The 112,695-nt window shown below is 69.8% G+C and carries 106 protein-coding genes, 2 tRNA genes and 2 pseudogenes (2 of these 110 running past the window's edge); 64 read left to right on the plus strand and 46 right to left on the minus strand.

Going from position 1 to position 112,695, the window contains the following annotated elements:
- The 5 genes from ACFYZQ_RS29620 to ACFYZQ_RS29640 all read left to right on the plus strand — a co-directional run.
- A protein-coding gene (locus tag ACFYZQ_RS29620; protein ID WP_389154103.1) for a ribbon-helix-helix protein, CopG family crosses the window boundary here: on the plus strand, positions 1-197 show its 3' portion. The gene continues 4 nt to the left of window position 1, outside the view; the window shows 197 of its 201 coding nt (coding positions 5-201); the start codon falls outside the window, past its left edge; it ends in the stop codon at positions 195-197.
- The gene (locus tag ACFYZQ_RS29625) at positions 194-574 is read left to right on the plus strand and encodes a type II toxin-antitoxin system death-on-curing family toxin (RefSeq protein WP_389154106.1); all 381 of its coding nucleotides are present in this window, start codon (positions 194-196) and stop codon (positions 572-574) included. The genes ACFYZQ_RS29620 and ACFYZQ_RS29625 overlap by 4 nt, the downstream gene beginning before the upstream one ends.
- A 129-nt stretch (positions 575-703) precedes the next feature.
- Positions 704-2,503 carry a DEAD/DEAH box helicase gene (locus ACFYZQ_RS29630; protein WP_389154109.1) on the plus strand — a complete coding sequence of 600 codons (1,800 nt, stop codon included), beginning with the start codon at positions 704-706 and terminating at the stop codon, positions 2,501-2,503.
- Between the two features lie 311 nt (positions 2,504-2,814).
- On the plus strand, positions 2,815-3,456 hold the full coding sequence (locus ACFYZQ_RS29635; RefSeq protein WP_389154112.1) for an IclR family transcriptional regulator: 642 nt from the start codon (positions 2,815-2,817) through the stop codon (positions 3,454-3,456).
- Positions 3,457-3,687: 231 nt separating this feature from the next.
- Positions 3,688-4,476 carry a S16 family serine protease gene (locus ACFYZQ_RS29640; protein WP_389154114.1) on the plus strand — a complete coding sequence of 263 codons (789 nt, stop codon included), beginning with the start codon at positions 3,688-3,690 and terminating at the stop codon, positions 4,474-4,476.
- Here the strand turns inward: ACFYZQ_RS29640 and ACFYZQ_RS29645 are convergent.
- From ACFYZQ_RS29645 to ACFYZQ_RS29655, 3 genes are all read right to left on the minus strand, one after another.
- Positions 4,473-4,649 (minus strand): hypothetical protein, encoded by a 177-nt coding sequence (locus ACFYZQ_RS29645; protein ID WP_389154117.1) that lies wholly within the window; start codon positions 4,647-4,649, stop codon positions 4,473-4,475. The genes ACFYZQ_RS29640 and ACFYZQ_RS29645 overlap by 4 nt on opposite strands.
- Before the next feature lie 19 nt (positions 4,650-4,668).
- A complete protein-coding gene (locus ACFYZQ_RS29650) occupies positions 4,669-5,250 on the minus strand; it encodes an ArsR/SmtB family transcription factor (RefSeq protein WP_389154120.1) in 582 nt (193 codons plus the stop codon).
- Between the two features lie 81 nt (positions 5,251-5,331).
- The gene (locus ACFYZQ_RS29655) at positions 5,332-5,814 is read right to left on the minus strand and encodes an Lrp/AsnC family transcriptional regulator (RefSeq protein ID WP_389154123.1); all 483 of its coding nucleotides are present in this window, start codon (positions 5,812-5,814) and stop codon (positions 5,332-5,334) included.
- Between the two features lie 123 nt (positions 5,815-5,937).
- On the opposite strand from ACFYZQ_RS29655, the gene hppD reads away from it, so the two are divergent.
- Positions 5,938-7,086, plus strand: coding sequence for a 4-hydroxyphenylpyruvate dioxygenase (gene hppD, locus ACFYZQ_RS29660; protein ID WP_389154125.1), 1,149 nt, complete (start codon positions 5,938-5,940; stop codon positions 7,084-7,086).
- A 16-nt stretch (positions 7,087-7,102) separates the two neighbouring features.
- Here hppD and ACFYZQ_RS29665 read toward each other — a convergent pair whose 3' ends face one another.
- Positions 7,103-8,551 carry a tetratricopeptide repeat protein gene (locus ACFYZQ_RS29665; protein ID WP_389154128.1) on the minus strand — a complete coding sequence of 483 codons (1,449 nt, stop codon included), beginning with the start codon at positions 8,549-8,551 and terminating at the stop codon, positions 7,103-7,105.
- Between the two features lie 92 nt (positions 8,552-8,643).
- Here ACFYZQ_RS29665 and ACFYZQ_RS29670 point away from each other — a divergent pair, with 92 nt between their 5' ends.
- Positions 8,644-10,050, plus strand: coding sequence for an FAD-binding oxidoreductase (locus tag ACFYZQ_RS29670; protein WP_389154604.1), 1,407 nt, complete (start codon positions 8,644-8,646; stop codon positions 10,048-10,050).
- An 18-nt stretch (positions 10,051-10,068) separates the two neighbouring features.
- Here ACFYZQ_RS29670 and ACFYZQ_RS29675 read toward each other — a convergent pair whose 3' ends face one another.
- Positions 10,069-10,482: an SsgA family sporulation/cell division regulator gene (locus tag ACFYZQ_RS29675; protein ID WP_389154131.1), complete on the minus strand. Its 414-nt coding sequence runs from the start codon at positions 10,480-10,482 to the stop codon at positions 10,069-10,071.
- 257 nt (positions 10,483-10,739) lie between these two features.
- Between ACFYZQ_RS29675 and ACFYZQ_RS29680 the strand changes: the two genes are divergently transcribed.
- Together ACFYZQ_RS29680 and ACFYZQ_RS29685 are read left to right on the plus strand one after the other, a co-directional pair.
- On the plus strand, positions 10,740-12,320 hold the full coding sequence (locus tag ACFYZQ_RS29680) for an RDD family protein (RefSeq protein WP_389154607.1): 1,581 nt from the start codon (positions 10,740-10,742) through the stop codon (positions 12,318-12,320).
- Between the two features lie 99 nt (positions 12,321-12,419).
- Positions 12,420-13,103: an RDD family protein gene (locus tag ACFYZQ_RS29685; protein WP_389154134.1), complete on the plus strand. Its 684-nt coding sequence runs from the start codon at positions 12,420-12,422 to the stop codon at positions 13,101-13,103.
- A gap of 31 nt (positions 13,104-13,134) precedes the next feature.
- On the opposite strand, the gene ACFYZQ_RS29690 is transcribed toward ACFYZQ_RS29685, so the two are convergent.
- Positions 13,135-13,431, minus strand: a complete 297-nt coding sequence (locus ACFYZQ_RS29690) for a hypothetical protein (RefSeq protein WP_389154137.1) — start codon at positions 13,429-13,431, stop codon at positions 13,135-13,137.
- Positions 13,432-13,834: 403 nt separating this feature from the next.
- Between ACFYZQ_RS29690 and ACFYZQ_RS29695 the strand changes: the two genes are divergently transcribed.
- Complete coding sequence (locus ACFYZQ_RS29695) at positions 13,835-16,186, plus strand: immune inhibitor A domain-containing protein (protein WP_389154140.1); 2,352 nt, start codon at positions 13,835-13,837, stop codon at positions 16,184-16,186.
- A gap of 121 nt (positions 16,187-16,307) precedes the next feature.
- Positions 16,308-16,661, plus strand: a complete 354-nt coding sequence (locus tag ACFYZQ_RS29700; RefSeq protein WP_389154143.1) for a hypothetical protein — start codon at positions 16,308-16,310, stop codon at positions 16,659-16,661.
- A gap of 74 nt (positions 16,662-16,735) precedes the next feature.
- Here the strand turns inward: ACFYZQ_RS29700 and ACFYZQ_RS29705 are convergent, their stop codons facing one another.
- Positions 16,736-17,326, minus strand: coding sequence for a nicotinamidase (locus tag ACFYZQ_RS29705; protein WP_389154145.1), 591 nt, complete (start codon positions 17,324-17,326; stop codon positions 16,736-16,738).
- Positions 17,327-17,513: 187 nt separating this feature from the next.
- On the minus strand, positions 17,514-18,860 hold the full coding sequence (locus ACFYZQ_RS29710; RefSeq protein WP_389154148.1) for a nicotinate phosphoribosyltransferase: 1,347 nt from the start codon (positions 18,858-18,860) through the stop codon (positions 17,514-17,516).
- Positions 18,861-19,000: 140 nt separating this feature from the next.
- On the opposite strand from ACFYZQ_RS29710, the gene clpS reads away from it, so the two are divergent.
- The 10 genes and pseudogenes from clpS to ACFYZQ_RS29760 all read left to right on the plus strand — a co-directional run bounded on the left by clpS (position 19,001) and on the right by ACFYZQ_RS29760 (position 27,845).
- Positions 19,001-19,318, plus strand: a complete 318-nt coding sequence (gene clpS, locus ACFYZQ_RS29715) for an ATP-dependent Clp protease adapter ClpS (RefSeq protein WP_142152253.1) — start codon at positions 19,001-19,003, stop codon at positions 19,316-19,318.
- Positions 19,319-19,350: 32 nt separating this feature from the next.
- Positions 19,351-19,956 carry a DUF2017 domain-containing protein gene (locus ACFYZQ_RS29720; RefSeq protein WP_389154151.1) on the plus strand — a complete coding sequence of 202 codons (606 nt, stop codon included), beginning with the start codon at positions 19,351-19,353 and terminating at the stop codon, positions 19,954-19,956.
- Between the two features lie 352 nt (positions 19,957-20,308).
- On the plus strand, positions 20,309-21,727 hold the full coding sequence (locus tag ACFYZQ_RS29725; RefSeq protein WP_389154154.1) for an amino acid permease: 1,419 nt from the start codon (positions 20,309-20,311) through the stop codon (positions 21,725-21,727).
- 158 nt (positions 21,728-21,885) lie between these two features.
- Positions 21,886-22,308, plus strand: a complete 423-nt coding sequence (locus ACFYZQ_RS29730) for a Mov34/MPN/PAD-1 family protein (RefSeq protein ID WP_389154157.1) — start codon at positions 21,886-21,888, stop codon at positions 22,306-22,308.
- 34 nt (positions 22,309-22,342) lie between these two features.
- On the plus strand, positions 22,343-23,377 hold the full coding sequence (locus ACFYZQ_RS29735) for a LacI family DNA-binding transcriptional regulator (protein ID WP_389154160.1): 1,035 nt from the start codon (positions 22,343-22,345) through the stop codon (positions 23,375-23,377).
- Positions 23,378-23,464: 87 nt separating this feature from the next.
- On the plus strand, positions 23,465-23,560 hold the full coding sequence (locus ACFYZQ_RS29740) for a putative leader peptide (protein ID WP_020132206.1): 96 nt from the start codon (positions 23,465-23,467) through the stop codon (positions 23,558-23,560).
- 112 nt (positions 23,561-23,672) lie between these two features.
- The gene (locus tag ACFYZQ_RS29745; protein ID WP_389154163.1) at positions 23,673-23,951 is read left to right on the plus strand and encodes a MoaD/ThiS family protein; all 279 of its coding nucleotides are present in this window, start codon (positions 23,673-23,675) and stop codon (positions 23,949-23,951) included.
- A gap of 5 nt (positions 23,952-23,956) precedes the next feature.
- Positions 23,957-24,907: a PLP-dependent cysteine synthase family protein gene (locus ACFYZQ_RS29750; protein WP_389154166.1), complete on the plus strand. Its 951-nt coding sequence runs from the start codon at positions 23,957-23,959 to the stop codon at positions 24,905-24,907.
- A 389-nt stretch (positions 24,908-25,296) separates the two neighbouring features.
- Positions 25,297-27,180, plus strand: a pseudogene (locus ACFYZQ_RS29755) (putative Ig domain-containing protein); the annotation flags it as partial.
- Positions 27,181-27,311: 131 nt separating this feature from the next.
- Positions 27,312-27,845, plus strand: a complete 534-nt coding sequence (locus ACFYZQ_RS29760) for a hypothetical protein (RefSeq protein WP_389154169.1) — start codon at positions 27,312-27,314, stop codon at positions 27,843-27,845.
- Between the two features lie 24 nt (positions 27,846-27,869).
- On the opposite strand, the gene ACFYZQ_RS29765 is transcribed toward ACFYZQ_RS29760, so the two are convergent.
- Positions 27,870-28,328, minus strand: coding sequence for a type II toxin-antitoxin system PemK/MazF family toxin (locus ACFYZQ_RS29765; protein WP_389154172.1), 459 nt, complete (start codon positions 28,326-28,328; stop codon positions 27,870-27,872).
- A gap of 230 nt (positions 28,329-28,558) precedes the next feature.
- Here ACFYZQ_RS29765 and ACFYZQ_RS29770 point away from each other — a divergent pair, with 230 nt between their 5' ends.
- Positions 28,559-29,311: an MBL fold metallo-hydrolase gene (locus ACFYZQ_RS29770; protein ID WP_389154175.1), complete on the plus strand. Its 753-nt coding sequence runs from the start codon at positions 28,559-28,561 to the stop codon at positions 29,309-29,311.
- Positions 29,312-29,379: 68 nt separating this feature from the next.
- Here ACFYZQ_RS29770 and ACFYZQ_RS29775 read toward each other — a convergent pair whose 3' ends face one another.
- Complete coding sequence (locus ACFYZQ_RS29775) at positions 29,380-30,633, minus strand: PTS transporter subunit EIIC (protein WP_389154178.1); 1,254 nt, start codon at positions 30,631-30,633, stop codon at positions 29,380-29,382.
- A 263-nt stretch (positions 30,634-30,896) separates the two neighbouring features.
- Between ACFYZQ_RS29775 and ACFYZQ_RS29780 the strand changes: the two genes are divergently transcribed.
- The 4 genes from ACFYZQ_RS29780 to rdgB all read left to right on the plus strand — a co-directional run bounded on the left by ACFYZQ_RS29780 (position 30,897) and on the right by rdgB (position 33,140).
- Entirely contained in the window at positions 30,897-31,130 is a 234-nt protein-coding gene (locus tag ACFYZQ_RS29780) for a glucose PTS transporter subunit EIIB (protein WP_388801757.1), read from the plus strand.
- 95 nt (positions 31,131-31,225) lie between these two features.
- Positions 31,226-31,963 carry a ribonuclease PH gene (gene rph / locus ACFYZQ_RS29785; RefSeq protein ID WP_389154181.1) on the plus strand — a complete coding sequence of 246 codons (738 nt, stop codon included), beginning with the start codon at positions 31,226-31,228 and terminating at the stop codon, positions 31,961-31,963.
- Between the two features lie 152 nt (positions 31,964-32,115).
- Positions 32,116-32,517, plus strand: a complete 402-nt coding sequence (locus ACFYZQ_RS29790) for a hypothetical protein (RefSeq protein ID WP_389154184.1) — start codon at positions 32,116-32,118, stop codon at positions 32,515-32,517.
- 20 nt (positions 32,518-32,537) lie between these two features.
- Positions 32,538-33,140 carry an RdgB/HAM1 family non-canonical purine NTP pyrophosphatase gene (rdgB, locus tag ACFYZQ_RS29795; protein ID WP_389154187.1) on the plus strand — a complete coding sequence of 201 codons (603 nt, stop codon included), beginning with the start codon at positions 32,538-32,540 and terminating at the stop codon, positions 33,138-33,140.
- A gap of 45 nt (positions 33,141-33,185) precedes the next feature.
- On the opposite strand, the gene ACFYZQ_RS29800 is transcribed toward rdgB, so the two are convergent.
- Positions 33,186-33,270 (minus strand) — tRNA-Leu (locus ACFYZQ_RS29800).
- A 69-nt stretch (positions 33,271-33,339) separates the two neighbouring features.
- Positions 33,340-33,807, minus strand: coding sequence for a thioredoxin-dependent thiol peroxidase (bcp, locus tag ACFYZQ_RS29805; RefSeq protein WP_389154190.1), 468 nt, complete (start codon positions 33,805-33,807; stop codon positions 33,340-33,342).
- A 96-nt stretch (positions 33,808-33,903) separates the two neighbouring features.
- On the opposite strand from bcp, the gene ACFYZQ_RS29810 reads away from it, so the two are divergent.
- Positions 33,904-34,233 carry a DUF3618 domain-containing protein gene (locus ACFYZQ_RS29810; RefSeq protein ID WP_389154193.1) on the plus strand — a complete coding sequence of 110 codons (330 nt, stop codon included), beginning with the start codon at positions 33,904-33,906 and terminating at the stop codon, positions 34,231-34,233.
- A 98-nt stretch (positions 34,234-34,331) separates the two neighbouring features.
- Positions 34,332-34,634 (plus strand): co-chaperone GroES, encoded by a 303-nt coding sequence (locus tag ACFYZQ_RS29815; protein ID WP_236052880.1) that lies wholly within the window; start codon positions 34,332-34,334, stop codon positions 34,632-34,634.
- 71 nt (positions 34,635-34,705) lie between these two features.
- Here the strand turns inward: ACFYZQ_RS29815 and ACFYZQ_RS29820 are convergent, their stop codons facing one another.
- A complete protein-coding gene (locus ACFYZQ_RS29820; protein ID WP_389154609.1) occupies positions 34,706-37,114 on the minus strand; it encodes a transglycosylase domain-containing protein in 2,409 nt (802 codons plus the stop codon).
- Positions 37,115-38,121: 1,007 nt separating this feature from the next.
- Here ACFYZQ_RS29820 and ACFYZQ_RS29825 point away from each other — a divergent pair.
- Genes ACFYZQ_RS29825 through ACFYZQ_RS29840 form a run of 4 tightly spaced genes read left to right on the plus strand, consistent with a single transcriptional unit; the run spans position 38,122 to position 41,561 of the window.
- Positions 38,122-38,922, plus strand: a complete 801-nt coding sequence (locus tag ACFYZQ_RS29825) for an ABC transporter permease (RefSeq protein WP_389154195.1) — start codon at positions 38,122-38,124, stop codon at positions 38,920-38,922.
- 49 nt (positions 38,923-38,971) lie between these two features.
- Positions 38,972-39,736 (plus strand): ABC transporter permease, encoded by a 765-nt coding sequence (locus tag ACFYZQ_RS29830; protein ID WP_389154612.1) that lies wholly within the window; start codon positions 38,972-38,974, stop codon positions 39,734-39,736.
- A 14-nt stretch (positions 39,737-39,750) separates the two neighbouring features.
- The gene (locus ACFYZQ_RS29835) at positions 39,751-40,764 is read left to right on the plus strand and encodes an ATP-binding cassette domain-containing protein (protein ID WP_389154198.1); all 1,014 of its coding nucleotides are present in this window, start codon (positions 39,751-39,753) and stop codon (positions 40,762-40,764) included.
- 32 nt (positions 40,765-40,796) lie between these two features.
- Entirely contained in the window at positions 40,797-41,561 is a 765-nt protein-coding gene (locus ACFYZQ_RS29840; protein WP_389154201.1) for a DUF1707 domain-containing protein, read from the plus strand.
- Between the two features lie 300 nt (positions 41,562-41,861).
- On the opposite strand, the gene ACFYZQ_RS29845 is transcribed toward ACFYZQ_RS29840, so the two are convergent.
- Positions 41,862-43,196 (minus strand): SGNH/GDSL hydrolase family protein, encoded by a 1,335-nt coding sequence (locus ACFYZQ_RS29845; protein WP_389154204.1) that lies wholly within the window; start codon positions 43,194-43,196, stop codon positions 41,862-41,864.
- Positions 43,197-43,329: 133 nt separating this feature from the next.
- On the opposite strand from ACFYZQ_RS29845, the gene ACFYZQ_RS29850 reads away from it, so the two are divergent.
- Positions 43,330-44,754, plus strand: a complete 1,425-nt coding sequence (locus ACFYZQ_RS29850; protein ID WP_389154207.1) for a DUF445 domain-containing protein — start codon at positions 43,330-43,332, stop codon at positions 44,752-44,754.
- A gap of 63 nt (positions 44,755-44,817) precedes the next feature.
- Positions 44,818-46,341 carry an MFS transporter gene (locus ACFYZQ_RS29855; RefSeq protein WP_389154210.1) on the plus strand — a complete coding sequence of 508 codons (1,524 nt, stop codon included), beginning with the start codon at positions 44,818-44,820 and terminating at the stop codon, positions 46,339-46,341.
- A 274-nt stretch (positions 46,342-46,615) separates the two neighbouring features.
- Here ACFYZQ_RS29855 and ACFYZQ_RS29860 read toward each other — a convergent pair whose 3' ends face one another.
- Entirely contained in the window at positions 46,616-47,065 is a 450-nt protein-coding gene (locus ACFYZQ_RS29860) for a hypothetical protein (protein ID WP_389154213.1), read from the minus strand.
- 88 nt (positions 47,066-47,153) lie between these two features.
- Positions 47,154-47,456, minus strand: coding sequence for a hypothetical protein (locus ACFYZQ_RS29865; RefSeq protein ID WP_389154215.1), 303 nt, complete (start codon positions 47,454-47,456; stop codon positions 47,154-47,156).
- A 148-nt stretch (positions 47,457-47,604) separates the two neighbouring features.
- Between ACFYZQ_RS29865 and ACFYZQ_RS29870 the strand changes: the two genes are divergently transcribed.
- On the plus strand, positions 47,605-48,030 hold the full coding sequence (locus ACFYZQ_RS29870; protein ID WP_389154615.1) for an Hsp20/alpha crystallin family protein: 426 nt from the start codon (positions 47,605-47,607) through the stop codon (positions 48,028-48,030).
- Between the two features lie 157 nt (positions 48,031-48,187).
- Positions 48,188-48,703, plus strand: a complete 516-nt coding sequence (locus ACFYZQ_RS29875) for a DUF2267 domain-containing protein (RefSeq protein ID WP_389154218.1) — start codon at positions 48,188-48,190, stop codon at positions 48,701-48,703.
- 21 nt (positions 48,704-48,724) lie between these two features.
- On the opposite strand, the gene ACFYZQ_RS29880 is transcribed toward ACFYZQ_RS29875, so the two are convergent.
- Together ACFYZQ_RS29880 and ACFYZQ_RS29885 are read right to left on the minus strand one after the other, a co-directional pair.
- Positions 48,725-48,967, minus strand: a complete 243-nt coding sequence (locus tag ACFYZQ_RS29880; protein WP_389154221.1) for a hypothetical protein — start codon at positions 48,965-48,967, stop codon at positions 48,725-48,727.
- Between the two features lie 3 nt (positions 48,968-48,970).
- The gene (locus tag ACFYZQ_RS29885) at positions 48,971-50,302 is read right to left on the minus strand and encodes a S8 family serine peptidase (RefSeq protein ID WP_389154224.1); all 1,332 of its coding nucleotides are present in this window, start codon (positions 50,300-50,302) and stop codon (positions 48,971-48,973) included.
- A 320-nt stretch (positions 50,303-50,622) separates the two neighbouring features.
- On the opposite strand from ACFYZQ_RS29885, the gene ACFYZQ_RS29890 reads away from it, so the two are divergent.
- From ACFYZQ_RS29890 to ACFYZQ_RS29905, 4 genes are all read left to right on the plus strand, one after another.
- Complete coding sequence (locus ACFYZQ_RS29890; protein ID WP_389154227.1) at positions 50,623-51,444, plus strand: alpha/beta fold hydrolase; 822 nt, start codon at positions 50,623-50,625, stop codon at positions 51,442-51,444.
- 247 nt (positions 51,445-51,691) lie between these two features.
- Entirely contained in the window at positions 51,692-52,822 is a 1,131-nt protein-coding gene (locus ACFYZQ_RS29895; protein ID WP_389154230.1) for a methyltransferase, read from the plus strand.
- 325 nt (positions 52,823-53,147) lie between these two features.
- Complete coding sequence (locus ACFYZQ_RS29900; RefSeq protein WP_389154234.1) at positions 53,148-53,543, plus strand: MerR family transcriptional regulator; 396 nt, start codon at positions 53,148-53,150, stop codon at positions 53,541-53,543.
- A gap of 107 nt (positions 53,544-53,650) precedes the next feature.
- Complete coding sequence (locus ACFYZQ_RS29905) at positions 53,651-54,574, plus strand: NADP-dependent oxidoreductase (RefSeq protein ID WP_389154237.1); 924 nt, start codon at positions 53,651-53,653, stop codon at positions 54,572-54,574.
- A 177-nt stretch (positions 54,575-54,751) separates the two neighbouring features.
- Here the strand turns inward: ACFYZQ_RS29905 and ACFYZQ_RS29910 are convergent, their stop codons facing one another.
- The 5 genes from ACFYZQ_RS29910 to ACFYZQ_RS29930 all read right to left on the minus strand — a co-directional run bounded on the left by ACFYZQ_RS29910 (position 54,752) and on the right by ACFYZQ_RS29930 (position 57,714).
- Complete coding sequence (locus ACFYZQ_RS29910) at positions 54,752-55,294, minus strand: MOSC domain-containing protein (protein WP_389154240.1); 543 nt, start codon at positions 55,292-55,294, stop codon at positions 54,752-54,754.
- Between the two features lie 31 nt (positions 55,295-55,325).
- Entirely contained in the window at positions 55,326-56,069 is a 744-nt protein-coding gene (locus ACFYZQ_RS29915; protein ID WP_389154243.1) for a methyltransferase domain-containing protein, read from the minus strand.
- A 101-nt stretch (positions 56,070-56,170) separates the two neighbouring features.
- Positions 56,171-56,833: a hypothetical protein gene (locus tag ACFYZQ_RS29920; protein WP_389154246.1), complete on the minus strand. Its 663-nt coding sequence runs from the start codon at positions 56,831-56,833 to the stop codon at positions 56,171-56,173.
- Positions 56,823-57,032 (minus strand): hypothetical protein, encoded by a 210-nt coding sequence (locus ACFYZQ_RS29925; protein WP_389154249.1) that lies wholly within the window; start codon positions 57,030-57,032, stop codon positions 56,823-56,825. The genes ACFYZQ_RS29920 and ACFYZQ_RS29925 overlap by 11 nt, the downstream gene beginning before the upstream one ends.
- Positions 57,033-57,201: 169 nt before the next feature.
- Positions 57,202-57,714 carry a GNAT family N-acetyltransferase gene (locus ACFYZQ_RS29930; RefSeq protein ID WP_389154251.1) on the minus strand — a complete coding sequence of 171 codons (513 nt, stop codon included), beginning with the start codon at positions 57,712-57,714 and terminating at the stop codon, positions 57,202-57,204.
- 65 nt (positions 57,715-57,779) lie between these two features.
- Here ACFYZQ_RS29930 and ACFYZQ_RS29935 point away from each other — a divergent pair, with 65 nt between their 5' ends.
- Complete coding sequence (locus ACFYZQ_RS29935; protein ID WP_389154254.1) at positions 57,780-58,076, plus strand: hypothetical protein; 297 nt, start codon at positions 57,780-57,782, stop codon at positions 58,074-58,076.
- Between the two features lie 19 nt (positions 58,077-58,095).
- Here ACFYZQ_RS29935 and ACFYZQ_RS29940 read toward each other — a convergent pair whose 3' ends face one another.
- Positions 58,096-58,887, minus strand: coding sequence for a maleylpyruvate isomerase family mycothiol-dependent enzyme (locus ACFYZQ_RS29940; protein WP_389154257.1), 792 nt, complete (start codon positions 58,885-58,887; stop codon positions 58,096-58,098).
- A 383-nt stretch (positions 58,888-59,270) separates the two neighbouring features.
- Here ACFYZQ_RS29940 and ACFYZQ_RS29945 point away from each other — a divergent pair, with 383 nt between their 5' ends.
- Positions 59,271-59,747 carry a hypothetical protein gene (locus ACFYZQ_RS29945; RefSeq protein ID WP_389154260.1) on the plus strand — a complete coding sequence of 159 codons (477 nt, stop codon included), beginning with the start codon at positions 59,271-59,273 and terminating at the stop codon, positions 59,745-59,747.
- Between the two features lie 261 nt (positions 59,748-60,008).
- On the opposite strand, the gene ACFYZQ_RS29950 is transcribed toward ACFYZQ_RS29945, so the two are convergent.
- Positions 60,009-60,611, minus strand: a complete 603-nt coding sequence (locus tag ACFYZQ_RS29950) for a TetR/AcrR family transcriptional regulator (RefSeq protein WP_389154263.1) — start codon at positions 60,609-60,611, stop codon at positions 60,009-60,011.
- 86 nt (positions 60,612-60,697) lie between these two features.
- On the opposite strand from ACFYZQ_RS29950, the gene ACFYZQ_RS29955 reads away from it, so the two are divergent.
- Both ACFYZQ_RS29955 and ACFYZQ_RS29960 read left to right on the plus strand, forming a co-directional pair.
- Entirely contained in the window at positions 60,698-61,123 is a 426-nt protein-coding gene (locus tag ACFYZQ_RS29955) for a nuclear transport factor 2 family protein (protein WP_389154266.1), read from the plus strand.
- Positions 61,120-61,968, plus strand: a complete 849-nt coding sequence (locus ACFYZQ_RS29960; protein ID WP_389154269.1) for an NAD(P)H-binding protein — start codon at positions 61,120-61,122, stop codon at positions 61,966-61,968. The genes ACFYZQ_RS29955 and ACFYZQ_RS29960 overlap by 4 nt, the downstream gene beginning before the upstream one ends.
- A 337-nt stretch (positions 61,969-62,305) precedes the next feature.
- Here ACFYZQ_RS29960 and ACFYZQ_RS29965 read toward each other — a convergent pair whose 3' ends face one another.
- The 3 genes from ACFYZQ_RS29965 to ACFYZQ_RS29975 form a co-directional block, all read right to left on the minus strand.
- Complete coding sequence (locus ACFYZQ_RS29965; RefSeq protein ID WP_389154272.1) at positions 62,306-62,533, minus strand: hypothetical protein; 228 nt, start codon at positions 62,531-62,533, stop codon at positions 62,306-62,308.
- The gene (locus ACFYZQ_RS29970) at positions 62,533-62,928 is read right to left on the minus strand and encodes a hypothetical protein (protein ID WP_389154275.1); all 396 of its coding nucleotides are present in this window, start codon (positions 62,926-62,928) and stop codon (positions 62,533-62,535) included. The genes ACFYZQ_RS29965 and ACFYZQ_RS29970 overlap by 1 nt, the downstream gene beginning before the upstream one ends.
- Positions 62,929-63,007: 79 nt before the next feature.
- Positions 63,008-63,220 carry a hypothetical protein gene (locus ACFYZQ_RS29975; protein WP_389154278.1) on the minus strand — a complete coding sequence of 71 codons (213 nt, stop codon included), beginning with the start codon at positions 63,218-63,220 and terminating at the stop codon, positions 63,008-63,010.
- Positions 63,221-64,352: 1,132 nt separating this feature from the next.
- Here ACFYZQ_RS29975 and ACFYZQ_RS29980 point away from each other — a divergent pair.
- Positions 64,353-64,868 (plus strand): annotated as a pseudogene (locus ACFYZQ_RS29980) (major capsid protein); the annotation flags it as partial.
- A 308-nt stretch (positions 64,869-65,176) separates the two neighbouring features.
- Here ACFYZQ_RS29980 and ACFYZQ_RS29985 read toward each other — a convergent pair.
- The 3 genes from ACFYZQ_RS29985 to ACFYZQ_RS29995 form a co-directional block, all read right to left on the minus strand.
- Entirely contained in the window at positions 65,177-65,923 is a 747-nt protein-coding gene (locus tag ACFYZQ_RS29985; RefSeq protein WP_389154280.1) for an alpha/beta hydrolase, read from the minus strand.
- A gap of 502 nt (positions 65,924-66,425) precedes the next feature.
- Complete coding sequence (locus ACFYZQ_RS29990) at positions 66,426-66,620, minus strand: hypothetical protein (protein WP_389154283.1); 195 nt, start codon at positions 66,618-66,620, stop codon at positions 66,426-66,428.
- 11 nt (positions 66,621-66,631) lie between these two features.
- Positions 66,632-67,483, minus strand: a complete 852-nt coding sequence (locus ACFYZQ_RS29995) for a helix-turn-helix domain-containing protein (protein ID WP_389154286.1) — start codon at positions 67,481-67,483, stop codon at positions 66,632-66,634.
- Positions 67,484-67,751: 268 nt separating this feature from the next.
- On the opposite strand from ACFYZQ_RS29995, the gene ACFYZQ_RS30000 reads away from it, so the two are divergent.
- A complete protein-coding gene (locus ACFYZQ_RS30000) occupies positions 67,752-68,417 on the plus strand; it encodes an ATP-binding protein (RefSeq protein WP_389154289.1) in 666 nt (221 codons plus the stop codon).
- Positions 68,418-68,542: 125 nt separating this feature from the next.
- Here the strand turns inward: ACFYZQ_RS30000 and drmB are convergent, their stop codons facing one another.
- From drmB to ACFYZQ_RS30020, 4 genes are read right to left on the minus strand one after another with little or no spacing between them, the layout of a single operon-like run.
- Entirely contained in the window at positions 68,543-70,411 is a 1,869-nt protein-coding gene (gene drmB / locus ACFYZQ_RS30005) for a DrmB family protein (protein ID WP_389154292.1), read from the minus strand.
- The gene (locus ACFYZQ_RS30010; protein WP_389154295.1) at positions 70,408-73,653 is read right to left on the minus strand and encodes a helicase-related protein; all 3,246 of its coding nucleotides are present in this window, start codon (positions 73,651-73,653) and stop codon (positions 70,408-70,410) included. Before ACFYZQ_RS30010 ends, drmB begins: the two co-directional genes overlap by 4 nt.
- The gene (locus ACFYZQ_RS30015; RefSeq protein ID WP_389154298.1) at positions 73,650-75,563 is read right to left on the minus strand and encodes a UvrD-helicase domain-containing protein; all 1,914 of its coding nucleotides are present in this window, start codon (positions 75,561-75,563) and stop codon (positions 73,650-73,652) included. Before ACFYZQ_RS30015 ends, ACFYZQ_RS30010 begins: the two co-directional genes overlap by 4 nt.
- Positions 75,560-80,323, minus strand: a complete 4,764-nt coding sequence (locus ACFYZQ_RS30020; protein WP_389154301.1) for a DEAD/DEAH box helicase — start codon at positions 80,321-80,323, stop codon at positions 75,560-75,562. Before ACFYZQ_RS30020 ends, ACFYZQ_RS30015 begins: the two co-directional genes overlap by 4 nt.
- Before the next feature lie 605 nt (positions 80,324-80,928).
- Between ACFYZQ_RS30020 and ACFYZQ_RS30025 the strand changes: the two genes are divergently transcribed.
- The 3 genes from ACFYZQ_RS30025 to ACFYZQ_RS30035 are packed head-to-tail and all read left to right on the plus strand — an operon-like array spanning position 80,929 to position 84,916.
- Positions 80,929-83,055 (plus strand): helix-turn-helix transcriptional regulator, encoded by a 2,127-nt coding sequence (locus tag ACFYZQ_RS30025; RefSeq protein WP_389154304.1) that lies wholly within the window; start codon positions 80,929-80,931, stop codon positions 83,053-83,055.
- Positions 83,052-84,044, plus strand: a complete 993-nt coding sequence (locus tag ACFYZQ_RS30030; RefSeq protein ID WP_389154306.1) for a hypothetical protein — start codon at positions 83,052-83,054, stop codon at positions 84,042-84,044. The genes ACFYZQ_RS30025 and ACFYZQ_RS30030 overlap by 4 nt, the downstream gene beginning before the upstream one ends.
- Positions 84,041-84,916 (plus strand): DUF6339 family protein, encoded by an 876-nt coding sequence (locus tag ACFYZQ_RS30035; RefSeq protein ID WP_389154309.1) that lies wholly within the window; start codon positions 84,041-84,043, stop codon positions 84,914-84,916. The genes ACFYZQ_RS30030 and ACFYZQ_RS30035 overlap by 4 nt, the downstream gene beginning before the upstream one ends.
- Before the next feature lie 761 nt (positions 84,917-85,677).
- On the opposite strand, the gene ACFYZQ_RS30040 is transcribed toward ACFYZQ_RS30035, so the two are convergent.
- The 5 genes from ACFYZQ_RS30040 to ACFYZQ_RS30060 form a co-directional block, all read right to left on the minus strand.
- The gene (locus tag ACFYZQ_RS30040) at positions 85,678-86,880 is read right to left on the minus strand and encodes a DNA cytosine methyltransferase (protein WP_389154312.1); all 1,203 of its coding nucleotides are present in this window, start codon (positions 86,878-86,880) and stop codon (positions 85,678-85,680) included.
- A gap of 95 nt (positions 86,881-86,975) precedes the next feature.
- Positions 86,976-87,947, minus strand: coding sequence for a DNA cytosine methyltransferase (locus ACFYZQ_RS30045; protein WP_389154315.1), 972 nt, complete (start codon positions 87,945-87,947; stop codon positions 86,976-86,978).
- Positions 87,944-88,345 carry a very short patch repair endonuclease gene (locus ACFYZQ_RS30050; RefSeq protein WP_389154618.1) on the minus strand — a complete coding sequence of 134 codons (402 nt, stop codon included), beginning with the start codon at positions 88,343-88,345 and terminating at the stop codon, positions 87,944-87,946. The genes ACFYZQ_RS30045 and ACFYZQ_RS30050 overlap by 4 nt, the downstream gene beginning before the upstream one ends.
- 227 nt (positions 88,346-88,572) lie before the next feature.
- Entirely contained in the window at positions 88,573-89,592 is a 1,020-nt protein-coding gene (locus tag ACFYZQ_RS30055) for a hypothetical protein (protein ID WP_389154318.1), read from the minus strand.
- 130 nt (positions 89,593-89,722) lie between these two features.
- On the minus strand, positions 89,723-91,198 hold the full coding sequence (locus ACFYZQ_RS30060; RefSeq protein WP_389154320.1) for a beta-1,6-galactanase: 1,476 nt from the start codon (positions 91,196-91,198) through the stop codon (positions 89,723-89,725).
- Positions 91,199-91,481: 283 nt separating this feature from the next.
- Here ACFYZQ_RS30060 and ACFYZQ_RS30065 point away from each other — a divergent pair, with 283 nt between their 5' ends.
- From ACFYZQ_RS30065 to ACFYZQ_RS30085, 5 genes are all read left to right on the plus strand, one after another.
- Positions 91,482-92,318: a class E sortase gene (locus ACFYZQ_RS30065; RefSeq protein ID WP_389154323.1), complete on the plus strand. Its 837-nt coding sequence runs from the start codon at positions 91,482-91,484 to the stop codon at positions 92,316-92,318.
- Positions 92,319-92,651: 333 nt separating this feature from the next.
- On the plus strand, positions 92,652-93,866 hold the full coding sequence (locus ACFYZQ_RS30070; protein WP_389154326.1) for a DUF6531 domain-containing protein: 1,215 nt from the start codon (positions 92,652-92,654) through the stop codon (positions 93,864-93,866).
- Between the two features lie 99 nt (positions 93,867-93,965).
- The gene (locus ACFYZQ_RS30075) at positions 93,966-94,277 is read left to right on the plus strand and encodes a DUF6412 domain-containing protein (RefSeq protein WP_389154328.1); all 312 of its coding nucleotides are present in this window, start codon (positions 93,966-93,968) and stop codon (positions 94,275-94,277) included.
- Between the two features lie 94 nt (positions 94,278-94,371).
- Positions 94,372-95,088 (plus strand): YidC/Oxa1 family membrane protein insertase, encoded by a 717-nt coding sequence (locus tag ACFYZQ_RS30080; RefSeq protein ID WP_389154331.1) that lies wholly within the window; start codon positions 94,372-94,374, stop codon positions 95,086-95,088.
- Between the two features lie 186 nt (positions 95,089-95,274).
- Positions 95,275-96,132, plus strand: a complete 858-nt coding sequence (locus ACFYZQ_RS30085) for a fumarylacetoacetate hydrolase family protein (RefSeq protein ID WP_389154333.1) — start codon at positions 95,275-95,277, stop codon at positions 96,130-96,132.
- Between the two features lie 22 nt (positions 96,133-96,154).
- On the opposite strand, the gene ACFYZQ_RS30090 is transcribed toward ACFYZQ_RS30085, so the two are convergent.
- The 3 genes from ACFYZQ_RS30090 to ACFYZQ_RS30100 form a co-directional block, all read right to left on the minus strand.
- Complete coding sequence (locus ACFYZQ_RS30090) at positions 96,155-97,021, minus strand: LLM class F420-dependent oxidoreductase (RefSeq protein ID WP_389154335.1); 867 nt, start codon at positions 97,019-97,021, stop codon at positions 96,155-96,157.
- A gap of 73 nt (positions 97,022-97,094) precedes the next feature.
- Complete coding sequence (locus ACFYZQ_RS30095) at positions 97,095-97,610, minus strand: heme-degrading domain-containing protein (protein WP_389154338.1); 516 nt, start codon at positions 97,608-97,610, stop codon at positions 97,095-97,097.
- The gene (locus ACFYZQ_RS30100) at positions 97,607-98,692 is read right to left on the minus strand and encodes a Gfo/Idh/MocA family oxidoreductase (RefSeq protein WP_389154341.1); all 1,086 of its coding nucleotides are present in this window, start codon (positions 98,690-98,692) and stop codon (positions 97,607-97,609) included. Before ACFYZQ_RS30100 ends, ACFYZQ_RS30095 begins: the two co-directional genes overlap by 4 nt.
- A 418-nt stretch (positions 98,693-99,110) precedes the next feature.
- Here ACFYZQ_RS30100 and ACFYZQ_RS30105 point away from each other — a divergent pair, with 418 nt between their 5' ends.
- The 5 genes from ACFYZQ_RS30105 (at position 99,111) to ACFYZQ_RS30125 (ending at position 103,390) form a co-directional block, all read left to right on the plus strand.
- On the plus strand, positions 99,111-99,980 hold the full coding sequence (locus ACFYZQ_RS30105) for a hypothetical protein (protein WP_389154344.1): 870 nt from the start codon (positions 99,111-99,113) through the stop codon (positions 99,978-99,980).
- Between the two features lie 98 nt (positions 99,981-100,078).
- Positions 100,079-100,858 (plus strand): HAD-IIA family hydrolase, encoded by a 780-nt coding sequence (locus ACFYZQ_RS30110; RefSeq protein WP_389154347.1) that lies wholly within the window; start codon positions 100,079-100,081, stop codon positions 100,856-100,858.
- 95 nt (positions 100,859-100,953) lie between these two features.
- Positions 100,954-101,568, plus strand: coding sequence for a hypothetical protein (locus ACFYZQ_RS30115; RefSeq protein ID WP_389154350.1), 615 nt, complete (start codon positions 100,954-100,956; stop codon positions 101,566-101,568).
- A 12-nt stretch (positions 101,569-101,580) separates the two neighbouring features.
- The gene (locus tag ACFYZQ_RS30120; protein ID WP_389154352.1) at positions 101,581-102,252 is read left to right on the plus strand and encodes a class F sortase; all 672 of its coding nucleotides are present in this window, start codon (positions 101,581-101,583) and stop codon (positions 102,250-102,252) included.
- 94 nt (positions 102,253-102,346) lie between these two features.
- A complete protein-coding gene (locus ACFYZQ_RS30125; RefSeq protein ID WP_389154355.1) occupies positions 102,347-103,390 on the plus strand; it encodes a glycoside hydrolase family 6 protein in 1,044 nt (347 codons plus the stop codon).
- Positions 103,391-103,451: 61 nt separating this feature from the next.
- Here the strand turns inward: ACFYZQ_RS30125 and ACFYZQ_RS30130 are convergent, their stop codons facing one another.
- The 3 genes from ACFYZQ_RS30130 to ACFYZQ_RS30140 form a co-directional block, all read right to left on the minus strand.
- The gene (locus ACFYZQ_RS30130) at positions 103,452-105,389 is read right to left on the minus strand and encodes a galactose oxidase-like domain-containing protein (protein WP_389154358.1); all 1,938 of its coding nucleotides are present in this window, start codon (positions 105,387-105,389) and stop codon (positions 103,452-103,454) included.
- The gene (locus tag ACFYZQ_RS30135; RefSeq protein WP_389154361.1) at positions 105,386-107,344 is read right to left on the minus strand and encodes a glycosyltransferase family 2 protein; all 1,959 of its coding nucleotides are present in this window, start codon (positions 107,342-107,344) and stop codon (positions 105,386-105,388) included. Before ACFYZQ_RS30135 ends, ACFYZQ_RS30130 begins: the two co-directional genes overlap by 4 nt.
- Before the next feature lie 450 nt (positions 107,345-107,794).
- Positions 107,795-107,871 (minus strand) — tRNA-Lys (locus tag ACFYZQ_RS30140).
- Between the two features lie 201 nt (positions 107,872-108,072).
- Here ACFYZQ_RS30140 and ACFYZQ_RS30145 point away from each other — a divergent pair.
- From ACFYZQ_RS30145 to ACFYZQ_RS30165, 5 genes are all read left to right on the plus strand, one after another.
- The gene (locus ACFYZQ_RS30145; RefSeq protein WP_389154364.1) at positions 108,073-109,398 is read left to right on the plus strand and encodes a peptidoglycan-binding protein; all 1,326 of its coding nucleotides are present in this window, start codon (positions 108,073-108,075) and stop codon (positions 109,396-109,398) included.
- A gap of 69 nt (positions 109,399-109,467) precedes the next feature.
- Positions 109,468-110,529: an SPFH domain-containing protein gene (locus tag ACFYZQ_RS30150; protein ID WP_389154367.1), complete on the plus strand. Its 1,062-nt coding sequence runs from the start codon at positions 109,468-109,470 to the stop codon at positions 110,527-110,529.
- Positions 110,530-110,625: 96 nt separating this feature from the next.
- Positions 110,626-111,231, plus strand: a complete 606-nt coding sequence (locus ACFYZQ_RS30155; RefSeq protein WP_389154369.1) for a lytic polysaccharide monooxygenase — start codon at positions 110,626-110,628, stop codon at positions 111,229-111,231.
- 105 nt (positions 111,232-111,336) lie between these two features.
- Positions 111,337-111,801 (plus strand): DUF3592 domain-containing protein, encoded by a 465-nt coding sequence (locus ACFYZQ_RS30160; RefSeq protein WP_389154372.1) that lies wholly within the window; start codon positions 111,337-111,339, stop codon positions 111,799-111,801.
- A gap of 40 nt (positions 111,802-111,841) precedes the next feature.
- Positions 111,842-112,695, plus strand: partial view of an AMP-binding protein gene (locus ACFYZQ_RS30165; protein ID WP_389154375.1) — the 5' portion only. Its footprint extends 859 nt past the window's final position; the window shows 854 of its 1,713 coding nt (coding positions 1-854); its start codon is at positions 111,842-111,844; its stop codon lies off the right edge, out of view.

The raw sequence follows: 112,695 nt of genomic DNA on the forward strand, positions 1-112,695 counted from the left end.
CCATGAACCTGCGTCTCCGCGACGACCAGACGGAAGCCCTGAAGGTGCGAGCCGAGGAGGAGGGCGTCAGTATGCACGCCATAGTGCTGCGGGCGGTGGACGACTATTTGGCCCGGACGGCTCATGAGGCCTTGGTCCGTAAGGCCGCTAAGGAGCAGACCGCCAAATGGGCCGAGCTGCTGGAGCGGCTCAAGTGACCTGTGTCTATCTGTCGGCCGAGAATGTCCTGGCCATCGCCGAACACGCGGTCGATGACCAGGTCGCCGTCGTGCGTGACGCGGGTCTGCTGGAGTCGGCCGTGCACCGCCCCTCGGCTTCGATGTTCGGGCAGGAGGCGTACACCGACCTCTTCGGCAAGGCCGCGGCCCTGCTGCAGTCACTGGCGATCAACCGTCCCTTCGTCGACGGGAACAAGCGCACGGCCTGGGTGTCCTGTGTCGTCTTTCTGGCGATGAACGAGGTGCAGTTGCGTCCGGACATCGACGCGGCCGAGCGTCTTGTCATCGCCGTAGCGACCGGAAGCCTGGAGGAGGTCAAGGTCATCGGCGAGGCGCTCAGGGGGCTGGCCGAGTAGCCGATGTGACGTGAGTCCCACCCGCCGTTGACCCGGCCTCGTCCGCGCGTCGGTACCGGCGGGCCGCCGGTAGGGTGGCCCGGTTGTCATACGCAGACGAGCAGCCCGACGTCCAGATCCACGGAGACCGTGACTACCACCGCCGCTTCCTCCACGCACAACCACCACCTCTCGCCCGCCTTCCCGGGCCGTGCCCCCTGGGGCACCGCCAGCAAGCTGCGTGCCTGGCAGCAGGGGGCGATGGAGAAGTACATCCAGGAGCAGCCGCGTGACTTCCTCGCCGTCGCCACGCCGGGCGCCGGCAAGACGACCTTCGCGCTGACGCTCGCCTCCTGGCTGCTGCACCACCACGTCGTGCAGCAGGTGACCGTGGTCGCGCCGACCGAGCACCTGAAGAAGCAGTGGGCGGAGGCGGCCGCGCGGATAGGCATCAAGCTCGACCCCGAGTACAGCGCGGGACCCCTGGGGAAGGACTACCAGGGCGTCGCGGTGACGTACGCCGGTGTCGGCGTGCGTCCCATGCTGCACCGCAACCGGGTCGAGCAGCGCAAGACCCTCGTCATCCTCGACGAGATCCACCACGCCGGTGACTCCAAGTCCTGGGGCGAGGCGTGCCTGGAGGCGTTCGAGCCGGCCACCCGGCGGCTCGCGCTCACCGGCACACCGTTCCGCTCCGACACCAACCCCATCCCCTTCGTCACGTACGAGGAGGGTCAGGACGGGATCCGGCGGTCCGCCGCCGACTACACGTACGGGTACGGCAACGCGCTCGCCGACCACGTCGTCCGGCCCGTCATCTTCCTCTCCTACAGCGGCAACATGCGCTGGCGCACGAAGGCCGGTGACGAGGTCGCCGCCCGGCTCGGCGAGCCGATGACGAAGGACGCCGTCAGCCAGGCCTGGCGCACCGCGCTGGACCCGCGCGGCGAATGGATGCCCGCCGTGCTGCGCGCCGCCGACCAGCGGCTGACCGAGGTCAGGAAGGCCATCCCGGACGCGGGCGCCCTCGTCATCGCCTCCGACCAGGACTCGGCGCGCGCGTACGCCAAGCTGATCCGTGAGATCACCGGCAGCAAGGCCACCCTCGTGCTGTCCGACGACGCCGGCGCCTCGAGCCGGATCGACGAGTTCAGCGGGAACAACGACCGCTGGATGGTCGCCGTCCGCATGGTGTCCGAGGGCGTCGACGTGCCCCGGCTCGCGGTCGGCGTGTACGCCACCACCATCTCCACCCCGCTGTTCTTCGCGCAGGCCGTCGGCCGTTTCGTACGGTCCCGGCGGCGCGGTGAGACCGCGTCCGTCTTCCTGCCGACCGTTCCCGACCTGCTCACCTTCGCCAACGAGATGGAGGTCGAGCGCGACCACGCCCTCGACAAGCCGAAGAAGGAGGGCGAGGAGGACCCGTACGCCGAGTCCGAGAAGGAGATGGAGGAGGCGAACAAGGAGCAGGACGAGGACACCGGTGAGCAGGACATGCTGCCCTTCGAGGCGCTGGAGTCCGACGCCGTCTTCGACCGGGTCCTGTACGACGGCGCCGAGTTCGGCATGCAGGCCCACCCGGGCAGCGAGGAGGAGCAGGACTACCTCGGCATCCCCGGGCTCCTCGAACCCGACCAGGTCCAACTGCTGCTGCAGAAGCGGCAGGCCCGGCAGATCGCGCACAGCCGCAAGAAGCCGGACGAGGAGGCCGACCTGCTGGAGCTGCCCGCCGAGCGGCGGCCCGTCGTCTCCCACAAGGAGATGATGGAGCTGCGCAAGCAGCTCAACACCATGGTCGGCGCGTACGTCCACCAGAGCGGCAAGCCGCACGGGGTGATCCACACCGAACTGCGGCGCGTGTGCGGCGGCCCGCCGAGCGCCGAGGCCACGGCCGGGCAGCTCCGCCAGCGGATCGCCAAGGTGCAGGAGTGGGCGACGCGCATGAGGTGACCCGCCCGCGCGGACCCAGGGGCGTACGGCACGGGAAGCGCGCCGCACGTATCAGGACGAAGGTCGCAGGCCATGCCGGGTCATGCCCGGATTCTGGACGGAGGCTTCCGCTCAGCGAACCCGCTTCGCTACTGTCCCGCTACGCACACGCCCCGTGGCAGCGCCGCCGCGGAGCGCAGCCGTGAAGCGACCGGTCCCGGAGCCGCCGGGACCGTCTGCCGATCGGCGGCCTCTGAAGCGTCGCTGACGGGACTCGGTGACGCATCCCTCACCCAGGGGTCGCCGACCTCACCACCGAAGGAGTGGGCGTCGTGACCGCGGAGACCTCTCAGACGCTCGACCGGGGACTGCGCGTCCTCAAACTGCTCGCCGACACCGACCACGGGCTGACCGTCACCGAGCTGTCCACCAAACTGGGCGTGAACCGGACCGTGGTGTACCGGTTGCTCGCCACCCTCGAACAACATGCGCTCGTACGGCGTGATCTCGGCGGGCGAGCCCGCGTCGGACTGGGTGTGCTGCGACTGGGCCGGCAGGTGCACCCGTTGGTACGGGAGGCCGCGCTGCCCGCGCTCAGGTCGCTGGCGGAGGACATCGGGGCGACCGCCCACCTCACGCTGGTGGACGGGAGCGAGGCGCTGGCCGTCGCCGTGGTCGAGCCGACGTGGACGGACTACCACGTGGCCTACCGGGCCGGTTTCCGGCATCCGCTGGACCGCGGGGCCGCGGGCAGGGCGATCCTCTCCGCGCGGCACTCGCCGTCGGCGGACCCCGGGTACACCCTGACGCACGGCGAGCTCGAGGCCGGGGCCAGCGGGGCGGCGGCGCCCCTGCTCGGGGTCACGGGCGTGGAGGGCAGCGTCGGCGTGGTCATGCTGGCCGACGCCGTGCCGGAGCGGGTGGGGCCGCGCGTCGTCGACGCGGCACGGGAGGTGGCGGAGGCGTTGCGGTGACGCGGCGGTGACGCTGCGTCTGGCTGGGCGGGGTGAGCTGGGCTCGGTGATCTGGGCCCGGGTGAGCTGCCGGCCAGGGTCCGGTGCGGGGGACGGTTTCGCTTGCCCGCGCTGGCGGGGTGTCGCTGCGCCCCCCCCGTGCCGCCCCAGCGGCACGACTGGCCGCAGCGACGGGATCTGTACGCGGCTGACCGGGCGGGGCCGGAACTGGGCGTCCCGTAGATTGAACCTGTGCTCTCTCGTCTCTCACGTCCCCAGGCTGCCGCCGTCTGTGCCCTGCCCGTCGCGGCCCTGATCGCCACGGCGGTCCTCGCCCCGCTGCCGTTCTCGGTGGCGCAGCCCGGGCCGACGGCGAACGTGCTGGGCAAGAACAAGGGCACCCAGGTGATCACCGTCTCCGGCGAGCCGACCCGCGCGACGAACGGACAGCTGCGGATGGTGACGATCGTGGCGACCGGCCCGGACACGCGCGTGTCGCTGGGCGACGTGCTCGACAACTGGTTCCGCACGGACCGCGCGGTCATGCCGCACGACGCCGTCTACCAAGGGAACACCGTCAAGGAGATCGAGAAGCACAACGTCGAGCAGATGCAGCAGTCCCAGGACGCGGCGACCGCGGCGGCGCTGAAGTACCTGAAGCTGAGCAGCAAGGACGTCAAGGTCACCCTCAGGCTCGCCGACGTCGGCGGGCCCAGCGCGGGTCTGCTGTTCTCCCTCGGGATCATCGACAAACTGCACGGCGACGGTGGCGGCGGTGACCTGACGGGCGGCCGCACCATCGCGGGCACGGGGACGATCAGCGCCGACGGCAAGGTGGGCGCGGTCGGCGGCGTGGCACTGAAGACGCAGGCCGCGCGGCGGGACGGCGCGACCGTCTTCCTGGTCCCGAAGGCCGAGTGCGCCGACGCGAAGGCGGAGCTGCCGAAGGGGCTCCGGCTGGTTCCGGTGACCACCCTCAAGGGCGCGGTGAACTCCCTGGTGGCCCTCGAGAAGGGGCAGGGCTCCGTACCGAGCTGCTAGGCGACCGCCGGCCTCGGGGCCGCGGCGAGCCGCAGGCCGACCTCGACGAGGGTCCAGCCGAGGCGCGTACGAAGCTCGCCGGGCCCCCGGGCCGCCAAGGCGAGCCGGTGGGCGTCGGCCTGGGCGCGCAGGTCGGCGATGCGGTGCTGGGCGAGCTGGGTCTCGGTGTACATGGGGGCCTCTCGGTCCGGCTCAGTCGGTTTCGACGGGGAAGAGGTGCATGTGGATGCGTACGCGCTCCGAGGCGGGCGTGTCCTCGTGGGCGACGCGGTCGCGGTAGCTGTCGATCAGTTCGAGCATCTTGTCGCCGAGTTCACCGGCGAGCTCGGGCGTGAGTCGCAGACTCATGTCGCTCATGTGGGAGGCGCGTGTCCACGCCTCGGACCAGTGGTCACGGGTGCCGAGCCAGGTGGACGTCTCACGGGCGTGGGTGTTGGCGATCTCCTGCAGGAACAGCTCGGCGGCCCCCCGCACCTCGGGGCCGGCGCTGTCGAACTCGGTGTTGTCGAAGACCACCCCCTCGTCCACCGCACGCCACCAGCGCTCCCGTCCCTTGCCGTGCTCCGGGGCGTCCTCCACGAAGCCGTGTGCGGCGAGCTGGCGCAGGTGGTAGCTGGTCGCGCCGCTCGACTCACCGAGCCGCGTGGCCAGTTGGGACGCGGTTGCCGGGCCGCGCTGTCGTAGGGCGTTCAGCAACTGCATCCGCAGGGGGTGGGCCAGGCCACGCAGTGCGCGGGCGTCGAGGCGCCGGAGTTTCTGGGGCTGCTCCGTCATGCGTACAAAGATAGCGTTGCAAAAAACTCTTTGCAACGATTCTTTTGCATCAACTCCTTTGCATGCCCGCCCGGCCCCACCTCACCCCGCCCCCTCCGCCTGTTCCGCCGCCTGCTCCACGAGCGGGATGATCCGCAGCGGAACCGGGTTCTCCATCACGATCGCCGTGGCGGCCCGGACGATGCCGTCGAAACCGACGACCCGGTCGATCACCCGCTGGAGGTCGGCGTTGGAGCGGGCCACCAGCCGGCAGAGCATGTCCCCGCTGCCGGTCGTGGTGTGCAGCTCCAGCACCTCCGGCACGGTCGCCAGATGGGCGCGTACGTCGGGTCCCTGGCCCTGTCGGATCTCCAGTGTGGCGAACGCCGTGACCGGATAGCCGATGGCCGCCGGGTCCACCTGCGGGCCGAACCCGCGGATGACCCCGTTCGACTGGAGCCGGTCCAGCCGGGCCTGCACCGTGCCCCGTGCCACCCCCAGCCGCCGGGACATCTCGAGGACCCCGATCCGCGGCTCCCGGGCCAGCAGCACGATGATGCGCCCGTCCAGCCGATCGATCGCCATATCCGCCTCCTGAGATGGTCATCCTGTACAGAAATACCGTCGACGGCGCCACGTCGCTGAGCAGATTGCCCAGCGAATACGTGAACTGTTGCGCACCTTGCCGACCAGGGTCACGCTTCCGCTATGACGCAGACCACAGAGCACACTCCCGTCACGACCGCCCGGCAGGCCGACCCCTTCCCGGTCAAGGGAATGGACGCGGTCGTCTTCGCCGTGGGCAACGCCAAGCAGGCGGCGCACTACTACTCCACCGCCTTCGGCATGCGGCTGGTCGCCTACTCCGGACCGGAGAACGGCAGCCGGGAGACCGCTGCTTACGTCCTGGAGAACGGCTCCGCCCGCTTCGTGTTCACCTCCGTGATCAAGCCCGCCACGACCTGGGGTCACTTCCTCGCACAGCACGTGGCCGAGCACGGCGACGGCGTCATCGACCTGGCGATCGAGGTCCCGGACGCCCGCGCCGCGTACACCTACGCGATCGAGCACGGCGCCCGCTCCGTCGCCGAGCCCTACGAGGTGAAGGACGAGCACGGCACCGTCGTCCTCGCCGCCATCGCCACCTACGGCGAGACCCGCCACACCCTCGTCGAACGCTCCGGCTACGACGGGCCGTACCTGCCCGGCTACGTGGCCGCGAAGCCGATGGTCGAACCGCCCGCCCAGCGCACCTTCCAGGCCGTCGACCACTGCGTCGGCAACGTCGAACTCGGCCGGATGAACGAGTGGGTGGAGTTCTACAACAAGGTCATGGGCTTCACGAACATGAAGGAGTTCGTGGGCGACGACATCGCCACCGAGTACAGCGCCCTGATGTCGAAGGTCGTCGCCGACGGCACGCTCAAGGTGAAGTTCCCGATCAACGAGCCCGCGATCGCCAAGAAGAAGTCCCAGATCGACGAGTACCTGGAGTTCTACGGCGGCGCCGGTGTCCAGCACATCGCGCTGAACACGAACGACATCGTGCAGACGGTACGCACCATGCGCGCGGCCGGTGTGGAGTTCCTGGACACCCCCGACACCTACTACGACACCCTCGGCGAGTGGGTCGGCGACACCCGCGTCCCCGTGGAGACCCTGCGCGAGCTGAAGATCCTCGCCGACCGCGACGAGGACGGCTACCTCCTGCAGATCTTCACCAAGCCGGTCCAGGACCGTCCGACCGTCTTCTTCGAGATCATCGAACGGCACGGCTCCATGGGCTTCGGCAAGGGCAACTTCAAGGCCCTGTTCGAGGCGATCGAGCGGGAACAGGAGCGGCGCGGCAACCTGTGACGCTCCGGGTCCCGGGTCAGCCCTCCGGCGGCGGTTCGTCGTCGGGGGGTTCACCCAACCGGGCCAGCGCCTCCCGTGCGACCGGCACCCGCAACGGCGAGAAGTACGGGTTGATCCGCAGCGCCTCCTGCAGATGGCGGCGCGCGGGCCCGGTCTGGTCCAGCTCCCCCTCGATCATGCCCAGGTGGAACGAGTACAGCGCGCTGCGCACCCCGCCGCCCTTGTCCTTGTCCGTGGCGACCCGGGCGTAGTGCAGCGCCTCCTCGTCGTCACCCACCCGGTGCAGTGCCCAGCCCAGGGCGTCCGCCACCTCGATGCCGGGCTGCCGCTCCCACTCGTCCTCCAGCAGCACCACGGCGTCCTCCCGGTTCCCGTGGTCCTCCTCGAACCGCCCGAGGAGCAGCTCCTCGTCCACCCCGCCGGCCTGGTCCCGCTCCGCCCGGGTCCGCACCAGGTCGTACTGGGCCTGCGCCTCCTCCTGTCTGCCCAGCGACTCGTACAGCTCGCCCAGCTCCAGGGCGTACTCGGGGCAGGGCTGCCCGCTGAGCGCCGACCGGTAGGCGGTCAGCGCCTCGGAGGTCCGGCCCAGCGCGGCCAGTACGCGGCCCCGGCCGGCCGTCGCGGCCCGCTGCCCGGGGTCCGCGCGCAGCGCCGCGTCGAAGTGCCGCAGCGCGTCCTGGCGGTCGCCGCGCTCCCAGGCGAGCTGGCCGGCACGGGTGAGGTAGTCGGCCCGCTCGGCGGGGCTGCGGGCGGCCGCCGCCGCGTCGGAGAGCTGGGCCGCCGCGTCCTCGCGCCAGCCCCGGTCGCGGTACACCGCGGACGCCCGCGCCATCACCGCCGGGCGGGCGGCGGCGCCGGTGCGCAGCGCCATCAGCTTGTCCAGCGTGCTCCGGCTCGCCTTGTAGTCGCCGAGCCCGGTGTAGGAGTCGATCAGCACCGCGTACGTCGTCCACCGCTTCGGCGCGAGCTTGTTCGCCTGCTCGCCCCACTCCCTGGCCGCTGCGAAGTCCCGGCGCGTGTTCGCCAGCGCCGCGAGCCCCTCCAGCGCCTCGACGTTCGCGCCGCCCGCGACCTCGAGGGAGGTCTGCAGCGCGTGCTCGGCCTGCGGGTAGTTCGCGGCGTCGGCGGTCTGCCGCCCCCGCTGCAGGTAGGCGGTGCCCAGTACCGCCCACGCCCGCGCGTCCCGGGGATGCGTCCGCAGATGGTTCTCCCGGTCCCCGATCAGCCGGGTCAGCTCGGGCAGCGCGGCCGGCACCCCGGAGGTCACCGCGGCCGGGGCCCGCGGACCGGGCGCGGGTGCGGGCGGGCCGGTGACGGACGGCTCCTTCGGCAGCAGCATCAGCGCCCCGCCGACCGCCGCGGTGCCCGTCACCGAGGCCATCAGCACCCGCCGCAGCATGCGCAGACGCCGCCGGGGCCGCTCGGCGACCAGGGACGTACCCGGACCGGACTGTCGCTTCTCCATGCGGCTTACTGTGCGTCAATATGACGAGCACATCCGGGTGGCCCAAGGGTGCCGTGTTCGGGGTTCACACCGATGGCCCCGGGTGCAAGGCTGTGATCATGAGCCGTATCGAAGCGCCGCGTGACGAAGCCCAGGGCAGTCTCACCGACCGGCTGCTCGTGGGCCTGCCGGCCGAGGCGGTCCTCACCGACCCCGACGTCACCGCCTCCTACGCCAACGACATGGCGAGCTTCTGCCCGGCCGGCACCCCGGCCGTGGTGGTGCTGCCGCGCACGGTCGAGGAGGTCCAGCACGTCATGCGCACCGCCACCGAGCTGCGCGTACCGGTCGTTCCGCAGGGCGCCCGCAGCGGTCTGTCCGGCGCGGCCAACGCCTCCGACGGCTGCGTCGTGCTGTCCCTGACCCGGATGGACCGCATCCTGGAGATCAACCCGGTCGACCGCGTCGCGGTCGTCGAACCGGGCGTGGTCAACGCCGTCCTCTCCCGCGCGGTCGAGGAGCACGGCCTGTACTACCCGCCGGACCCTTCCAGCTGGGAGATGTGCACCATCGGCGGCAACATCGGCACCGGCTCCGGCGGGCTGTGCTGTGTGAAGTACGGGGTCACGGCCGAGTACGTCCTCGGCCTGGACGTCGTCCTCGCCGACGGCCGCCTGATGTCCACCGGCCGCCGCACCGCCAAGGGCGTGGCGGGCTACGACCTGACCCGCCTGTTCGTCGGCTCCGAGGGCTCCCTCGGCATCGTCGTGCGGGCCGTGCTCGCGCTCAAGCCGAAGCCGCCGCGGCAGCTGGTGCTGGCCGCCGAGTTCGCCTCCGCGGCCGACGCCTGCGACGCCGTGTGCCGGATCATGGCGGGCGGCCATGTGCCGTCCCTCCTCGAACTGATGGACCGTACGACCGTCAAGGCGGTCAACGACCTCGCCCGGATGGGCCTGCCCGAGACCACCGAGGCCCTGCTGCTGGCCGCCTTCGACACCCCCGACCCCGCCGCGGACCTCGCCGCCCTCGGCGCGCTGTGCGAGGCCGCGGGCGCCACCCAGGTGGTCCCGGCCGAGGACACCGCCGAGTCCGAGCTCCTCCTCCAGGCCCGCCGGACGGCCCTCGTCGCCCTGGAGGCCGTCAAGGGCACGACGATGATCGACGACGTGTGCGTGCCCCGGTCACGGCTCGCCGAGATGATCGAGGGCGTCGAACGGATCGCGGAGAAGCACCGTCTGACGATCGGGGTGTGCGCCCATGCGGGTGACGGCAACACCCACCCGACCGTGTGTTTCGACGCCCAGGACCCCGACGAGACCCGCCGCGCCCGCGAGTCCTTCGACGAGATCATGGCCCTCGGTCTGGAACTCGGCGGCACCATCACGGGCGAGCACGGTGTCGGTGTCCTGAAGAAGGAGTGGCTCGCCCGCGAGGTCGGTCCGGTAGGCCTGGAGATGCAGCGCGCCGTCAAGCAGGTGTTCGACCCGCTGGGGATCCTGAACCCCGGCAAGCTGTTCTGACGCCCCATCCCCCGGGGGTCACCGGGCGAGCAACTGGTCGAGCGCGCCGTCCATCCCGAGCAGCTCGGCCTCGCTCCCCGGGGGCACCGCGCGCAGTGTGCGCTCCAACCAGGCGGCGAGCTGGGCGGCCGGCGCCTGGAGCAGGGCTTCACCGTCGGGTGAACTCAGTGCCATCAGGACGACGCCGCGCCCGTCCACCTTCGTGGGCCACACCTTGACGTCGCCCTGCCCGCACGGCCGGAACACCCCCTCCACCAGCAGGTCCCGGGAGAAGGTCCAGTTCACGGGCTGTTCGGAGGTGACGTGGAAGGCGATGTGGACGGCGTAGGGGTCGTCGGAGCGGTAGCCGAGCCGGGCCGGGACCGGGAAGCTGTGGTCGGCGGAAAGGATGAGCTGCAGTTCGAGTTCGCGTTCCACCACGGTGTGCTGCATGACGTTCCGTTCCTCTCTCGACGGGGCCGTGGGAGCGGGCCCGTGCACGGTGAGAGGCGGCCGGGGCGGGGGCGTTACGCGGGTTCGGGGACTTTTCCCGGATCCGGGCCCGGTGAGTTGTGAAGTCCCCGGGAAGTCCCTAGCACGGGGTAGCCCGGAAAGGGGTGGGTCCTGCGGGACTGGCTCTCGGGGCGGCGCGGGTCTGATAGATGTGGAGCCCCCATACGACCCCCGAGCAGATACGGGACGACGCGGACATGAGCGCCCCCACCCCGGCCCCCGGAGACGACAGGCCCCGCGAGGGCTACTACCCGGACCCTTCCATCCCCGGTTACGTCCGGTACTGGAACGGGGCCGCCTGGGTGCCGGGCACCAGCCGGCCGGCGCCGCAGGACGGCGAGTCGCTCGCCGCACCGCCCGGCACCTGGCCGGCCCAGCAGCAGCCGCAGGCCCCGGCTGCGGTCGAGGAGACCGGCCCGCACTTCTTCGACGAGGACCCGCCCGCCGCCCCCGCGGCGGAACCGGCGTCGGCGTGGGGTGCCGACCCGGGCGGACAGCCCGGTTTCGGCGGTGACCAGGACCGCCGCGTCTCCTGGGGCGCCGATCCGCGGACGCCCGCGGACTCCCCGGCCCAGCCGGACGGCCGGGCGGCCAGCACCGACGGCACGGCGACGATCCCGCCCGCGGACCCGGCCCACGACGGCCCCGACGAGGGCGGCACGTTCGTCTTCCGGCGCCCGGTCGGCGGCTCCGCGGGCCAGGCGGACGACGGCACGATGACGTTCCGGCAGGTTCCGCCGCGTACGCCGGGCTCCGGGCAGAAGGACGGGGCGGGCGACGACTCCGTCGGTTTCGGGGTGCAGGGGCCCGTCGGGGCCGCCGGCGCGGGTGCCTCCGGGGGCGCCGCGAAACCCGGGTTCGGCGCGGGGAAGGCGGCCGCCGCCCGGGCGGCAGCGGCGAAGGGCCCGGCGCAGGTCCCGGGCCAGGCACAGGGCCCGGTCCACGGCCAGGCACAGGTCCCCGGCCAGACGCAGGGCCCGGTCCACGGCCAGGCGCAGGCGCACGGCCCCGGCCAGGCCCAGCTCCCCGCGCAGGCCCAGGGCAGCGCGATGGGGTCCGCCCCCCAGGCCTCCGCCCCCTCCCCGGTCACCGCCTCCGTCCCCCCGCAGGCGACCCCGCTGTCCGGTCCCGCCGCGGCTCCCGTGCCGGCCCCGATGGCCAGCGGGTCGGGCGGTGGGCAGTCGTCCTGGGCGCAGCAGGTGCATCGGCTCGCGGGGGCCGGGGACGAGCAGCCCGTGACGCCGTGGAAGCCGCCGGTGGACGACCCGTTCCAGGCGGCCGCCCGACGCCAGGCGGCGGCGCGGCCGGCGGGGGTCGGCAAGCGGTTGCTCGCCCGCCTCGTCGACACGCTGGTCCTCGGTGCGGTCACCGCCACGGCGGCCGTACCGCTGGGCGCCAAGGCCGTCGACCACGTCCAGGAGAAGATCGACGCGGCCAAGCTGTCCGGCCGTACCGTCACCGTCTGGCTGCTGGACGGCACGACCGGCGCCTACCTCGGCATCGTCCTGGCCGTGCTGCTGGTCGCCGGTGTCCTGTACGAGGCGCTGCCCACCGCCAAGTGGGGCCGCACGCTGGGCAAGAGGCTGTGCGGCATCGAGGTGCGGGACATCGAGGCGCACGAGCCGCCGTCGTTCGGCCGGGCCCTGCGCCGCTGGCTGGTCTACAGCGTCCCCGGCCTGCTCGGCGTCGGCGTGGTGGGTGTGCTGTGGTGCCTGTTCGACCGGCCGTGGCACCAGTGCTGGCACGACAAGGCCGCCCACACCTTTGTGGCGGCCTGACACCGCCCACCCGGGGCCGGCCGTCCGCCGGATGACATCACGTACTCCGGACGGCCGTCCGCGGATGCGGAGCCGGGGGGTTCGCGATCGACTCGGGCCATGAGCAGCGAACCGCCCGCCGGCTCCGGACCGCAGCCCCCGGAGGACGACCCGTTCAGGAAGCAGCCCCCGCCCGGCCAGGGCGCGGGCGCGCCGTACGGCGGCGAACAGCCTCCTTCCGGCGGCGGCCAGCCCCCGCCCTACGGCGATCAGCCCCCGCCCTACGGCGGTCAGGTCCCACCCCACGGCGGTGAGCCGCGCGGAGGCGGCGGTTACCCCAGCGACCCGCTCGCCGGCATGCCCCCGCTCGCGGACAGCGGCAGGCGCACCCTGGCCCGCATCATCGACATGATCATGGTCGGCATCGTGGTCTGGCTGGTCACCTTGCCCCTGGGGGCGTGGCAGGACGAGATGAGCGGCAACAAATTCGAGGTCGGCAGGTCCTTCGCGCAGTCACTCGTCACCGCGGTGCTCTACGTCGCCTACGACACGATCCTGATCGCCAGGTCCGGGCAGACCCTCGGCAAGAGGTGGCTGCGCATGCGGGTGGCCAACCTCCAGGACGGCAGCACGCCCTCCACGCAGAACTCCCTGGTGCGCGCACTGGTGCTGTGGGTGCCGTTCGCCTTCTGCTGCGCCTGCGTCTGGACGGCCGTTTGCGGCGGCTGGAGCTTCTTCGACAAGCCCTACAAGCAGGGACTGCACGACAAGGCCGCGAAGACGGTGGTGGTCAGCACCGGCTGACCGGCGGAAAGGGGGGAAGGGGCCGCGGGGGTCAGGGAGCCGTGGGCTCGCGGACCGGGTCGACCGCGGCGGCCACCGGCTCCCGGCGGGCGGTCACACGCTCGTCGGCCACCGGCTCCCGGACCCGGCTCCCGTCCGGTGCGGCGACCGTGCGCGGCTTCGGCAAAGGAACCGTCATGGCGACCAGGACCCCCAGCGCGAGGGCGGCGAGGGTGATGACCGCGATCCCGAGGCCCGAACTCGTCTGGGACAGCAGCAGCATGGCGAGCGTCGAGAAGATCACGGTGCAGGAACCGTAGGCGAGCTGTGCGGCGGTCGGACGAGGCATGGCAATCGTGTCCTCGGAAGATGTGGGGGTGAGACGGGACGCCGGCCTGTGTTTCCGCCGACTTCGGGGCGTTCCACCGTTCGACTCTATTCGCCTGCATGCCCGAGCGGAACGACTGGTAAGCGTGACCTAACCCACGGTACCGGTGCACAGGGGGCGCACGGAGTCATGGCGTCCAGTAAGTGGACAGACTCACGCGCCGGGTGAGCGAGGCGCGAGGTGTTCGCAAAGCGAACCTCAGCTCCGCATAGTGCACTTGACCTGCTCAAGTCAAGATCTGTCTTTTCTCTTAAACCTCTAGTCAAATGTCGTCACTTGACTACACGCGTTGATCAGGCGCGCACGGGCCCTTCCATGACCAGGACCCTCCTTCCGTGTGCGCGGACGCGGGGGAGGAACTCAAGTGACCAGCAGAACCTGGACGTTCAGAGCGGCCGCGATAGGCGTCGCGCTCGCGGCGGCCTCCGCCACGTTCTCCACCTTCGCCGTCGCGGAGGCTGCCACCACGGCCAAGTCGGCTGCCGCGAACCGGCACGACCCGGCGCCGGTGAAGCAGCAGGGGCACGACCTCGACGGCCCGCTGAGCAAGACCCAGGATGCCCAGCGCCAGGAAGCCCTCAACGAGGTCATGTCCGGCAAGGCCAAGACCAAGGACCGTAACGGCTCGAAGGTCGTCCAGCTCAAGAGCAAGAAGGGCGACAGCAAGTACGTCGAGCTGGGCCGGGAGAAGACCGACAAGATCTTCACCATCCTGGTCGAGTTCGGCGACAAGACCGACCCGAAGTTCGGCGGCACGGCGGGCCCCCTGCACAACCGGATAGCCGAACCGGACCGCGCCAAGGACAACTCGACGGCCTGGCAGAAGGACTACAACCAGAAGCACTTCCAGAACCTCTACTTCGGCACCGGCAAGAAGACGGAGTCGGTGAAGAAGTACTACGAGAAGCAGTCCTCGGGCCGCTACTCGGTCGACGGCGAGGTCTCCGACTGGGTCAAGGTCCCCTACAACGAGGCCCGTTACGGCAACAACGCCTGCGGCTCCACCAACTGCCCGTCCGTGTGGAACGTCGTCAGCGACGGCGTGACCGCCTGGGTCGCCCAGCAGAAGGCGGCCGGCAAGTCCGACGCCGCCATCAAGGCGGACCTGGCCAAGTACGACCAGTGGGACCGCTACGACTACGACGGCGACGGCAACTTCAACGAGCCCGACGGCTACATCGACCACTTCCAGATCGTTCACGCCGGTGAGGACGAGTCCGCGGGCGGCGGCGTCCAGGGCACCGACGCGATCTGGGCCCACCGCTGGTACGCCTTCGGCACCGACGCCGGAGCCACCGGCCCGGCGAACAACAAGCTGGGCGGCACGCAGATCGGCGACAGCGGCATCTGGGTCGGCGACTACACCATCCAGCCGGAGAACGGCGGCCTCGGCGTCTACGCCCACGAGTACGGCCACGACCTCGGCCTGCCCGACGAGTACGACACCAACGGCGGCGACAACTCCACCGGCTTCTGGACGCTGATGTCCTCCGGCTCATGGCTGGGTACCGGCAAGGAGTCCATCGGCGACCTGCCCGGCGACATGAACGCCTGGGACAAGCTCCAGCTCGGCTGGCTGAACTACGACAGCGCCAAGGCCGGCATCAAGTCCTGGCACAAGCTGGGCGTCGCCGAGTACAACACCAAGTACCGGCAGGCGCTGGTGGTCAACCTGCCCGACAAGGCGGTCGAGACCCAGGTCGTCACCCCCGCGCAGGGCTCGACCCAGTGGTGGAGCGGCAGCGGCAACGACCTGAAGAACACGCTGACCCGGTCCGTGGACCTCACCGGCAAGTCCTCGGCGGCGCTGAGCCTCGACGGCTACTACGACATCGAGGCGGGCTACGACTACCTCTACACCGAGGTGTCGACCGACGGGGGCGCCAACTGGACCGCGCTGGACGGCACGGTGGACGGCCAGGCCATCCCGCGTGACGCCAGCGGCACCCCGGCCCTGACCGGCACGGTCGACGGCTACAAGAAGCTGTCGTACTCCCTGGACGCCTACGCGGGCAAGAAGGTCCAGCTCCGCTTCCGCTACCAGACGGACGGCGGCGTGGCCCTGAAGGGCTTCGCGGCGGACGAGATCACGCTGACCGCTGACGGTTCGGCGCTGTTCTCCGACAACGCCGAGAGCGCGGACGCCGCTTGGACCGCGAACGGCTTCTCCCGCATCGGCGCGTCCTTCACCAAGGACTACAAGCAGTACTACATCGCCGAGAACCGCCAGTACGTGTCGTACGACAAGACCCTCAAGGTCGGCCCGTACAACTTCGGCTTCGCGCCGGTCCGTCCGGACTGGGTGGAGCACTACCCGTACCAGAACGGCCTGCTGATCTGGAAGTGGGACACCTCCCAGCCGGACAACAACACCAAGGACCACCCCGGCACCGGTCTGATCCTGCCGATCGACTCGCACCCGACCGCGATGAAGTGGTCCGACGGCACGCTGATGCGCAACCGCATCCAGGCCTACGACTCGCCCTTCAGCCTGGAGCGCACCGACGGCCTCACGCTGCACAACGCGGACGTCCTGACGAAGATCAAGTCGTCGAAGGGCGTGTCGGTCTTCAACGACCACACCAGCGCCTACTACGACGCCTCGAACCCGACGGCCGGCGTCAAGATCACTGACACCAACACCAAGGTCAGGGTCCTGAAGCAGGGCAAGGACGGCTCGACGGTCGAGCTGGAAGTCGGACCCGCGGTGAAGTAGTCCACGTTTCCGCAGGTCACAAGCGTATCGGCGGCAACCCCTTGGCGGGTTGCCGCCGATCGTGTTTAGGTGCGTCCTGTGGCTCTCTTATTGACACCGACCGACACGGGGGGATGACCGCATGGCCGCAGGAGGCTTCTGCAAGCTGCCGAACGGCACGGTGGTGGTGGCGCTGAACCTGCCCCGCCCCGACCTCGGCGGCCCGGCCGGGAGCGCCCCCGCCGGGGCCGTACGGGTGCTGGTCCACGCCCACAACCGCGCCCGCGCCCTGACCAGGCTGCGCAACCTGGGGCTGCGCGCCGTCTACCTGCGGGGCAATGCCGCCCCGCCGACCCCGGACGAGATCACCGCCGTACTGCACCACCCGGACGGCCTGATATGGCGGACGGCCCCCGACAACGGTGTCAGCTCGGCCGAGCTCGCCACGGAGCTGTGGCGCCCGATCCGCGCCCTGCTGAGACAGCCGACGGCCTGAGAGCCCCGAACAGAAGGGGAGACCGGCTCTGAGGCGCCGGGGAGGGGCGGCCGGCCCGGGGGAGGGGCGGCCGGTCAGGCGGAGACGACCGGCTTGCCGGTCAGCTCCACGCCGGCCTCGCGCAGCTCCTCCAGCGCCCGCTCGGTGGTCTCCGGGGCCACCCCGGCGGTCAGGTCGAGCAGCACCTGCGTGCGGAAGCCCTCGCGCGCCGCGTCCAGCGCGGTGGCGCGCACACAGTGGTCCGTGGCTATGCCGACCACGTCCACCTCGTCGATGTGCCGGGCGCGCAGCCAGTCGGCGAGGCCCACACCATTCTCGTCCGCGCCCTCGAAGCCGCTGTACGCCGCCGCGTACGCCCCCTTGTCGAAGACGGCGTCGATCGCGCCCGAGGCGACGGCTGGGGCGAAGTTCGGGTGGAAGCCCACGCCCTCGGTGCCGGCGACGCAGTGCGCCGGCCAGGAGTGGACGAAGTCGGGGTCGTCGGCGAAGTGGCCACCGGGTGCGATGTGGTGGTCGCGGGTGGCCACCACATGCCGGTATCCGGCGGGGGCCTGCCCGATCAGCTCCGTGATGGCGGCGGCCACATCGGCACCACCGGCCACCGCGAGGCTGCCCCCCTCGCAGAAGTCGTTCTGCACGTCTACGACGATCAAGGCGCGGCGCATGGGTGGGTGTCCTTCGGCTGTGGGGTCTGAAGTGGTGAAGGGGCGCGGGCCCGGCCGTGAACCTCCGAGCCTAGAGACTTCACGCCGGGCGCGGGAGGGGGCACGCCCCGCGCGCGGACGCGGCCCCCGCTACGACAGCGTCACCGGGTCGCATCGCGGGGCGTGCGCGCATCCCCGACGACAGGGCCTAACTACCCGAGCCCGTCTGGACGTACTCCGTCGGAAGGACCGGTTCCCCGCGGGAGAGCTGGGTCGCCGACATGGGCAGGCCCGCGCGGGCGGCGGCGTGGCGGTCACGGGCGACGTCCAGCGGCTCACGGCCGACGACCTCGCCGCCCTTGACCAGCTGGACGAGGAGCTGCCGGTCGGCGAGGGCGGTGGGGACCGGGCCGGTGCCGACGACCTCCGCCTCGGCCACGCCGTACTCGTCGAGCCGCCGCGCGGCCCACTTGCGGCCGCCGACGGAGGTCTTGCCCCCGGTGGACCTCTTCGCCACCGGCACCAGCGGCGCCTTCGGGTCCAGGGACTCGGCGCGGGCGACCAGCTTGTACACCATGGAGGCCGTCGGGTGCCCGGAGCCGGTCACCAGCTGGGTGCCGACGCCGTACGCGTCCACCGGGGCCGCCGCCAGCGAGGCGATGGCGTACTCGTCCAGGTCGGAGGTCACGATGATCTTCGTGTTCCGCGCCCCCAGCTCGTCGAGCTGCTGGCGCACCCGGTGGGCGACGAGGAGCAGGTCGCCGGAGTCGATCCGCACGGCGCCCAGCTCGGGCCCGGCGATCTCGACGGCCGTGCGGACCGCCTCGGCGACGTCGTAGGTGTCCACCAGCAGGGTGGTGCCCCGGCCCAGTGAGTCGACCTGGGCCTGGAAGGCGTCCCGCTCGCGGTCGTGCAGCAGGGTGAAGGCGTGGGCGGAGGTGCCGACGGTCGGGATGTGGTACCGGAAGCCCGCGGCGAGGTCCGAGGTGGAGGTGAAACCGCCGACGTAGGCGGCCCGGGCCGCGGCGACGGCGGACAGCTCGTGGGTGCGGCGGGCGCCCATCTCGATCAGCGGCCGGTCGCCGGCGGCCGAGGACATACGGGAGGCGGCGGCCGCGATCGCCGAGTCGTGGTTGAGGATCGACAGGATCACCGTCTCCAGCAGCACGCACTCGGCGAAGGAGCCCTCGACCCGCATCAGCGGCGAGCCCGGGAAGTACACCTCGCCCTCGGGGTAGCCCCAGACGTCACCCGAGAAGCGGTAGCCGGCGAGCCATTGGAGGGTTTCCTCGTCCACGATCCCGTGCTCGCGCAGGAAACCCAGGACGCCCGCGTCGAAGCGGAAGTTCTCCACCGCGTCCAGCACCCGGCCGACGCCCGCCAGGACGCCGTACCGGCGTCCCTCCGGCAGCCGCCGGGTGAAGACCTCGAACACGCTGCGCCGTTCCGCCGTCCCCGCTTTCAGGGCCGCCTGCAGCATCGTCAACTCGTACTGGTCGGTGAAGAGCGCCGTCGAGGGAACATCCACCGGCAGCCCAAGGTCCGCTACAGCCACGAAAGTCCTCCTGTTTCCCGACTCTCCGGGTGCCCCCAGCCCCGGCCGGGGGTCCGGGGGTCGTCCCCCGGTGTAAGCGGCATGACCATGGATGGTACTCCTATTTCGTCAGTGTGACGATTTCTGGCGTGCGTGGCAGCATGGGCCATGTGACGTCACCCGCTCCCGTAGAGATCGAACGCACCGAATCGGCGGAGGAGGTCTTCGCCGTACCCGAGCCCGACGTCCCCTGGGTCACGATCGTCCACAACGACCCGGTCAACCTCATGAGCTATGTGACGTACGTCTTCCAGACGTACTTCGGGTACTCCAAGGACAAGGCCACCAAGCTCATGCTCGACGTCCACCACAAGGGCCGGGCGGTCGTCTCCAGCGGAAGCCGCGAGGAGATGGAACGCGACGTGCAGGCGATGCACGGCTACGGTCTGTGGGCCACCCTCCAGCAGGACCGGAAGTAACCGGAACCAGACCGGAGTAAACGACCTCATCCATGCCCGGAACATTCGAACCGCTCCCCGGCGGCGGCGCGGCCGTCGCCCTCGACCACGTCGAGATCTCCATCATCCGCTCGCTGGCCGTCCAGCTCCTGGAGATAATCGGCCCCGGCCCCGCCGAGGACGCCCCCGACGACCCGCTCGCCGAGCTGTTCGCCGAGGGCCCGAGCGAGCCGCCCACCGACCCGGTGCTCCGGCGCCTCCTCCCGGACGCCTACTGCGACCCGGAGCACACCCCCGCCTCGACCGAGGACGCCGAGCAGCAGCGGGCGTACTCCGCCGAGTTCCGTCGCTTCACCGAGAACGACCTGCGGGCCGGCAAACGGGAGAACGCGCTGTCGGTGATCCGCACCCTGGACGCGCTGGCGTCCGCCGGCGAGGGCGGGGCCGTGCTCAATCTGAGCCCCGAGGAGTCCCGGCAGTGGCTGGGCGCCCTCAACGACCTCCGGCTGGCGATCGGGGCCCGGCTGGAGATCGCCGACGAGGACGACACCGACCTGCTCTACCGGCTCCCGGACGAGGACCCGCGCAAGCCGATGGCGATGGCGTACCTGTGGCTCGGCGGACTGCAGGAGACGCTCGTCTCCACGCTGATGCCCTGATTCTCCCGGTTTTCACCCGATCCGCCGTTCGCTCAGCGGACGCTCAAATCCGGATAACGATCGCGTTACCGTCGCGGTCTGCTTTGGCGTGTTCGGGTGCTTTTTGTCCGCTTCTCCCCGTGGGGTGCGCCACACTCCACCTCTGTGATCAATGTTGGGGCCGTGATAAATCTTCACGACCGCCCGGTGAACACCACCCATGTTCGGCCGGGTGCGCCACCGAGCCGGCGACCGCCGGCCAGGCACGAGCGGGCGCGCGTAGTCCGCTCAACTCCAATCAATCCGGGGGGATCGAAACCCGATCCGAGGCCGAGAAAAGGCCCGGGTCGGCTTGGAGAAAGGCGCACCACACATGACCTCTGAGAAGGTCACCGACGCCCCTGAGGAGGGGTACGAGCGCGGGCTCGGCAGTCGTCAGGTCCAGATGATCGCGATCGGCGGCGCCATCGGCGTCGGCCTGTTCCTGGGAGCCGGGGCGAACATCGCCAAGGCCGGTCCCAGCCTCATCGTCATGTACGCCCTCGCGGGCGTGATCATCTTCTTCATCATGCGGGCCCTCGGCGAGCTCCTGCTCTACCGTCCGGTCTCGGGTTCCTTCGCGGAGTACTCCCGCGAGTTCCTCGGCCCGTTCTTCGGCTACTTCACCGGCTGGACCTACTGGCTGATGTGGGTCGTCACCGGCATGGCCGAGCTGACGGCCGCCGCGATCTACGTCAACTACTGGTTCCCGGCCATCCCCCAGTGGGTGACCGCGCTGGTCTTCCTCGTCGTGCTGTTCGTGGCCAACCTGATCTCGGTGAAGCTCTTCGGCGAGATCGAGTTCTGGTTCTCGATGGTCAAGGTCACCGCACTGGTCGGCATGATCGTCATCGGCCTCGGTGTGCTCACCTTCGGCTTCAGCGCCGCCGGGGACACCGCCTCCGTCGCCAACCTCTGGCAGTTCGACGGCTTCTTCCCCAAGGGCGTCGGCTCCTCCCTGATGACCCTGCAGGGCGTCATGTTCGCCTACCTCGCCGTCGAGCTGGTCGGCGTCACGGCCGGCGAGTCCGAGGACCCGGAGAAGACCCTCCCCAAGGCCATCAACACCCTGCCCTGGCGCATCGCCCTGTTCTACGTCGGCGCCCTCACCGTCATCCTGTGCGTCGTGAAGTGGACCTCCTTCGCGGCGGGCGTCAGCCCCTTCGTGAAGGCCTTTGCGATGATCGGCATCCCGGCCGGCGCCGGCATCGTCAACTTCGTGGTGCTCACCGCCGCCCTGTCCTCCTGCAACTCCGGCATGTACTCCACGGGCCGCATGCTGCGCACCCTCGCGGACAACGGCGAGGCCCCCCGGGTCTTCAGCAGGCTCTCCGCCTCCAAGACCCCCGCGCTCGGCATCACCGTCTCCGTCGCCTTCATGGGCATCGGCGTGATCCTCAACTACATCGTCCCGGAGAAGGCCTTCGGCTACGTCACCTCGGTGGCGACCGCGGCCGGCATCTGGACCTGGCTGATGATCCTGGTCAGCCACGTCCTCTACCGCCGCGCGGTGGACGCGGGCCGGCTGCCCGCCTCCTCCTTCCCGGCGCCGGGCGGCGCGGTGTGCTCGTACATCGCCATCGCGTTCCTGCTCTTCGTCACCGGCCTGATCGCGTACGACGCCGACTCCCGCGTCTGCCTGTACGTGATGGCGGGCTGGGCCGTCGCCCTGGGCATCGGCTGGGCCGTGCTCAAGTCCCGTAACCCTCAGGTCGCCGAGCGCAGCGAGCCCGAACTGGAGCAGGTGGGCTGACCTTCACGGCCGGCCCCCACCGCGGACCTCCACCGCGGACGTCCGGCCGCAGCGGGTTCTCGTGGCGCCCGCTCCGGCCGCCGCTCAGGACGTCCGGCATGTGGGCCGCCCCGTACCGCGCCTCGGTACAGGGCGGCCCCTCTGCCTATCCTGACGACATGCTGACCATCACCCAGGCCCTCGTCGACCAGATCGTCGCGCACGCGCGCAAGGACCACCCCGACGAGGCGTGCGGCGTCGTCGCGGGCCCGGCGGGATCGGACCGCCCCGAGCGCTTCATCCCGATGCTGAACGCGGCCATGTCGCCCACGTTCTACGAGTTCGACTCCGGCGACCTCCTCAAGCTCTACCGCGAGATGGACGACCGCGACGAGGAGCCGGTGGTCATCTACCACTCCCACACGGCGACCGAGGCCTTCCCGTCCCGCACCGACGTCTCCTACGCCAACGAGCCCGGCGCCCACTACGTCCTGGTCTCCACCGCCGACACCGACGGTCTCGGCGACTTCCAGTTCCGCTCGTACCGCATCGTGGACGGCGAGATCTCGGAGGAGGAGGTCAAGGTCGTCGAGGCATACTGACGGCCCACGCACCCCTCAACTCGCCGTACAGGAGATGGTGTTGACGCAGCGGTCGAACGGCAGGCGGCCCACCCTTGAGGACGTCGCCCGCCGGTCCGGGGTCTCGAAGTCCACGGTCTCCCGGGTGATCAACGGCGAGCACCGGGTGAGCGCCGAGGTCGCCGACCGGGTCCGGGACGTGATCGCCGAACTGGGGTACGTCCCTAACCAGGCCGCCCGGCAGCTCGTCACCCACCGCACGGGCGCCGTCGCCGTCGTCGCCCCCCAGCCCGAGAACCGGCTCTTCCTCGACCCGTTCTTCGACTGCCTCCTGCGCGGCATCCGCCGTGAACTCGCCCGGCACGGCGCGCAGGCCGTGCTCCTGTTCCTCGACGAGCCCGAGGACTACGCGCGCGTGACCGACTACCTCGCCGGCGGCCATGTCGACGGCGCCCTGCTGTTCTCCCTGCGTCCCGGCGACCGGCTGCACGAGATGATCGACAAGGTCGGCCTGCCCGCCGTCTTCGGCGGACGCCCGCTGCTGCGCGACGGCGACTCCGTACGCGGCCACGCCTACGTCGACGGCGACAACCGCGGTGGAGCCCGCCAGGCCGTGCGGCACCTCGTCTCGCTCGGCCGCCGGCGCATCGCGACCGTCGCCGGGCCCTACGACCAGGAACACTCCGCCGCCGAGCGGCTCGCCGGATACCGCGACGTCCTTCTGGACGCCTCCCTGCCCGACCTCGTCGAGAGGGCCGACTACACCCTGCGGGGCGGTGCGGGGGCGATGGCCGCCCTGCTCGACCGCCGCCCCGACCTGGACGCCGTCTTCGTCGCCTCCGACCTGATGGCCTCCGGCGCGCTGCAGACACTGCGCGAACGCGGGCTCCGGGTGCCTCAGGACGTCGCCGTCGTCGGATTCGACGACCTCGCCTCCATCGCCGAGGCCACCGACCCGCCGCTGACCACCGTCCGCCAGGACGTCGAGGAGATGGGCCGGCTGATGGCCGGGCTGCTCATGGGCGAGGGCCCGTCCGAGGCGTCCTCCGTGGTGATACCGACCAGCCTGGTACGCCGACGGTCCGCCTGAGGGGGCGGTCTCACGTCCCGGCACGATTCCGTCCGGCATGTGGGATCACCTACCGGGAGGCGGACCGGGAATCGATACGATGAGCCCATGGTTCTGAACGACGTGAGCGAGAAGACGCCGGGCGCACTGCTCGTGGCGCGGCTGCACGTCGACCTGTGCAGGCTCGCCAGCGCCATCTGTTGACGCAGGCCCTGCCGCCGTACGGCCGTGAGCCGCGGCGTCTCACGCACCACCCGCAAAGTCTGCGCTGCCGCGCGCCCATCGACCCGACACCATCCGACAGGAGCCCGCAACCATGGCCATCGAGGTCCGCATCCCCACCATCCTCCGCACCTACACCGGCGGCCAGAAGGCGGTGGAGGGCACCGGGGACACCCTCGCCGAGCTCTTCACCGACCTCGAGACCCGGCACGCGGGCATCCAGGCCCGCATCGTGGACGGCGGCGAGCTGCGCCGCTTCGTGAACGTCTACCTCAACGACGAGGACGTCCGCTTCCTCGACGGGATCAACACCAAGGTCGCCGACGGCGACAACGTCACGATCCTGCCGGCCGTGGCCGGCGGCATGGCCTGATCCGGATGCGGTACGACTCCCCGCTGGCCGCGGTCGGCAACACCCCCCTGGTGTGCCTGCCGCGGCTGTCGCCGTCCCCCGAGGTCCGGATCTGGGCCAAGCTCGAGGACCGCAACCCGACCGGCTCGGTCAAGGACCGTCCCGCGCTGCACATGATCGAGCAGGCGGAGAAGGACGGCCGGCTGACCCCCGGCTGCACGATCCTGGAGCCGACCTCCGGCAACACCGGCATCTCACTGGCCATGGCGGCCAAGCTCAAGGGCTACCGCATCGTGTGCGTGATGCCGGAGAACACCTCGCAGGAGCGCCGCGACCTGCTCGCCATGTGGGGCGCGGAGATCATCTCCTCCCCAGCGGCCGGCGGCTCCAACACCGCCGTGCGCGTCGCGAAGGAGCTGTCCGCCGAGCACCCGGACTGGGTCATGCTCTACCAGTACGGCAACCCGGACAACGCGGGCGCCCACTACGCCACGACCGGCCCGGAGATCCTCGCCGACCTCCCCTCGGTCACCCACTTCGTCGCCGGCCTGGGCACCACCGGCACCCTGATGGGCGTCGGCCGCTATCTGCGCGAGCACAAGCCGGACGTGAAGATCGTCGCCGCCGAACCGCGCTACGACGACCTGGTCTACGGCCTGCGCAACCTCGACGAGGGCTTCGTACCGGAGCTGTACGACGCCTCCGTCCTCACCACCCGCTTCTCCGTCGGCTCGGCCGACGCGGTCACCCGCACCCGGGAACTCCTCCAGCAGGAGGGCATCTTCGCGGGCGTCTCCACCGGCGCCGCCCTGCACGCGGCGATCGGCGTCGGCAGGAAGGCGGTCCAGGCGGGGGAGTCCGCCGACATCGTCTTCATCGTGGCCGACGGCGGCTGGAAGTACCTCTCCACCGGCGTCTACACGGCGGCCACCACCGAGGAGGCCATCGAGACGCTGCAGGGCCAGCTCTGGGCGTAGGCCCTCACGCATAAACCCCCTCCTCGGAGGGGGCTAAGCGCTGCCTTGAACCGATGGAGGCAGTACCGTTCCTGGGCAGCGAGCGGAAGTGACCCCCTCACTGGCACGCCCCGAACGGGTTTGGGCGCACTGGTCGTCCGCTTTCGCGTCCCCGGTGGCGACACGGATCGCGTCCGTGGTCCGAGCCGGGTGGGCGGAGTCCCTGACGACCTGGCCTGTGGACGCGGCCAGAGGCGACGGGGAGGCCCTGAACCATCTCGCTGGTGGAGCAGGGGCCCCGCACGCTGGCACCGCACTCGGCGTCCCAGATCGCAGAACGACGGTACCTGAGCCCGCATGGGGCCCCGCAAGCCTGCGAGCCGACCACCACACGATCGAGCTAAACCGCCCGGACCTCCCACCCCACCGGCAAGGCCGGCCAGAAGGTCCCCACCAAGCACCTGTGCGCCACCGCGAAGCCCGGCCACGCCTCCTGCTTCGCCCAGCGCCGCACCGACATCAGGCAGCGGCTCGCCGCGGCCGTCGCCGCCGCACCCTCCGGCCTCAGCCCGGCCAACCTGCACAGCGCCTACAACCTGCCCTCGACCGGCGGCTCCGGCCTGACCGTCGCCGTCGTCGACGCCTACAACGACCCCAACGCCGCCTCCGACCTGGCCACCTACCGCTCCACCTACGGCCTGTCGGCGTGCACGGTCGCCAGCGGCTGCTTCAAGCAGGTCAGCCAGACCGGCTCCACCACCTCCCTGCCGACCAACGACACCGGCTGGGCCGGCGAGGAGGCGCTCGACCTCGACATGGTCAGCGCCGTCTGCCCCAACTGCAACATCATCCTCGTCGAGGCCAACTCCGCGACCGACTCCGACCTCGGCGCCGCCGAGAACGAGGCCGTCGCCCTCGGCGCCAAGTTCGTCTCCAACAGCTGGGGCGGCAGCGAGTCCTCCGCGCAGACCAGCGAGGACACCTCGTACTTCAAGCACCCCGGCGTCGCCATCACCGTCTCCTCCGGCGACGAGGCCTACGGCGCCGAGTACCCGGCGACCTCCCAGTACGTCACCGCCGTCGGCGGCACCGCGTTGTCCACGTCCTCGAACTCCCGCGGCTGGACCGAGTCCGTGTGGAAGACCTCCAGCACCGAGGGCACCGGCTCCGGCTGCTCCTCCTACGACCCCAAGCCGAGCTGGCAGACCGACACCGGCTGCTCCAAGCGCATGGAGGCCGACGTCTCCGCAGTCGCCGACCCGGCCACCGGCGTCGCGGTCTACGACACCTACGGCGGCTCCGGCTGGGCGGTCTACGGCGGCACCAGCGCCTCGGCGCCCATCATCGCCGGCGTGTACGCCCTCGCCGGCACCCCGGCCTCCGGCGACTACCCGGCGAAGTACCCCTACAGCCACACCGGCAACCTGTACGACGTCACCAGCGGCAACAACGGAAGCTGCTCCACCTCGTACTTCTGCACCGCCGGCACCGGCTACGACGGCCCGACCGGCTGGGGCACCCCCAACGGCACCGCCGCCTTCACCTCCGGCACCAGCACCGGCAACACGGTGACCGTCACCAACCCCGGCAACCAGTCCACCACCACCGGCAGCTCGGTCAGCCTCCAGGTCAAGGCCGGCGACAGCGCCGGCGCCACCCTCACCTACAGCGCCACCGGCCTGCCCACCGGCCTGTCGATCAACAGCTCAACCGGCCTGATCTCCGGCACGGCGTCCACCGCCGGCACCTACAGCGTCACCGTCACCGCGAAGGACTCCACCGGCGCCTTGGGCACGGCCTCCTTCACCTGGACCGTGAGCTCCAGTGGAGGCGGCGGCACCTGCACCTCGACGCAGCTCCTCGGCAACCCCGGCTTCGAGTCCGGCAACACCACCTGGACCGGCTCCAGCGGCGTCATCACCAACGAAAGCGGTGAGAGCGCCCACGGCGGCTCCTACTACGCCTGGCTCGACGGCTACGGCTCCACCCACACCGACACCCTGTCCCAGTCGGTCACCATCCCCTCCGGCTGCAAGGCCACCTTCACCTTCTACCTGCACGTCGACTCGGCCGAGACCAGCACCAGCACCGCCTACGACAAGCTGACGGTCACCGCCGGCTCGACCACCCTGGCCACCTACTCCAACCTCAACAAGGCCTCCGGCTACACCCAGAAGTCCTTCGACCTGTCCTCCTACGCCGGATCCACGGTCACGCTGAAGTTCAGCGGCGCCGAGGACTCCTCCCTCCAGACCAGCTTCGTCCTCGACGACACCGCCGTGACGACCAGCTGACGCACCACCGCCGAAAGCAGGGCCCCGGCCGGGACGGATCCATCGGCCGGGGCCCTTCCCATGGATCCGGAAACGCGCCCGGCACGTCACAACAGCACCAGGTCCGGTCCCAGCGGAAAGGCGGGCACCACATGCGCCGCACGACGCTCCACCGCACGTCCGCCGCCGCCGTCGCGGCAGCAGCGCTGCTCCTCGCCGGCTGCGGCTCGCAGGACGGGGGAGGCGGGACCGGCAGCGGTTCGGTGTCCCCCTCGCCCGCACAGTCCTCCACGCACTCGCAGCCGCAGTCGCCGTCCCCCTCGCAGTCGCCGTCCCCCTCGCGGTCACCGGCCCCGAGCGGCTCCGGCGGCTCCTGCGCCCCCCGCACGCAGCTCGACGCCGGCGACAACGGCGGCACCGTCTGCCTCACCAAGGGCCAGACGCTCCGACTCACCCTGGACGGCACCAAGGAACGCCCCTGGAAGCCGGTCACCGCCGACGGCGACGCGCTGAAGGCCGCCAACCCCGGCTTCGTCATCCAGCCGGGCGACGCCGTAGCCGCGTTCCAGGCGGTCGCCCCCGGCACCGCCCACCTGACCTCGTCCCGGCCGCTGTGCGCGAGCCGCTCCGGCCAGATGTCCTGCAAGGGCATCCAGGGCTGGACGGTGACCGTGGAGGTCCGCTGAGAGCCGTGCTCCCGGGCGGCGCGCTCAGCGCGCCAAGTGCCGCACCCGGTCCCACAGGGCCGGGTCCACCACGCCCACCCGCCGCCGGAAGTCGCCCACCGGCACCTGCCGCAGCTCGTCCGTCTCCAGGAAACTGGGCCGACCCCGCGCGTCCCCGACCGAGCCCGGCGGCAGGGGGATCACCTCGGCCCGCTCCTCGCGGTACCTGCTGGTGATCTTCGCGACGGTCACCCGGTCGCCGCGCACCGCCAGCACCAGACAGGGCCGGTCCTTGCCGCCCGGCCCGTCCTCGTAGGGCACCACGGCCCACCAGATGTCCCCGGGATGCGGCCGGGGCGCCCGCCCACGGAGCTCCCCGGGGCGGCCCGGCGGGCGGGTCCGGCGCCGCGGCGGACGATGCCCCCGCCCCCAGCCGTCCACGAGCGTGGCCACCAGCGCGAGCAGCACCACCGCCGCGAGCGCCAGCCACCAGGACCTGTCCATACGCAAGACGTTACCGGCGCGCGATCCCCATCACGCGCCCTCTCGTAAGCCTTTTGCGCCTCGGGTCCAGCCGAACCGGTGACACCACAGGTGAGTTCGCCCACAACAGCCCTTGGTGGAGGAGCGACCGGCGCTTTTGCGCCTTACGCTCGACGGACCGCACGACCCCCGTCAGCCACCCTCTTGATACCCCCTTGCTACCTTTATCCGCCTACGGAGGTTTCTGCTTCATGAAGCTCACCGTCGTCGGCTGCTCGGGGTCGTTCCCGTCCGCGGAATCGGCCTGCTCGAGCTACCTCGTCGAGGCCGACGGCTTCCGGCTGCTCCTCGACATGGGCAACGGCGCCCTTGGCGAGCTGCAGCGCCACTGCGGTCTCTACGACCTCGACGCGATCTTCCTCAGCCATCTGCACCCCGACCACTGCATCGACATGCTCGGGTACTTCGTGGCGCGCTACTACCGCCACGAAGGCGGCCGCTGCGACCCGCTCCCGGTCTACGGACCCGAGGGCACCGAACACCGGCTGACCACCGCCTACGCCGACACCCCCACCGCGTCCTCCATGAGCGAGGTCTTCGACTTCCACACGGTGAAGCCGTCCACGTTCGAGATCGGCCCCTTCACCGTGCACACCGACAAGGTGCGCCACCCGGTGGAGGCGTTCGCCATCCGCCTCGAGCACGGCGGGAAGTCCCTCACCTACTCCGGCGACACCGGCGTCACCGAGACGCTGGACGCGCTGGCCCGGGACGCCGACCTGTTCCTGTGCGAGGCCGCGTTCACGTACGGCAAGGAGAACATCCCCGACCTCCACCTCAACGGCCGCGAGGCAGGCGAAACAGCCGCCCGCGCGGGTGCCCGCCGCCTGGTCCTCACCCACATCCCCCCATGGACCGACCCCCAGGCCAACCTGAACGACGCCCGCGCGGTCTTCGACGGGCCGGTGGAACTGGCGGTGCCGAGGATGTCGTACGAGATCTGACGCCCCACACGCAGGAAGGCCCCGGAACCTTCGCGGTTCCGGGGCCTTCGTGTGCGTCGGGGCGGGACTCACGCCTTGGTGAGGTCCTCGACCTCCTCCTCGGGCTCGCGGCCCGGGGTGGGGAGGTTCCACTTGATGATCGCGAAGCGGAAGACCGAGTAGTAGATCGCCGCGAAGACCAGGCCGATCGGGATGATCAACCAGGGCTTGGTGGCGAGGTTCCAGTTGAGCGCGTAGTCGATGAAGCCCGCGGAGAAGGTGAAGCCGGCGTGCACACCGAGCGCCCAGGTGATCGCCATGGACAGGGCGGTGAGCACCGCGTGGATCGCGTAGAGCACCGGGGCGATGAACATGAACGAGAACTCGATCGGCTCGGTCACACCGGTCACGAAGGAGGTCAGCGCCACCGAGACCATCATGCCCAGCACGGCCTTGCGGCGCTCGGGGCGGGCGCAGTGGGCGATGGCGATCGCGGCGGCCGGGAGGCCGAACATCATGATCGGGAAGAAGCCGGACATGAACTGGCCGGCTGTCGGGTCACCGGCGAAGAAGCGGGTGAGGTCGCCGTGGACGACCGTGCCGGCCGAGTTCTTGAAGTCGCCGAGCTGGAACCAGGCGACGGAGTTCACGAACTGGTGCATGCCGACCGGGATCAGCGCGCGGTTGATCAGACCGAACAGACCGGCACCGACGGCTCCGAGACCCGTGATGTGCTCGCCGACGTTCGAGATGCCCTCGCCGATCGGCTTCCAGACCAGGCCGAAGAAGACGCCCATGGCGGTGCCGACGAAGGCCATGATGATCGGGACCAGACGGCGGCCGTTGAAGAAGCCGAGCCAGTCCACCAGCTTCTTGCGGTGGTAGCGCTGCCACAGCACGGCGGCCAGCAGACCCATCAGGATGCCGCCCAGGACCCCGGGGTTGTTGTAGGTCGCGGCTATGTCCGCGCCCTTCTGGATCTTCGCCTCGGTGACCGGGAACGCCTTCAGCACATTGCTGTAGACCAGGAAGCCGACCAGAGCGGCCAGGGCCGTCGAGCCGTCGGACTTCTTGGCGAAGCCGATGGCCACACCGATGCAGAACAGCAGCGGCAGGTTGTCGAAGATCGCCCCACCGGCCGTGGCGAACACCGCCGTGACCTTGTCGGGCAGGTGGAGCTTGTCGTGCACGTCCTGCTGGCCCAGCCGCAGCAGGATGCCCGCCGCCGGGAGGACGGCGATCGGGAGCTGCAGGCTGCGGCCGACCTTCTGCAGGCCCTGGAACAGGCCGGATCCCCGCTTCTTCGCAGGGGCCGCCGGGGTTGTCGCGGTGGCGGTGCTCATACGTCCTCCATCGGTGATGGTCTACACCACTGAGTGGTGTAGACCATGTTGTAGCACGGTGAAGGGGAGATAAGGAACCCGCGATTCCTTGATACTTCTGGCCGGGCTTGGCGACCGTCGATCGGCTGGTGTAGACCAGTCCCCGTACGGTTCGGATCCGTTGTCGTGGCCGCCATCATCCGGTACACAAAACCACGAAAGCGAGCGACACGGACGCAACTGTGACGACTTAGACAAAGCGGTCAAGATCAGGGAGAAACGACATGGCCAGCAAGGCTGAGAAGATCGTCGCCGGGCTCGGCGGCATCGACAACATCGAGGAGATCGAGGGCTGCATCACCCGGCTGCGCACCGAGGTCGCCGACCCCTCGCTGGTCGACGACTCCGCCCTGAAGGCCGCCGGCGCCCACGGCGTCGTCAAGATGGGCACCGCCATCCAGGTCGTCATCGGCACCGACGCCGACCCCATCGCCGCGGAAATCGAAGACATGATGTGAGCCACCCGCTCACCCGGCGGTCACCCGCCCACCCCCAAGGGGCTCTTCCCACCACGGGACGAGCCCCTTCCCCAACTGCGGCTAGGCTCATCGCCATGTCTCGAATCGACGGCCGCACCCCCCAACAGCTCCGCCCCGTCACCATCGAACGCGGCTGGAGCAAGCACGCCGAAGGCTCCGTCCTCGTCTCCTTCGGCGACACCAAGGTCCTCTGCACCGCCTCCGTCACCGAAGGCGTCCCCCGCTGGCGCAAAGGCAGCGGCGAAGGCTGGGTCACCGCGGAGTACGCCATGCTGCCCCGCTCCACCAACACCCGCGGCGACCGCGAATCCGTCAAGGGCAGGATCGGCGGCCGCACCCACGAGATCTCCCGCCTCATCGGCCGCTCCCTGCGCGCCGTCATCGACTACAAGGCACTCGGCGAGAACACCATCGTCCTCGACTGCGACGTCCTGCAGGCCGACGGCGGCACCCGCACCGCCGCCATCACCGGCTCCTTCGTCGCCCTCGCCGACGCCGTCGCCTGGGCCCAGGGCAAGAAGCTCATCAAACCCGGCCGCCAGCCCCTGACCGGCACGGTGTCGGCGGTCTCCGTCGGCATCGTCGGCTCGGTCCCCCTCCTCGACCTCTGCTACGAAGAGGACGTCAAGGCCGAGACCGACATGAACGTCGTCTGCACCGGCGACGGCCGCTTCGTCGAAGTCCAGGGCACCGCCGAGGCCGAACCCTTCGCCCGCGACGAACTCGACGCCCTCCTCGACCTCGCGGTCAGCGGCTGCACCGAACTCGCCGAACTGCAGCGCAAAGCACTCGAAACCCCCCTCGCGAAGTAACCGAAGCACCCGGCGCCGACCCCCGAGGCAAAGGAAACGTCAAACGGGCAGGCCGGAACAAGGAACCCGGCCGCCCGTCCCCGCGTCACTACGAGTGCCGACACGTAGATCAACGGGGCCTCCCGCAGGGGCCGCAAGGGGGAGGAACACCCATGGCCGCGAGCCGACACCGACGCAGACGTACCGCGATCGCCGCAGCCGCGGCCACCGCCGCACTCACGGCCGGCCTGCTCACCGGCTGCTCGGCCGTCGACAAGGCCCTCGACTGCGTACAGACCGCCGACTCCGTCGCCGACAGCGTCACCGACCTCCAGCAAGCGGTCGAGGACGCGGCCAACGACCCCACCCAGACCGACGCCTCCCTCGACTCCATCGAGCAGAACGTCAGAAAAATAGGCGACAAGACCGACAACGCCGACGTCAACAAGGCCGTCGACCACCTCAACAAGGCCGTCGACAACGTCCGCACCGCGATAAAGAACGGCGACGAAACCCCCGACCTCACCCCGGTCACGGACGCGGCGGGCGAACTGACCAAGGTCTGCACGCCCTGACGCCCCCTGATACTGGGGGCATGACCCGCTTGATCCTCGCCACCCGCAACGCCGGAAAGATCACCGAACTCCGGGCGATCCTCGCCGACGCAGGCCTGCCCCACGAACTCGTCGGCGCGGACGCCTACCCCGATATCCCCGACGTCAAGGAAACCGGCGTCACCTTCGCCGAGAACGCCCTCCTGAAGGCCCACGCCCTCGCCCAGGCCACCGGCCTGCCCGCCGTCGCCGACGACTCCGGCCTCTGCGTGGACGTCCTGAACGGCGCCCCGGGCATCTTCTCCGCCCGCTGGTCCGGCCGCCACGGCGACGACAAGGCCAACCTGGACCTGCTCCTGGCCCAGCTCTCGGACATCGCCGACGGCCACAGGGGCGCCCACTTCGCCTGCGCGGCGGCGCTCGCCCTGCCGGACGGCACGGAGAGGGTCGTCGAGGGCCAGCTGAGGGGGACCCTGCGCCACGCCCCCGCCGGCTCGAACGGCTTCGGCTACGACCCGATCCTCCAGCCGGAGGGGGAGACGCGAACGTGCGCGGAACTCTCCCCGGAGGAGAAGAACGCGATCAGCCACCGGGGGAAGGCGTTCCGGGCGCTGGTGCCGGTGGTGCGGGAGCTGTTGGGCTGAGACCGGACGGAGGGGCCGCCTGGAAAGGCGACCCCTCTTGTCGTGTGCGGCCGGTGGGACTCGAACCCACACGGGTGTTAACCCACTGGGACCTAAACCCAGCATGACTGCCAAATTCCATCACGGCCGCTCAAAAACGGTCATCATGCTCGACCGGCGGCGCTTATTCTACGTGTTGGATGAACTACCGGGCGAGAACTCAGATCCCCAAGTCCTTGATGATCTTGGCCACGTGTCCCGTAGCCCGGACGTTGTACAGCGCCCGTTCCACCTTGCCCTCCTCGTCCACGACGATCGTGGAGCGGATCACGCCGAGGTAGGTCTTGCCGTAGTTCTTCTTCTCGCCGTAGGCGCCGTAGGCCTCGGTGACCTGCTTCTCCGGGTCGGCGAGGAGGGTGACCCTCAGGGATTCCTTCTCGCGGAACTTCGCGAGTTTCTCGGGGGCGTCGGGGGAGATGCCGATGACGTCGTAGCCCGCGCCGGCCAGGAGGTCGAGGTTGTCGGTGAAGTCGCAGGCCTGCTTGGTGCAGCCTGGAGTGAGGGCGGCGGGGTAGAAGTAGACGATGACCTTGCGGCCCTTGTGGTCGGCCAGGGACACGTCGTTGCCGTCGGCATCGGGCAGGGTGAAGGCGGGGGCCACGTCCCCGGGCTGGAGTCGCTCGCTCATTGGGCCAGCCTAACCGGGGGTCCTGACGGTCCCGTCGGCCCTTGAGCTGACAGACTGTCCAGCACAACGCACTCAGCAGACTTCGGAGGCCGTACGGTGGCGGAGACGTCGGACACCAGAACCCCGGCGCAGATCGAGGCGGACATCAAGCGCCGCCGCGAGGTGCTGGCCGAGACGCTGGACGAGATCGGGGTGCGGGTGCATCCGAAGACCATCGTCGGTGACGCCAAGGCCAAGGTGGTATCGAACATCGACCACACCCTCGGACGGGCCTACGTCGAGGTCAACCGGGCGGTGAGCGAGGTACGGGCCCAGTTCGTGGACGAGGACGGGGCCCCCCGGCTGGAGCGGGTCGTGCCCGTCGCGCTCGTGGCCGTCGGGCTCGTGGGGCTGCTCGCCCTCGGAACGCGCCGTCGCAAGGGCTGACCCGGCGGCGTCCGTACGCGGCAAAGGCAGGTAGGTTCGAGAGCGTGAGCGCCAACAGAAACGAGCAGAGCAGCCAGCACGACAAGCTGCCCATCCGGATGCTGCACGACCGGGTTCTGGTCCGGCAGGAGACCGGAGAGGGCGAGCGGCGGTCGGGCGGCGGCATCCTGATCCCCGCGACGGCGGCGGTCGGGCGGCGGCTGGCCTGGGCCGAGGTCGTCGCGGTCGGGCAGAACGTACGCACGGTGGAGCCGGGCGATCGCGTCCTGTACGACCCGGAGGATCGTGCCGAGGTCGAGGTGCGGGGCGTCGCGTACGTGCTCATGCGCGAGCGCGATCTGCACGCGGTGGCCGCGGACCGGTTCGAGGGGTCCGAGGACTCCACGGGGCTGTACCTGTAGCAAGCCTTCCGGCGGTAGTCGAAAAGGGGCTGGTGACCGTGGTCACCAGCCCCTTTCGCGTTCCGGTCGGGTCAATCCCGCCAGGTGAATCCCTGGGGGCCGACCGTGGTCCCGGCGTCGTTTCCGCCGTCGTTCTGCCCGCCGTCGTCGCCCGCCGTAGCGCCGCCGTCGCCGTTGCCCGCGGTGGTGTTGCCGGCGGTGTCTCCTGCCGTGTTCCCGGCGGTGTTGCCGGCCGTGTTCCCGGCGGTGTTCCCGGTGGTGGTGTTGCCGTCGGTCGGGCTGCTGGGCGTGTTGGTGCCGGGGGTGTTACCGCCGTCCTGCCCGGCGGTCTGGCCCTGGGTCTGCCCCTGGTCGGTCTGGCCGTCGGAGGGTGTGGCGCCGTCGGTCGGGCTGCCGGTGGCCGGCTGGCTGGGCGCCTTGGTGTCGGGTGCCTGGACGTCCGCGCCCTGCTGCAGCTCCAGGTCGAAGTCGTTCGCCGGCTTCCCCTTCAGCGCGTCCTTGGTGTACTGCGCCCAGATCTCGGTGGGCGCCCCGCCGCCGTTGATGCGGGGCAGGCCCAGCGCGCCGTACAGCGGCTTGTGGTGGGCCGTCACCGGGTCCTGGCCCATGACGGAGACGACCGTGGCGAGGTCGGGCGTGTAGCCCGCGAACCAGGCCGCCGTGTCCTCCTCCGCGGTGCCCGTCTTGCCTGCCGCGGGACGGCCGGCCTGCTGGGCGGCGGTGGCGGTGCCGGTCTGGACGACGCTCTGCAGGATGGAGGTCGTGGTGTCGGCGGCCTCGCGGCTGACGGCCTGCTTGGTGGTCTGCTCGGGCAGGTTCACCTCTTCCTTGCCGTCCTTGGTGATCTTGTCGATCATCGTGTACGTGCCGTGCTTGCCGTGGTTGGCGAGGGTGGCGTACGCCTCCGCCATGTCCAGGACGCTGGCGGTGGCGGTGCCGAGCGCGATGGACGGGTAGGGCTGGAGGTCCTTGGTGCCGGCCGGGATGCCGAGGTCGACCGCGGTCTTCTTGACCTTGGCCGGGCCGACGTCGACGGCCATCTGCGCGTACACCGAGTTCACGGAGAGGTCGGTCGCCTTGCGCACGGTGATCTGGCCGTACGACTTCTCGTCCTCGTTGTGCGGGGCGTAGGCGCCGCCGGGCCAGCCCTGCACGGGCCGCTGGTTGGTGCCGTCGTAGTACGTGTTCGGTGTGATGGTCTGCCCGGACTGTGTGGTCGAGCCGTTCTGGACCGCCGAGGTGAACACGAACGGCTTGAAGGTGGAGCCGACCTGGTAGTCGCCCCGGGTCGCGCCGTTGGTGTACTGCTTGACGAAGTCGATGCCGCCGTACATGGCGACGACCTTGCCGGTCTTGGGGTCGACGGAGGCGCCGCCCGCGCGGACGTAGTTGTCGACCTTGTTGTTCTTCTTGTCCAGCTTGGAGATCAGCTTGTCGTCGACGGCCTTCACGAAGGCGTTCTGCTTGCTCTTCTGCAGGGTGGTCGTGATGCGGTAGCCGCCTGCCTCGAGCTGGTCCTTGGTGAGGATGTTGTTCTGGACGAGGTAGTCCTTGATCGCGTAGACGACGTAGCCGCGCTGCCCGGACAGACCGGTGGAGATCGTCTGCTCCTTCGGCATCGGGAACTTCATGCCGGTCCGCTCCGACTGGCTCAGCCAGCCCTTCTTGACCATGCCGTCCAGTACGTAGTTCCAGCGGGCGAGGGCGGCCGACTTGTTCTCGGGGTGGGCGACGACGTCGTACTCGCTGGGCGCGTTGACCAGGGCGGCGAGGTAGGCGGCGCGGGCCGGGTCGAGGTCGACGGCGTCCTTGCCGTAGTAGGCCTGGGCGGCGGCCTGGATGCCGTAGGCGTTGCGACCGAAGTAGCTGGTGTTGAGGTAACCCTGGAGGATCTGGTCCTTGCTGTTGTTGCGGTCCAGCTTGATCGAGATGAAGAACTCCTTGGCCTTGCGCGTGACGGTCTGTTCCTGCGCGAGGTAGTAGTTCTTCACGTACTGCTGGGTGATCGTCGAGCCGGACTGCTTGCCCTTGCCGGTCGCGGTGTTCCAGGCGGCGCGGATCATGGCCTTGGGGTCGACGGCCGACTCGGTGTAGAAGTCGCGGTCCTCGGCGGCCAGGACGGCGTGCTGGGCGTCCTTGGAGATCTGGTCGAGGGTGACGTTCTCCCGGTTGATGTCGCCGTCGCGGGCGAGCTGGGAGCCGTCCGCGTAGAGGAAGACGTTGCTCTGCTTCATGGCGAGCGCGTTGGCCGGCGGGATCTTCACCAGCGAGTAGCCGAGGAAGAACAGGCCGATGAGCAGCAGTACGCCGATGACGAAGCTGCCGAGCACCATTCGCCAGGTCGGGAAGAGACGGCGCCAGCCGGTGCGCTTGGGGCGCTTGGGCTTCTTGCCCTCGGCCTTGGCCTTGGCCTTGCCGTCGCCGCCGCCCGGGGCGCTCTCGGGGGTGGCCGTCGTCGCCGTTCCCGTCTGCCGGGGCAGTTGGGCCGTCGCGGCGGTTCTGGGCCCGTTCGCCTCGGCCGCGGTGGCCGCGGTGGCCGCCTGTGCCGCGCCGCCCGCCTTGGACTGCTGGGGCACCTTGGGCGCCGGGACGGTCGCGCTCGCCTTGGCCGACGGGACCGCGCGGGCCGGGATCCCCGGCGTCGCGGGAGCTGACGGGGCCGCCGGGGTCGCCGGGGTCGCGGGAGGCGTCTGGGTCGCCTTGACGCGGCGCAGGACCTGGGTCTTCTCGGAGGTCTTCTCCGCCGCGTTCGCCTTCGCGCCCGGAGCCGTGGAGGTGCGCGGGGTTGTGGGGTTTGCGGCGGTTTCAGGGTTTTTGGGAGTCGCACCGGTTCCCGATGCCGCCGGGGTCGCGGGGGGCGTCTGGGTCGCCTTGACGCGGCGCAGGACCTGGGTCTTCTCGGAGGTCTTCTCCGCCGCCTCGGGCTCCGCGGGCGTCTTGGCCGCCGGCTTCGCCCCGGCCGTCGTCCTCTTGGCCCCCGATGCCGGCGGGGCCGCGGGGGTCGAGGGGGCCGTGGGAGGCGTCTGGGCAGCCTTGATGCGGCGCAGGACCTGGGTCTTCTCGGAGGTCTTCCCCGCCGCGGGCTCCTTGGGTGCCTTGGACTCCTCGGGCCCCGTAGGCTCCTGGGCATCCTTGGGACCCGCGGGTGCCCCGGCCGCCCGGGCGGCCTTGCCGTCCTTGCCGTCCTTCTCCTCCCGGTCCACCTGTTCCCCGGGCCCTTCAGCCGCGGACGGTTCCGTCGGCACCCCGCCCTGGTTTCGCGGCTGCGGCTGCGGCTCGTCGCTCATGTCGTGCACGGACTCCTGTGTAACGTCGTGTCGCCGTACGCCCTCGTACGTCCTCTGCGCCCCCGAGTGAAGACTCTCGCACCAAGCGTTCCGTTCCCGGATTCCGGCGCGCGTCCGGCAGGAAAATGCGTGGTCGGCCGAGGCGGCCGCGCACTAGGCTCCTGCGCTTCGGTGTCAAAGACTCCGGGAGGTAGATCGACTTGGGCGCTGGACGGTTGTACGCGGCCGTCGCGGCGGGGGGTTTCAGACGGTACGCGACTTATCGCGCGGCCACTGCGGCAGGGGTGTTCACCAACACCGTCTTCGGTGTGATCCTCGTCTACACCTACCTGGCGTTGTGGGACGAAAGACCCCACCTCGGGGGCTATGACCAGGCGCAGGCCGTCACCTATGTGTGGCTGGGGCAGGCGCTGTTCGCGACGCTGGCGCTGCAGGGCGGCGGTTTCGAGGTCGAACTGATGGAGCGCATCCGTACGGGTGAGGTGGCGATCGACCTGTACCGGCCGGCCGACCTCCAGGCGTGGTGGCTGGCCACCGACCTGGGGCGGTCGTTGTTCCAGCTGATGGGGCGTGGAGTGGTCCCGTTCGCGTTCGGGTGGCTGGTGTTCCCGACGGCGCTTCCGCACGATCCGCTGCGCTGGGCGCAGTTCCTGGTCGCGGTGGTGCTGGCGATGGTCGTCAGTTTCGCGATCCGGTTCCTGGTGGCGCTGAGCGGGTTCTGGCTGCTGGACGGCACGGGCGCGCTGCAGATGCTGATGATCACCGGGATGTTCTGCTCGGGCATGGTGCTGCCGCTGAACGCGTTCCCGGGGGCGCTCGGGGACGTGGTGCGGGTGCTGCCATGGTCGGCGCTGCTCCAGATGCCCGCGGACCTGCTGATGGGGAAGGCGGGCGCGTGGGGGACGTACGCCTTCCAGGCGGTGTGGGCGGTGGTGCTGCTGGCGGCCGGGCGGCTGGTGCAGGCCGCGGCGACGCGGCGGGTGGTGGTGCAGGGTGGGTGAGAACGGTGCGGTGCTGGAGGGGCTTCGGGCCTACGGGCTGATCGCCGGGATGTGGATCCGCTCGACGATGACGTACCGGCTGTCCTTCGCGATGACCGTGCTGGGCGGGCTGGTGGCGAGCGGCCTGGACTTCATGGCGATCCTGCTGATGTTCTCCCGGGTCGACGCGCTCGGCGGTTACTCACTGCCCGAGGTGGCCTTCCTGTACGGCCTGTCGGCCACGTCGTTCGGGTGCGCGGACCTGGCGATCGGCTCGGTGGAGCGGCTGGGCCGGCGGGTGCGTGACGGCACGCTCGACACGCTGCTGGTGCGGCCCGCGCCGGTGCTGGCGCAGGTCGCCGCGGACCGGTTCGCGCTGCGCCGGGTCGCCCGGATCACCCAGGGGCTGCTGATCCTCGGTTACGCGCTGGGTGCGATGGACGTCGACTGGACCTGGCCGAAGGTGCTGTTGCTGCCGGTGACGGTGCTCAGCGGCGCGGTGATCTTCTGCACGGTGTTCGTGGCGGGCGCCGCGTTCCAGTTCCTGGCGCAGGACGCGTCCGAGGCGCAGGCCGCGTTCACGTACGGCGGTACGACGCTGTTGCAGTACCCGCCGACCGTGTTCGGCAAGGAACTGGTGCGCGGGGTGACGTTCGTGCTGCCGCTGGCCTTCGTGAACTGGGTGCCGGCGGCCTATGTGCTGGGGCGGCCGTATCCGCTGGGGCTGCCGCAGTGGGCGGCGTTCGCACCGCCGTTGGTGGCGGTGGGGTGCTGCGCGCTGGTGAGGCTGGCGTGGCGGGCGGGGCTCCGCTCGTATCGGAGTACGGGGAGTTAGGGGCGTTGCGCGACATGGACGACGGTTTCTGCGAAGGTCTCATCGAACTCGACGGCGTCGAGAAGGTCTTCGACGTCCGCAAGAAGACCGGTTTCCTGAAACGGGAGCGCCGGCAGGTACGGGCGGTCGACTCGATCTCCTTCCGTGTGGCGCGCGGTGAGATGGTCGGCTACATCGGCCCGAACGGCGCCGGCAAGTCGACCACGATCAAGATGCTGACGGGGATCCTGACCCCGAGCGGCGGCCGGCTGCGGGTCGCCGGCATCGACCCCTCCCGTGAGCGCAGCCGCCTCGCGCGCCGCATCGGTGTGGTGTTCGGGCAGCGTACGACGCTGTGGTGGGACCTGCCGCTGATCGACTCGTACCGGCTGGTGCACCGCATGTACCGGATCCCGGACCGGCGTTACGAGGAGAACCTTGAGCGCTGCGTGGAACTGCTGGAACTGGGCGATCTGCTGGACGTTCCGGTGCGGCAGCTCTCGCTCGGCCAGCGGATGCGCGGTGACATCGCGGCGGCGCTGCTGCACGACCCGGAGGTGCTGTATCTCGACGAGCCGACGATCGGTCTGGACGTCATCTCCAAGGCGAAGGTGCGCGGTTTCCTGCGGGAGCTGAACGCCGAGCGGGGCACGACGGTCCTGCTGACCACGCACGACCTGCAGGACATCGAGCAGTTGTGCTCGCGGGTGATGGTCATCGACCACGGGCGCCTGATGTACGACGGTCCGCTCGCCGGGCTGCACGAGGTGGGGGAGAGCGAACGGACCCTGGTGGTGGACCTGGAGCGGGAGCTGCCGCCGATCGAGGTGCCGTCGGCGCGGGTGGTGAAGGTGGAGGGGCCGCGGCAGTGGCTGGCGTTCCCGGCGGCGCAGTCGGCGGCGCCGCTGGTGGCGAGCATCGCGGCGGAGTATCCGCTGGTGGACCTGTCGGTGCGGGAGCCGGACATCGAGGCGGTGATCGCGACGATGTACGCGGAGCAGGCCGGGCGGGCCGAATTCGGCGGCAGCCGGGGGGAGTCGGTGTCGTAGCCGTGGGCCGGGGGACCTCGTAGTCTGCTGTCATGACCGACTATGCCCCGGACCTGCGTGCCTCCGACGCCGATCGTGAACGGGTCGCCGAGGTCCTGCGGGACGCCCTGGCCGAAGGGCGGCTCGACATGGAGGAGTTCGAGGAGCGGCTGGAGGCGACGTACAAGGCGCGCACGTACGGTGAGCTGACGCCGATCACGCGCGACCTGCCGACGCCGGGTGCGGGTGCGGGGGCCGCGCCTGCCGTGTCCCTGCGCAAGGAGCCCGCCGCGGGCGGGGACTGGGCGGGGCGGATCGTCGGCGGCGAGGGTTCGTCGGCGGGGGCCTTCGCCATCATGTCCGGCTTCCAGCGCAAGGGGCGCTGGACGGTGCCGAAGCGGTTCACCTGCTTCGCCTTCTGGGGCGGCGGTGAGATAGACCTGCGCGAGGCGTACTTCGCGGACCGCGAGGTGGAGATCACCTGCATCTCGATCATGGGCGGGATGCAGGTCGTGGTGCCGCCCGGGGTCGAGGTCGTCGTGCGCGGCCTGGGGATCATGGGGGGCTTCGACCACCGCGAGGAGGGAGTGCCGGGCGAGCCGGGCGCCCCGCGGGTGATCGTCAGCGGGTTCGCCTTCTGGGGCGGGGTCGGGGTGGAGCGGAAGGTCACCCGGGAGGAGCGGCTGCGGCTGAAGGAGCAGCGCCGCCAGGAAAAGCTGGACCGCAGGGCGGAGCGCCAGGAACTGCGCGAGGCCCGCCACGACCTCCGCGAGCGCCGGCGCGACGAGCGGGAGCACCGCCGGTACGGGGACCGCTGAGCCGCTTTCCAGCGGGGAGTCTCCTCGTCCCCCCACCGGACCGCGCCCCGGCAACAGGGCGCGTCGCAGCGGCGCCGAGCCGCACCGACGGTGAGGGCCCCGAGTCGTCACCTTGGGGGTGGGTCCGGCCCACGGCGGCGGGGCCCCCACCGCGGCGGGTGGGGTGTCCCTGGCGGTGGGCCGCTTTCTGGCGGTGGGCCCCCGCGGCGGGTGGGCGATTCCTGGTGGTGGGCCGCCCACGGCGGTGGGCTCCGCCCACCCGCGGTTGGGCCGCTCCCCGGCGGGGAGCCGCGGCGGTGCCTACAGCTCCGCCTGGCCGGCTCCCTTCAGGTCCCGCAGGTCGAACGTTTCGGCCATCGTGCGGTAGCCCTTGTCGCTCGGGTGCAGGTGGTCGCCCGAGTCGTAGTCGGAGCGCAGCCGGCGCGGGTCGTAGGGGTCGCGCAGGGCCTTGTCGAAGTCGACGACCGCGTCGTAGACCCGGCCGGCCCGAATCTCGGCGTTGACCTGCTGGCGGACCGCCTCACGGGCCGGCGTGTAGCCGCGGTGGCCCTCGAACGGCATCAGGGTGGCGCCGATGACCTTCAGGCCGCGTGCGTGGGCCTGGCGGACCAGGGTGCGCAGACCGGTGGTGATCTTCACGGGGTCGGCGAGCCTCGGGTTGCGCAGGATGTCGTTGATGCCGAGGTCTATGACGACGACCTTGGCGTTCGTCCGGGAGAGCACGTCACGGCCGAACCGGCCGAGGCCGCTGGGGTTGTCGGCGGGCCGTCCGAGGCCGCCGGCGAGGACCTGGTTGCCGCTGATGCCCTCGTTGACGACGCTGTAGCGGGGCACGTCGGCACCGTTCACGAGCGCCGTGCGCAGCCGCTCGGAAAGGACGTCGGTCCAGCGGTGGTTGGCGCCCATGGTGGAGGTTATGCCGTCGGTGATCGAGTCGCCGAGCGCGACGACGGTGCCGGCGGATTCGTTGCTGAGGACGTCGAGGGCCGTCAGATACCGCCAGTACGGGGTCTGTTCCGTGTATGGGGCGGCCGTGGGGTCCTCGGTGTGGTCCCCTGCCGCGATGTACGACACCTGCCGCGCGCGCGGGTGGTAGGTGACCGGGCCCGACGGGGTGGGGGAGTACGTGGTGACCAGGACGTCGGTGTCGCGCGGCACGTTGACGCGGACCGCGTCGCTGACCGCCTGGCCGCCGGCCGCGATGACGACGGTGGTGCCGCCGCCGAAGGTGAGCCGCCGCATCGTCTCCGCCGCTGCCGCCGCGGAGTTCTCACCGGCGGCGATCGCGATCGTGGCGTGCGTGATGGTCAGCGGGGACTGGCCGTAGAGATTGGACAGCGTGATCCGGGCACTCGTACCCCCGGTGCTCGTGTGCACGACGTTGCGTATCGAGCGGCCCGCCATGCCCTGGGTCTCCGTGCCCGGTTCGGCTGCAGCCGGGGAGGTGGACCAGGCGCCCACCCAGGTACCGGTGGATGCTGGGGCGACGGCGGTGTCGTGATGGGCGTGGCTTCCGGCGACGCTGCCGTTGGCGTTTTCTTTGTCGGCCGCGAACCCGACGTAGATGGCGGCGGAAAGGGCCACGACCAGTGCGACGACGGCACTGAGCAGGGCATAACCATGACGCTTGGTCATGCGTATGTTGTTCTCCTCAAGCGATGGGAGCCTCAGGCTCCGATCTGATGATCCCATGATGCGACATGCGATCGCCCTCTCAGACGCCGGGGACTCCCGTTCTGTTCCGCCACCAGGCCGGGAAGGGACAATTGTGTGCGGGATCACCGAGCGGGTGGAGCAGATGGAACCTACGGAAACGGAAACCGGAACACCGGCCGCGCCGGAAACGGGAACACCGGCCTCACCGGAAACCGGAACGCCGGCCGCGCCGGGAACACGGGCGAGGCCGGACGGCAGCACGTCCTACCGCACCATGACCGCCTTCACCCCCGCCGACGAGGAGCGGCAGCGCGGCGTGCGGCGGATGAAACTCACGGCGACCGCGATGCTGCTGTTCGTGGCCGTGGTGTACGTCCTCGCCAAGTTGGCCTCCCACGCGGGCGCGGGCCCCTGGGCGGAGTATGTCGCCGCCGCGGCGGAGGCGGGCATGGTCGGCGCGATGGCCGACTGGTTCGCGGTCACCGCTCTCTTCCGCCACCCGCTCGGCCTGCCCATCCCGCACACCGCGATCATCCCCACCAAGAAGGACACCCTCGGGGTCTCCCTGGGCGAGTTCGTCGGCGAGAACTTCCTCTCGGGGGACGTCGTACGGCAGCGGCTGCGCTCCGTCGGCATCGGCAGCCGGCTGGGCGCCTGGCTGGCGGAACCGCAGAACGCGGACCGGGTGACGGCCGAACTGGCCACGGCCCTGCGCGGGGCGCTGACCGTGCTGCGCGACCAGGACGTACAGGCGGTCGTCGGCGAGGCGATCACCCGCCGCGCCGACGCCCAGGAGATCGCGCCGGGCATCGGCAAGATGCTGGAGAAGGTCGTCCTCGACGGCGGCCACAAACGGGTCGTCGACCTGGTGGTCTCCCGGGCCCACGACTGGCTCGTCCTGCACCGCGACAGCGTGATGGACGCCGTCCAGGGCGGCGCCCCCGGCTGGACGCCGCGCTTCGTCGACAAGCGGGTCGGTGAGCGCGTCTACAAGGAGCTGGTCCGCTTCTGTACGGAGATGCGGGACATGCCTTCCCACCCCGCGCGCGGCGCCCTGGACCGCTTCCTCACCGACTTCGCCTCCGACCTGCAGTCCGACACGGACACCCGGGCGCGTGTGGAGCGCCTCAAGGGGGAGGTGCTGGGCCGCGGCGAGGTCCAGGACCTCATCGCGTCCGCCTGGACCGCCGTACGCGCCATGATCGTCTCCGCGGCCGAGGACGAGCGCAGCGAGCTGCGTCTGCGGGTCCGCGCCTCCCTGCTGTCCCTGGGCGCCCGGATGGCCACCGAGCCCAAGGTCCAGAACAAGGTCGACAGCTGGGTGGAGGGCGCGGCGGTGCACGTCGTGACCTCCTACCGCAAGGAGATCACCTCCCTGATCACCGACACGGTCGCGAGCTGGGACGCCGAGCACACCACCCGCAAGATCGAGGCCCACATCGGCCGTGACCTGCAGTTCATCCGTATCAACGGCACCGTGGTGGGCTCGCTGGTCGGGCTGCTGATCTTCACCGTGTCGCGGGTGCTGGGGGCGTAGAGGCAGGGGCGCAGGGAACCCGGACCCCCGACCTCGAGAGAGGAGGTCAGGAGGAGGGAGTCCATGTCAACAGCCGAGGCCGGAAGCGGCCGGACCATCACCACCAGCATCCCCGCCAGACTCGACCGCCTGCCCTGGTCCCGCTGGCACTGGACGATCGTCATCGGCCTGGGCACCGTGTGGATCCTCGACGGCCTGGAGGTCACGGTCGTCGGCAACATCGCGAGCCGCCTGTCCGAGCCGGGCAGCGGCCTGGCGATCTCCTCCGGCCAGGTCACCGGCATCGCGGCCGCGCTGTACGTGGCGGGCGCCTGCGCGGGCGCCCTGTTCTGGGGCCGGATGACCGACCGCTTCGGCCGCAAGAAGCTCTTCATGATCACCCTGGCGGTGTATCTCGCGGCGACGGCCCTGACCGCCGTCTCCACCGAGGCCTGGTGGTTCTTCCTCTTCCGCTTCCTGACCGGCTTCGGCATCGGCGGTGAGTACGCGGCGATCAACTCCGCGATCGACGAACTGATCCCGGCGAAGTACCGGGGCCGCGTCGACCTGATCATCAACGGCAGCTTCTGGCTCGGCGCGGTCGGCGGCTCCCTGCTGTCGATCGTCGCGTTGAACACGGGCCTGCTGCCCGAGAACGTCGGCTGGCGCCTGACCTTCGCGCTCGGCACCGTCCTCGCCCTGGTGATCCTGCTGGTCCGCCGTCATGTGCCGGAGAGCCCGCGCTGGCTGATGATCCACGGCCGGGAACGCGAGGCGGAGGACATCGTCTCCTCGATCGAACGGCAGGTCGCGGCGGACAAGGGCGAGCCGCTCGCCGAGCCCGAGGGCGAGCTGGAGATCCGCCAGCGCGGAACCGTCGGCTTCGTGGAGATCGCCCGCACCGTGTTCGCGAAGTACCCCAAGCGGGCCGTGCTCGGCTTCGCCCTCTTCATCGGCCAGGCGTTCCTGTACAACGCCATCACCTTCGGCTTCGGCGCGATCCTCACCAAGTTCTTCGACGTGCCCTCCGACCACACCGGCTACTACTTCGCCGTCATCGCGCTCGGCAACTTCTGCGGCCCGCTGCTGCTCGGCAAGCTCTTCGACACCGTCGGCCGCCGCGTCATGATCTCCTCGACCTACCTGCTCTCCGGCCTGCTCCTGTTCGGCACGGCCTGGCTGTTCGACCGGGGATCGCTGAGCGCGGGCACCCTGACGGCCTGCTGGTGCGCGGTGCTGTTCTTCGCCTCGGCGGGCGCCTCCAGCGCCTACCTGACCGTCTCCGAGATCTTCCCGATGGAGACCCGGGCGATGTGCATCGCCTTCTTCTACGCCCTCGGCACCGCCGCCGGCGGCATCAGCGGCCCCCTCCTGTTCGCCGACCTCACCAACACCGGCAAGGTCGGCGACACGGTGCTCGCCTTCCAGATCGGCGCGGCCCTGATGTGCGTGGCCGGCCTGGTCGCCGCGTTCCTCGCGGTGAACGCCGAACGCCGCTCCCTGGAGGACGTCGCCCGCCCGCTGTCGGCCGCGGCGGGCAGGGCGAAGGCGATGCGGAAGGGCTCCGCCCGTTCCAAGTCGTCGAAGGCGCAGGGACGGACGGTGTAGCGGACGCGGGCTCGGGGCGGCGCCGTACGAAGCCGCGCGCCGCCCCCGGTCCCGTCGCCGCGGCGACGGGACTCGGCCCGTCGGCCTCCGGCCCCGTCGCCGTCGCGGCGGGGCTTCGTACGTACCGGTCCGGGGAGGGCACCCGGGGCGCGCGGGCGGTCCCCTACGAGGGCTCCCGCCTCCTTCGTCCCGCCGCCGCAGCAGGAGCAGCCCGCCGCCGACGGAGCAGCCCGCCGCCGACGGAGCAGCCCGCCGCAAACCGGCGGTGCCCGCCTCAGGCCCCGGTGGTCGACCCGGGCCGCACGATCATCAGCACCGTCACGGCGGCCCACAGCAGGTTGAACAGCCCCGTGAACATCGCCAGCCGTACGGTCGCCTCGCGTGTACCGCCGCCCTCGACCAGCGCGCCCTGCCGAGGCAGCACCAGCGCGGCCAGCACGAGCGCCGCCAGCGCCGTCAACGCGATCGACACGATCAGCCAGGTGTCGCCGAGCACGCCCATGTTGCTCGCGGTGGCGAACCCGAAGACCGGTACGACGACGCCGGCGACGGCGTACACCTTGCATATCCGGTGCAGCAGCAGCACGGTCTCGGCCGCCCGGGCGTCGTCCGGCGCCGACAGGGCCCGCCGGGCGGCGGGCGGGAACATGCTGGCGGCCACGGTGACGGGCCCGACGGCGACGATCGCGGCGAGGACGTGTACGGCGAGGAGGAACTTGTTCACGCCGGTGACGTTAGGCGCCGCGCCGATCTTGCGGAAGCGGCGCTATCGCCACAGGGCAACGGATTACTGCCACGCGGCGACAGGCCCGCTACGCCCGCCGGTCGGCCACCGCCCACGAGGCCAGCGCCACGGCCCCGGCGACCCCGAACACCGACGGCCACGCCCCGACCTTCTTGGCCAGCGGATGCGACCCGGCGAACGCGGCGACGTACGCGGCGCCCAGCGCACCTGCCGCCTTCCCGCCGGCCTGCCTGCGCCACTGCTGCGCGGCGGCCGCCCCCGCGACGGCCAGCACGGCCCCGCCGAGCTGCCGCTTCCCGGTCCAGCGCGCGACGCCGTACCCGCCGACGAGCCCCGTCGCGGCCACCACCGAGCTGGGAACCTTCGCCATGTCTGCCTCCTTCGGTTGTGCGTCGAAACTAACTCCCGGATCAGTAGCCGAAGAAACCTGAGTCGAAGCTTGTCAACTTTCCTCCCCGGAGTTATATAAGAAGGCGAAGGGCATCGCACCCAGCCCCTGAGGAGAGGAGTGACCCGTGATGCTCATGCGTACCGACCCGTTCCGCGACTTCGACCGTCTCGCGCAGCAGGTCTTCGGCTCCACCACCCGCCCGTCGGCGATGGCGATGGACGCCTACCGGTCCGGGGACGACTTCCTGGTCCACTTCGACCTCCCCGGCATCGACCCGGAGACGATCGAGCTGGACGTCGAACGCAACGTCCTGAACGTCCGCGCCGAGCGCAAGTCCCCCGCCCCCGAGGGCGCCGAACTGCTCGTCGCCGAGCGGCCCACGGGCACCTTCACCCGCCAGCTCTTCCTCGGTGACACCCTCGACACGGACCGCATCGACGCCTCCTACGAGGCAGGAGTCCTGACCCTGCGCATCCCGGTCGCCGAGCAGGCCAAGCCGCGCCGCATCCAGATCACCGGCGGCGACACCGGCCGCAGGCAGATCAGCGGCTGACCGCACGGCCGACCGCACCAGGGAACACACCAGGAGAGAAGCGTCCCGCGGGCCGCCCACCCCTTCGGCGGCCCGCGGGACGCGGTCACCCACGTCCGCCCGCCGCGCCCAGGCGGCGGGCGGACCGGAAACGGACCGGAAAGGGAGCTCGCACACGATGACCGCGACGACGGTGCCGACCGTGACAGTGCCGAGAGTTGCACTGCCCACGCCCACGACACTGAGCGGACCCCGCAAGCCGTACGGCACCGATGCCGGCGCACGCACTGCGAGAAGCACGTGGACCGATCTGATCGACAAGGTCCAAGAAGCCGGCCGCTACCCCACCCGCCCCGAGGCGGAGCGCGTCACCCGTATCGTCCTGTCGGCCCTCGGCGCCCACGTGGTCGGCGACGAACGTGTGGACCTCGCCCGAGCCCTCCCCGAGGAGGCGGCGAAGCTGGTCGCCGCCCAGATCCCCGCGACCCGCCCCCGCACGGCCCCCGAGTTCGTCGAGTCCGTCGCGGCCCGCACCGAGGGCGCGACCCCCGCGACGGCCCGCTGGGACGTCAGCTCCGTTCTCAGCGTGCTGCCGAAACTGGTCGGCGACGACCTGGTGACCCGGATCATCACCCAACTCCCGCCCGGCTACGCCCTGCTGTTCGGCAGGGCGGACCTGGCAGCCGCGCCGTAGTCCGCGCCGTAGTCCCGCGGCTCACTGAACCGGCGAATCCGGCGGCGGGAGACGGTACGTACGCTCACGGTCGACGGAGTCGACCCCGTCCAGGACCTGCAGCCGGGCGATCCGGTCCTCGGGGATCGAGCCGGACAGCGTACCGAGCAGCGGCTGCTCCGCGGTGACGGCCAGCCCGATGCGCCGGGCCGCCTCCACCACCTCGTCGAACCGGTCGGGGTCGACGGCGAGGACGACTCCGACCGGTTCCGCACCCGAGGTCACGGCTCACGGCGCCTGAAGCAGGCCCGCACCGATGTCCTCGGCCGGCTGGGACAGCGGGAACGCCCCGGACAGCAGCCGTTTGGCCAGCTCGTCCGCCGAGGCACCCGGGTGCGCCTGGGCGATCAGGGCGAGCACACCGGCGACGTGCGGGGTGGCCATGCTGGTCCCGCTGAGCGTCTGGTACTGGCCGCCCGGCTTGGCCGAGTACACGTCCACACCGGGTGCGGCGATGTCGATCTCGCCTCCCTGGCCGTTGATGGCCTGGCAGGAGAACCAGGCGGTCGACAGGTCCTTGTCGAGCGCCGCCACGGCCAGGATGGACGGGCAGTTGGCGGGCCGTCCCACAGGCCGTACGACCCTGGGCCGATGGCTTTCGTTGCCCGCCGCGGCGACGATCACCGTGCCGCGCTTCAGCGCCCGCTGTGCCGCCAGCTCGTACGTCTGCGGGAAGAGCTCACCCGGCTCCACCGCGCCACCGAGCGACATGGATATCGCCCGCACCCCGCGGGACACCGCCCAGGCCATGCCCGCCAGGATATTGCCGTCCGTCCCGTGGCCGGTGTTGTCGAGCACCTTCCCCGCGAGCACCCTGGCCCCACCGGCGACCCCGTAGCGGGGGCCCTGCCGGGGCCTGGCCGGGCCGGCCACCGTGCCGATGCAGTGCGTGCCGTGACCGTGGCCGTCCTTGACCTCCTCGCTCGCGACGAACGAGGCGGTCTCGTCCAGGCAGCCCGCGAGATCGGGGTGCGTGGTGTCCACGCCGGTGTCCAGGACGGCGATCTTCACGCCCTGCCCGGTCATCCCCGACGCGTTCGCCCGGATCGCCTGCAAGCCCCAGGTCGCGTTCGACTCGTCCCAGGCCGGGCCCAGATGGGCGGCCAGTTCGGCCTGCGTGAACCGCTCGAGTTCCGCGTCGTCGCTGCGGTACGCCGGGAAGAACCCCGTCAGCGACTGCCCGGCGTCGGTGATCGTCGCGGCGTACACCACACGCTCGGGTTCGGCCGCGATGATCGAGGGCTCCGCCTCCGCCGTGGTCACCAGCGCGTGCCGCTGATCCGGCTGCGCTTCGACGACCGCGACGGCGAGTTCGTCGAACAGCACCGACGTGTCGGGGCGGGCGAGTGCCTCGGCCGCGCTCTCGGGTTCGGCTCCTCTGATCCGTTCGGCGGACGCGACACCGGCGGACCTGCGCAGCGCCTCCAACCCGCTCTGCGGATCGGACTGGTCCAGCAGGACCACATACCGTCCGGTGTACTCCGCGCTCCGCTGTGCGGCGGCACCCGCCAGACCGGGCGGCTCTCCGCCGGGTCGCCTTCCATTGGGCCCAATCGTCATCGCAGTCTCCGCCTCTGGCGCTTCCGCGCCGGTTCCTGTGCGTCCTCGGTACGGCACGTGCACACGCGCCGCCGCGCGGTCAGGCTCGACGAACGGGTGGGTCTGCCCGGGTGCCGGCGCGATGTCCCCTCGCCCCCAGTGCCGTCAACACCCCTTCTCCACCGTCTCTCTGCCCACGGAGGCCCGCAACTCGGGAAACCGCAGGTTGAAGGCGCAACTCCCGGCGCCGCCGCAGACAAACCGGTGGCACTGGACGGCCCCACCGGGCGATCCTTACGACGCCCCGCCGCACACCCCACCAGCCAGGAGCAGCAACCGAGTTGAAGCCCCCCACCGCCCACCTCACCACCCCGGACGGCACCCGCATCGCCTACCGCGACCACACCCCGCCCGACGGACGTTCGGGGCGCACGGTCCTCCTGCTCCACGGCCTGGCGGGTCACATGGGCGAGTGGGAGGACCTGACCGCCCGTCTCCTCGCCGACGGACACCGCGTGGTGACGTACGACGCCCGAGGCCACGGCGTCAGCACCCGCACGCCGGCCGACATGACGCGAGCGGCGGCGGTGAGCGACGCGACGGCCCTGATCGACCACCTCCACCTGGCCCCCGTGACACTGGTGGGCCAGTCCCTGGGCGGCCTGACGGCCCTGCTGGTGGCGGCGTCCCGGCACGCCCCCGCGGTCGACTCCCTGGTCCTGGTGGAGGCGGGCCCGGCGTGCCGCGACCCGGAGCTGCCGTCCCGGATCGGGGCCTGGCTGGACAGCTGGCCACCGGTGTTCAGGACCAGGACCGAGGCGCTGGAGTTCCTCGGCCACGAGGCATGGGTGCGGGGCCTGGACGAACGCGAGGACGGCTGGTACCCGACGCTGGACCGGGACACGATGGTCGCGGCCGTCGCGGAACTGGCCACCCACGACTACTGGGCCGAGTGGTCCCTGATCACCTGCCCCACCCTGGTCGTCCGGGGCGAGAACGGCACGATGCGGGAGTCGGAGGCGCGGGAGATGCGGACCCGCCGCCCGTCGACAGCCACCACCGTCGTCCAGGACGCGGCACACGACGTCCACCTGGACCAGCCGGAAGCCCTGTACGAGACGATCGCCCGCTTCCTGGTCAGGTCTTGGAAGTCAGCCCATTGACCTTGCGGGACTGGTGACTTTGGCAGCCGAGCAGCACCTGTGCGAGTCTGCTGCCACTCCTCCGAAAGGGCTCGCTCCGATGCTCGGCATGGTTGTCTGGGACGTCCGCTCTCGCGCTTCGACGCGAGAGCGGTAACGGCCACCTGCCTCAACGCACACGCCCGTCCAACGGACAGGCGTGGGTTCAGTCTGCTCCTCGTCGAAGTGCTCTTCGTGCCCCTGCACGTTCGACCACGAGGAGTACGTGGTGTCCACCATCCACTGGACCGAGAACCACACCCACCAGTCCGCCCGCTGGCATTCCGAGAACGCCGCCCCTCTTCCCCGACGAACCGTCGTCGCCGACGACCGGATGAAGGCCGACGACGCCTACCGACAGGCGTGCGAAGGAACGGCCCTGCTCTGGCAAGGCGACTTCCACAACGCCCGGCAGATCCTGCAGGCGATGAGCCGCCGCATCGACCGCAAGCCGCCCAGGCCCAGCACGTTCCCGAGCGAGAACTTCCACCTGCACCGACGCAGCAGCAGTCACCGAGCCCGTGTCCTGGGAAAGCTTCTGGTGCTGTTGGACGACGGCTACACCTTGAGGTTGCGCCGGGCACCCGACGTCCGCCAGGCGTGTCTGGAAACCTACGGCCCCCCGAAGGGACCCATGGCGGTCTCTCTGCGGGAACTACTAGGCGTGATCGGCGCTCACCAGTGGCGCTCGAGAGGGATCGACGTGCCGGCGCTCGGGGCTCGAATCCACCCCCACTACGGCGTGTTCGCACCTCTCAGAGGCGAGTACGTCGACCTGGTCGCCCACACGCCACTGCCGCCGGCGACCCGGCACAGTCCCGCCACCAGTACAGCATTCGACCTCGGCACGGGAACCGGCGTCCTCGCCGCAGTCCTGGCCCACCGCGGTATCAAGCGCGTCGTGGCCACCGACATCAGCCCACGCGCCCTGGCCTGCGCCAGGGAGAACGTTCACCGGCTCGCGCTGACCGACCGTATCGAGGTGGCCGGCCCCGGCCTGTTCCCCGAAGGCCGCGCCGACCTGGTCGTTTGCAACCCGCCCTGGCTCCCCGGCCGCCCGACCGGCCCTGTCGAACAAGGCGTCTACGACCCGGACAGCACCATGCTCCACAGCTTCCTCGCCGGACTGTCCGCCCGCCTCCGACCAGGCGGCGAGGGCTGGCTCATCTTGTCCGACCTGGCAGAGCACCTCGGCCTCCGGACACGTCAGCAGCTTCTCGACGCCATCCAGGCAGCACGACTTCGCGTCGCGGGCAAGATCGATACCAAGCCCCGGCACCCACGCTCCAAGGACGCTGCCGACCCACTCCACACAGCACGAAGCGCCGAGACCACGTCCCTCTGGCGTCTGACGACATGACCGGCACCCGGACCACGTAACGGCATCTCGCCTCTCGGTTCACCAGGTGAGTACGTCCCGTGGGTGACTTCGCCGCGCTCACGGGATGACCCGATCCCTCGCCAAGCCGGAGGATCTAAACACCTACTTAGGACACGGCGCAGCCGAGGGTGACGAACGCGTGGTGGTCCCGCTGTCGGCGTACCGAGAAAAGTGCCCAGGCGTGTACAGACGAACGTGCTCGGTCGTGGGACCGGAAGGACGACCCTGCGGCGTGGGGTGTTCGCGAGCGTCCACGACTCGACGGCGGTCTGAACCTGGAGCACGCGGGCGTACGCTCTCAGGGATGCGGATAGGCGAGTTGTCCAAGCGCACGGGCGTGAGTCCGCGCTCACTGCGGTACTACGAAGAGCAGGGCCTGCTGACCAGTTCACGCTCCGACGCGGGGCAGCGTCACTACTCCGATGCTGCGGTCCAGCGCGTGTCACTCATCCGTCAGCTGTTCGACGCGGGTATGTCCAGCAGGGTGATCACGACTGTGCTGCCGTGTGTGGACCTCCCGGGTGACCTGGGCGTCGCCGAGGAGACGTTCACGGCGATGATGCGCGAGCGCGACCGGATCGACGCCGACATCGCGCACCTGATCGAGACCCGAGATGCACTCGACGTGCTGATCAGGGCCAACAGCCGACACCGGGCGGAGCTGTCCACGGCCCCGGAACCGGTGGCGCAGTCGGCCTGATGCTGTGATCCGCATCTCAGCCGCTTGCCCCTCACATCGATGTCAGAGGTGAGGATGGCGACTGCGCCCGGAATCACCGGGCCGGTCAATACGAGAGGCGGCACAAGATGGGGCAGGCGTGGGGTTTCGGCAGGTATGGCGGGCCCGAGGTGCAGGAGTTCTTCGATCGTCCCGACCCCGTCCCCGGTCGCGGCGAGGTGCTGATCCAGGTCGACGTCGCCGGCGTGAATCCCCTCGACCACCTTCTGCGCTCGGGTCGGGTCGACGGGCTCGACGGCGGGCGTCCGTTTCCCCGCGTGCTGGGCATGGAGGCAGCCGGAACCGTTCTCGCCCGGGGCGAGGACGTCAACGGGCTCGAGGTGGGTGACGCGGTCTTCGGCTTCGCACTCACCGGTGGCGGCACCTACGCCGAGACGACGGTGCTGTCCGCGCCGAACACCGCGCGCATCCCGGAGGGTCTGTCCGCGACCGTGGCGGCAACGCTGCCAGTAGCCGGGACGACCGCGGTGGACGTGCTCGACCAGCTCAGCCTCCCGGCCGGTGCCACGGTCCTGGTCAACGGAGTCGGGGGCGGGGTCGGCCTCGCCGTTGCCCGGCTGGCCATCGGGCGCGAGCTGCGTGTGATCGGCACCGGGAGTACCGCCAAACGCGAGCACGCCGAGGCCATCGGGGTGCGATTCATCGACTACACCGCCGAGGACGTCGCCGCCACGGCACGCGAGCTGGTTCCGGACGGCTTCGACGGGATCGTCGACCTGGCCGGAGGCACCTCGCTGCGGACGGTCGCTCCGCTGGCCCAGGATCCCCGCAACGTCATCGCTGTGGGTGATATGTCTGTGCCCGATCTCGGTGGGCGTTTCGTCGAGCGTCGCGTCGACCGCGAGAACCTGGAGCGGTCGGCCCGGCTGGCCCTCGACGGACTCCTCGCACCCGTAATCACCGCGGTCCATCCGCTCTCCGACGCCCCGGCCGCCCTCGCCACCGTCGAGAACGGTCACACCTCGGGCAAGGTCGTCATCAAGGTGGCATGAGAAGTACCCGGCCGTCTGACGCTGCCGACCGTCCAATGCGGACTGACGAGAGTCGACGCCGACACCCGCAGCCGTCGCCAGCAGGTCATCGTTGGCACACAGCGCCCGATCGGCAAAGCACCACCTGTGCCCCACCCACCAGACCATTCCGCGCGACTTCCAAGGGCATGAGGCGGCTCAGACCCGCTCGAGCGGCCGATGCGGCCCGTCCGGCACCGTCACCCTGATCGCGTCACCGGGCCGCACCACGCCACCCTCCCGCACGATGCCCATGATCCCGGCCTTGCGCACGACGTTCCCGTCCGCACCCCGCCCGACCACCTGCTTGAGCAGCCCCTGCTGGAAGTTGTCGATCTGCAGGCAGGGATTGCGCAGCCCGGTCACCTCGACCACGGCCTCGTCACCGATGTGCAGCAGCGTTCCCACGGGCAGCCCGAGCAGATCGATCCCCCGGGTGGTGATGTTCTCCCCGAGCTCCCCGGGCGCCACCCGGAACCCGGCGCCGCCGACTTCACGGAACAACTCCTCGTGGATGAGGTGCACCTGCCGCAGATTCGGCTGCGTGGGATCCTGCGCGACCCGCGACCGGTGCTTGACGGTCACCCCGGCATGCACATCCCCGTCCACCCCGAGCCCGGCGAGCAGGGTGATGCTCTCCCGGTTCGGCTTGCTGAACGAGTACTCGCCGTTGCTGCTGACAGCCGTAACCACCGCGTTCACGCAGGCCACCCTCTTCCGATCAGGTCAGACCTCACACGCTACTCACCACAAGCCGGTAACCCACATCGATTTCCTCCAGCCTCAGCAACTCGGCGTGCCGACTGCGCCAACGCCCGCTCGCCAGGTCCTGCGCGAGCCGTTCCAGCCCGGGTGCGATGACGTCCTCCCCGGCCTGGGCGCACAGCGAGATCCCCGCCCGCACCTCCGGATCGAGATAGGCCTCGGGCCGCCGCCAGAAGGCGGCACCGAACCCGTCCGTACAGTCGTGCGGCACGGGTACGGTCTCCACCCGCGCCCCACCGAGCAGCTCGGCCAGCTCCTCCACCGGCACAGCCCGCCGGTCGTCGAAGGCCACCGTCTCCGGCAGGTACTCCCGCACGAGCCAGAACCGCTCCCGGAACACCTCCTGATCCCACGTCAGTACGACGATCCGCCGACGGGCGACCCGCCGCATCTCCCCGACCCCGGCCGCCAGGTCGCTCCAGTGGTGCACGGTGAGCACCGCCATGACGGCATCGGCCGCGCAGTCCCGCACCGGCAGCCGTTCCGCCACCGCCCGCACGGCAGGCGCCGCTCCCACCGGCCGCTGGCCCACCATGACCCGGCTGGGCTCGACCGCGAGCACGGTCCGCTCAGGCTCGTACGACCCGGCACCGGCCCCCACGTTGATCACACTCGCCATGCCCTCGAGCGCCCCGTGGATCCGCGCACCGATCCGCGGATCGGGCCGCCGGGTCCGGGCGTACGTCGCACCGAGCGAGTCGTAGAGCGCCATACCGGCCAGTGTCGCGAGGAAGCCGCACCCCCCGCGGCCCACCTTCCCGCCAATCAACGCACCGGCGCGCCGCGCGAACACCGGGATGAAGTGACCCGCCTTCACTCGTCCTTGTCCAGGCCGTCAAGGAATTCCTTGACGACATCCGGGTTACGCCTCATCGTCGCCAGAAGTTGTCCGCGACGGTAGCGGTTGCGTCCCTCCTCGACGCGCTTCTCCCAGCCTTCTCGGCCGTCAGCCAGCCGCTCGGTGATCAGGAACTCGATCACGTCCTCGATGCAGGGGCGGAACCGTTTGCCTCCGACAGGGATGTGCAGCTTGTCCAGTGACCGCTTCTGATCGGTGTTCCTGTTCAGCACTTCCAGCGCGGGCGATGTGCCGTACACCTGCACATGCGCGCTCGTGTACTTCTCTTTCTCCCGCTCGTAGTCCCAATGGAGCAGACACGTCTCCAGGGCCTCATCCGTGAAGATCCCACAGTAAGACGAGTGCACCGTCAGGAAATCGACCTCATCATCCAGACGAACCTGAAACGACAGGTTCATCCAGGCCCGGGGCTTCTTGTTGTCGATGCGCAGCGGGAAGGCTGTCGGCTGGGTGGGGTTGGTGGCAGACAGGCCATGGCCAAGAGTGAAGACAGGCCCAGCCGCGGACCGCGGACGCAGCACGGCGGCGATGCGCACATGCTGGCACACGGTCCCGTTGAGGGTCTCCTGTAACTCCTTGGCGAACTTGTAGGCCTGCTTGGACAGGTCAGAGGTCAACCGTGCCGCCGATAGACACCCAAAGGGCGTGAGCCTGAGACGACGTGAAGTTGCCCTCTTCGGCCTGAGCCCGAAGCTCGGCGTAGGTGAGGCCGAGCTCGTCGAGGGCTCGCTGTGCGGCGTCCCGGTAGTCGGCGTCGGACACAACGATCACGATGTCGTCCTCGTGATCGGTGAGCGATTTCTCGTCGATCGTCACACTCATCGTCTACCCCCCAGACGGTTGTGGCGTGCTACGCGACACTCACAGCATTGCGTACTCAACCGGTCGCCGACAGTTATATGCCCCGAATGACTGATCTTTTATCACCCGAACGGCTGGCAGCCGCAAGAAACGCCACATGGCGGGCGCTGATCGCCCAACGCGGTCAAAAGACCCGACGCCACCGAATCTCGCCCTCGTTCCATTCACCGGTGGGAGCGAGTCCGGCAGCGACGGCGACACCGGCGGAAGCCCGATGCTCGGGATGGATGTGAGCGATGACGCTCCCCACCGGCTGCCGCGCGAGCCAGCCGACAAGCCCACGGGCCGCTTCACTGGCGATGCCCCTTCCCTGCCACGGCGTCCCCACCACCCAGGCGATCTCGGCGCCGCAGTCCTGTCCGGAGAGGCTGACCGTCGCCTGGACCGTACCCGCCAGACAGCCCTCGTCCCGAAGCCGGATCACCCAGTTCAGCCAGCAGAGGGCCGGGTCACCAGATCCCGCGACCATGCGCTGGTACCGCGCGCGCAGCTCCTGCGGACTGTCCGGTGCCCCGCCGATGAAGGTGTGCAGAGCCGGATCGGCCAGCACGACGGCCATCTCCTCGGCATGCTCGATCCGCAGCGGCTCCAACTCCAGCCGCTCCGTACGGATGGCCTGGGCGGCGACCGCCGTCACGTCACATCACCATCCCCGGACTACCGCTCGGCAGGCCGCCGTGATCTGGAAGTTAACCTTCGACGATGTCAGTCCATCTCCTGTGGCACATAAGCCACCACAACGAAGCCGGTGACGGCGGCACAGTCCTGCACCACGACGGCAGCGACGTCTACGTAGACGAACAGGACGGCGACGACACCAAGCTGCTGGGCCTCTACTCCTCCCGACAGAAGGCGGAGGAGCGAATCGACGAGGCCCGCCTCCTACCGGGCTTCGCCGACGAACCGGAGTGCTTCGTCATCGACGAGCACACCGTGGACACGGACGAGTGGACCGAGGGCTTCGTACGCGTCCACTCCACGGACCACAACTCGGCATAAAGGAGCGCGCCGCCCCCACCTACTCCTCCGGCTCCCAGGCCTGAAGCAGGTCGAAAAGACGCCCGTCGCCGTCGACTTTGAGAGAGGCCACCGGAATACGGTCGTACATGACGAGGACCAGCTCGCCGGCCGTGCCCCGGGCGGAGGCGTCGACAGCGTCCGGGGCCTCGCCGGGCGTTGTGCCGGGTGCGGGGAGACGGGCGAACCGCGCGCCGTCGGCGGAGAGCCAGAGGCGCCAGGAGCGGCCCTCGGTGGCGTGGTAGTCGACGACAGCGGGCTCGTGCGGCCAGGGGCTCGTCGTCGCGCAGCAGGTGGACAGGAACTCGTCGACACCGTCGAGCGCCACCTCGTCCGGGAGCGGCTGCGGGGCGCCAGCTGTGAGCTGGGCGTCGTAGGTGTGCACGGCGATCTCCTGAAGCTGATGCCGGGCAGCGGCACCGGCGGTCTGCGGCGACTGCGACGCCGCCCACCAGGTCCAGCAGCCGCGATCCGGGCCGTACTCCCGCAGGGCGTCCAGCAGTTGCTGCGCCGATGCGGTCCACCAGTCCAGGAGGGCCTCGCGCTCCCGAGGCGCAGCCGGGGCGCCCCATACGGACCTGGCCGGGGGAGCGTCGGCAGGTCCCGCGGCGACGATGGCGGCCCATTTGCGGCGCCCCTCACCCAGATGCCGCACCAGATCGAACAACGTCCACCCGGGGCACGTCGGCACCGGCACGTCGAGACTGGGCGCGGAGGCGACCGCGGCCCGGAAGGCGGTCGCCCGCTCGTCGATCAGCCGCAGCAGATCGGAGAACTCGAGAGTCTTTTCCACCTCGGTTGTCTATCACCGCGTCCCACCAGCCAGCACGCGGGTTTACGCCAGAGCCGATCGCCAAGCCTCGGCCTAGGACGGTAAGTTGACCGATGCGGCCGCACGACGGGTGAGCGGTGGGCGCGCTGCGGAGAGCGGGGTCTCGGTAGAACTGGAGGTTCCCGAACCCGTTGACCACGACGTCATGGCTCGTCGCCGTACATGACGGCGTCCTCCATGAGGTGACGCCCCAGCTTGGTGCCGGCGTCACGCAAGGCGAAAGGCACGGCTTCCTGGCCAGGGCTGTCCCGGAACTGTCGATCGTCATCAGGTGACGGCATCGTTGTCGCCGAGGACTGATGACCAGTACGTTCGTCTCGTAGAGGTTGGGGTCTGGGGGTCTGGTGCTGGACACGTTGGTGACGACGGCTGCCGGGGCCCTTTCCGCCACGGTGGGCGTTTTGGTCGGCGGTATCGTCACGCGTCGCGCTCAGGACCGTCAGTGGCTACGTGACCAGCAGCTTGTCGCCTATCAGGAGCTGTTCAGTCACTACGCCAAGTTCACGATGGAACTCAGGCGAGCACACGGTGACCGACGTGGATGGGATTACGACTGGGGTGAGTGGAACGCGGCTTTGATGCGCGTAAGCCTGGTCGCCCCTCCACGAGTAGCCACCGAGATCGATGACTTCGGCCGTGCCATCGACTCCTTCCTGGACCAGGTGGCGCGGGAGCGTGACCCGTTGCGTGACCCGGTGAGTCCGGAAGAGTTCGAGCAAGCCAGACAGGCACCTGCCGAGGCGCAGGTGAAGCTGGTCAACGCCATACGGCGATCACTGAGTCGTGATCAAAGTGGACTGCCCTTCGGAATCGGTGGATGAGAGACCGGCCACGGGCGCGGCTTGGCAGCCAGAAGTGAGCCCTGCGAGGCGCTGCCTACCGTTATGCAGCCCGCCTCGCGGAAGCAGTCCGGGGCGGGACGTCCGACGGCTCCGCGCTTTTTCTTGGTGTTGACGCCTTCGGTGGGGTCGTTGCTGTACGAAAGCGTGAGCGCGGCGACCACGGCGTCGCGGACCCACCCCGGGCACTCACCCCGTCAACCCCAGCGGACCTCGCCCTTCCTCCTTCAGCGTGGTTCTCGGTCAGTTCTGGGCGGTCGGTCCCTGCGGTGGGCCGGAGAGGACTCTGGTGACCCAGTTCGCCAATTGGGCCCGTGCTTGTTCTCGTGGCACGCGCTCTTGTCCGGTCAGGTGCTCTACGAGGTCGGCTCGGGTGGCGGCGAGCAGGGCGTGAGCGGCGAAGCCGCTGTCGGTCAGACCGGGGATCTGCTCCAGTAGGGCTTGGAGCAGGCCGTGCCACCGCTCGTAGTGCTCCGCCTGGTACGGACTGTCGCTCCCGCTTTCCTCCAGAGCCAGGGAGAGGCGCCGGTTGTCGAGTTTGAAGCACAGGAGCGCGTCGAGCAGGGCAGGCACGCGCTGCTCCGGTGGGGTGGTGGGCCCCAGGGGCGGTGGCCCCGCTTCGACGGCCGTTCTGACCGGCTCGAGTCGAGCCTCGTAAAGGGCGCGCAGCAGCCCGGCGCGATCACCAAAGGCTCGGAACAGGGTGCCCTTGCCGACGCCGGCCGCTGCTGCGATGTCGGCCATGGTGACGTCTTCGGGACAGTCGCAGCGGGCGAAGAGTTCGTCGGCAGCCGTGAGTACGGCCTCTCGGTTACGGACGGCGTCCCTGCGGGACCGCTCGGGCATCCGGTTCCTCCAGTTGCAAAGTGGACCCACGGTCCGTATCTTCAATGCGGACCCCAGGTCCGTATGCCATGGAGTGGAGGATACCCATGTCTGAACTGGCTGCTCCGGCAGATCTCTACCGCCACAGCCTGCGGCTGCTGCTGGACAAGAACATCGCCGGCTGGGTCGGCCTGTGGGCCGAAGAGGGAGTCATGGAGTTCCCCTTCGCTCCCAAGGGCTGGCCCGGGCGTCTTGAGGGCAAGCAGGCCATCGCCGCCTATATGCGCCACTATCCCGACCATATCGATCTGCACGACTTCCCGGACCTGACGATCCATCAGACCACCGATCCAGAGAAGATCGTGGTCGAGATGCGCGGCGTCGGCCGCCTTGTGGAGACCGGTGCCCCCTTCGACATGACCTACATCGCCGTCGTCACCGTTCAGGGCGGGCGCATCACGTCCTACCGTGACTACTGGAATCCCCTGGCCGTCCTCGAGCCCGGCACCGGCTTCATTGAGAGCAGCCGATGAGCACCCCTGGCACCACTTTGGTCATCGGCGCCACCGGCACCACCGGCAGCCGCACCGTCGCGCAGCTGACGGCCGCCGGTCACCGCGTCAAAGCCGCCAGCCGACACGCCACCCCGATCCAGGGTGCTGAGCCGGTCACCTTCGACTGGTACGACCCCGCCACCCATGCTGCCGCCCTCGTCGGAGTCGACCGTGTCTACCTCATACCACCCCTGGGCGACTCCGACCCAGCGGCGATCATGCTGCCCTTCCTCCGTCAGGCCCGCAGTGCCGGCACCCACCGCGCGGTGCTGCTGAGCTCCTCTGCCATTTCCGAGGGCGGCCCGGCAGTGGGAGCGGTGCACCAGGCCCTGCCCGATCTGTTCGATCAATGGGCGGTGCTGCGGCCTTCGTGGTTCATGCAGAACTTCACCGGCACACACGCGCACGCTCTCAGCATCCGTGAGAACGGCACTATATGGACCGCCACGGGAAGCGGCCGGGTGGGTTTCGTCGACGCCGAGGACATCGCATCCGTCGCCGTCCGCGCCTTGACCGATGAACGGGCACCCGACACCGATCTCGTCCTCACAGGACCGGAGGCGCTCAGCTACGACGACATCGCCGCGATCATCACCGAGGTCACCAGTCGGCCAGTGATCCACGGCCGCCTGTCCTACGAGCAGATGCGCGATCGCCTCGCGGCAGTTGTCCCCATGCGTTTCGCCTCCCTGCTGGCCGGCATGGACCGTGCCATCGCCGAGGGCGCGGAGGACCGCATCACCGACACCGTCCAGCGTCTTACCGGACGGCCCGCCCGGACCTTCCGCGCGTTCCTCGCAAGGGAGATGCAGGACAACCGATGACGGTCAGACAGGCCGTTTGCTTGCCCAGTGATTCTTTAACGCCCGTCAGGAAGTCGCCGGTCCGACGGTTGCTGCGGAACCGCTCCGTCGATGCTCGGCTCGGAGAGCGGATCGGCCGGCTTCAGGACACCGCCCAACTCCGGCAGCTGCGCGGCGGAGAACCTGAGATTCAGCGCGGCCTGGAGATTGCTTCAGTGCCGCATCGGCTCGCTTGTCGTACGGGGCGCCGTCCAGGGCGCCGGAGCGGACGCCGGCGTCGATGCCGAAGTCCCGCGGTCTGCCCGGGCGAGGAGAAACGCGGCGGTCTGCACCAAGACTTGGCGCGGCATCGCCACCGCTACCGCCTCGGTCCCGCGACGGCGTAGGCCGCGCTGCCGACGACCGCGAGGACCAGGGTCGTCCAGGTGCCCGCTGCCGTGCCGGGAGGCAGCAGCATCCACATCGCCACCTCCATCGGCGCACTCGTCGGCGGCGGGGCGAAGAACGAGAACGAGAGCCAGGCGAACGGCAGCGTCCATGCGTACTGGCCACCCGTGAGCGCCGCGCCCAGGGCGACCAGTCCCATCAGACCCGCGCTGACCCGGACGACGAAGCGGTGGTGGCCGTGGACGCGCCCATGGTCTGCACTGTCAGCAGCGCCGCGGCGACGACCGCACCGGCGAGCAGCACGTGCGCCGTTCTGCGAGGTACCCAGCGGATCGCGGCCGTCCGGTCCAGCGCGAGGTCCTGCCCGCCGAGCCCGATCGAGAAGGCCGTCGCCCCCGTGGCGAGGACGAGCACGGGCAGCCGTGGATCACCGGGGCCCGCGCCCTCGTCCCGGGCGAGTGCCCACACCGCTACCCGATCCGCATCGTCCCCGCCGAGCAGGCGCCGGCCGTCCTGCGTCGCACCGCGAGGATCCCCGGGCAGCGCACCCGCGCCGAGCTGACCGCCCTCGCCGAGCACGCCCTCCCACGCCACACCGGGCGCTAGCCCCCGAACACGACGAGGGCCGACAGGGATGTGCCCTGTCGGCCCCTTGTCGTGTGCCCTGCTCAGCTCAGACGAGGCGCACGTGAAGCCACAGCCAGACCAGCAGGGCGAGGATCGCCGCCGCGGTGAGGGTGCCGATCAGCACGGCAGTGATCACACCGAGCGGCGTCGTCAGGTTGATCGTGAGTACCTTGCTGTACAGCCACTTCAGGCCACGGAGCACCGCGGCGCCGAGCAGCGTGTATATCAGGGCCCCGACCGGCGTCGAGGGGTCAGGCATGAGCGGTTCCTGTCTGCGCCCCCTACGCCGCTGGACAGGCTTGGGCCCGAGCCGGGGCGTGGGGGACACTGTGACTGGGCTGAGCTAGAGGCCGTAGGAAGTCACAGCTCAGCCGGGTTAGGGGCCGGGAGGCGACGCCTCCCGGCCTTCTGACATTCCCGACGATAAGGCCCTCACCGACACCTCTCGGGCGTCCATGGAATGCGACCAACGTCACAGCGAAAGGGGCTTGTTAGTAAGCGCTTTCGACGTAGGGAATGTAGGCAAAAGACGCCGAAAGTCTCGCCCCCCTAGGGGCCTGACCTGCGGAAATGGCGAACCCTTCACCGGGTGACCGTTGGCATAACGCCCAAAGCGGTCGAAATCGCCCCCCGTTGTTCAGCGTGAAAAATGGGGTCCTGAACAAAGCGGACTGAACGGCTCCGATAAGTCGTCCGAAACCTGACCCCGGCGTGGCGCGAATTCGCCCTCTGCTGGACGCTCCCCTCCTGCCGTTCCCTGTCCCACCCGGCACCGCTGCCGCTGGCCTCGTCGTGCGCACTGAATCTGATCACGGCAGCCGCCTACGATCCCCGCCGCTACCTCGACGAGCAGCAGGGGAATCCATGGAACCGGCCACCTACGTCCGCACCGAAGACGTCTCCCTCGGGCAGCTGCGCCCCTACCCCGGCAACGCGAAGCGCGGGAACGTCGGTGCCATCCTGGAGAGCCTGTGCCGTAACGGGCAGTACCGCTCCGTCGTCGGAGGATCCGCGAGATCCAGGCCGAGCGGGTCGCCGCGGCCGAGGCCGTCGCCGCCGAGGGCGACGGCACCGAGCAGCCTGCCGCGCCAGCCGAGCCCGCCACCGCGACCGCCACCCGCCCCGCGCTCAACCTCGCCAACGTGCGCCGCCGTCAGCCGCGGGTACTCCCCGACGCGCTGGCGCCGAAGACTCGCATCACCGCGGCGGTCGACGTCCCAGCTACACCCCCGGGGCCGAGATCGGTTTCGAGGAGATCACCGCTGGGATCACCTCGCGGGCGAACAGCCTGAAGACGGCCGGCGGCGGCGTCGGCCTGGTGATCAGCTACGAGCACCCGTTCTCGAAGGACCTGATCGTCACCGACTCCTCGTCGGCCCCCCGAGGGCACGACGGTCGCCATCACGGCCGCGAATCACCGGCGCCTGCCACAGGGGGACCTCGTCGCCTCCGGCGGCTGGTGCGCCCCGTCAGAGACCCTGTACGAACTGGTCGACGTCGCGTGCCCCGATCTCCTGTGGGACGCCCCGGAGGTCCAGCTCGCGCGCGGCGGCCTGCGCTACCACAAGACGCCGTCGCTGGACGTCGGCGCGATGACGTGGGTTCACACCGAGGCCGACGACATCAGCGGCGCGACGAAGCCCTGCTTCAAGATCCCCTGCCCGACCCCGACCGAGTTCCGCTGTGACGCGGTCGGCGTCTGCCTCGAGTCGGTCATCCTGACGCAGCGGCATTTCCCCGAGCTGACGGCCTGGTACCTGCGCAACGAGTTCGCGGACGAACCGGGCTTTTACCCCCCCCATACCGCCAGCAAGTGGGCCGTGAGCGGCCTGATCAAGATGGCCGCGCTGGAGCTGAGCCGGGACAACCTGCAGTCGCGGGCGCCCACCTTGTTCAAGGCGAAGTGAACTTGCCTTGCGATCCACGGACCGCTGGCTGACGCCGATCTCCTGGGCAACGGCTTGTGTGATCACGGCGTCGGAGCCGTCTTGGACAGCCCCGTTCAGCGGACTGAGCCCGCGTACCTTCCGCAAGCTGATCACCGCTCTACGAGGAGACGGTGTGGATCCGGCTGTTCGTGGCTTCGTGCGGCGTGGGCCCTGCCGAGTTGGCAAGGCCCACGCCACAAGCGGCCACGGAGTGCCGCGGCCCTCCCTCGACGAGCCGCGTCCTGGTCAGCGCGGCTTACCGTCTGCCGGTGGCCTGACGCCCGGCATCACTTCAGCCTCAGGTGCCGGGTGAAGAACTGCGCAGCAGCGTCCCCTGCGAACTGCGGGACGCCCGTGTGCCCGCCCATATTGGCGTGCAGGGACTTCTCCTCGGAGCCGAAGGCGTCGAACAGGTCCAGGGCCGCCTGCCGGTCGTTGCCTTCGTCGTCCCACTGCAGCAGGACGTGCAGCGGAATGGTCACCTGCCGGGCCTCCTCGAACATGGCGCGCGGTACGAGACTCCCGGCGAAGAAGCCGGCGGCCACGATGCGCGGCTCGACCACCGCGAGGCGGATGCCGATGGAGATCACTCCCCCCGAGTACCCGACCGGGCCGCCGATCTCGGGCAGCGACAGCAGGGCGTCCAGGGCGGCCTGCCACTCCGGCACGGCCTTGGCGACGAGCGGGAGGACGAGGGCGTCGACGATCTCGTCACTGACCGGCTCGCCGGCCTCCATGGCCCGGCGCAGATCGGCGCGGGCCTGCTCGATCGCGGGCCAACGGGGCCGGTCACCGCATCCGGGGAGCTCGATGGTGGCCGCGGCGAAACCATCCGCCGCGGCGTGCCGGGCCCGCGCCACCAAGCGGGGGTACATCCTGTGCAGTCCGAGCGTGGGGTGGCCGAGCAGGATCAGCGGGACCGGTACGGAGGCAGACGCGGAAGCGGGCGTCCACAGAAGGCCGGGGATCTCGCCGAGGGTGAATTCGCGCTCGACGACGCCGTCGTCGATGCGCCGTTCAGAAGTGACATGCATGGTCGTGCCTTTCGGGAGTGCGCTTGGACGGCGCTCCCGGACGACGACCTATCGCCCGACCGTGACCCCGGAGGGGAGCACCCATGTGAATACGTTCACGGGTACCACCTCCTCGCTCTCTCGCACGGCCTTCAGGAACGTAGCAGTGGCCGCCGTGGTCCGTAAACGGGTTTTTGCGGCGGGGCCCGGAGCCGGATGCGAGGAGTCGGAACACCACGCAGAACTCCGTGGGGCCTCAACTCGGCTTGCCAAGGCGAGGCTCTGCGACAGGGCGGGCCGCCGGGGGGCGTTCCTCACGGACACGAACATGGCGCACCGCCGAGATAGGCGGGGGCCGACTTAGTCATGCCGCACCTGCAGGAAGAACCCCAGGGCGGGTGACGGCGGGCACGATTGGCAGATATGGGCGACGCCCAAGCCGCTCGACCAGCGGATTCGCCTTCTGCCGTTGGCCCATATCTACCAATTGCCGTACGGCACATGCCGCGAGGCTCGGATGACCTCACTGGAGCAAGTGGTCGGCCTTGCCTGCCTTGATGTCGCGAATCATGACGCGCAGCGCGTCTCGGCTGTCGACGATGAAACGGTCCTCTTGGCCGCGGACGGCCACGTACGCGTTACCGGCCTGGTCGGTTCCTATACGGAAACATGAGTTCCCTTCTCCGCAGAACGGCTCTTCCCACTCGATCTCGGGCATCAGGCATCTCCTCAGAGTTCACGTGCGACTGCATGGATGAAGTCCCTGGAATCACTCGCCGACAGCGCAAGGTCCTCCATCCAGTCCAGGTGGGCGCGGTATTTGGCCAGCTCGGCCTCTCCGTGCAGGAAGTCCGGACCGTGGGAGTTGTCGATCTGCACGGTGTCCAACCGCTCCGTGGCGCCTTCCGCGTACAGAACCGTCTGCCCCGCCCCGGGAAACCCACCATGGGTGAAGGGAACGACCAGCACGGTCACCCCCTCCCGCTCGCCCAGCCGGAGCAGGTGCTCGAGTTGGGCGCGGGCCACACGAGGCCCTCCGAACTGCATGCGAAGGGCGGCTTCATGCACGATGCCGACGAACGGCGGGGGGCTCACGCCGTCCAGCACCTCTTGCCGTCGAGTCCGATGAGCCAGCCGCATCGCGACCTCGTGCTCGGGCAGGCGCGGGAGCACGGCGCGGAACACCGCGAGCGCGTAGTCCGATGTCTGCAGCAGCCCTGGGATGTGCACCGCGCAGGCGGTCCGCATACGCGTGGCCCGTGCCTCCAACTCGGCGATGTCGAGCATCCCCTGCGGAAGCAACCCGCGGTACTGCTCCCACCAGCCCGGTGTGCGGGGTTGGGCCATCTCCACCAACGCGTCGACGTACTTGGCGTCCTCGCATTGGCAGTGGTGAGCCAGAGCCCGCAGGCGTTCCTCGCTGATGGCCCGGACGCCGGACTCCATGTAGGAGATCTTCCCCCGGTCGACGCCCAGGAGACCGGCCGCCTGCTCCGCGGACACCCCCGCCGCTATCCGCATCCTGCGCAACTCGCTGCCGAGACGCCTCTGTCGCTGAGTGGGGACCGCCTTCGGGGGCATGTCGATCCTTCCGTGTTAGCTCAGACGGCAGTCTGCCGTGTGTCTTCGGCCTGTGCCACGATCGGGCTAATTTGGCGAAGGGGATGGCAAATTTACCTTCGACTCCCTCTAGCTTGAACATCGCGCCGCTTTCCGCCGCGAGCAGGAGCGCATCGCGCATGCCCGCCTGCTCTCTCCCGCCCTGGGAGGAGCGGGCCTGCGCCCAGGGAGACAGGCCACTGCTCGCGGTTGCACGCAGAACTGGACGAGTGAAGGAGAGTTGAGAGCGATGGACTGCACCACTTGTACGCCGAGGAAGCCGTGGGAACTTCCCTTTCTCGCGGAGCCGGAGGGAGTGGCGGCGCTGCGGCGGGTTCTACGGGTCCACTTGGGTGTGTGGGGGTTGCCGGAACTGACCGACGCCGCTCAACTCTGCGTCAGCGAGCTTGTCTCCAACGTGATCACTCACGTAGGGCCGGGCACTCCCAGCGTCCTGGCCGTCTCCATGAACGGTACGTACCTGCGTATCGAAGTCCACGACCCCGACACGCGCACCCTACCGACGCTGGTCAGCGCGACCGCCGATGCGGAAGGGGGACGCGGCATGGCACTCGTCGATGCCGTCGCCGACCGCTGGGGCGTTGAAATCTTGGCCGACAACAAGGTGACGTGGTGTGAGCTCGCCACCGGATTGACCACGCCGTACGGGCATCGGAACGACCCGCATGTCTCAAGAGCTGAGATGGTTGTGGACCTCTACAAGGTGAGGGAGTCGGCACCCTCCACCGGGTCACGTCGAGTGAGCAATGCTCTGATCGAGACGATCGTGGTCGGTGCCATCGCCGACCTCCTTCACTGGCTCCGAGCGCACGGTCGCGATGTGGATGAGGCCCTGGACCGGGCACAGACGCACTTCGAGGTGGAAGAAAGGTACCGTGCGGTGGGCGCGCGGTGAGAGATGCATTGATCGGCGGGGGGGGGGAGTCGTCAGATCCCGTGCCGCCCCCGCCCTGTCCATGCATCGGCGGCGCAATGTGTCCCTTGTGTCGTTGTCCTGCGGCCAGCAGCGGGGCAGCGGTTCTAGTGCTCCAAGACATTCGCGAAGAAGCCCACGTGAGGATCGTCAGGCGTACCGACGAGCAGAGCCCGGTCGAGCAGGATGTTGTTGTACTCGCAGCTCGTCTCCGGGAGCATCACGCAGGCATGGCATGCGGCCCGGTTCGTGCCTCCGGCACCGGAGGACCCTGTCTCGATGCACAGCGGATCGGCGGAGCACCAGGAAGCGCGCCTGAGCGCCGAGCGGAGCGCCTCGGCGAGGCGGTCGGGCTCTCCCTGGGCCACCACACCGCCGAGACTACCGGCGGAGTCGCTGGTCGCCGTGTATATGAGGAAGCCGGCCATTCCCGCATCTGCGTACAGGCGCTCGCGCAGTGCCGAGGCCGGGTAACCGGCGTCCAGACTCCACTCGTTGATCAGAACATGCGCCAGGGTGTGCAACAGCACCATGCGAGGGGTGGCGGGCGACGAAGGCGCCTCAGAGGGATCGGTCGCCCGCTCCCTCAGCAGGCGGTCATGGTTGGTTCGCATGAGCTCGACACGGGCGGCCGTCGAAACTGCCCCGGCCCACTCGTCCAGGCGGTTCTCGTCGAGGCGTACGAAGACGCCCTCGCCATGCACCTCCATCGCCGGGAGCCAGTCGGGCGGCGTCAGGGCCAGCTCGGCCTCGCGGCCCTCGGAGCTCGACTCCGGGTCAGCTATGCGAGTAAAGGCCTTCAGCGCTCGCACCTCGCGAAGACGCTTGACCAACATCGGGGTGGCGACACCGAACGGTTCGAGGATCGCGGGGTTCGAGATCGGCTGCTCGCAAATGAACTGTTCGTCACGCCCCTTGTTCTGCAATTCGTTTCCCGAACAGAGCCGCTCGTACTCCTGGCGGCGCAGCGCCTGGTAGCGGCTGACCCCGGAGCTGCCCGAGTCGCCGTCCGGCGCGGGGTCCTCGTCCTGCTCGGCCTCCAGCAGATCCATGACGGCGTCGAGCGATACCGAGTCGTCGCCCTGGAACGCTCCCATGAGGTAGATCTCGATCTTCTCGCGAGACCCCAGCGCGCGCAGATTGTCCCAATGGCCCACCAGCTTGGCGGCCAGACCGTCGCTCCAAGGCGGGATGGAAAGCGCCGACTTCAGAACCGGCTGCCAGACCGCCGACGAACCGCGTTGGAGCGTACGGGGAGCCTGTGTGCAGAACTCGGCGGGTGCCCCCTCCAGCCAGGGGCGCCTGCCCTCGCAGCGCACCCCAAGGTCGGTCAGGGCCGAACGGCGGAAAGCACCTTCCATGGACACCTCAGGCACACCACAGGTGCACGAGATGAGGATCGAGCGCAGGGAAGCGCTCTGACCGGAGAAGCGCATGCTCATCTGCCCGCCGCAGTGTCCGGTCGCGCCCTCGTCGCGGTTCTTGCGGTGCAGCCATTTCCAATAGGGAAAGTCGTCCAGGTGGCCGTCCTCGCAGGCCACGACGAATCGGGACGGAACGAGCGGCTCGTCATCGCAGTCCGTACAGACGTTCCTGCCGACCGGTGGGTTGAAGCCTCGTACATGCTGCAGCGACTGGCACTTCGGGCATGAGTGCCACAGCGGGAAACGCCGTACACGGACTCCGTCTTTGCTGGTGTCCTCGGAGGCCGGGGGCAGACGGAAGTGGCTCACTCCCAGGACACGGGCGAGACGGTGCTCGTGGATGATCGGGGCCTCGTCAAGGGACCAGCTCCGGTGGGCCTCGTCGATGCCGGACACGATGAACGACTCGTTGTCGACCGCGATCAGCGATCCGACACCGTACGTGGTGATCATCTGGGAACGACGGACCGAACCCCGGCGGGGGAGTGCGAGCCGGGGCGCGGTCGAGGTGCCGTCGGTGCGTCGGCGGCGTCGCGCGGGGGGCGGGGTCATCGGGAAGCCTCCATGAACAGAGCGGACTCGGCGTCGACGTCGCGCAAGCTCCACAGAGTGGACCAGGCGCCGTCACCTTCGGACTCGTCGTCGAACGGCTTGAGAAGGGCGGGAGTGGGATCGCCACGACGGGGCTCGTACAGCAGTCCGCCGTACGCGCTCGCCATACGCTGCCACCGGCCGATGAATTCATCGAAGGCGTCGGAGGTGGCTCGCTCTTCCTCCGGGGCGACCTCGGAGACACGGCTGGTCAGCAATGGCTTGATCTCGGTGCGAAGACGGTCCGCGTACGTGTCGATCCGACCGGCGGCATCGTTCTCCCCGGCTTCGGGGATGAGGATGCGGGCCAGGGCCACCACCACGGCGTGCAGACCGCGGTCACGCGACCGTGCGGAGAACGGCGTCACGGACGTCGACTCCACCTCGCGATAGAGCGCGGAATGGAAGTGCAGGAAGTTCTCGTAATGCGAGCGGTCGCGAGGACGCACCGAGTTGAGCATCACGGCGACCAGCCCGGGATGCGCGCGACCCACACGGCTGGTGGCCTGGATGTACTCGGCCGTGGTCTGGGGTTGGCCCATAACCGCCATGAGGCCCAGGCGGTCGACATCGACGCCGACGGCGATCATGTTGGTGGCCAGGAGGACATCACGGACGTCGGGATCCGGGTAGCGCTTCTCGATCTCCTTGAGCCGGGCGGGGATCAGGCTCGCGTCGACCCGGCTCGTCAGCTCCGAGTAGCGGTTGGAGGGGCGCACAGCGGTGCCGTCGCGGTCGGCCAGGAGCCTCAGATAGTCCTCGACGTCGTCGTTCACCTGGAGCTCGGCGGCAGATAGCAGGCGGAGGCTGTTGAAGTAGCCCACCAACGTCCAGTAGGCGTCCCGTACCTCGTCGTCGGTGTCCGCGCACATGGCCTGGTGGAGCAGGGCCGCGTACGTGCGGATGAGAAGTGTCGACTGGCTGGTACCGGGAGCGAGCAGACCCACGTAACGGCGAGTGGCCTTGATCCGGCGATCGGTTTCAACGGCGAACCAGGAGTCCCGCGCGTCGAGGCCGGCCGGAGGGAACTGGCGTACGTCCCGATCGAAGAGATAGCGTCCCTGGTCGGCTGCTCGGCGGATGGTCGCCGTAGAGGCGATCACTTTCGGCTGGTCGGCGAGGGCGTCGACGGCTGTCTCGTAGAGACCGGTGAGAGTTCCCAAGGGGCCGGAGATGAGATGGAGCTCGTCCTGGACGATCAGCTCGGGCGGCGGAGTGGCATCTCCTCGGCGGTCTCGGTTGAAAAGAGCGGCCGTCTGCTTGCGCCATGGCATGGAGGCGAACTTGTCGACCGTGGCGATGACGAGGGTCGGACGGGCCTTGTAGACGGTCTCGTCCACCAAGTGCACCGGCAGGCCGGAGGCGAAATCGCAGTCTGAGCCGGGACAGCGCACCTCCATACGGACATTTTGCTGGTCCACCGAGTAGTTATGGGCGTCCAGGGCCGTACCGCACCACGGGCAGGCGTGGAGCTGCACCGGGTTCTCCGTCTGGAGGGTCTGCCCACCACGCAACTTGTTCAGTTTCTCGGCGGCCGTCTCGAGGTCGTTCGGCGTGGCCGACTTGCCGACCCACATGCCGATCGAGATGCCTTCCTCGCCCAGTCGGCCGGGGTCGCCCCGACGCATCCGCTCCATCGCGCAGATGAGGATGGTGGCTCGCTCGAACTGTTGGAGGGTGAGGAGACGCAGCGTGTACCTCATGAGCACGGTGACGCCTCCTCCGTCGTTCGCGCGACGTAGCCGGCGCAGGAAAGTCGTGAAGGCGATCAGACCGAGGTAGGCCTCGGTCTTGCCACCACCCGTGGGGAACCACAGCAGGTCCGAGATCTCGCGGTCCGGATGGTTCGGATCGTCGATGCCGCGCAGACACAGGAGCATGAACGCGATCTGGAACGGTCGCCAGCGCTGGGCCGACAGGTCTGGCACACCCTTACGGCCGTTCTTCACCCATGCGCTGCGCGCACGCTGCTGCGCCATGGCCCGGTTGGCCAGCCGAAAGGCCTCCATGACCTCCGGCTTGTCCACCAGGACCCGGATGCCCTCGCGGATCCGACCGAGGGCCTCGCGGCAGACGTCGAGCTGCACGTTCGCGGGCTCCTCGTAGGGAGTTCCGGCGAGGGCGGCAGCCTCCGAGGCCTTGGCCTCTATCCACTGCTCGTAGCCGAGGGCCAATCCACGCAATGCGGCGATCACCTCGTCGTCGGCACGCTCGGCCAGGCCGAGCATCCCGAGCGCCGAGCTGTCGATCTCCGGGTTGGAGTCGGTCAACAGGACCTCGTGCGTGGGCAGGAACTCGGATCGAATCTCACTGATCGCGGCAGGCTCTATGTCGGTCACACCAACCTGTGGCGGCGTCCAGTCCCAATGGGCGGAGCAACCATGTCCCACCGCGAAGGTGGGGGCGTGGCGGTGCAGCAAGCGGCTCATGGCCAGCTCGGAGTCGACGGCGGACAGAGCGGCAGAGCGTTCGACGAAGGCGGACGCGCCGTTGGTCGCTCGGACCCGGAGACTGGGCTGGAACAGGGCGAACGCGTCCTGGAGGTCTCGCTCGCTCACGACGTCCGCATTGATCAGAGTGACCGTGACGGTGACAGTGCCGGACGACTGGGCGGCCGGTCGTACGAGGACGTGCAACTGGACCTTGGCGGGCACGAGATCTGTTACGCGCGTCCCCGGGCGTGTGACGTCGACAGGTGCGTCGGGCAGCTCCAGCTCCCGGCGACGCCAATGCTCGCGTTGGTCGCCGGTGGTCCTGGCCTCCGCGCGTCGAGCGGAAACTGAGCGACCCTCGGCGTCCACAGGGTCGTACACGGCGGCTCGCGCCGAAACGACGATCTCGGGGCTCAGTTTCGACGCCACGGCGAAGGTCAGGCCCATGGTCGAGGGGCGTCGGTCACCGGAGGCCGGCGGTTCCGCCGAGCCTCCGGCTTCGTCGAGGCCCTCGTTGACGAGAAGCGGAGCCTCGTCCAACCCTTCCACCTCGGCTACGTCCTCCTTCTGCCGCTGGAGGGCTTCACGGTCGGCAGCCCTAGGGAACAGCACGCCGATCGGGTACCGAGTGATCGGAGCATCCTGGGTGAGCACCTCGACCGGATCGTCACCGGCCAAGACGTCCGGCCCGAGCAGCTCACGACGGAGCCGGGCCACCATTTCCTCACGGACCCGGTAGTGCTCTTCGTGCATGTTCTTCTCGTGTGTCATCCCTGTTCCTCCCGGGCGCGTTCGCCGCGTCGATACCTTCCGATTCCGGTGATCCGAGGAGCGATCCACACCCCGTTGCCGCCGAGTCCCGCATTGGATCCGGCAGCCGTGCTACCGGCGACCGTCTCCAGCGTGTCCACCCGGAGACCGACGATCTCGGTGGGCCAGGAGACGTCCCACGAGCGCGAGATCATCTCCAAGGCGTACAGGTCTCGACGGAAGTGCTCAGAGGCCTCGCCGACGACCCGATCACGGTGGACCAGGTCGTACGGCGGGCTCTGATCAGGTCCCACGGGCATCGGGTGACGCATGCGAAGCGTCACCGGGTCACCTGGGCTGGTGTGCTCCAGCAGGTAGTCCTGCGTCTCGATGACCGACGTGCTCGCGTCCTGCGCCCCAGGAGGCTCTGCGCGGTGCACGTCGTCGGCCCTGGCCTGGATCCCGTAGCGTTCGTGCTTCTTCCAACCGCCCAGATACCAACGGCCGGTCGGGCGGTGGCGTCGTATGCGGGAGGTGTCCGGGCCCGTCACGTGGTACAGATCCTCTCGAGCGCGCGTCATGGCCACATAGAGAGCCCTGGCCTCGGCCGGTACATCGAGATCTTCGTGCGCCTTGCGCAGCTCGGCGATGCCGGGAGGCGACAGCAGCAGGACCCGGTCGTACTCCAGTCCCTTGGCTCGGTGCACCGTCGAGACGATCAACCGAGCCGACTCAGGGTCGCCCAGCTCGTCGGGGAAACGCCCATCGGCCACCAGACGCCCCACGGCGGGTACGTCCACCAGTCCACGGCCCGTACGTCGAGTCGCGGCACGCAGAGACCGCCAGCATCGCTGGGGGTCCACGCCGGGCGCCAACGGGATCTCCGCCAGCAGTTCCAGGAAGCGCTCCTCGGTCAGGGTCAAGGACTCCGCGCGGCGCAACAGTTCGGCGACCCAGGAGGGCACGGGCCGGTCCTGCAGCGAGCGCTTCAGAGCGTGATCCACTCCATGCTGGTACAGGAGTTCCGAGACGGCGAGCGCCTCACGGTTGTCCCGGGTCAGGACAGCACAGGTGTCGGGGTACTCCCTCAAGGAGTCCAGCGTGAATCCGTCGGACAGGTCACCGAGGTGCGGCAGTTCGAGAAGGCGGTCGCGCAGGTCGGCGTAGAGCGCGGAGGCCACGGCCTCCTGGCCGTCCTGGGCGAGCGAGAGGTTCTGCAGCCGGGTGCCGAGAGTGAGGGCTGTGCGTGCCTCCGGGGTCTTCGCCCGGAAGTTCTCGGTCAGGCTGAGCTCGACAAGGTCCTCGTAGGACGTGCGAAGCCAGGCGAAGAACCGATCTGTTTCCCCGGCGCGCTCCGTCGGATCCTCGATCTGGAAACCGTAGATGCCCTGGGCGGAGTCGCCGACCACGGTGAATCCGCACGAACGCTGGAAGCGATCGAGCAATGTCTCCACGAGGTCCCGACGGTCGCCCACCAGATCCTGTGCCTCATCGATGACCACATGCGAGGGAGCACCGACCTCACCGGCCTCCACCGCGCCCTTCTCGATCACGTCCGTGGCGGCGCGGATCCGCTCGTCGAAGCTGCGGGCCGTCCACTCCTCGTCCGGGTAGGACTGGGCCAGCAACTGGTACGCCCACGAGTCGAAGGTCTGCACCCGCACCCTGCGGGCACGGTCACCGTGTCGGGCGATCCGGTCCCGAAGCTCACGGACGGCGGCGCGGGAGAAACTCAGGACGAGGATCTCGCCGGCCTCCAGCGCCTCTTCGGGATCCTCGTGCCCCACCAGGGCGTCCAGGCGTCGCACCACCGTGTGGGTCTTGCCGGAGCCGGCACCGGCCGTGACCAGGAGACGGGTGTCCCAGGGGAGTTCGACGACTGCCCGCTGCTCCTCGGTGAGCGCAGGGCTGTCACCGTAGGGGTCGGTCACTTGCTGCTCCACAGGTGCTCGAACTGGGTGAAGGCGAGGGAGGTGTCGAAGTTCTGGATGTTGTCGCTGACGTTGAGGATCAGACAGGTCTCCTTGCCACCGTTGAGGGGGCCGCGCAGACCGCGCCCGATCATCTGCTGGTACACGTTGGGGCTGTACACGGGACGGGCGACAACGACGGCTCGGGTGGCAGGTGCGTCGAAGCCCTGCGTGAGGACGCCGTAGTTGGTGAGGACCCGAGTCCGGCCGGCTCGGAAGTCGTCGATGCGCCGGCGACGGTCGCTGGCCGAGGTGGTGGAGTCGACGGCCGAGGCGGTGATGTCCAGGTCGCGGAGCTTTGCCGCCAGGTACTTGGCATGGTCGACCGAGGTCGCGAACACCAGTACCGGCCAGTCCTTCGGCATCGCCGAGATCTCGGCCACGATACGGGTACTGCGGTCGTGGTCGTCCGCCAGCCGTTGCTCGGCCGCCCTCGACAGAAGGCTCAACTGCTCGGCGCGCTGCTTCTCCTCATGGGTCAGCGTGATCGTGCCGCCCTGCAGGAGGCGGTGCTCGACCTGCGCGAGCATGCCGAGCTTCTGCAGCTCGGCGTACGCGTCACCGCTCTTGAACACGCCGTCGTCCAGACGCCGGCCGCGACCACCGAAGCGGTTGATGAGGCGGCGTGTCTCTTCGTCATTGGTGTTGCGATACGGCGTCGCGGTGAGGCCCAGAAGATGCCGCTCGGTACGGGAGGCCGTGAGGCCCAGGTGCGCCAGGATCTCGGTGTAACGAGGCGTGATGGCGGTGTGAGCCTCATCGACGATCACGAGGGCGGCGTTGCGCAGCCAGGTGTAGGCGTCGGCGGCGAGACAGCTCGGCTGCTGGAGCTTGGCGTCCGTGGCGACGACCAACTGCGGCCGGTCGGTCACGGGACCCGCCTCGTTCGTCGACCAGAGTCGGTTGATGGCCAGCGGCGTCTCGGCGCCGACCTTCTCCCAGACGAACTTCCAGCTCTGGACGGCCTGCTCGCACAGCTCCTCGGTCTGAGCGATCCACAGGATCGGCCCGTCGAGCCGACCCACCTGCTTCACCCAGCGGATCACCGCCTCGGCCGTGACACGCGTCTTGCCCGCGCCCGTCGGTAGGGACAGCATGCCGCGCTGCGGAACAATCCGGTCCAACATGGCGAAGACGTTGGCTGCCAGCCGTTCCTGGTAGTCGTGCAGTCGCGGGAAGTGGCGCGGTCCGTCGACGTCGATTCGCGGCTCCAGCGTCGGTGCCCGGAAGCCGGCGAAGGCGTCGGGGAAGCGGAGATCGGCCACGAACGCCACCGCGGTGGACGCACCCGTGAACGACGAAGGAGCCTTCGTCGGGTAGAGGCTCTGCAGGTCACGGACATGGACCTGAAGGATGCTGTCTCCATGCGCGTTGAACGCCATCTGCGCGATCCGATAGCCGTCGGGCTCGTTGCCGCTGTTCTCCGCGCGCTCACCGTTCATCAACCCGGCCGGAAGACGATCACGCAGGGCATCGGCACCCAGCAGCAGCAGGAGCTTGGCCACCACGTCGTCGGCCTCACGCACCGCTTTCAGCGCACTCTTGACCTTCTGATCCTCCTCCTGGCGCTGCTGCGCTTCCAGAACCTGTCGACACCCAGGCTCGCCCATGCGCCAACGGAGTTCTCGGTCGACGGCCATCAGGGCTTCGAGTGCGGTGGCCGGTTCGAGTACGAGGATCGTGGATCCCTGGATGCTGCTGTTCAGCGTCCTGGGTCGCAGGCCGTTGGGAGTGCGCGTCACCTCTTCGAGAACCTTGCACCGCTGGAGCGTGTACTGGTCCACCTGCGAACCGCGCAGCTGCCGCAGCGTGGGGTACTCCTCCTTGAGCGGGACCGGCTCGCCGGCGGGCTCGTGCCGGGTCTCGTGGCTGATCACGTCGGCGTACGGCAGCATCCCCCACTGCTTGACGAGCAGCGCGGCGTCCTCGGCCGACGCCGTCAGCAGGGCGGGCAGGCCTTCCGAACGCAGGGCACGGTACTCGTCCTGCGATGAGGCGACCGCGATCTCACCGTCGGGACGAGTGCCCCACTCGTCCCCGATGCGGCACCGAGTGAGCGAGTCGTCGGGGAAGGACACCTCCAGACGTGTCAGCAGCACGTACGTGTTGCCGACGAACGCGTCGTCCTCGCTGCGCTGGAGCTTGTCCAGGAGCTGGTTCCAGAAGGAGTCGGGCACTTCCTCGACACTCGTGGCGAGACGAAGCTTGCGGGCCTTCTCGGAGCTGATCCCGGCGACCGGCAGCACATCGCTGTAGGTCGCCAGTTGAGGGCCGACCGCCTCGTCGAGGGGGCGGATGCCCTGAGAGGTCGGTACGCGGCCGTGCCGCTTGAGCATCCAGCGCATCGGTGACTGCACGGCGCGTCGCGTACCGACCTGAGCGCCCACCTGCAGTGTCCAATTGTCGACTAGCGCGTCCTCGGGCAGGGCCTTCAGGAAGTTGGCGCGTGCCCCGTCCGAAAGCTCGGGCAGCAGGTGCAGGGGGCCGCCCACCGCCGCGCCCTCCAGCTTGATCCTGGCGAGCGTCGGTCGGGACGTCTGGTTGGGCGGCAGGGTCGCGCAGTACGCAGCGTGCAGGGCCTCGCGGTACTGCTCGAACCACGGCTCCTCCTCGGGGCGGTGTCCCGCCGTGGGGCGTTCGTGTAGCCCCACCTCACGGAAGAAGGCCATGTCGTCGGAGTGGAACCGGGTGTCGACGGCGATGGTGGGGTCCGAATCCGCTGTCACGACCGCTCCGGGCAGCAGACAATCTCGCATCGGTCGGAAGCGCCCGTCCGAGGTGCGCACGTGCAGCACCGCCGACGGTTCGGGCACCCGCCGGATCACCTCGTGCGACAAATGGCTGCTGCCGGCCTGGTGGAACAGGTCCCAGAACCGAGTCCACTCCTGGGGACCGTACGAGGTGAAGCCCTGTTCAAGCACGCTGACGAAGCGGCCCCGGACGTCCGCGTCACGGATGCCGAGCATGGAGAGGGCGTTCGCGAGCGACTGGTCGTCCGACAGGGTTGCGTCGACGTACACGAGGGACTCGGGCAGCCCGTCCTGGTCGGTGCGACGGAACACTTTGCCGACCACCGGGGCCACCATGCCGTGCTCTTCCGTCAACACGACCCGCGCGGCGCGTGCCTCGACCGCGAACGGCGAGGAAGACTGGACCATGTCGGCGACGATACGGATGGCAGCGGCCGACGCCTCGGGTGTGCCGTCGGCGACCAGGGCCTCCAACCACTGCCGGACCGAGGCACGTTCGCGCTTGGCGGCTTTGAGGATGTGCTCCACCTTGCCGGCGCGGAGGTCGGTCGCCTCCACGGACGGGTGGAGCCAGTTCGTGGGCCGGCCGGGGTACGAGTTCCACATGGTCAGCCAGCGGACGAGCGACTTGTTGTCCTTGCCGAGCGCCGGGTGGATGTTCAAGTCGCGCGGTACGCGCAGGTGGCCGTCCTGGTCCGGCAGCGAGGGACGATAGGCGGTGGCCTCCCAGATCCGTTCCGTGAGGTAGCGGTCAGCCCAACTGACCGTCTCCGACTCTCGGGCACGGCCGGGAAGGAGCGGCAGGTACGCGGCCGGATCCTCGGCGGGCGCCAGGCTGGGGAGGGACTCCACCACCAGCCGCGCGGCGATCCGGATCATCTCCTGGTTGAACGGGGAGGAGTCCAGCAGGTTCTGCCGGTCCTCATTGGTTTTCCACGCTCCGTTGAGGATCCCGCTCAACGTCATCTCGTACTTGGTCGGGAAGAACGACCAGAATCTGCCCCGTCCCTTGGGAGACGACAGGAGCCCTGAAGCTTCCTTGTCGTACTCGCGCACGGCCCACGAGATGTCGAGAGAGACCCGGTCGTGCAACTCGCCTGCGCTGGAACGGGCGGCGGCGGTCGGCTCGTGGGTCAGGGTGAACACCCGCCAGCGACCCGCGGAGGCGGGCCGGCCGGTGCGTTCCTCACGTACGGTGTGCAGCTCCTGGTCCTGTTCGACCGTGATGGTTCGTCGGACGACCGGGCGCGGACGTCGGTCCTCCAGAATCACCTTTGCAACGTGTGGCGAGAAGAGCTGGAACCCAAGGGGGAACTCTTCCCGGTCGCCCGCCGATCCACCGTGCATGTCCTGGCCGAGCCGCTCGGCCGCGCCGTCGAGCAGCGGAAGACGGACAACGGTGGTGGCCCAGCCGAGGAGTTCGTCGAGCACCGGGTCGGTGGCGCGTTCGGCGTTCTGGTCCAATGCACGGGCCATGCGCAGCACCGGCGCCTCGAACTCCTCGCCGAGCCGTGCCGTGACCTCGGGAACGGAACGGATCTGCGCGTACGCCCACTCGCGATCGAAGCCGAAAGAGCCGGTGCGGCTGAAGAACTGCGGAGTGTCGGTGACGACGAGCACGGATTTCACGCCGACGCCGAAACGCCCGATCTGGCCGCCGCGTTTCCGCGACATGCTCATCCGGAGAATCGTCTCGGCGCCTTCAGGGGTGACCGGAGACCCCTCGTTCGCACAGTATAGATGGGTGTCTGTGAGAACGACGTGGACGGTACCGCCCGGCTCGGCGGCGATTTCATCTGCGGCGTTCTGGACGAGTTCGAAGAGCTGTCTGTCGCCGTATCCGCCCTGGGTGATCCGTCTTTCTCCGTTCGCGTGCTCAGGAATGAGACCGGGATCCACGGCGTACGTCTTGAGGACGCGGGCGGACTGGTCGGTCACGGTCCTGAGCACGGGGGTCAGTTCGGGAGACACGGGACTCCGATCCTGGGGCGATGACCTGGTGGGAAGGTGGTTGCGGGGACCGCATGGCCGAGTGAGATCCGACGGTGGTGATTGCACGGACGCGGATGCGGTGGCGACGGTTCCGAGGGAGTCCGATATCGCCGTTGGAAGGCCGGAGCTCAGCTTCGATCAGAGCATGACAATGGGTTGGGATGGATATGTGCCCGCCACGAGAAAAGAGAGGGTGGTTCATGCATCAATCCGGCTGGGTTTTCCGGTGCGCGAATCGGCGAAAGTGGAGCGCGCAAGAGTCGGCAAGCAGGGCCGGTGTTGGAAGAATAAGAAGCGGCACACTCCCCCCAAGGCGCCAGAGAATTGTTTCTTCCAGAGCGGGTGGGGCCGCTGGAGAAACGTTATCCGGCTCAGTTCGGGATGCGCAAGAGGGTTCGAGGAGTGTTTGCTCGGGTGAGGAAACGGGTGATCTGGGTCAAATAGGTTGTATTCCCTCCTGGTGGAGGGGGTGGAGTCCGGATCCCCTGTCAAAGCTCCTTTGACAGCGGGGTGTGTTGTCAAAGGCACGGGTATGGTGGTCTCGTCGTCCGACGTATGTGGAGCAGGCACGAGAGCAGGTGACCGTGGAAGCAGGAGAGGACTTCGGTCCATGGCTGGCGCGGCAGTTGAAGCTCGCCGACATGACGCAGACCGAACTGGCCCAGGCCGTTGAGGTGACACGCGCGGCGGTCTCCGCCTGGATCACCGGACGGGCCACCCCACGTCCGGAGACTATCGAGCGCATCGCTCGGGCCCTGAACACCGACCTGGCCACGGTGCACACCCGCACCACCGACACCCAGGCCGGCCTACCCGTCGGCTGGTACCACCGTCCGGGCCACGCCGACGGCGGCCGGGAGTTGGGCAACGCCGCGGCCTTCGCTTTCGACGCCGACGTGTCGGTGTTGGCCCGGGAGACGTGTCAGAACAGTCTTGACGAGCGGCTCACCGCCAACGGGCAGCCTGTGCGTGTGCGTTACACGCTGCACGAGTTGACCGGTGAGACGCTCGCGAGATTTCGGGAAGCCATCCAATGGGACGACCTCTTCCCGCACTACGAGGCGGCTGCCGCGCAGGAGCAGAAGGTCGGCCGCGTCATCGACGCGGGCCTGCGCGACATGTACGAGCACGACCGTCTCGTGCTCCTGCGGGTGGACGACTACAACGCCGCCGGCCTGACGGGCGACGACTACGACGACGGTCGCTTCGCAGCGGTGGTGAGGCGTCAGCTGGACAGCCACAAGTCCGGTAACTCGGCCGGTGGTTCGTACGGCCTGGGCAAGGCCACGCTGTGGGCGACCAGCCGACTGGGCCTCGTGCTCATGAACTCCACGCTGTCCGAATCGCACGAGGGTCGCACCGAACGTCGCCTCATCGGGCGGCTGGACCTGCCGTGGCGTCAGGTTCACGGCAAGCCATGGGCAGGGCCCGCATGGTTGGGGCGGCCCGATCCCGAGTCGCCGGGAGCCGCCGTGGCCCGCTCCTGGTGGGCGGACGAGGAGACCGTCGAGTCCCTGCACCTGACGCGGGAGAGTGGTGAACCCGGGACGTCGTTCTTGATCGTGGGAGCCCACGACGTGGCGAGTCTCGCGGACGACACCCCCGCACCCGAGGGTGACGAGAACGAGGACGACGACAGCATCCAGCGGATGCACCACAGGCTCGTCAGGGCTCTGGGCAAGAACTTCTGGGCAGCGATGACGGGCGGCGGTGACCAACTGCCGCTGCTGGAGGCCTCCGTGCGTACCCTGCGCAACGGCGACGTGGTCCTGCCGGAGGAGCGCGTGGACCCCACGGTCGCCCAGCCGTCCCGTACGCGCGCGCTGAAGGCGTTTCTCGACGGTACGACCGTGGAACAGCTCACGGAATCGGGACAGGTGGCTGCCGTCACCGTGCCGCTCAACCTGCCTGCTCGGGGAAGCGGACGTGCCTCTCTGGGCGAGCACCGAGCAGTTCTCCTGGTGACGGATGCCGAGGACGCGGACGGCAAGCCAAATCGTGTCGCGTCTATGCGTGGCAACCGTATGACGGTGAGAGACGCCCCTGTCCCTGGACTGCCGTTGTCCGTCAACCCGTTCCAGGCCGTTCTGCTGGCCGGCGACGCCGCGGGCCCGCGGGCCCCGTTCGCCAACGAGGCCGAGGAGTTCCTGCGCGCCGCCGAGCCGCCTGAGCACAACAAGTGGGGACAGACGGAGGAGTTGACACTCACCTACTCGCCGTCGGCGTATCGGCGGATCGCCTCCCTCACCCGTGAGACCAACGCGGCGATCAAGGAGTTGGTGGCGCGTCCCAAGAAGAAGTCCAAGGCCGGGGGAGGGCGCCTGGCCCCGAAGCTGACCGTCGGCGGCGGGAAGAAGACGCGTCGACTCTCGGCAGCGACGCTGCCGGTACTCGAGGAACTGGACGCCGAGGTGCTCGACGGTGGAGCCTGGCAGGTGACCGGTGAGATCAGGATTCCCGCCGGTGGCCACATGTGGCGGCTCGTCCCGGTGGCCAAGTTCGATGTTCGCTCTGGTCCACGTCCCACCATCGCGTGGGCCGAACTCGTGGGAGTGGACAACTGCGAGGTGGTGGACGGCACGCTGCGCTTCGACGACGCACGCTCAGCGACGTTTCGCGGCGTGACTGACCCCGCGACGCACGCGGTCAGGACCAGCCTGAGTGGTCTCGTCGTGGAACTGCGCACCGGTGAAGGGGAATCGCTGTCATGAAGGTGTTCCCGTACCCGCGCCTGCGCGGCACGGTCTCCCTGCGGGTGGACGCGGCAAGGGTCAAGGCGCCCGAGCAGCCACGTGAGCAGCTCGACTCCCGTGCTCGGTCCGTCGTCGAGCGGGCCGTCGCGTTGGGCCTGGCAGAGACGGAGGACTGGGAGACCGCCACACTGAACATCTCGGCAACGATTCCGACGAAGGCCACCGACCCGGGTGGCCCGTGGTCCGACGTCGTGGTCGTCGCGGTGCTGACGGACAGGGCGACCAACACCCGTGTCACCTCCAGGCTCGTCCCCGAGACGGAAGGTGGTCGGGAGTGGCGTGGCGAGCTACAGGTGCTGCGCGCTGACCTCTTCGACCGCGCCACACTGACGGTTCAGGTGGTCGCCACGGTCGACGGAGTGCCTGGACGGATCATCGCGGAAGCAGCCGACGACTGGATCGTCGATACCAGGAGCGACACCCCCACACGGGAGCAGAGCTTCGACATCAAGGAAGGCGCATTCGCCAAGGGCCCCGGCTGGCTACGCAAGTTCACGGATGCTCCGTGGATCGTCAATGCGTCGGGGACATTGCCCACCGTGCACATCAACACCGACTTCGAGGGGATGACGGACATCCTCGGCGCCGAGGGGCGCGGCCCTGAGGGACTCGTCAATGAACTGATGGTGTCGCAGATGGCCGCCGACGTATGGATCGCCGTATTCCACTCGGCCATCGGCGACCTGGAGATCGAGGACGACGGCACCCCCTTGTTCCCGCACGGATGGCAAGGCGAGGTGCTCAGAGAAATGCTTCCTGATGTCGTTCCGGAGCGAACTCTCGAAGACGCGTTGCGTGAGGTGCACCGCCGGCGTGTGGGCGCGACAGGATGGACCGAGCTGCAGCCGCGCATCCAGTACGCGGCGATGCGAAGGGCCGAGGTGCCCAGGGCCCTCTCGGAGACCGTACGCGGTCTGGGCAAGCTCAAGCGTGAGGACGAGGTATGACGGAGAGTCCCGACCACCTGCCCGAGTACCTGGCTCGCCTCGCCGACGAGGAAGCGGCACGGTTCATCACGGACGGACTCCTGTCCGGGAAGGACAATGTCCCGGCGATCGCCCTCAATCAGGTTGCCGAGACTCTGCCCGAAAGCCCTCGGTGGCGACTGCGCGCGGTACGGGACTTGATCGAAGACGCGATGTACATGTTCCGGGACGAGAGGCCGACCCAGGCAGATGCGTGGCTGGCTCCCCGCCTCCATGCAATCCTGCGCCTGACGCGCACGGAGGCGGCGGACCCCGGGCTGTGGAACTATCTGGCCCTCGGTGTCGCTCCTGACTTCGTGGTCTGGCGCCATTTCTCGGAGACACGGAAGAGCGTCAACGCTCGGTACTTCAAGGGCCCCCACTACAAGCAGGCCTTCGCCCGACTCTGGTGGTCGGCCGAACTGTTCCGGAACGGGTCCGACTACGAACCGGTCGTCGCCGCCTGTGGTAACCAGGACATGCTGAACACGGTGCTGAGGCTGGATGTCGTTGACCACCGTCCGACCGCACAGGCGCTGGTGCGGCTGCTGCGACGTGAGGTCGTGCGGACGGGGCGTGACGCGAACGCCTTGGGTAAGGCTGTCAACGCGGCGGCAGCGACCCTCATGTACGACGTCATAGCGCCAGACACCCAGAGGGACCCAGGAGCCGTGCGTAGATGGATCGATGAGGCGGAAGAGGGTGGATCCGTTCACCATCGCGCTCTTCCCGAGGGGCCGACGGATGGCCCCGCCCCCGAGGACTCGATTCAGCGCCTGACAGATCACTTCGCGGAGCTGTTCGCCGATGTGCCGGTGCGGGGGAGGGAAGAGAGTGAGGAGGAGGCGGGCTGACCTGCTCCTGCGGCCGTGCGGACAGACAGTAACGCGGTGCCTTCGTAGGGCAGTTGGAAAGCATTTGGGGAGCTGCAGGAACTGACTGGTTGTCAAAGTGGCTTATATCACGGCTCACTTCGCAGCTACTCGCCGGTATCGGGGAGAAAGGGTTCTGCGAGCTCGATCAAGGGCTGTAGGGTGTAGCGCAACTCAACTACCCCCGGCCCCACTCGTCTCGGTTGGGTACCGAGGCGTCAGCCCTGCCATCAGGTGGGTTGGCATCAACCCGGGTAAGGAGTTGAGCCGCGATGAGCAGTAGTCGCAAGGGGCGCAAGAGGCAGAGACGGGATCCCGACTGGTGGATTCCGATTCTCCTCGCGGTCCTGTCGACGATTACGGCAGTCGCAGGATGCGTGAGTCAGGTTGCTGCCCACTAGTGGGCCGGCGCTCGGCCGTAGTGCTCGCCAAGTGAGTACGACCGGTTCTTGGACGGCCGAACCCACCTGACGTAGAACGCTCCGAACGGGGCCCGGTGTGGATGGCCGTCCGCACCGGGCCTTCGTTGTTGAAGCGTGAGCACTGTTTCTCACGGCATCCAGTGGCACCATGAGTCAACTGAGCTTGGATCCTAAGTTTCGAGAACCTGCATTGCAAGCCGTAAGAGTCACCGGAACAGATTGCTCCAATTGTGAAGGCCCAGGTCAAGCGGGTGGCGGCAGAGCGTGTGTCAAATTTGATTTGACTTCAGGGCGCTGTCAAATCACGCGGAAAGGTGACTTTTAGGCTGGCTCGCGCATTTCAGCGGACCCGCGTGTATGTGGTGGGCGCCAGCTCTTGAGCGCTTCGATGGCTCGTTGCTTTCGGCCTTCGTCCAGCCCCAGCGCAGTGCACAGGACGTGGACGGCCAGGAGCGGCGGGATGGCGTTCCCGATCTGCTGCGCAACGTCAGAGCCCTGCCAGGGGTATGCGGCCGGAAAGGTCTGCAACAGGCCAGCTTCGGGAAGCGTGAAACGTTCTTGCTCCGGGCCGAGTTCGGGGTCGCCATTCTTGTCGATGCCCTTGAGGTCGAACACCATGTTCCGTCGTACCTTGCCGGTGACCGTGGCAGCCGGCATGTGGGAAGTGCGAAGTCCCCGCTTCTTGGGGTCGCCACCCGATCCGTAGTTTGACCGGACGACGAATTCCGTGGAGCGCGTGTCCTTGAGGGCGTCGCCCATGGAGACCCATGGCTTCGGACCCGAGAGCTGGGATGGAGGCTCGAAGAGTGAGCTTTGCTCGTCCGTACCGTTCTGCATCTCGCACTCCTGGGCGGGAAGGCGCTCGGCACCTTTGCGGTAGCGCTGGTGCGTCGCGGCAGGGAACTCCACTCCCTGACCCGCGGCCCCTCGGTAGCGGGCGATCAGCACCGCCCGGCGGCGGGTCTGCGGGACCCCGTACTCCTCGGTGTGCAGGATGTGGCAATCCGCGTCGTATCCGAGGGTGCGAAGGATGTCGCGGTACCTCTTCCAGACCGGCAGAACTGTGGGCACCTGCTCCAGGACGACCACCTCGTACGGCTCGGCCTTGAGCTGCTTCTCCACGATCCAGCGCAGGGGTTGGAGAACGAGCCCCGTCCGCTCGTCCGTCCATGACAGTTCCTCGGCCCGACGATTCACCTCAGCCCAGGCGCTGTTCAGAGCTGCGACAGTCTGGCTCCGTCCCACCATCTCGGCAAGGATCATCACCTCGTCGAGGGCCTTGTGCCCCTCGCGGTTGCCCGCCACCGAGTACGTCTGGCAGGGCGGACCGCCGGTGAGGACGCGGGCTGAGGCGACTTCGGGATCGAGCGGGTTGACCTGCGCCACGTCGCGGATCTTGGTGGTGCGCAGACCTGCGGCCTTGCGTGTGGCACGGGTTGATTCCTCCCATTCCACGCCGATGGCTGGCACTCCGAGCACTTCGGCCGCAATGTCCAGTCCACCCGGCCCCGCGAAGAGGTCCACGATTACAGGGGCATTGTCCTGGTGTGCGTCCGGGTGAGGTGCTGGGGTCATGAGGTGGAAGTGTAGCCGGCCGGGGTGGCTCGAAAGTTCCTCGTTCAGGAATGCAGTGCATCGGCGATCGCCCTGCCCAGCGCCTCGCCCACCGGCGGAGGCGAGGCGTGACCGATCTGCCGGTATCGGGCGGTCTTCCTCCCCGTGATCTCCCAGTCCGGAGGGAAACCCTGGAGCAGGGCTGTCTGCTCCACAGTGAGTCGCACCAGGCCGTCCCTGCCCAGGTCCGGCGCCCAGGCAAAGTCCGGTCCCGGGATCTCGTCACCCAGCGAGTGGGCGTTCACCCCGAGAGTCTGCCACTTCCGCTTGCTGCCGGCCGGCCCCAAATCCGCCCCCCCGCGGTTCTTCGAGCCACCGACCAGCGTGGGAGCCACCGTGGTCGCCTGGGTCGCCCACCGCCCAGCGTCCTTCCAGCCACGCGAGCGCATGGAGGACTCCAGGGCCTCGCCGACCGACACATGGTTGGTCACGGTGGGCGTCGGCGGGTGAAACGCAGGGAACCACTGCTCTTTGATAGCCACGAGCACTCCCTGCTGCCGATCCTGCGGCACTCCGAAGTCTGCGGCGTTAAGGACGAACCAGCTGAACTCGTAGCCCAGATGTTTCAGTTCTGCGCGTGCGAATTCCCGGAAGCCGCGAAACCTGTCGCTGTGGACCAGCGTAGGCACGTTCTCCACGAGCAGCGCTCTGGGGCCGATGGCGTGGGCGAGGTAGACCGCGGCCTTCAGTAGCCGTTCCTCGTCGCCGGACTCGGCTCGAACGGCCGTCGCATGGGACTTGACCCGTGGCAGTCCTGCGGACAGCAGATCCACGTCGTAGCTGTGGGGGTGGTCGCTCGGATCGAAGTCCAGAAGGTTCGCCTGGAGCACATCCCAGTGCGGCCGGTTGGCCTGTAGCGTCCGGCAGGCGTCGGCGTCCTCGTCCAACAGCAGTGTCGGCTCAAAGCCGGCCCGCTCCAGTCCCAGGGCGAGCCCACCGGCACCCGAGCACACGTCCACAAAGGTCAGCCCGCTCAACAATTCCTCCCCCGTTCTCGTCGGCCCCTCCGGCGGCCGACCGCCGCAGCGATGCGCAGAGCCACGTCCTCCGGGGCTTCATGCTCCCAGAACCGCAACACCTCCCACCCTGCGGCCGCGAGGTGTTCGGTGGTCTCCGCGTCACGCGCCATGTTGCGGTCCAGCTTGCGCCGCCACCACTCGGCGTTCGACTTCGGTCGCGTAGCGTGTTCGGGGCAGCCGTGCCAGAAGCATCCGTCGATGAGGACAGCCACCTTGACCGAGGTGAAGGCCACGTCGATCCGGCGTCGAGCCATGCCAGGCACCGGATACTCCACGCGGTAGCGCAGCCCGGCCGCGTGGAGCAGGCGCCGGACCGCCAGCTCGGCGGCCGTGTCCTTACTGGCTTGCCTGCTCATGCGTGCCGAAACGGCAGGCGACAACGGCTTCATCGTGCTCAAGGCGGCTGTGCCTCACGATCGTGCCTCGGGCTCGATGGGCCGCCGAGTCTGTGCGGCCCATCGAGCTCGTCGGGCTCTGGCTGCGCATTCGATTCCATCACGTGCTGGAGCGCGGTCGCACCAGGGTGCGGAGGGCGGGGCCGGAAGCCGACTCCCCGTCCGAGCGCCGGCTTGCCGCCCCGCCTTCAGGCTTTTGGGGTGCCGTGGCAGCCAAGGTACGAGTTCCCCGACCCACACCAGCACCCCGCCCCCCGCTGAGGCGGCCACACCACAGCCCGCCCCCGCGCCGCCAACGTAGTCGCGTACTGCGGCAGCAACGTCACGTCCTCCGGTGAGGACCCCTCCGACGCCGCGAAGGCCTCGTAGGAAGGGACCGTGCCGGAGACGATGCCCAGGTTCGGGGTTCCCGAGGAGGCCAGCTCCCTCAGTGAGGCCTCTATCGTCGCCAGGTGCTGCTCGTGGGAGGGGTACTCCGCCGTGAGACCCGGGTACGCGGCGAGGAGCTCGGCGAGCTCGGCCGCCGGCCAGTGGAGGACCGCGACCGGGAAGGGACGGGAGAGGGCCTCGCGGTAGGCGCCGAGTTCGGCTTGGAGGCGGGAGATCTCGGCCTGCAGTTCGGCCGGGTTGTCGGAGCCGAGGGACCAGACGCGCTTGGGGTCGTGGAGTTCGTCCAGGGACACCGGGGCGGAGTGCAGGGTGTCGGCCAGCATGTCCCAGTCGTCGTGGGGCAGGCCGAGCATGCGGCGGACGCGGTGGCGGCCGTAGAGGAGGGGGTGGGTGGAGTAGGGGGGCTCCGCGGCCTCCGCCAGGAGCAGGTTCACGGCCTCCGTGAACGTGTCGTGCGCCGCCTCGAGCTCGTCGTGGGACTCGAGGGCCTCGGCCACGATGACCCAGGGGGCGGGGTCCCGCGGAGCGGTCGCGCGGATGCCGTCGATGATCGCGCGGGCCTCGGCCTCGTGGTCGTACTCCCAGAGGTTCGAGGCCTTCAGGGCCCGCACCAGGTGGGGGTCGTCCAGGCTGTCGCCGGAGGAGAGCAGGCGGTCGTAGAGAGCGGTGGCGGCGGGGCGGTCGCCGGAGAGTTCCAGGTGGGCGGCGGCCCGCAGGAGCAGGGCCTCGGCGTCTTCCGGGTACAGGCCGGCGGTCCGCTCCAGGCGTGCCGCTTCGGCGGTGTGGTCGGCGTTCTCGGCAGGCGTGTCGGGGCGCATGGGGGACACCGTACTGCCGACCGGTGACAAGGGGAGGGGTGACTTCCCAACCCACACATCCATGGTCACCGGTCGCGGTGTCCCCGGCGCGGTCAGCCGCGGGGCGGTCGTGTGGTCGTCGTCCGCCGCCTCACAGCGTCACGCCGTCCACCTGCAGCGTCTGCACCGCCTGCCCCGCGAACGGCACGCTCAGCGTCTTGCCGGAGAGGTGGATGTCCGAGTGCGCCGAGTACAGGTCGCCGCCTCCGGTCGTGACCGTGTTCCAGCGGGGGACCAGGCCGCCGGAGCCGCCCGTCACCGTGGTGAAGCGGGAGAGGTCGAAGGTCAGGGTCTGGGCCGAGGTGGAGGTGTTCAGCGCCACGACGACCAGGCGCTTCGCCGACGCGTCGTAGGCCGCCACCGCGTTGCTCGCGCCGGTGTCCAGGATCTTCATCCCCGGGCGGATGTGGCGGCTGAACTGCGCCATCACGTAGTACTTCGTCTGGATCGTCGTCGGCTGCAGGGTGTTCTGGTCGTACGCGATCATCGCCCAGCCCGTCGACGGGTCCATCACCTGCCAGTAGACCCAGGCCGTCGGGTGCAGCCAGCGGAAGTCGTAGAGGAGGTTGAAGGCCATCGTGTAGCCGGTGCCGTCCTTGTCACCCGTCTCCGAGTTCCACAGGGCCTTGCCGGCGGTCGTCACCACGTCCGTGTAGAGAAGGTCCCGGCGGCCGCCCGAGCCCTGGTAGCCGTGGACGTTGACGCGGTTGACGTAGCCCTTCGCGGTGGAGCTGAAGGAGTTCCACGTGGTGCGCGCGAGGTCGTAACTCGTCTCGTCCGACGCGGAGATCTTGGTGCCGGTCAGGCCGCGCTTGTCCAACTCGCTGCGTAGGTAGGGCAGTACGGCCGACTGGACGGTGGCGTCCATGTGGCAGCCCTCCTGGGTGCCGGTCGCCGTCCACCAGTTGGAGCTGGGCTCGTTGAATGCCTCGACCGTCGCGAAGTTCACGCCCCAGTTGTTCTTGGCGTAGAGGGCCACGGCCGCCAGGTGGGAGGCGTGCTGGCGGTAGTTCCAGGACTGGAGGTTGTTGCCGCCGTCGGAGGCGCCGGAGGGGTTGTGGTTGAGGCACATCCACCACATCGGGGAGTTCGCGAAGAGCTCGGTGGTCGCGCCGCGGGCCACCGCCTTCGTCAGCATCGCGCGCTGGGTGGCGTCCGCGGTCCACTTCCAGGCCGAGGAGGTGGGGTCCTCGTTGTTCCAGTCCTGCCAGTAGCCCTCGATCTGTTTGAACTTGGGGATGTTGGGGGAGGCCACCATGCTCGTGCCGCCCACGCTGTTCCAACTGCACCCGCCCAGGTTGTAGCGGGCGATGTTCAGGCCCAGGCCGGGCAGCGTGGTGCCGTTGTACGTCGTCGACTTGGTGGTGAAGAAGATGTCGGCGAAGTCGTCCCGGGCGCCGAAGACGTTCGCCCACCAGGCCAGGGAGGTGCCCCAGCCCTCCCAGGTGCCGTACGTCGTGGACGGGTTGACGGCGATCGTCGCGTCGGCGCGGGCGGTGCCCGTGGCGAGGGCGCTGCCCAGCAGGCCGCCGCCCGCGGCGGCCAGGAGTGTTCTGCGTCGGATCATGGCTTGTGTCGTCTGCCTTTCGGTGCGGCCCGAACACCGGTCGTCCTCGCCGGTGTTCGCTCGTCCCCCCGCATGCCAGAAGGAAGCATCGGGTGTGGCGTGCGAGGTTGTCGAGAGTCGTGCCAGACCTTTCTCAGCCCTTTCTAAAACCCGTGAAGGAAGGGATCGTCCGGCGGGCGTCCGACCCGAACGCCTTGCGCTCTGGTGACTTGGCGGCCTGCGCCTTATCGTGCGGGCGGCCCCCGGCGGCGGGCCGTCCCGGGTCTGAGGAGGCGTACTGCGTATGCGGGCTTCCGTCGTTCGAGCCGTACGTCCCGTACCTCTCGTGCAGCACAGCACCCTGCGGCGGCGTGCGCGGCGCCGGCGGGTGCTGTGGGGCGGGGGCGAGGTGCTGGTGACCGTGGGGGTCGTCCTCGCGCTCCTGGTCGTCCACCAGGTGTGGTGGACCAACCGGGAGGCCCGGCGCGGGGCCGAGCGGAAGGTGGAGGCGCTGGAGCGGGAATGGGGGGCCGGGGGTGGCGGAGCGGGCGGTGCTGGGACCTCCGGGGTGTCGCCGTCCTCCGGTGCCGGTACGTCGTCCGGCCCGCCGTCCTCGCGGTCGCGCACGGGGGCCGGCGCGGGGCGGCGGTCGTACGCCACCACCGCCGGCACGGCGCTGCCCCGCCGCTCGCAGGCCTACGCCATCCTCACCATCCCGCGCCTGGGCCTGCGCGTCCCGGTCGCCGAGGGCGTGAGCAAGCCGAACGTCCTGAACCGGGGGTACGTGGGGCACTACCCCGGCACCCAACAGCCGGGCCAGGCCGGGAACTTCGCGGTCGCCGGGCACCGGAACACCCATGGGGAGCCGTTCCGGTACCTGCCGCGGTTGCGCCGGGCGGACACGGTGGAGGTCGAGACGCGGACGGCGACCTACACGTACACGGTCGACAAGATCCTGCCGCAGACCTCGTCCCGTGACTCGGGGGTCGTCAGGGCCGTACCCCGGTCCATCGTCAGGCCCTCGTACGGGTACAGCGAGCCCGGGTACTACATCACGCTGACGACGTGCACCCCTGAGTTCACGTCCCGGTACCGGATGGTGGTGTGGGGGAAGCTGGTGTCGATGCGGCCGAGGGGGTAGAGGAGCGCCGAGCGCCCTCGGAGTGCCCTCTCTTTTCGGCCGTTCGCGCCGGACCTTGCACGCGGCCGTAGGGTCTTGAATGCGGTCCTGAACACCGATGTTTCCTATTTCCCCGTATTCGCCGCCTTGAAGTGGAGGGGCGGATTTCGGTCCATGCGTGGGGACTTCCCGGGATTGGTGCGGATCTCTGTGCGAATCCTGTGACAGCGTGTACGAGTCTGGGGGCCGTTGGGGTTGCCGGGGTCTGTCTTCCTGCGGGGGGAAGCCATGCACACGCGTGCCTTGGGCACGTCTCTTCGACGTTTCCGGAAAAGACCGGGACCGGTGGCCGCGGTGGCGGTGGCCGTTGCGACGGCGGCGGCGCTGGCGCTGGCTGCGGCCGTCCTGCCGACCACGGACGCCACCGCCACCGACGCCACCGACGGCACAACGATGTCGACCTGGTGCAAGAACAGTTCCGGCTCCAAGACGCCACCGGTCAAGGCGGGCGCGAACCGGCCGGTGAAGTCCCAGCCGTCGAGGAAGCCGACGGACGAGTTGTACATGCCGTGGTTGCTCGAGCAGCGGGCGCACGCCAAGCATCCCGCGTCCGGCAAGGCCGCGAAGCCGGCCGGCGCTGCGGCGGACCCGTCGGTGGTGGAACTCGTGCCGGAGGAACAGGGCGACGTGCCCTGGCACCGGTACACCAGCTTCGCGATCACGGACGCACTGACGGCGAAGATCGACTACTCGACCGGCAACCTGATGCTGACGGCGACGGACGTCGACGTCGCCGGCGACGGACAGCACCTGCGACTGGCGCGGACGTACAACTCGCTGGAGGCCCCCTTCGGCAGGGTGTCGCAGCGCTGGTGGCTGCAGTACGAGCGCTACCTGTCCATCTCCGGCGGCGAGGTGATCTTCTACGACGCCTCCGGCGCGACGGTCCGCTTCGACAAGAACAGTGACGGCTCCTTCACCGCCCCGCACGGCTACTCGCAGAACCTGAAGAGGAACCCCGACGGCAGCTACACGCTGAAATGGACGTCGGGCTCGAAGGAGACCTACGACGCGGGCGGAACGCTGACCAAGGTCACGGACCGCGGCCACGGCACCATCACCGTCACCCAGAACGCCGACGGCGGCTTCAAACTGACCGACACCCGCTCGGGCCACTGGATCGACCTGACCAAGGTCGATGACACACTGTGGCAGGCGAAGGACAACGCGGGCCGGACGGTCGGTTACGGCCTGGACGCCAACGGCGACATCGCTCGCACCACGGACGCCGAGGGCAGGACCACGCTCTTCTCGTACGACTCCTCCGGCCGCGTCAGCAGGGTCAGCACGGGCAAGGGCCGAGTGACGGTCTTCACCTACGACGACGTCAACCGCGTCACGAGCATGCTGTGCGGGAGCGGTTCCCACAGCGGCGCTCCCACCGGCCCGACCTGGACGTACACCTACACCAGCGACTCGGCGACCGCGGCGGGCACCACCACCGCCATCGACCCTCGGCTGCACGCGACGAAGTACGCCCATGACGCCGACGGCCGGGTCGGCCACTGACCCGGGCGATGATCTCCGTAGTGATCGGGGACGTCGGGGACGTTATCGTGGAGTCCGGCTCGGACATGAGCGATGCGAGCAGATAGGGGGGAGCGGTCGATGACGCGGTACGTGGCTGTGACGCGGCCTGCCGTCGGGCTCCTGCTCTTCCTCCTCTCCGTCGCCCTGCTCGACACCGGCAGCCTGTACGCCACCGTCGCGCTCGCCGCGACCGCCGCGGCCGGGGCCGCGCTGGCCGCGTGCGCCCTCGTCGCCGCGCGCTGCGCGCCCGCCGTGCCGCCCACGCGCATACGTACGGCGATCCGCGACCGGGCCCGCCGTACGGCGTTCCTGCCGCAGCGCGACCCCGACGCCCCGGGCCGCCGCCGGCCCCGGGCGCCCGGACACGCCTCCGCGACGACCACCGCGTAGGGGTGACACTCCCTCGTCCGTGACCCCGCGCGGGTCGTCATGCCGCCATGCCCGTCTTCACTCCGGCACGACGTGACCCACGGAGGGCTAACCCATGTCCGTTTTCGCGCACCTCGTCGAGCAGCTCGCCGACCTGCTCCAGCCCCTCTTCCACGCCTCCGCGGCGGCTGCCGCGATCGTCCTGTTCACCGCCCTCGTACGACTCCTCGTCCACCCCCTGTCCCGGGCCGCCGCGCGCGGGCAGCGGGCCCGGGCCGAACTCCAGCCGAAGGTCGCCGAGCTGCGCAAGAAGCACCGGAAGGACCCGGAAAGACTGCAGAAGGCGATCCTCGAACTGCACAAGGAGGAAAAGGTGTCGCCGCTGTCCGGCTGTCTGCCCAGCCTGCTCCAGTTGCCCGCCTTCTTCCTCCTCTACCACCTGTTCTCGAGCTCGACGGTCGGCGGGGAACGCAACGGGCTCCTCGCGCACGAGTTGTTCGCCGCGCCGCTCGGCGGACGGTGGGCGGACGTGCTGGGACACGGCGGGATCTTCGGAGCGGCCGGGCTGGTCTACCTCGGGCTGTTCGTCATCGTCGCCGCCGTCGCCACGTTCAACTACCGCCGTACGAAGCAGATGATGGCGAAGAACCCGGTCGCCGTCGGCGGGGGCGACGGCGAGCAGGTTCCCGGCCTCGCGGCGGTCAACAAGGTCACGCCGTTCATGTCCTTCTTCACCCTCGTGTCGGTCGCAGTGGTGCCACTGGCCGCCGCCCTGTACGTGGTGACCAGTACGGCGTGGAGCGCTGTCGAGCGGGCGGCGCTGTACCGCTGAGCGGTCCTGGGCGTCTGGGCGTCTGGGCGTCTGGGCGTCTGGGTGTTACGGGTCTTCTGGTTACGGTCCAGTTCGTGAACAAGGTCTTGCGGACCGGACATATGCCTTGGAGGATCGACCAGACCTCCGATGGCTGCGCACATCCGGCGGGCACCCGCGCACCCGCGATCAAGGGAGATTGTGACCATGAAGCTGCTGCGAGTCGGTACGGCGGAGGCGGAGCGGCCCGCGCTGCTCGACGCCGAGGGAGTCCTGCGGGACCTGTCGGGGATCGTCGCGGACATCGACGGGGCGCTGCTCGCCGACGACGACGCGCTGGGCCGGGTCCGGGCCGCCGCCGACGCCGGCGAACTGCCCGTGCTGGACGCGACGGGGCTGCGGATCGGGCCGCCGCTGGCGCGGATCGGCAAGATCGTGTGCATCGGGCTCAACTACCACGACCACGCCCGCGAGACGGGCGCCGAGCCGCCCGCCGAGCCGGTGATCTTCTTCAAGGCCGCGGACACGGTGGTCGGGCCGTACGACACCGTGCTCGTTCCGCGCGGGTCCACCAAGACCGACTGGGAGGTGGAGCTGGCGGTCGTCATCGGGCGCACGGCCCGCTACCTGGAGTCCGCCGAGGAGGCCCTCGCGCACGTCGCCGGGTACGCGGTGGCGCACGACGTGTCCGAGCGGGAGTTCCAGATCGAGCGGGGCGGCACCTGGGACAAAGGGAAGAACTGCGAGACGTTCAACCCGCTGGGGCCGTGGCTGGTGACGGCGGACGAGGTGCCCGACCCGCAGGCGCTGGCGCTGCGGCTGTGGGTGAACGGGGAGCTGAAGCAGGACGGGACGACCGCCGAGCAGATCTTCCCCGTCGCGGAGGTCGTGCGGTACGTCAGCCAGTTCATGACCCTGTACCCGGGCGATGTGATCAACACCGGTACACCGGCGGGGGTCGCACTCGGGCAGCCCGAGCCCAAGCCGTTCCTGCGGGCCGGGGACGTCGTCGAGCTGGAGATCGAGGGGCTGGGGCGCCAGCGGCAGGAGTTCAAAGATGCCTAGCCCCTCTGCACTCCGCTGAGTGTTACGCCAGCAGGTACGCCAGCCTCCTCCAGCTCTCCCGCTGGAGGCCGTCCCTCGGGCTTTCGTCCACCACCTGGAGGGCCACGTGGTCCGCGCCCGCCTCGTGGAAGGCGTTGATCCGGTCGCGGATGCGGTTCTCGTCGCCCCAGGCGAACACCGCGTCGACCAGGTGGTCGCTGCCGCCGTCGGCCAGGTCGTCCTCGGTGAAGCCGAGACGGAGAAGGTTGTTGGTGTAGTTGGGGAGCGCGAGGTACATGGCGAGGGTTTCGCGGGCCAGGGAGCGGGCGCGGGCCGGGTCGGTCTCCGGTACGACCTTGAGCTCGGGGGCGAGCAGGGGGCCCGCGCCGAGGATCTCGCGGGCCTGCGCGGTGTGTTCGGCCGTGACCAGGTACGGCACCGCGCCCGCCGCGCGGTCCCGGGACAGCTCGAGGACCTTCGGGCCGAGGGCGGCCAGCACCCGGCGGTCGGCGGGCACCCCGGCCTCGTCGAGGGCGTCGAGGTAGGCGACCAGCGCCGAGTACGGGCGGCGGTACTGGTCGGCGAGCTTGGCGTGGCTGACGCCCAGGCCGAGGACGAAGCGGCCCGGGTGCGCCGCCTCCACCTCGGCGAAGGCCGCCGCGCTCGCGTCCGCCTCGTACTGCCAGATGCTCTGGATGCTCGTGCCGACGACGAGCCGGTCGGTGCCTTCGAGGAGCGGTACGGCGTGGTGGGCGGCGCTGCTGCCGCCCAGCCAGGCGGCTCCGTAACCGAGCTCCTGCAACTCAGCGGCCGCCTCGGTCAGTTCGCCTCGCCGGGCGGGATCCTCCGAGCGCAGGCCGACGCTCCAGACGCCGTACCGTCCGATGGCCTGCTTCAGCGCGTCACTCATGGGTGGTGATCCTTCCGGTCGGGCGGTGTGCCGTGATCGCCGTACGGCTGTGCCAACCGGAGGGTGCATCCAGTTAATCCCGGCCGCGGTGGCCCAGGAACTCCTCCAGCGCCTCCACCACGAACCGGTGGTCCTGCAACTGCGGCAGCCCTGAGACGGTCACCGCGCCGATCACGCCCACGCCCTCGACGTTGACCGGGAAGGAGCCGCCGTGGGCCGCGTACGTGTCGGGGTCGAGGCGGGAGGACTCCTCGAACGTCGTGCCCTTGGCCCGGAAACGGGCGCCGACCAGGTAGGACGCGGAGCCGTAGCGCTCCACGACCCGGCGCTTGCGGGCGATCCAGGCGTCGTTGTCCGGGGTGGAGCCGGGCAAGGCCGCGTGGAAGAGCTGCTGGCCGGCGCGGTGGATGTCGATGGCGACCGGGGCCTGGCGCTCCCTGGCCAGCTCCACCAGGAGGGAGCCGAGGGCCCAGGCGTCCTCGTGCGTGAACCGGCGGAAGACCAGACGGCGCTCCTGCGCCTCCAGTTCCTCGACGGTCGGGGTGATCTCGGGGGTGAACCTCGGGGTGATCCGCGGGTTGTTGCTCACAGCGTCACCGCCACACCGTCGCGCGCGGAGCGCCGGGCCGCCTCGAGCACGTCGAGGGCGGCGGCGGCCTCCAGGGCGGTCACCGGGTTGGGACCGGCGCCGGTCAGGGCGGCGGCCACGGCCTCGTAGTAGGCGGGGTAGTCGCCCGGCAGGGTCGGTACGGGCCGTCCGCCGCCCGTCAGCGGGGACTCCCCGGCGCCGATCCGGCCCCACAGGGACTCGGCTTCCGTGCCCCAGTCGGAGGGGCCGGGCCGCAGCCCCTCGCGCAGGGCCGCCTCCTGCGGATCCAGGCCGTACTTCACGTAGCCCGCGCGCGAGCCCAGCACCCGGAAGCGGGGGCCGAGCTGGGACGCCGTGGCGGAGACGTAGAGGTGGGAGCGGACACCGCTCGCGTGCGTCACCGCGATGAACGTGTCGTCGTCGGCCTCGGCGCCGGGGCGGCGGACGTCCGTCTCGGCGTACACCCGGGTGGCCGGGCCGAACAGGACCAGGGCCTGGTCGACGACATGGCTGCCGAGGTCGTAGAGCAGACCTCCGATCTCTTCCGGATCGCCGGACTCCCGCCAGCCGCCCTTGGGTTGCGGACGCCAGCGCTCGAACCGGGACTCGAACCGCCAGGCGTCGCCCAGCTCGCCCTCCTCCAACAGCCTGCGCAGGGTCAGGAAGTCGTTGTCCCAGCGGCGGTTCTGGAACACCGACAGCAGCACGCCGCGCTCCTCGGCGAGGGCGGCGAGCTCCCGCGCCTCGGCGGCGGTGCCGGCGACCGGCTTGTCCACCACGACCGGCAGGCCCGCCTTGAGGGCGGCGGTGGCCAGCGGGACGTGCGTCTTGTTCGGGGAGGCGATGACGACCAGGTCCAGTTCACCGGCGCGGTCGAACAGCTCCTCGGGGGCCCTCGCGATGCGGACGTCCGGGAACTCGGCCCTCGCCTGCTCCTGCCGCTCGGGGTTGGCGGTGACCACCGTGTCGAGCGTGAGGCCGTCGGTGGCGGCGATCAGCGGGGCGTGGAAGACGGAGCCTGCCAGGCCGTAGCCGACCAGGCCGACGCGGAGGGTTTTGCCGGGGGTGCCTGTGCCAGTCATGCGGTCCACTTTCGCACGCGGGGTGAGTGGGTGCGGGTGGGCGGGGTGGGGTGGGCTTGCTGGTCGGCGTTGGTCCGTGCGCGGGGTTGTCGCCGGGGGCGGGGGGTGCGCAGCCCGGCGCCGGCGGGGTGCCTCCCCCACTCTCGGCTTCGCTCGAGCGGGGGGACCCCCACCGCCCACCCGTGCCGCCCCAGCGGCACGATTGCCCGCGGCTACCTCGGCACGCGACTGCCCGCGGCTACCTCGGCACGCGACTGCCCGCGGCTACGTCGGCTGCCCGCAGGCTGGGGCGGCTGCTCGCAGCTAAGGCGGCTCTGCTGCCGCGGGTCTGCTGAATGGGGGGACCCGGGCCGCCGTTCGGGGCGGAAGTGGGCAGGTGCAGTAAGGCGCCGCGGTCGGTCGGCAAAGGGATGTGTTCATGCGACTGTGCACGCCCCTGTCCCTCTGCCTTGCCGCAGCCGTCGTCGTTCTCGGGCCCGTGGGGGTGGCGCACGGACGGGAGGCCGGGGTCGACTGTGCCGGGGCGGAGGCGCGGGACTTTCCGCTCAGTGCCCGTATTCACGGAGGGCCCACGTCGTACGAGGCCGGCGGGGGGGTCGGCACCTGGTACCTCGACCTCGTCAACACCACCGACCGTGCCTGCACCGCCGTACACCCGGTCGTCGTGCTCGTCGACGACAAGCGGGCCCTGAAGCCGGAGCAGGCCCGGATGGAGTTCTACGACGGTTCGCGCGCCCACCCCGTCCACTTCGAGAGCACCGACGAGAACGAGCTGGTGGGGGCCTTCGACGACGGCTTCCCGGGATTCGCCGTCGGCCCGCGGAAGACGGTCTCCGTGAAGGTCAGGCTCACGGTCACCTCGGACGCCGTACCCAACGTGGTCACCGCCAAGGCCGCCGTCGTGGAACGGCGCGGGGACGACGGGGAGTGGCTGGGGGAGTCCGGGGACTACCGCTTCGGCATCGACACCGAGCCCGACACCGAGCCCGACCCCGATCCCCACGCCGACACCCCCGCGGCCACCCTCACCCCCGCCCCCACCCTCACGGCCACTCCCACCACCACCGCCGTCCCCGACCCCACCCCCGGGCCCGAGCTCTCCTCTTCCTCCTCGGCCTCGCCGGCTCCCACAAGCCCATCCGCTCCCTCCGCCTCCCCCGACGACGGCCTCACCCTCGCCGACGAACTCGCCCGCACCGGCCTCGGCACCGCCCTCGGCGTGCTCGCGGCCGCCGTCCTGCTGGTCGCGGCGGGCGGTGCGCTGGTGCTTGTGGGGCGCAGGCACTGAGGTCCGGGCGACCACACAGTGAGCAGGCCGTTCCCGCAAGATCGGGCCTGTGTTTAGGCTGGGGCCCACGCAGCATCCGGTACGGCGGGAGACGGCCCATGCCAGAACGCAAGCCCATCGAGTCCTGGCTCACCGACATGGACGGTGTGCTCATCCATGAGGGTGTGCCCATCCCCGGCGCCGACGCCTTCCTCAAGAAGCTGCGCGAGTCCGGCAAGCCCTTCCTGGTGCTGACCAACAACTCGATCTACACCCCGCGTGACCTGCACGCACGCCTGTCCCGCATGGGGCTGGACGTGCCGATCGAGAACATCTGGACGTCGGCGCTGGCCACCGCCAAGTTCCTGGACGACCAGCGGCCCTGCGGGTCGGCGTACGTGATCGGCGAGGCGGGGCTGACCACCGCGCTGCACGACATCGGCTACATACTCACCGACCACGAGCCCGACTACGTGGTCCTCGGCGAGACCCGCACCTACTCCTTCGAGGCGATGACCAAGGCCGTACGCCTGATCAACGGCGGCGCCCGCTTCATCTGCACCAACCCGGACGAGACGGGCCCCTCCACCGAGGGCCCGCTGCCCGCGACCGGCGCGGTCGCCGCGCTGATCACCAAGGCGACGGGCAGGAAGCCGTACTTCGCGGGCAAGCCCAACCCGCTGATGATGCGTACCGGTCTGAACACCCTCGGCGCCCACTCCGAGACCAGCGCGATGATCGGCGACCGCATGGACACCGACGTGCTGGCCGGCATGGAGGCCGGGATGCAGACGTTCCTGGTGCTCACCGGCCTGACCCGGCCCGAGCAGGTCGAGGCCTTCCCGTACCGGCCGTCCAAGGTGGTCGACTCCATCGCGGACCTCGTGGACCGGGTCTGAGACCCGGCCTAACCCGTACGGAGCAAAGCGGCGCCCTTCGAGGATGCGAAGGGGCATCGGTCGGGGCAGCCTCCAGATAGCGCTGGAGGTTCACGATGGGCTCAGTACGCCGCACTCTCTGTACAGGACTCCTCGCCGTCGTCGCGTTCGTCGAGTTCGCCCCGGCGGCCGACGCGGCCGACGCGGTGGACGGCGGGGCCGGGGTCTCGTTGATCCCTTCGTCCCCCGCCCCCGGCACCGACGTGGCGTTGCGGGTGAGCGGCTGCTCGGGGGCGACCGGCACCGCCGTGTCGGAGGCGTTCGTCGCGGACGCCCGGCTGACCGGCAGCGGCGGCACGCTCACCGGCGACACCAGGATCCGCACGACGCTGCGGCCCGGCTCGTACGACGTACGGGTCGGCTGCGCCGGCGATGCCGTGGCCGGCCGTATCACCGTGACGGAGAAGGCCGGTCAGGCAGGCCGGCCGGGGGCCGCGTCACCGCCGTACGCGCAGCCGTCCACCCCCGCCTCACCGGTCGCCCCCGCGTCACCCGTCGCCCCCGTCAAAGCGGGCGGCGGCGGCACCGCCCGCCTCGCCTCGGTGGACGCCCGGGTGGCCGGACCCGGTACCGCGCAGACGGTGACCGGTCTGGTCCTCGCCGGGGTCGCCGCGGTCGCCGTCGGGCTGCGCGGTGTGCGCGGTGCCCGCCGGAGCCGCGGCACGCGGTGAGGGGAGCCGGTGGTGTACGACCGTGAGTCCTCCTCCGGCACCGGACGGCTGCTGGCCGGCGTGGCCTGGGCGCTGCTGCTGCTCGGGCTGTGGCTGTGGGGACGTGAGGTGACCGACGTACCGGCCGGGGCGTCCGGGGCCGAGACCGGTGACGTGGCCGCGGTGGGGCGGCCGGCCGGGTCGGGGCTGCCGCCCGCCGCCCGGCCGCTCGGTGACGCGGTGCCGCAGCGCATCGACATCCCGGACCTCGGGGTGCAGGCGCCGGTGGTGGCCCGTGGCCTGGACGGGCAGGGCGCCGTCGATCCGCCGCCGTTCGACCAGCCCGGTATGGTCGGGTGGTACGCGGCCGGAGCGAAGCCCGGGGCGGCCGGGCCCGCGCTGATGGTGGGGCACGTGGACACCGGGACCAGGCCCGCCGTCTTCCACCGGATCAGCGCGCTGCGGCCCGGTGAGACGGTGCGGGTGGTCCGCGGTGACGGCCGGGTCGCCGAGTTCACCGTGGACGACGTCCGGGTGCTCTCCCGTGACCACTTCGACGCCCGGCTCGCCTACGGGCCCCGCAAGCCGGGCCGGGCCGAGCTGCGGCTGATCACCTGCGGCGGCACCTTCGACCGGGCGAGCCGCAGCTACACGGCGAACGTGGTGGTGTCGGCGTACCTGACGGGCACGGGCACGGGGCTGTGACAGTTGCCCGGCACCCTGCGGACACGGTCGTGACCGGCACGGCGGATATGTCAGGATTGGCGCCTGAAATACCGTGCAACCAGGGGGGAGTTGGATGTACGACAGTTGGAGGGCGGCCCTGTCCCCGTTACGCGCCGGGGCGGCCGCGGTCGTGCTGGGGGCGGCTCTGCTGGCCGCCGGGTGTTCCTCCGGGGGATCCCCGGCAGGAGGTGACGAGGCGGCGGACGATCCGAAGTCCGCGATCACGCAGCAGCCCAAGGACGCCGACCCGTTCTGGGTGAACCCGGACGGGAACGCGGCCCGGCAGGTCGCCGCCTACGAGAGGGGCGGTGACAAGGCCGCCGCCGAGCGGATCAGGAAGATAGCCGAGCAGCCGACCGGCGAGTGGATCGGCCCGGAGAACCCCGAGCAGGAGGCCCGGGGTTTCACCGAGGCCGCCGAGAAGTCCGACCGCACGGCCCTGCTCGTCCTCTATGACATCCCGCACCGCGACTGCGGCCAGTACTCGGGGGGCGGGGCCGCCGATGGTGACGCCTACCGGGCCTGGCTCGACGGTGTGGCGAGAGGCATCGGCGACCGTGCCGCGACGGTGGTCGTCGAACCCGACGCCGTCCTGCACCTGGTGGACGGCTGCACCCCGGCCCGGTTCCAGGAGGAGCGCTACTTCCTCCTCCGCGACGCGGTCACCAGGCTCAAGTCCCTGCGGCGCACGAAGGTGTACCTGGACGCCGGGAACGCCGGCTGGGGCCGGCCCGACCAGATCTTCGAGCCCCTGCGGCGGGCCGGCGTCGACCTGGCCGACGGCTTCGCCGTCAACGTCGCCAACTTCTACTCCACCGGGGACTCCATCGCCTACGGCAAGCAGCTCTCCGCCAAGCTCGGCGGCAAGCACTTCGTCGTCGACACCAGCCGCAACGGCAACGGCCCCTACACGGGCGGCGACCCGGCCGAACGGTGGTGCAACCCGCCGGGCCGGGCGCTGGGGGAGACGCCGACGACCAGGACGGCGGACCCCCTGGTGGACGCGTACCTCTGGGTCAAGCGGCCGGGGGAGTCGGACGGCACCTGCAAGGGCGGCCCGAAGGCCGGTGACTGGTGGCCGAGTTACGCGCTGGGGCTGGCGAAGGGCGGCGGGTAGCCCCCGCCGCACGGCCTGGGGGCGCCCTCCGACAGGGAAGGCGCCCCCAGGCGCACCGTCGCTACGGGACCCTGACCCACCGCGCCTTGCTGGGCGTCCCCCATGCGTCGTCGACGAACAGCATGTACCACCCCGACGGCACCAGGTTCCGGTTCTTCGGCACGGTCACGGTGACCTTGTCGCCGGCGGTCCGGAAGTCCAGGGCGACGGACCGCTGGTCCACGTCCGTCACATGCGTCGACGCGCTGGGCCGGATCAACCGGACCTTCCTGATCCTCGACGCGTGCCGTGAGCTGAACGTCCCGGAGGCGCCCCGCGCGATGGTCTGCGGACCCCCGCCGAGCGTCGGCCGGGACTTCCGGTAGAGGTACGGCGGGGTGTAGATCTCGATCCGCTGCTCGAACGTGCCCGGCTTGGTGTCGGCCTTGTCCCCGTACAGCGAGTCGGAGCCGAAGAACATGACGCGGCCGTCGGGCAGCAGGATCGACCCGGAGTGGTAGTTGCGGCCCACGAGCGGGTCGGCGACCCGGGTGAAGCTGTTGCCGTCCGGGTGGTAGAGCCGGGCCTGGCGGATGTTGGAGTCGCCGCGGCCCCGGTAGTCCTGCGAGCCGCCGGACACCAGCACGGTGTCGTCGGGCAGGATCGAGGACTGCGGGTACCGGGTGCCCTTCTCCAGTGACGGTCCGTCCACGAACCTCGGGTGGGCGGCCTTGAGGTCGATCAGCCGGGTCCTCCTGCTGGACAGCCTGGACTCGCCGACCCCGCCGCCGCCGATCACCAGGAACCTCTCGTCCTGCGCCGGCGGCAGCAGCACCGTGCCCGAGGTCTCCGTCATGTTGGGGTCGCTCAGCCCGGGCAGCTTGCTGAACCGGTTGTCGGCCACGTCCCACACACCCGGGTCACGGCCGACGTCGGCCGGTCCGTAGCCCGCGTTGGACCCCGAGTAGAAGATCTTCCCGTTCTGCATCAGGAACAGCGCCGGGTAGGTGGGGAACTGGCGGATCTTCCCGGTGTACGTCCACTTCCCGGTCTTCGGGTCGAAGATCTCGTTCTTCCCCGGGACCAGCTGGCCGATGTCGTCGAGGCCGGAGACACTGAGGACCTTGCCGTCGCTCAGGGTGGTGAGCGTCGGGTACCAGCGGGCCTCGTTCATCGGGTCGACCTTGATGTACTTCTCGGCGACGGGATCGAACTCGTAGGCGTCCCGGATCCCCTGGAAGTCCTTCTTGTCGAGGGCGAGCTTCTGCGCGATGCCGTAGGTGTTGCGGGCGTCGAGGCCGTTGAGGCCCCGGATGCGGTAGTTGTCCTGGGAGCCCGTCTCGTACCTGGCGCCGCGCCTTTGCGCCTCGACGTAGATCCGGCCGAGGCCGGGGTCGTTGCGCAGGTACTTCCCGGTCCTCCTGTCGAACACCTTCTTCGCGCGCGGGACGAGCACCGGGTCCTTGGAGACGAACGTCTTGTGGTTCGCCCTGCCGGTGAAGACGGTGCCCGCGGGCAGGGTGATCGGCTTGTCCGCGTTCTCGTTGTGGACGATCATCAGGCCGCCGGCCTTGGTGACGTCGCCCTTGAGCTTCTCGTACCGCTTCGTGCCGCCCGCGATCAGCAGCCTGCCGTCGGCCAGTTGGGTGTGGCCGGTGCAGAACAGGTCGTTGGGCGTGGGAACCTTCTTGATCGTGCCCTTGACCGGGTCCCAGATCCGGGTGTCGAACTTCTTCCGGTCGAAGTTCTTCTGGTTGTTGCCCGAGCCCGCGACCAGCAGCACCTTGCCGGTGTGCAGGAGCGCCGCGTGGATGGTGTCCTGGCGGTACTCCGGGGGGAACTCGACGATGTCCCAGTGGCCGTTCTCGGCCTTGTACTCAGGTCTGTTGATCGCGTACTCGTGGTACTGCGCGGTCCCGAAGCGGTAGACCCATGGCCCGTTCATCCCGGCCAGCGCGAGTACCACCGCCGTGCCGATCGCGAGTCGGCGGGCCCGGCGGCGGCCGGCACTGTCGTTCATTCCTTGCGTCCCCCAGGTCCACCGAGCGCGATCTGCATGGTCTGTTCTTCCGCCCTCATCCGGGGGTGCGGTGCGTACCCGGCGGGAACGGCGTCCTCCGGCTCGGCCGGCTCGGCCTGCCCGGGTGCGGCGGCGGGTGTTCTCCGTTCCCGCCGCAGCGTGTACCGCCACACGACGATGGGCGAGGCGGTGACCAGCAGGGCGAACGAGGCCCAGATGACCATCGCCGGGTGGGAGTGCCCGAAGACGAAGCCCGCGACGAGGGAGCCGCCGAAGAGCAGGATGAAGAACCAGTGGATCCGGAAGGTCCCGAACAGGGTGTCGGGGCTGGCCGACTCGCCCTTGGGCGTGACCACGAACCTGCTCCTGCGGCGCAGCACGGCGTCCAGCAGCGAGCGGGCGTACACCGGCGCGGACAGTGCCGACATCATCATGCCCGCGACACCGCCGGACCCCTCCGGCTCGTGCGGCGAGACGTTGTGCCGCCGGTTCCACACGTACAGGCCGATCTGCAGCGCGGAGGCGTTGCCGTAGAGCATCAGCCACACGGTCGGGTCGATGTTCACCCCCGAGGCGCCCAGGCCCAGGAACAGGGCGCAACTCAGCGCCGCGAGGATCCAGTTGAGGGCGGACATCGGGTAAAAGATGATCATCATCGTGTAGTTGAAGAGCTTGCCCGGGGGCATCGAGAAGAAGCCCTTCCAGTACTGCTTGAGGATCGTCTCGTAGGTCCCCCGCGACCAGCGCAGTTGCTGGGTGAAGAAGTCCGTCCAGGCGTTCGGGCCCTCGCCGACCGCGAGCACGTCCGGGGTGTACACCGACCGCCACCTGCGGCCCGTCGCCGGGTTCTTGGCGCGGTGGATCTCGAAGCCGGTCGCCATGTCCTCGGTGATCGAGTCGTACAGGCCGCCGATCTGCCGGATCGCCCTGATGCGTACGGCGTTCGACGTACCGACGAACATCGGGGCGCCGTACCGGTTGCCCGCCCGCTGGATGAGCGCGTGGAACAGAAACTGCTGCGACTCGGCGGCCTTGGTGACGAACGTGTCGTAGTTGCCGTAGACCTGCGGGCCGATGACGAAGCCGACGTCCGGGTCGCGGAAGTAACCGAGCATCCGCTCCAGGTAGTTGGGCAGTGGCACGTGGTCGGTGTCGACGGAGGCGAAGAAGTCGTAGGCGTCGCCGTGCGCCTCCAGCCAGGCGTTGTAGTTGCCGTGCTTGGTCTTCGCGCGGTGCGGGCCGGAGGGCCGGTTCCAGCGTGCCACGCCCTTGCGGGTGAAGTGGTGCACGCCCAGGCGTGCGCAGACCGCCTTCACCTCCGGATCGTCGCCCTCGTCGAGCAGCCAGACGTGCAGGAGGCCCCGGTGGCGCAAGCGTACGGCCGCCTCCAGGGTTCTGGTCACCATCTCCAGCGGCTCCTTGCCGGGCACGAAGGAGGTGAGGAAGGCGACCCGGGTGCCGGTCTCCGGCACCACCGGGACGGGGTCGCGGGCCACCAGGGTGGCGTGCGCGTTCGACAGCACGTTCAGACAGCGGAAGGTCTCGATCAGTCCGATCGAGACCAGCATCACCACGTCCAGCGCCGGCAGGAAGTCGTAGGCCGGGTAGTCCCGTTCGGTCCAGTGGTCGGGCTGGAGCAGCCAGCCCAGCAGGACCAGGGAGAGCAGCGGTGCCGCGCCCAGCATGAGCGCGGCGCGGACGCGGTGCGGCTCCTGCGACAGCAGGGAGCGGTACCTCACCCTGTACGGCTTGCCCGGGTCGGGCTGGGTGAGGGGGCCGGCGAGCCGGCTGTAGTGCTCGTAGTCGTATCTCGGCAGGGTCTTCCTTATCCGGCGGATCGCCCCCGTATCGCCGGTCCGGTGCGACGGACTTCTTTGTTGTGTTGTTTGTGATCGGTCGTGCGCGGACTGTGACGGTTCGTGATTATGCCGGGCGCCCGTCGGCGTCGACGTCATGAGTCATCCCCCCACACGCAGGTCAGCGCGTGTTCGTTCGTTCCTGGCGAGCCACAGTCACCATGTCTTCCACACCCCGGAGGCATGGAACCGTGGCATTCCGGGTGCGGGCCGCCCCCCTCGGCAGCCCTTCCTGAACGGGTTCCCTCGTCCCGTATCCGCCGCAACCGGTCACTGTCCCCCAACTGCCGTAAAGCGGCGGCATGTTGAAGCAACAGGGTTCTACGGTGCTCAGCATGATCGCAAGACGCGAAACGCGCTGTTTACCGGTCAAATAAGGCCACGGGGGACAGTCGGGCACGGATGTCGCCGAAGCGGCCTCCTGCGGCTTCCCCTGCCCCTACGCAGCCACCCGGCGGTCACCCGGGTGGACCGGACCGGGTCCAGGCCGGGGGGCGAATGGCGAAAGGCCCCTCGTTCGTACGAGAGGCCTGTCACTGTCGAGCATCATGGTGCGCCGCCAGGGACTCGAACCCCGGACCCGCTGATTAAGAGTCAGCTGCTCTAACCAACTGAGCTAGCGGCGCCTGCTGACGTCGACAACTCTACCCGACCCCGGGGGGTGCTCCGGACCACCGGAGCGCGGCGGCGTCCACGGGTGGGTGAGGGGTGCGTACATCATTCGGACCGTCAGCATGCGCGTTGCGAACACAGTTGGGAAACTGATCAACGTGCACAGACGCGGACATTTCAACCAGAGAATCGAAGCTGGATGTGAGGCAGGTCGCATGGTGGCTCCGGTGTTCGAGGACGTCGACCCCGCGAGCGACTGCGACTGCCCCGGATGCGCCCACCGGCGGCGCGTGAGTCCCTCCTGGCCGCCCGGAAGGTTCGGCGGTCCCCCGGCGGCCCGGAGCGCCCTCGTCGTGGCCGCCGTGGCATCCGCCGCCGTCGGCGCGGGTCACCCGGCCGCCGCACTCGCCGCGGCGCACGCCCCGGCCCGGCCCGGCGTGCCGCACCTCAGGACGGACGGCGACACGCCCCCCACCCCGCAGGGCGCCAAGACGCCCCTGCACGGCCCCGGCGGCAAGGGCGACAAGCCCGCCGACCCGGCCAACCCGCCCCCCACCACCCGCACGGAGATCATCAACCGGGCCAAGACCTGGGTCGCCGCGCAGGTGCCGTACAGCATGACCGAGTACTGGTCGGACGGGTACCGGCAGGACTGCTCGGGCTACGTCTCGATGGCCTGGAACCTGGGCAGCAACGAATGGACCGGAAGCCTCGGCCAGTACGGCGTGAAGATCTCCAAGGAGGAGCTGCAACCCGGCGACATGCTGCTCTTCCACAACCCCGACAACCCGGAGAAGGGCTCGCACGTCGTCCTCTTCGGCGGCTGGACCGACTACACGCACACCTACTACACCGCCTACGAGCAGACGCCCCCGCACGCCCGCCGCCAGTCCACCCCGTACGCCTACTGGACCAACTCCGCCAAGTACGTCCCCTACCGCTACAAGGGGGTGACCGCCGCCGCGGACGGAGCGAAGCAGGACGCGACCCCGGCGTCCGCCAGGACGACCCGGACCCCCTTCCCGGGGAAGGCGTACTTCGGCCCCGGCGCGGACAACAAGTACGTCACCCAGCTCGGCCGGATGCTGGTCGCCCGCGGCGCCGGGCCGTACTACACCCGGGAACCCGGCCCGCGCTGGTCAGAGGCGGACCGGCGGGCGACCCAGGCGTTCCAGCTCGCCCAGGGCTGGACGGGCACGGACGCGAACGGGCTGCCCGGGCCGCGTACCTGGCAACTGCTGACCACCGGCAAGGGCAAGGACATCACCCCCGGCGCGGCCGGCGCGCCCGCCTCGCACGGCGTCGCCGGGTATCCGGGCCGGAACCTGTTCCGCCCGGGCGCGGACAACAAGGACGTGACCCGGCTGGCGCAGCAGCTGATCAAGAAGGGCTTCGGCAGGTTCTACCCCCACGGGGCGGACTCCCGCTGGGACGAGGCCGACCGGCGGGCCGTCGAGGCCTTCCAGCGCGCCCAGGGCTGGCGGGGCGGCGCGGCGGACGGCTACCCGGGGCCGGAGACCTGGCGACGGCTGTTCTCATAACCGCAGTCCGAACCGCAGTCCGAAAACCACTTATTCGTGAAGCGTCTGGCGCGGAGGCTGGAGGCACGCATGACCACGACGACCGAGCACACGTCCGATTCCGAGGGGCCCGCCGGGGACCCGCCCAGGCAGACCCGGCTGATCCACACCGAAGCCACCACCGAGATCCCCGTCCACCTGCTCTTCCGTGACGACCCCGATCCGGCGCCGGTGCCGCTGCGGCCGGCCGTCGTGGGCCGCAGACAGGGCACGGGTGAGCAGCCGCGCCTGAGGCGTCCGGCCCCGGCCAGGCCGCGCCCGGTGCCGGACACCGAGACCGGGCTGACGGAGCGCCGGGCGCGGGTGCTGCCCGGGGCGGCGGGGGTGCTCGCCGGGATGAGCGGGCTGGCCGGATGTCTCACCGCGTACGCGGGCACCGGACCGGGTCCCGCCCAGTGGGCGGCCTGCGCCGGGGCCGGGACGCTCGGTCTGCTCGGCTTCGGCGGGCTGGCCCGGTGCCGGACCGGACGGGCCCTGGTGCTCGGCCTGTTCGGCCGCTACCGGGGGACGGTGCGGCGTACCGGCCTGCTCTGGATCAACCCGCTGGTGCCGCGCCGCGGGGTGGACGTACGGCTGCGGCACTGGCGCAGCGAGCCGATGCCGGCGACCGACGGCAGCGGGGTCGCGCTGCGGACGGTGGTCCTGGTGGTGTGGCGGGTGCGGGACACCGCGCGGGCGCTGCTCGGGATCGACGACCACGAGACGTACCTGCGGGAGTGCGTGGAGGCGGCGCTTGCCCGGGTGCCGGTGGCGGCGCCGGGCGGGGCGCGGGGGGCGGTGCAGGCGGCCGCGGAGGCGCTGACCCGGCTGGTGGCGGCGGAGGTCGCGCCGGTGGGGCTGGAGGTGTTCTCGGTGCAGCCGGTCCGGGTGGAGTACGCGCCCGAGATCGCCGCCGCCATGCAGCGCCGCCGGATCGCCGCACTCGACGCGCAGCAGCGCTCCAGTGTGCTCTCGTCGGTCGTGGACTCGGTGGAGGACACGGTGACCCGGCTGACCATGCGCGGGCTGGTCGAACTCGACGACTACGAGCGCAAGGTGCTGGTGCGGGACCTGACGGTGGCGTTCTGCGCGGGACGGGAACCGGCGGTGTGACGGGGATGGACATGTTCGACGAACGGCAATAATCTCCCACTTGGTCTAGACCTGCACGGCTCACTGAACCTCCCCACGTTCACCAGGAGCGGCAGCATGCGCACACAGACCAAGGTGTCCGCGGCCGTGCTGGGCCTCGCCACCGCCGGAGCCTTCGTGCTCTCCATCGGCGGGGCGAGCGGTCACGGCTACACCGACCTCCCCATCAGCAGGCAGAAGCTCTGCCAGAACGGCACCGTGGCGAACTGCGGCGACATCCAGTGGGAGCCGCAGAGCGTCGAGGGTCCCAAGGGCTTCCCCGCGTCCGGTCCGGCGGACGGCCAGATCTGCAACGGCGGCGTCAGCCGGTTCGCCCAGCTCAGCTCGCCGAAGACACCGTCCGGCACGGCCTGGCCGACCACGAAGGTGACCGGCGGCAAGAGCTACACCTTCCGCTGGCAGTTCACCGCCATGCACGCCACCACCGACTTCAGGTACTACGTCACCAAGCAGGGCTGGAACCAGAACCACGCCCTGTCCCGCTCGGACCTCGACACCACTCCGTTCCTGACCGTCCCCTACAACGGGCAGCGCCCGCCGGCCACCCTCAGCCACAGCGGCACCCTGCCGAGCGGCCTGAGCGGCCACCACGTCATCCTCGCGGTCTGGACGATCGCCGACACGGGCAACGCGTTCTACGCCTGCTCGGACGTCACGTTCTGACCCACCCGGGTTCAGAGCTTCCCTTGAGGCGCGCACGCCGACGGGCGGGATAGGTTCCCGCCACGCCGATCATCCGGAGCGGCGTGCGTGTCTCAGGGGGAACTCGTGGAAGCTCTGTTCTACGCCATACCGATTGTCATGATCGCGTTCGTCGTGTTCGCCGCGGTCCGGCTGGTCGGCCGCTCCCGGCAGATCAGCAGCGCGTGGAACAGCGGCCTCACGGCCGAGGCTCGATGTCTGCGGTCGTACACCACGACCAGTGGTGGTGGCGGGGACACGTCCGTGACCACCACCATGCACCACGTCTACGAGTTCACGACACACGACGGCCGCACGGTCCGGTTCGACGAGGCCAATGGCCCCGCGACCACGCTCGAGGGTGATTACGTGACCGTCCACTACCTGTCGGACCGCCCCGAGCAGGCCACCGCGCACGCGCCCGCACGGGGCAGGCTCGCCGCGGGCACCGGCTGCATGCTGGCCTTCTTCGGTGTGTTCATCGCCTTCTGCATCGCCTTCATGGTCCTCGCCCACTTCCTCTTCGCGGAGTCGGACGGCCTGATGCCTTAGGTCTTCATATCTGATGAATCGTCAGTTACCGTGCGCTTCCATGAACTCCGGTGAGCGCACGGTCGCCGAGCTGATCGCGGCGCGGTGGGGTGACCACCGGCCGGGGCTGTGGTTCGAGGAACAGGTGCTGACCCACCACGCCGTCGCGGCCGGGGCCGCCGCCCGCGCGGCCCTCCTGGCCGACCTGCTGCCGCCGCGCGCCGAACCGCACGTCGGGGTGCTGCTCGACAACACCCCGGAGTTCCCGCTGTGGCTCGGCGCGGCCGCCCTGGCCGGTGCGGCCGTCGCCGGGATCAACCCCACCCGCCGGGGCCCCGAGCTCGCCCGCGACATCCTCCACACCGAGTGCCCCGTCCTGGTCACCGAGCGCGCCCACCTTCCGCTCCTCGACGGGCTCGACCTGCCCGGGGTACGCCTCCTGGTCACCGGCACCCCGGAGTACGACGCCCTGCTCGCCCCGTACGCCGGCGCCGTACCCGACCCGGCCCGCGCCACCCCGGCGCACCGGCTGCTCCTCTACTTCACCTCCGGCTCCACCGGCGCCCCCAAGGCCGCGATCTGCTCCCAGGGCCGGCTGGCCGCCGCCGGGGAGTCCCTCGCCGGGCAGTTCGCGGTGCGCCCGGACGACGTGCACTACATCTGCATGCCGATGTTCCACGGCAACGCGGTGATCGCCGACTGGGCACCCGCCCTGGCCGCGGGGGCCGGGGTGGCGCTCAGACGGCGGTTCTCGGCGTCGGGGTTCCTGGCGGACGTGCGCCGGTACCGGGCGACGTACTTCACCTACGTCGGCCGGGCGGTGCAGTACCTCCTGGCCACCGAGCCGCGCCCCGACGACCGGGACAATCCGCTGCGGCTCGGCTTCGGCACGGAGGCCGGGGCGGTGGACGCGGC

This window comes from Streptomyces sp. NPDC001843 (assembly GCF_042891955.1).
In the GTDB taxonomy this organism is placed as follows: domain Bacteria; phylum Actinomycetota; class Actinomycetes; order Streptomycetales; family Streptomycetaceae; genus Streptomyces.

Coding starts and splice junctions, on each gene's coding strand:
- ACFYZQ_RS30105 (WP_389154344.1), top strand. CDS start 99,111: ATGCGACTGTGCACGCCCCTGTCCCTCTGCCTTGCCGCAGCCGTCGTC.
- ACFYZQ_RS29790 (WP_389154184.1), top strand. CDS start 32,116: ATGGCCGCGAGCCGACACCGACGCAGACGTACCGCGATCGCCGCAGCC.
- ACFYZQ_RS29680 (WP_389154607.1), top strand. CDS start 10,740: ATGAGCGCCCCCACCCCGGCCCCCGGAGACGACAGGCCCCGCGAGGGC.
- ACFYZQ_RS29830 (WP_389154612.1), top strand. CDS start 38,972: ATGTGGATCCGCTCGACGATGACGTACCGGCTGTCCTTCGCGATGACC.
- ACFYZQ_RS30055 (WP_389154318.1), bottom strand. CDS start 89,592: ATGCGCCCCGACACGCCTGCCGAGAACGCCGACCACACCGCCGAAGCG.
- ACFYZQ_RS29645 (WP_389154117.1), bottom strand. CDS start 4,649: ATGTACACCGAGACCCAGCTCGCCCAGCACCGCATCGCCGACCTGCGC.
- ACFYZQ_RS29885 (WP_389154224.1), bottom strand. CDS start 50,302: ATGACGATTGGGCCCAATGGAAGGCGACCCGGCGGAGAGCCGCCCGGT.
- ACFYZQ_RS29990 (WP_389154283.1), bottom strand. CDS start 66,620: ATGCCCGAGATCGAGTGGGAAGAGCCGTTCTGCGGAGAAGGGAACTCA.
- ACFYZQ_RS29780 (WP_388801757.1), top strand. CDS start 30,897: ATGGCCAGCAAGGCTGAGAAGATCGTCGCCGGGCTCGGCGGCATCGAC.
- ACFYZQ_RS30080 (WP_389154331.1), top strand. CDS start 94,372: ATGTCCGTTTTCGCGCACCTCGTCGAGCAGCTCGCCGACCTGCTCCAG.
- clpS (WP_142152253.1), top strand. CDS start 19,001: ATGGGCCATGTGACGTCACCCGCTCCCGTAGAGATCGAACGCACCGAA.
- ACFYZQ_RS29815 (WP_236052880.1), top strand. CDS start 34,332: ATGCTGCACGACCGGGTTCTGGTCCGGCAGGAGACCGGAGAGGGCGAG.
- ACFYZQ_RS30145 (WP_389154364.1), top strand. CDS start 108,073: ATGGTGGCTCCGGTGTTCGAGGACGTCGACCCCGCGAGCGACTGCGAC.
- ACFYZQ_RS29685 (WP_389154134.1), top strand. CDS start 12,420: ATGAGCAGCGAACCGCCCGCCGGCTCCGGACCGCAGCCCCCGGAGGAC.
- ACFYZQ_RS30000 (WP_389154289.1), top strand. CDS start 67,752: ATGGACTGCACCACTTGTACGCCGAGGAAGCCGTGGGAACTTCCCTTT.
- ACFYZQ_RS29870 (WP_389154615.1), top strand. CDS start 47,605: ATGCTCATGCGTACCGACCCGTTCCGCGACTTCGACCGTCTCGCGCAG.
- ACFYZQ_RS30060 (WP_389154320.1), bottom strand. CDS start 91,198: ATGATCCGACGCAGAACACTCCTGGCCGCCGCGGGCGGCGGCCTGCTG.
- ACFYZQ_RS30035 (WP_389154309.1), top strand. CDS start 84,041: ATGACGGAGAGTCCCGACCACCTGCCCGAGTACCTGGCTCGCCTCGCC.
- ACFYZQ_RS30115 (WP_389154350.1), top strand. CDS start 100,954: ATGGGCTCAGTACGCCGCACTCTCTGTACAGGACTCCTCGCCGTCGTC.
- ACFYZQ_RS29995 (WP_389154286.1), bottom strand. CDS start 67,483: ATGCCCCCGAAGGCGGTCCCCACTCAGCGACAGAGGCGTCTCGGCAGC.
- ACFYZQ_RS29950 (WP_389154263.1), bottom strand. CDS start 60,611: ATGCCCGAGCGGTCCCGCAGGGACGCCGTCCGTAACCGAGAGGCCGTA.
- ACFYZQ_RS29665 (WP_389154128.1), bottom strand. CDS start 8,551: ATGGAGAAGCGACAGTCCGGTCCGGGTACGTCCCTGGTCGCCGAGCGG.
- ACFYZQ_RS29760 (WP_389154169.1), top strand. CDS start 27,312: ATGCGCCGCACGACGCTCCACCGCACGTCCGCCGCCGCCGTCGCGGCA.
- ACFYZQ_RS30030 (WP_389154306.1), top strand. CDS start 83,052: ATGAAGGTGTTCCCGTACCCGCGCCTGCGCGGCACGGTCTCCCTGCGG.
- ACFYZQ_RS30135 (WP_389154361.1), bottom strand. CDS start 107,344: ATGACGTCGACGCCGACGGGCGCCCGGCATAATCACGAACCGTCACAG.
- ACFYZQ_RS30065 (WP_389154323.1), top strand. CDS start 91,482: ATGCGGGCTTCCGTCGTTCGAGCCGTACGTCCCGTACCTCTCGTGCAG.
- ACFYZQ_RS29985 (WP_389154280.1), bottom strand. CDS start 65,923: ATGCATGTCACTTCTGAACGGCGCATCGACGACGGCGTCGTCGAGCGC.
- ACFYZQ_RS29735 (WP_389154160.1), top strand. CDS start 22,343: ATGGTGTTGACGCAGCGGTCGAACGGCAGGCGGCCCACCCTTGAGGAC.
- ACFYZQ_RS30010 (WP_389154295.1), bottom strand. CDS start 73,653: ATGACACACGAGAAGAACATGCACGAAGAGCACTACCGGGTCCGTGAG.
- ACFYZQ_RS29905 (WP_389154237.1), top strand. CDS start 53,651: ATGGGGCAGGCGTGGGGTTTCGGCAGGTATGGCGGGCCCGAGGTGCAG.
- ACFYZQ_RS30130 (WP_389154358.1), bottom strand. CDS start 105,389: ATGAACGACAGTGCCGGCCGCCGCCGGGCCCGCCGACTCGCGATCGGC.
- rph (WP_389154181.1), top strand. CDS start 31,226: ATGTCTCGAATCGACGGCCGCACCCCCCAACAGCTCCGCCCCGTCACC.
- ACFYZQ_RS29730 (WP_389154157.1), top strand. CDS start 21,886: ATGCTGACCATCACCCAGGCCCTCGTCGACCAGATCGTCGCGCACGCG.
- ACFYZQ_RS29675 (WP_389154131.1), bottom strand. CDS start 10,482: ATGCAGCACACCGTGGTGGAACGCGAACTCGAACTGCAGCTCATCCTT.
- ACFYZQ_RS29740 (WP_020132206.1), top strand. CDS start 23,465: ATGGTTCTGAACGACGTGAGCGAGAAGACGCCGGGCGCACTGCTCGTG.
- ACFYZQ_RS29655 (WP_389154123.1), bottom strand. CDS start 5,814: ATGGCGATCGATCGGCTGGACGGGCGCATCATCGTGCTGCTGGCCCGG.
- ACFYZQ_RS29765 (WP_389154172.1), bottom strand. CDS start 28,328: ATGGACAGGTCCTGGTGGCTGGCGCTCGCGGCGGTGGTGCTGCTCGCG.
- ACFYZQ_RS29725 (WP_389154154.1), top strand. CDS start 20,309: ATGACCTCTGAGAAGGTCACCGACGCCCCTGAGGAGGGGTACGAGCGC.
- ACFYZQ_RS30155 (WP_389154369.1), top strand. CDS start 110,626: ATGCGCACACAGACCAAGGTGTCCGCGGCCGTGCTGGGCCTCGCCACC.
- bcp (WP_389154190.1), bottom strand. CDS start 33,807: ATGAGCGAGCGACTCCAGCCCGGGGACGTGGCCCCCGCCTTCACCCTG.
- ACFYZQ_RS30150 (WP_389154367.1), top strand. CDS start 109,468: ATGACCACGACGACCGAGCACACGTCCGATTCCGAGGGGCCCGCCGGG.
- ACFYZQ_RS29915 (WP_389154243.1), bottom strand. CDS start 56,069: ATGGCGCTCTACGACTCGCTCGGTGCGACGTACGCCCGGACCCGGCGG.
- ACFYZQ_RS30090 (WP_389154335.1), bottom strand. CDS start 97,021: ATGAGTGACGCGCTGAAGCAGGCCATCGGACGGTACGGCGTCTGGAGC.
- ACFYZQ_RS29720 (WP_389154151.1), top strand. CDS start 19,351: ATGCCCGGAACATTCGAACCGCTCCCCGGCGGCGGCGCGGCCGTCGCC.
- drmB (WP_389154292.1), bottom strand. CDS start 70,411: ATGACCCCGCCCCCCGCGCGACGCCGCCGACGCACCGACGGCACCTCG.
- ACFYZQ_RS29840 (WP_389154201.1), top strand. CDS start 40,797: ATGACCGACTATGCCCCGGACCTGCGTGCCTCCGACGCCGATCGTGAA.
- ACFYZQ_RS30085 (WP_389154333.1), top strand. CDS start 95,275: ATGAAGCTGCTGCGAGTCGGTACGGCGGAGGCGGAGCGGCCCGCGCTG.
- ACFYZQ_RS29690 (WP_389154137.1), bottom strand. CDS start 13,431: ATGCCTCGTCCGACCGCCGCACAGCTCGCCTACGGTTCCTGCACCGTG.
- ACFYZQ_RS29900 (WP_389154234.1), top strand. CDS start 53,148: ATGCGGATAGGCGAGTTGTCCAAGCGCACGGGCGTGAGTCCGCGCTCA.
- ACFYZQ_RS29650 (WP_389154120.1), bottom strand. CDS start 5,250: ATGACGGAGCAGCCCCAGAAACTCCGGCGCCTCGACGCCCGCGCACTG.
- rdgB (WP_389154187.1), top strand. CDS start 32,538: ATGACCCGCTTGATCCTCGCCACCCGCAACGCCGGAAAGATCACCGAA.
- hppD (WP_389154125.1), top strand. CDS start 5,938: ATGACGCAGACCACAGAGCACACTCCCGTCACGACCGCCCGGCAGGCC.
- ACFYZQ_RS29770 (WP_389154175.1), top strand. CDS start 28,559: ATGAAGCTCACCGTCGTCGGCTGCTCGGGGTCGTTCCCGTCCGCGGAA.
- ACFYZQ_RS29750 (WP_389154166.1), top strand. CDS start 23,957: ATGCGGTACGACTCCCCGCTGGCCGCGGTCGGCAACACCCCCCTGGTG.
- ACFYZQ_RS29855 (WP_389154210.1), top strand. CDS start 44,818: ATGTCAACAGCCGAGGCCGGAAGCGGCCGGACCATCACCACCAGCATC.
- ACFYZQ_RS29960 (WP_389154269.1), top strand. CDS start 61,120: ATGAGCACCCCTGGCACCACTTTGGTCATCGGCGCCACCGGCACCACC.
- ACFYZQ_RS29955 (WP_389154266.1), top strand. CDS start 60,698: ATGTCTGAACTGGCTGCTCCGGCAGATCTCTACCGCCACAGCCTGCGG.
- ACFYZQ_RS29875 (WP_389154218.1), top strand. CDS start 48,188: ATGACCGCGACGACGGTGCCGACCGTGACAGTGCCGAGAGTTGCACTG.
- ACFYZQ_RS29745 (WP_389154163.1), top strand. CDS start 23,673: ATGGCCATCGAGGTCCGCATCCCCACCATCCTCCGCACCTACACCGGC.
- ACFYZQ_RS30075 (WP_389154328.1), top strand. CDS start 93,966: ATGACGCGGTACGTGGCTGTGACGCGGCCTGCCGTCGGGCTCCTGCTC.
- ACFYZQ_RS29965 (WP_389154272.1), bottom strand. CDS start 62,533: ATGGGACTGGTCGCCCTGGGCGCGGCGCTCACGGGTGGCCAGTACGCA.
- ACFYZQ_RS29700 (WP_389154143.1), top strand. CDS start 16,308: ATGGCCGCAGGAGGCTTCTGCAAGCTGCCGAACGGCACGGTGGTGGTG.
- ACFYZQ_RS30100 (WP_389154341.1), bottom strand. CDS start 98,692: ATGACTGGCACAGGCACCCCCGGCAAAACCCTCCGCGTCGGCCTGGTC.
- ACFYZQ_RS29705 (WP_389154145.1), bottom strand. CDS start 17,326: ATGCGCCGCGCCTTGATCGTCGTAGACGTGCAGAACGACTTCTGCGAG.
- ACFYZQ_RS30125 (WP_389154355.1), top strand. CDS start 102,347: ATGTACGACAGTTGGAGGGCGGCCCTGTCCCCGTTACGCGCCGGGGCG.
- ACFYZQ_RS29935 (WP_389154254.1), top strand. CDS start 57,780: ATGTCAGTCCATCTCCTGTGGCACATAAGCCACCACAACGAAGCCGGT.
- ACFYZQ_RS29975 (WP_389154278.1), bottom strand. CDS start 63,220: ATGCCTGACCCCTCGACGCCGGTCGGGGCCCTGATATACACGCTGCTC.
- ACFYZQ_RS29775 (WP_389154178.1), bottom strand. CDS start 30,633: ATGAGCACCGCCACCGCGACAACCCCGGCGGCCCCTGCGAAGAAGCGG.
- ACFYZQ_RS29845 (WP_389154204.1), bottom strand. CDS start 43,196: ATGACCAAGCGTCATGGTTATGCCCTGCTCAGTGCCGTCGTCGCACTG.
- ACFYZQ_RS29865 (WP_389154215.1), bottom strand. CDS start 47,456: ATGGCGAAGGTTCCCAGCTCGGTGGTGGCCGCGACGGGGCTCGTCGGC.
- ACFYZQ_RS30110 (WP_389154347.1), top strand. CDS start 100,079: ATGCCAGAACGCAAGCCCATCGAGTCCTGGCTCACCGACATGGACGGT.
- ACFYZQ_RS29835 (WP_389154198.1), top strand. CDS start 39,751: ATGGACGACGGTTTCTGCGAAGGTCTCATCGAACTCGACGGCGTCGAG.
- ACFYZQ_RS30050 (WP_389154618.1), bottom strand. CDS start 88,345: ATGAGCAGGCAAGCCAGTAAGGACACGGCCGCCGAGCTGGCGGTCCGG.